At 72.9% G+C, this 96,775-nt stretch carries 85 protein-coding genes and 2 pseudogenes (1 of these 87 cut by a window edge); 43 read left to right on the forward strand and 44 right to left on the reverse strand.

Features of this window, described 5'->3' with window-relative positions:
* On the reverse strand, nucleotides 1-184 hold the beginning of the coding sequence (locus tag SMA5143A_RS28725) for a cytochrome P450 (RefSeq protein ID WP_107465720.1). 1,373 nt of this gene lie to the left of the window's left edge; 184 of the gene's 1,557 nt are visible here — the first part of the coding sequence; it begins with the start codon at nucleotides 182-184; the stop codon falls past the left edge of the window.
* Nucleotides 185-290: 106 nt separating this feature from the next.
* Here SMA5143A_RS28725 and SMA5143A_RS28730 point away from each other — a divergent pair, with 106 nt between their 5' ends.
* Both SMA5143A_RS28730 and SMA5143A_RS28735 read left to right on the forward strand, forming a co-directional pair.
* Complete coding sequence (locus tag SMA5143A_RS28730) at nucleotides 291-899, forward strand: TetR/AcrR family transcriptional regulator (RefSeq protein ID WP_107465721.1); 609 nt, start codon at nucleotides 291-293, stop codon at nucleotides 897-899.
* Nucleotides 900-985: 86 nt separating this feature from the next.
* Nucleotides 986-1,711, forward strand: a complete 726-nt coding sequence (locus tag SMA5143A_RS28735) for a DUF2470 domain-containing protein (RefSeq protein WP_107465722.1) — start codon at nucleotides 986-988, stop codon at nucleotides 1,709-1,711.
* Here SMA5143A_RS28735 and SMA5143A_RS28740 read toward each other — a convergent pair.
* From SMA5143A_RS28740 to SMA5143A_RS28755, 4 genes are all read right to left on the reverse strand, one after another.
* Nucleotides 1,679-2,929, reverse strand: coding sequence for a lactonase family protein (locus SMA5143A_RS28740; protein ID WP_107465723.1), 1,251 nt, complete (start codon nucleotides 2,927-2,929; stop codon nucleotides 1,679-1,681). The two genes, SMA5143A_RS28735 and SMA5143A_RS28740, sit on opposite strands and share 33 nt — an antisense overlap.
* Nucleotides 2,930-3,028: 99 nt before the next feature.
* On the reverse strand, nucleotides 3,029-4,168 hold the full coding sequence (locus SMA5143A_RS28745; protein WP_107465724.1) for a hypothetical protein: 1,140 nt from the start codon (nucleotides 4,166-4,168) through the stop codon (nucleotides 3,029-3,031).
* 35 nt (nucleotides 4,169-4,203) lie between these two features.
* The gene (locus SMA5143A_RS28750; RefSeq protein WP_107465725.1) at nucleotides 4,204-5,460 is read right to left on the reverse strand and encodes an FUSC family protein; all 1,257 of its coding nucleotides are present in this window, start codon (nucleotides 5,458-5,460) and stop codon (nucleotides 4,204-4,206) included.
* A 168-nt stretch (nucleotides 5,461-5,628) separates the two neighbouring features.
* Nucleotides 5,629-6,123, reverse strand: a complete 495-nt coding sequence (locus SMA5143A_RS28755; protein ID WP_107465726.1) for an FBP domain-containing protein — start codon at nucleotides 6,121-6,123, stop codon at nucleotides 5,629-5,631.
* Nucleotides 6,124-6,224: 101 nt separating this feature from the next.
* Here SMA5143A_RS28755 and SMA5143A_RS28760 point away from each other — a divergent pair.
* The 3 genes and pseudogenes from SMA5143A_RS28760 to SMA5143A_RS28770 all read left to right on the forward strand — a co-directional run bounded on the left by SMA5143A_RS28760 (nucleotide 6,225) and on the right by SMA5143A_RS28770 (nucleotide 10,781).
* Nucleotides 6,225-9,393: pseudogene (locus SMA5143A_RS28760) on the forward strand (cytochrome P450).
* An 81-nt stretch (nucleotides 9,394-9,474) separates the two neighbouring features.
* Nucleotides 9,475-10,521, forward strand: a complete 1,047-nt coding sequence (locus SMA5143A_RS28765; protein ID WP_107465727.1) for a phosphotransferase family protein — start codon at nucleotides 9,475-9,477, stop codon at nucleotides 10,519-10,521.
* On the forward strand, nucleotides 10,518-10,781 hold the full coding sequence (locus SMA5143A_RS28770; RefSeq protein ID WP_107465728.1) for a hypothetical protein: 264 nt from the start codon (nucleotides 10,518-10,520) through the stop codon (nucleotides 10,779-10,781). Before SMA5143A_RS28765 ends, SMA5143A_RS28770 begins: the two co-directional genes overlap by 4 nt.
* A 154-nt stretch (nucleotides 10,782-10,935) precedes the next feature.
* Here SMA5143A_RS28770 and SMA5143A_RS28775 read toward each other — a convergent pair whose 3' ends face one another.
* Nucleotides 10,936-12,411 carry an MFS transporter gene (locus SMA5143A_RS28775; RefSeq protein WP_219923614.1) on the reverse strand — a complete coding sequence of 492 codons (1,476 nt, stop codon included), beginning with the start codon at nucleotides 12,409-12,411 and terminating at the stop codon, nucleotides 10,936-10,938.
* Nucleotides 12,412-12,531: 120 nt separating this feature from the next.
* On the opposite strand from SMA5143A_RS28775, the gene SMA5143A_RS28780 reads away from it, so the two are divergent.
* Nucleotides 12,532-12,948: a hypothetical protein gene (locus SMA5143A_RS28780; protein ID WP_146193969.1), complete on the forward strand. Its 417-nt coding sequence runs from the start codon at nucleotides 12,532-12,534 to the stop codon at nucleotides 12,946-12,948.
* Nucleotides 12,949-13,069: 121 nt separating this feature from the next.
* Here the strand turns inward: SMA5143A_RS28780 and SMA5143A_RS28785 are convergent, their stop codons facing one another.
* A complete protein-coding gene (locus SMA5143A_RS28785) occupies nucleotides 13,070-14,200 on the reverse strand; it encodes an FAD-dependent oxidoreductase (RefSeq protein ID WP_107465731.1) in 1,131 nt (376 codons plus the stop codon).
* A 127-nt stretch (nucleotides 14,201-14,327) separates the two neighbouring features.
* On the opposite strand from SMA5143A_RS28785, the gene SMA5143A_RS28790 reads away from it, so the two are divergent.
* Nucleotides 14,328-14,909 (forward strand): TetR/AcrR family transcriptional regulator, encoded by a 582-nt coding sequence (locus SMA5143A_RS28790; RefSeq protein WP_107465732.1) that lies wholly within the window; start codon nucleotides 14,328-14,330, stop codon nucleotides 14,907-14,909.
* Between the two features lie 174 nt (nucleotides 14,910-15,083).
* Here the strand turns inward: SMA5143A_RS28790 and SMA5143A_RS28795 are convergent, their stop codons facing one another.
* Complete coding sequence (locus SMA5143A_RS28795) at nucleotides 15,084-16,112, reverse strand: SDR family oxidoreductase (protein ID WP_107465733.1); 1,029 nt, start codon at nucleotides 16,110-16,112, stop codon at nucleotides 15,084-15,086.
* A 142-nt stretch (nucleotides 16,113-16,254) separates the two neighbouring features.
* Here SMA5143A_RS28795 and SMA5143A_RS28800 point away from each other — a divergent pair, with 142 nt between their 5' ends.
* Nucleotides 16,255-16,911, forward strand: coding sequence for a M15 family metallopeptidase (locus SMA5143A_RS28800; RefSeq protein ID WP_107465734.1), 657 nt, complete (start codon nucleotides 16,255-16,257; stop codon nucleotides 16,909-16,911).
* Between the two features lie 283 nt (nucleotides 16,912-17,194).
* Here the strand turns inward: SMA5143A_RS28800 and SMA5143A_RS28805 are convergent, their stop codons facing one another.
* Together SMA5143A_RS28805 and SMA5143A_RS28810 are read right to left on the reverse strand one after the other, a co-directional pair.
* Nucleotides 17,195-17,860 carry an HAD family hydrolase gene (locus SMA5143A_RS28805; RefSeq protein ID WP_107465735.1) on the reverse strand — a complete coding sequence of 222 codons (666 nt, stop codon included), beginning with the start codon at nucleotides 17,858-17,860 and terminating at the stop codon, nucleotides 17,195-17,197.
* Nucleotides 17,861-17,885: 25 nt separating this feature from the next.
* The gene (locus tag SMA5143A_RS28810) at nucleotides 17,886-18,953 is read right to left on the reverse strand and encodes a PHP domain-containing protein (protein ID WP_107465736.1); all 1,068 of its coding nucleotides are present in this window, start codon (nucleotides 18,951-18,953) and stop codon (nucleotides 17,886-17,888) included.
* A gap of 105 nt (nucleotides 18,954-19,058) precedes the next feature.
* Here SMA5143A_RS28810 and SMA5143A_RS28815 point away from each other — a divergent pair, with 105 nt between their 5' ends.
* Nucleotides 19,059-19,295, forward strand: coding sequence for a hypothetical protein (locus tag SMA5143A_RS28815; RefSeq protein WP_055541310.1), 237 nt, complete (start codon nucleotides 19,059-19,061; stop codon nucleotides 19,293-19,295).
* Here the strand turns inward: SMA5143A_RS28815 and SMA5143A_RS28820 are convergent.
* Complete coding sequence (locus SMA5143A_RS28820; RefSeq protein ID WP_107465737.1) at nucleotides 19,276-19,947, reverse strand: VanZ family protein; 672 nt, start codon at nucleotides 19,945-19,947, stop codon at nucleotides 19,276-19,278. The genes SMA5143A_RS28815 and SMA5143A_RS28820 overlap by 20 nt on opposite strands.
* Nucleotides 19,948-20,039: 92 nt before the next feature.
* Nucleotides 20,040-20,696 (reverse strand): DUF4230 domain-containing protein, encoded by a 657-nt coding sequence (locus SMA5143A_RS28825; protein WP_107465738.1) that lies wholly within the window; start codon nucleotides 20,694-20,696, stop codon nucleotides 20,040-20,042.
* 197 nt (nucleotides 20,697-20,893) lie between these two features.
* Between SMA5143A_RS28825 and SMA5143A_RS28830 the strand changes: the two genes are divergently transcribed.
* Nucleotides 20,894-21,847, forward strand: a complete 954-nt coding sequence (locus SMA5143A_RS28830; RefSeq protein ID WP_107465739.1) for a ribose-phosphate diphosphokinase — start codon at nucleotides 20,894-20,896, stop codon at nucleotides 21,845-21,847.
* Between the two features lie 63 nt (nucleotides 21,848-21,910).
* Here the strand turns inward: SMA5143A_RS28830 and SMA5143A_RS28835 are convergent, their stop codons facing one another.
* Together SMA5143A_RS28835 and SMA5143A_RS28840 are read right to left on the reverse strand one after the other, a co-directional pair.
* On the reverse strand, nucleotides 21,911-23,344 hold the full coding sequence (locus SMA5143A_RS28835) for an amidase (protein ID WP_107465740.1): 1,434 nt from the start codon (nucleotides 23,342-23,344) through the stop codon (nucleotides 21,911-21,913).
* Nucleotides 23,345-23,429: 85 nt separating this feature from the next.
* Nucleotides 23,430-24,242 carry an SDR family NAD(P)-dependent oxidoreductase gene (locus SMA5143A_RS28840; protein WP_107465741.1) on the reverse strand — a complete coding sequence of 271 codons (813 nt, stop codon included), beginning with the start codon at nucleotides 24,240-24,242 and terminating at the stop codon, nucleotides 23,430-23,432.
* A gap of 226 nt (nucleotides 24,243-24,468) precedes the next feature.
* Here SMA5143A_RS28840 and SMA5143A_RS28845 point away from each other — a divergent pair, with 226 nt between their 5' ends.
* The gene (locus SMA5143A_RS28845; RefSeq protein WP_107465742.1) at nucleotides 24,469-25,113 is read left to right on the forward strand and encodes a TetR/AcrR family transcriptional regulator; all 645 of its coding nucleotides are present in this window, start codon (nucleotides 24,469-24,471) and stop codon (nucleotides 25,111-25,113) included.
* 67 nt (nucleotides 25,114-25,180) lie between these two features.
* On the opposite strand, the gene SMA5143A_RS28850 is transcribed toward SMA5143A_RS28845, so the two are convergent.
* Entirely contained in the window at nucleotides 25,181-25,561 is a 381-nt protein-coding gene (locus SMA5143A_RS28850; RefSeq protein ID WP_107465743.1) for an anti-sigma factor antagonist, read from the reverse strand.
* A 147-nt stretch (nucleotides 25,562-25,708) separates the two neighbouring features.
* Nucleotides 25,709-26,137, reverse strand: a complete 429-nt coding sequence (locus tag SMA5143A_RS28855; protein ID WP_107465744.1) for a MarR family winged helix-turn-helix transcriptional regulator — start codon at nucleotides 26,135-26,137, stop codon at nucleotides 25,709-25,711.
* 105 nt (nucleotides 26,138-26,242) lie between these two features.
* Here SMA5143A_RS28855 and SMA5143A_RS28860 point away from each other — a divergent pair, with 105 nt between their 5' ends.
* The 3 genes from SMA5143A_RS28860 (at nucleotide 26,243) to SMA5143A_RS28875 (ending at nucleotide 30,070) form a co-directional block, all read left to right on the forward strand.
* Nucleotides 26,243-27,700 carry an aldehyde dehydrogenase family protein gene (locus tag SMA5143A_RS28860; RefSeq protein WP_107465745.1) on the forward strand — a complete coding sequence of 486 codons (1,458 nt, stop codon included), beginning with the start codon at nucleotides 26,243-26,245 and terminating at the stop codon, nucleotides 27,698-27,700.
* A gap of 235 nt (nucleotides 27,701-27,935) precedes the next feature.
* A complete protein-coding gene (locus SMA5143A_RS28870) occupies nucleotides 27,936-29,045 on the forward strand; it encodes an NAD(P)-dependent alcohol dehydrogenase (protein WP_107465746.1) in 1,110 nt (369 codons plus the stop codon).
* A 152-nt stretch (nucleotides 29,046-29,197) separates the two neighbouring features.
* Nucleotides 29,198-30,070, forward strand: a complete 873-nt coding sequence (locus SMA5143A_RS28875; RefSeq protein WP_107465747.1) for a hypothetical protein — start codon at nucleotides 29,198-29,200, stop codon at nucleotides 30,068-30,070.
* A gap of 29 nt (nucleotides 30,071-30,099) precedes the next feature.
* Here the strand turns inward: SMA5143A_RS28875 and SMA5143A_RS28880 are convergent, their stop codons facing one another.
* Nucleotides 30,100-30,654, reverse strand: a complete 555-nt coding sequence (locus SMA5143A_RS28880) for a TetR/AcrR family transcriptional regulator (protein WP_107465748.1) — start codon at nucleotides 30,652-30,654, stop codon at nucleotides 30,100-30,102.
* Complete coding sequence (locus SMA5143A_RS28885) at nucleotides 30,651-31,013, reverse strand: DUF1304 domain-containing protein (protein WP_107465749.1); 363 nt, start codon at nucleotides 31,011-31,013, stop codon at nucleotides 30,651-30,653. The genes SMA5143A_RS28880 and SMA5143A_RS28885 overlap by 4 nt, the downstream gene beginning before the upstream one ends.
* Nucleotides 31,014-31,215: 202 nt before the next feature.
* Between SMA5143A_RS28885 and SMA5143A_RS28890 the strand changes: the two genes are divergently transcribed.
* Entirely contained in the window at nucleotides 31,216-31,608 is a 393-nt protein-coding gene (locus tag SMA5143A_RS28890; protein ID WP_055522909.1) for a VOC family protein, read from the forward strand.
* 12 nt (nucleotides 31,609-31,620) lie between these two features.
* Here the strand turns inward: SMA5143A_RS28890 and SMA5143A_RS28895 are convergent, their stop codons facing one another.
* A complete protein-coding gene (locus tag SMA5143A_RS28895) occupies nucleotides 31,621-31,917 on the reverse strand; it encodes a DUF4235 domain-containing protein (protein WP_055542973.1) in 297 nt (98 codons plus the stop codon).
* Nucleotides 31,918-31,969: 52 nt separating this feature from the next.
* The gene (locus tag SMA5143A_RS28900; RefSeq protein WP_107465750.1) at nucleotides 31,970-32,986 is read right to left on the reverse strand and encodes a glutathione S-transferase family protein; all 1,017 of its coding nucleotides are present in this window, start codon (nucleotides 32,984-32,986) and stop codon (nucleotides 31,970-31,972) included.
* A 630-nt stretch (nucleotides 32,987-33,616) separates the two neighbouring features.
* On the opposite strand from SMA5143A_RS28900, the gene SMA5143A_RS28905 reads away from it, so the two are divergent.
* Nucleotides 33,617-34,645: a cation diffusion facilitator family transporter gene (locus tag SMA5143A_RS28905; protein WP_107465751.1), complete on the forward strand. Its 1,029-nt coding sequence runs from the start codon at nucleotides 33,617-33,619 to the stop codon at nucleotides 34,643-34,645.
* Between the two features lie 83 nt (nucleotides 34,646-34,728).
* Here the strand turns inward: SMA5143A_RS28905 and SMA5143A_RS28910 are convergent, their stop codons facing one another.
* Entirely contained in the window at nucleotides 34,729-35,178 is a 450-nt protein-coding gene (locus SMA5143A_RS28910) for a nitroreductase family deazaflavin-dependent oxidoreductase (RefSeq protein WP_107465752.1), read from the reverse strand.
* Nucleotides 35,179-35,303: 125 nt separating this feature from the next.
* Entirely contained in the window at nucleotides 35,304-35,933 is a 630-nt protein-coding gene (locus SMA5143A_RS28915; protein WP_181362060.1) for a LysE family transporter, read from the reverse strand.
* 295 nt (nucleotides 35,934-36,228) lie between these two features.
* Between SMA5143A_RS28915 and SMA5143A_RS28920 the strand changes: the two genes are divergently transcribed.
* The 5 genes from SMA5143A_RS28920 (at nucleotide 36,229) to SMA5143A_RS28940 (ending at nucleotide 41,061) form a co-directional block, all read left to right on the forward strand.
* Nucleotides 36,229-37,170: an LLM class flavin-dependent oxidoreductase gene (locus SMA5143A_RS28920; protein WP_107465754.1), complete on the forward strand. Its 942-nt coding sequence runs from the start codon at nucleotides 36,229-36,231 to the stop codon at nucleotides 37,168-37,170.
* Nucleotides 37,171-37,229: 59 nt separating this feature from the next.
* Nucleotides 37,230-37,820, forward strand: coding sequence for a flavoprotein (locus SMA5143A_RS28925; RefSeq protein ID WP_107465755.1), 591 nt, complete (start codon nucleotides 37,230-37,232; stop codon nucleotides 37,818-37,820).
* A 110-nt stretch (nucleotides 37,821-37,930) separates the two neighbouring features.
* On the forward strand, nucleotides 37,931-39,079 hold the full coding sequence (locus tag SMA5143A_RS28930; protein ID WP_107465756.1) for an ABC transporter substrate-binding protein: 1,149 nt from the start codon (nucleotides 37,931-37,933) through the stop codon (nucleotides 39,077-39,079).
* Nucleotides 39,080-39,193: 114 nt separating this feature from the next.
* Complete coding sequence (locus SMA5143A_RS28935) at nucleotides 39,194-40,399, forward strand: sensor histidine kinase (RefSeq protein WP_107465757.1); 1,206 nt, start codon at nucleotides 39,194-39,196, stop codon at nucleotides 40,397-40,399.
* Nucleotides 40,396-41,061, forward strand: coding sequence for a response regulator transcription factor (locus SMA5143A_RS28940; protein ID WP_107465758.1), 666 nt, complete (start codon nucleotides 40,396-40,398; stop codon nucleotides 41,059-41,061). Before SMA5143A_RS28935 ends, SMA5143A_RS28940 begins: the two co-directional genes overlap by 4 nt.
* A 48-nt stretch (nucleotides 41,062-41,109) precedes the next feature.
* On the opposite strand, the gene SMA5143A_RS28945 is transcribed toward SMA5143A_RS28940, so the two are convergent.
* Nucleotides 41,110-41,904, reverse strand: a complete 795-nt coding sequence (locus SMA5143A_RS28945; protein WP_107465759.1) for a phytanoyl-CoA dioxygenase family protein — start codon at nucleotides 41,902-41,904, stop codon at nucleotides 41,110-41,112.
* Between the two features lie 64 nt (nucleotides 41,905-41,968).
* On the opposite strand from SMA5143A_RS28945, the gene SMA5143A_RS28950 reads away from it, so the two are divergent.
* A complete protein-coding gene (locus SMA5143A_RS28950) occupies nucleotides 41,969-42,886 on the forward strand; it encodes a helix-turn-helix domain-containing protein (protein WP_107465760.1) in 918 nt (305 codons plus the stop codon).
* 8 nt (nucleotides 42,887-42,894) lie between these two features.
* Here SMA5143A_RS28950 and SMA5143A_RS28955 read toward each other — a convergent pair whose 3' ends face one another.
* Together SMA5143A_RS28955 and SMA5143A_RS28960 are read right to left on the reverse strand one after the other, a co-directional pair.
* Nucleotides 42,895-44,151 (reverse strand): SLC13 family permease, encoded by a 1,257-nt coding sequence (locus tag SMA5143A_RS28955; protein ID WP_107465761.1) that lies wholly within the window; start codon nucleotides 44,149-44,151, stop codon nucleotides 42,895-42,897.
* A gap of 189 nt (nucleotides 44,152-44,340) precedes the next feature.
* Nucleotides 44,341-46,755 carry a SpoIIE family protein phosphatase gene (locus SMA5143A_RS28960; RefSeq protein ID WP_181362054.1) on the reverse strand — a complete coding sequence of 805 codons (2,415 nt, stop codon included), beginning with the start codon at nucleotides 46,753-46,755 and terminating at the stop codon, nucleotides 44,341-44,343.
* 430 nt (nucleotides 46,756-47,185) lie between these two features.
* Here SMA5143A_RS28960 and SMA5143A_RS28965 point away from each other — a divergent pair, with 430 nt between their 5' ends.
* The 4 genes from SMA5143A_RS28965 to SMA5143A_RS28980 all read left to right on the forward strand — a co-directional run bounded on the left by SMA5143A_RS28965 (nucleotide 47,186) and on the right by SMA5143A_RS28980 (nucleotide 52,566).
* Nucleotides 47,186-49,429 carry a glycoside hydrolase family 9 protein gene (locus SMA5143A_RS28965; protein WP_107465762.1) on the forward strand — a complete coding sequence of 748 codons (2,244 nt, stop codon included), beginning with the start codon at nucleotides 47,186-47,188 and terminating at the stop codon, nucleotides 49,427-49,429.
* A gap of 130 nt (nucleotides 49,430-49,559) precedes the next feature.
* Nucleotides 49,560-49,808 carry a hypothetical protein gene (locus SMA5143A_RS28970; protein WP_107465763.1) on the forward strand — a complete coding sequence of 83 codons (249 nt, stop codon included), beginning with the start codon at nucleotides 49,560-49,562 and terminating at the stop codon, nucleotides 49,806-49,808.
* A 3-nt stretch (nucleotides 49,809-49,811) separates the two neighbouring features.
* Complete coding sequence (locus SMA5143A_RS28975; RefSeq protein WP_055537770.1) at nucleotides 49,812-50,189, forward strand: hypothetical protein; 378 nt, start codon at nucleotides 49,812-49,814, stop codon at nucleotides 50,187-50,189.
* 535 nt (nucleotides 50,190-50,724) lie between these two features.
* A complete protein-coding gene (locus SMA5143A_RS28980; RefSeq protein WP_107465764.1) occupies nucleotides 50,725-52,566 on the forward strand; it encodes an RICIN domain-containing protein in 1,842 nt (613 codons plus the stop codon).
* A gap of 33 nt (nucleotides 52,567-52,599) precedes the next feature.
* Here the strand turns inward: SMA5143A_RS28980 and SMA5143A_RS28985 are convergent, their stop codons facing one another.
* Nucleotides 52,600-53,832, reverse strand: a complete 1,233-nt coding sequence (locus SMA5143A_RS28985) for a serine hydrolase domain-containing protein (RefSeq protein WP_107465803.1) — start codon at nucleotides 53,830-53,832, stop codon at nucleotides 52,600-52,602.
* A gap of 122 nt (nucleotides 53,833-53,954) precedes the next feature.
* On the reverse strand, nucleotides 53,955-54,320 hold the full coding sequence (locus tag SMA5143A_RS28990) for an amphi-Trp domain-containing protein (RefSeq protein ID WP_107465765.1): 366 nt from the start codon (nucleotides 54,318-54,320) through the stop codon (nucleotides 53,955-53,957).
* A 242-nt stretch (nucleotides 54,321-54,562) separates the two neighbouring features.
* Between SMA5143A_RS28990 and SMA5143A_RS28995 the strand changes: the two genes are divergently transcribed.
* A complete protein-coding gene (locus SMA5143A_RS28995; RefSeq protein ID WP_107465766.1) occupies nucleotides 54,563-54,889 on the forward strand; it encodes a carboxymuconolactone decarboxylase family protein in 327 nt (108 codons plus the stop codon).
* 37 nt (nucleotides 54,890-54,926) lie between these two features.
* Nucleotides 54,927-56,357 carry a DUF2252 domain-containing protein gene (locus tag SMA5143A_RS29000; protein WP_107465767.1) on the forward strand — a complete coding sequence of 477 codons (1,431 nt, stop codon included), beginning with the start codon at nucleotides 54,927-54,929 and terminating at the stop codon, nucleotides 56,355-56,357.
* Between the two features lie 28 nt (nucleotides 56,358-56,385).
* On the opposite strand, the gene SMA5143A_RS29005 is transcribed toward SMA5143A_RS29000, so the two are convergent.
* Nucleotides 56,386-57,555: a lactate 2-monooxygenase gene (locus SMA5143A_RS29005; RefSeq protein ID WP_107465768.1), complete on the reverse strand. Its 1,170-nt coding sequence runs from the start codon at nucleotides 57,553-57,555 to the stop codon at nucleotides 56,386-56,388.
* Nucleotides 57,556-58,009: 454 nt separating this feature from the next.
* Here SMA5143A_RS29005 and SMA5143A_RS29010 point away from each other — a divergent pair, with 454 nt between their 5' ends.
* Nucleotides 58,010-58,444: a protease inhibitor gene (locus SMA5143A_RS29010; RefSeq protein WP_181362055.1), complete on the forward strand. Its 435-nt coding sequence runs from the start codon at nucleotides 58,010-58,012 to the stop codon at nucleotides 58,442-58,444.
* Between the two features lie 176 nt (nucleotides 58,445-58,620).
* Here SMA5143A_RS29010 and SMA5143A_RS29015 read toward each other — a convergent pair whose 3' ends face one another.
* From SMA5143A_RS29015 to SMA5143A_RS29025, 3 genes are all read right to left on the reverse strand, one after another.
* The gene (locus SMA5143A_RS29015) at nucleotides 58,621-58,812 is read right to left on the reverse strand and encodes a hypothetical protein (RefSeq protein WP_107465770.1); all 192 of its coding nucleotides are present in this window, start codon (nucleotides 58,810-58,812) and stop codon (nucleotides 58,621-58,623) included.
* Between the two features lie 263 nt (nucleotides 58,813-59,075).
* Complete coding sequence (locus tag SMA5143A_RS29020) at nucleotides 59,076-59,285, reverse strand: hypothetical protein (RefSeq protein WP_107465771.1); 210 nt, start codon at nucleotides 59,283-59,285, stop codon at nucleotides 59,076-59,078.
* A gap of 26 nt (nucleotides 59,286-59,311) precedes the next feature.
* Nucleotides 59,312-60,334 (reverse strand): Ppx/GppA phosphatase family protein, encoded by a 1,023-nt coding sequence (locus SMA5143A_RS29025; protein WP_107465772.1) that lies wholly within the window; start codon nucleotides 60,332-60,334, stop codon nucleotides 59,312-59,314.
* Between the two features lie 166 nt (nucleotides 60,335-60,500).
* On the opposite strand from SMA5143A_RS29025, the gene SMA5143A_RS29030 reads away from it, so the two are divergent.
* From SMA5143A_RS29030 to SMA5143A_RS29060, 7 genes are all read left to right on the forward strand, one after another.
* Complete coding sequence (locus SMA5143A_RS29030) at nucleotides 60,501-61,079, forward strand: GNAT family N-acetyltransferase (RefSeq protein ID WP_107465773.1); 579 nt, start codon at nucleotides 60,501-60,503, stop codon at nucleotides 61,077-61,079.
* 125 nt (nucleotides 61,080-61,204) lie between these two features.
* Nucleotides 61,205-62,698: an ABC transporter substrate-binding protein gene (locus SMA5143A_RS29035; RefSeq protein ID WP_107465774.1), complete on the forward strand. Its 1,494-nt coding sequence runs from the start codon at nucleotides 61,205-61,207 to the stop codon at nucleotides 62,696-62,698.
* Nucleotides 62,695-64,464 carry an ABC transporter permease subunit gene (locus SMA5143A_RS29040; protein ID WP_107465804.1) on the forward strand — a complete coding sequence of 590 codons (1,770 nt, stop codon included), beginning with the start codon at nucleotides 62,695-62,697 and terminating at the stop codon, nucleotides 64,462-64,464. Before SMA5143A_RS29035 ends, SMA5143A_RS29040 begins: the two co-directional genes overlap by 4 nt.
* 71 nt (nucleotides 64,465-64,535) lie before the next feature.
* Complete coding sequence (locus SMA5143A_RS29045) at nucleotides 64,536-65,774, forward strand: MDR family MFS transporter (RefSeq protein ID WP_258193795.1); 1,239 nt, start codon at nucleotides 64,536-64,538, stop codon at nucleotides 65,772-65,774.
* A gap of 91 nt (nucleotides 65,775-65,865) precedes the next feature.
* A complete protein-coding gene (locus tag SMA5143A_RS29050) occupies nucleotides 65,866-66,363 on the forward strand; it encodes a DUF2975 domain-containing protein (protein ID WP_107465776.1) in 498 nt (165 codons plus the stop codon).
* Nucleotides 66,363-66,668: a helix-turn-helix domain-containing protein gene (locus SMA5143A_RS29055; RefSeq protein WP_258193790.1), complete on the forward strand. Its 306-nt coding sequence runs from the start codon at nucleotides 66,363-66,365 to the stop codon at nucleotides 66,666-66,668. The genes SMA5143A_RS29050 and SMA5143A_RS29055 overlap by 1 nt, the downstream gene beginning before the upstream one ends.
* Before the next feature lie 268 nt (nucleotides 66,669-66,936).
* On the forward strand, nucleotides 66,937-68,106 hold the full coding sequence (locus tag SMA5143A_RS29060) for an amidohydrolase (RefSeq protein WP_107465777.1): 1,170 nt from the start codon (nucleotides 66,937-66,939) through the stop codon (nucleotides 68,104-68,106).
* 27 nt (nucleotides 68,107-68,133) lie between these two features.
* On the opposite strand, the gene SMA5143A_RS29065 is transcribed toward SMA5143A_RS29060, so the two are convergent.
* The 5 genes from SMA5143A_RS29065 to SMA5143A_RS29085 form a co-directional block, all read right to left on the reverse strand.
* Nucleotides 68,134-70,953, reverse strand: coding sequence for an NHLP bacteriocin export ABC transporter permease/ATPase subunit (locus SMA5143A_RS29065; RefSeq protein WP_107465778.1), 2,820 nt, complete (start codon nucleotides 70,951-70,953; stop codon nucleotides 68,134-68,136).
* Between the two features lies 1 nt (nucleotide 70,954).
* Nucleotides 70,955-73,120: an NHLP family bacteriocin export ABC transporter peptidase/permease/ATPase subunit gene (locus SMA5143A_RS29070; RefSeq protein WP_107465779.1), complete on the reverse strand. Its 2,166-nt coding sequence runs from the start codon at nucleotides 73,118-73,120 to the stop codon at nucleotides 70,955-70,957.
* Between the two features lie 68 nt (nucleotides 73,121-73,188).
* On the reverse strand, nucleotides 73,189-73,995 hold the full coding sequence (locus SMA5143A_RS29075; RefSeq protein ID WP_107465780.1) for an HlyD family efflux transporter periplasmic adaptor subunit: 807 nt from the start codon (nucleotides 73,993-73,995) through the stop codon (nucleotides 73,189-73,191).
* Nucleotides 73,996-74,095: 100 nt separating this feature from the next.
* Nucleotides 74,096-74,311 (reverse strand): hypothetical protein, encoded by a 216-nt coding sequence (locus SMA5143A_RS29080; RefSeq protein WP_055522042.1) that lies wholly within the window; start codon nucleotides 74,309-74,311, stop codon nucleotides 74,096-74,098.
* A 502-nt stretch (nucleotides 74,312-74,813) separates the two neighbouring features.
* Nucleotides 74,814-75,227, reverse strand: coding sequence for a PaaI family thioesterase (locus SMA5143A_RS29085; protein WP_055539834.1), 414 nt, complete (start codon nucleotides 75,225-75,227; stop codon nucleotides 74,814-74,816).
* A 196-nt stretch (nucleotides 75,228-75,423) separates the two neighbouring features.
* Between SMA5143A_RS29085 and SMA5143A_RS29090 the strand changes: the two genes are divergently transcribed.
* Nucleotides 75,424-76,845 (forward strand): S1 family peptidase, encoded by a 1,422-nt coding sequence (locus SMA5143A_RS29090; protein ID WP_258193791.1) that lies wholly within the window; start codon nucleotides 75,424-75,426, stop codon nucleotides 76,843-76,845.
* A 175-nt stretch (nucleotides 76,846-77,020) separates the two neighbouring features.
* On the opposite strand, the gene SMA5143A_RS29095 is transcribed toward SMA5143A_RS29090, so the two are convergent.
* Both SMA5143A_RS29095 and SMA5143A_RS29100 read right to left on the reverse strand, forming a co-directional pair.
* Nucleotides 77,021-77,374 (reverse strand): VOC family protein, encoded by a 354-nt coding sequence (locus SMA5143A_RS29095; protein ID WP_107465782.1) that lies wholly within the window; start codon nucleotides 77,372-77,374, stop codon nucleotides 77,021-77,023.
* A 68-nt stretch (nucleotides 77,375-77,442) separates the two neighbouring features.
* Nucleotides 77,443-79,590: a SpoIIE family protein phosphatase gene (locus SMA5143A_RS29100; protein ID WP_107465783.1), complete on the reverse strand. Its 2,148-nt coding sequence runs from the start codon at nucleotides 79,588-79,590 to the stop codon at nucleotides 77,443-77,445.
* Between the two features lie 132 nt (nucleotides 79,591-79,722).
* On the opposite strand from SMA5143A_RS29100, the pseudogene SMA5143A_RS43155 reads away from it, so the two are divergent.
* Nucleotides 79,723-80,397: pseudogene (locus SMA5143A_RS43155) on the forward strand (LuxR C-terminal-related transcriptional regulator); the annotation flags it as partial.
* Here the strand turns inward: SMA5143A_RS43155 and SMA5143A_RS44620 are convergent.
* The 4 genes from SMA5143A_RS44620 to lanKC all read right to left on the reverse strand — a co-directional run bounded on the left by SMA5143A_RS44620 (nucleotide 80,320) and on the right by lanKC (nucleotide 87,402).
* Complete coding sequence (locus SMA5143A_RS44620; protein ID WP_308812051.1) at nucleotides 80,320-82,191, reverse strand: ABC transporter ATP-binding protein; 1,872 nt, start codon at nucleotides 82,189-82,191, stop codon at nucleotides 80,320-80,322. The pseudogene SMA5143A_RS43155 and the gene SMA5143A_RS44620 overlap by 78 nt on opposite strands.
* 239 nt (nucleotides 82,192-82,430) lie before the next feature.
* Nucleotides 82,431-84,344: an ABC transporter ATP-binding protein gene (locus tag SMA5143A_RS29110; protein WP_107465785.1), complete on the reverse strand. Its 1,914-nt coding sequence runs from the start codon at nucleotides 84,342-84,344 to the stop codon at nucleotides 82,431-82,433.
* Between the two features lie 230 nt (nucleotides 84,345-84,574).
* Entirely contained in the window at nucleotides 84,575-84,691 is a 117-nt protein-coding gene (locus tag SMA5143A_RS29115; RefSeq protein WP_055716533.1) for a SapB/AmfS family lanthipeptide, read from the reverse strand.
* 86 nt (nucleotides 84,692-84,777) lie between these two features.
* The gene (lanKC, locus tag SMA5143A_RS29120; RefSeq protein ID WP_107465787.1) at nucleotides 84,778-87,402 is read right to left on the reverse strand and encodes a class III lanthionine synthetase LanKC; all 2,625 of its coding nucleotides are present in this window, start codon (nucleotides 87,400-87,402) and stop codon (nucleotides 84,778-84,780) included.
* Between the two features lie 252 nt (nucleotides 87,403-87,654).
* Between lanKC and SMA5143A_RS29125 the strand changes: the two genes are divergently transcribed.
* On the forward strand, nucleotides 87,655-90,075 hold the full coding sequence (locus tag SMA5143A_RS29125; RefSeq protein WP_107465788.1) for a SpoIIE family protein phosphatase: 2,421 nt from the start codon (nucleotides 87,655-87,657) through the stop codon (nucleotides 90,073-90,075).
* A gap of 12 nt (nucleotides 90,076-90,087) precedes the next feature.
* Nucleotides 90,088-90,591, forward strand: a complete 504-nt coding sequence (locus SMA5143A_RS29130) for a metallophosphoesterase family protein (RefSeq protein WP_107465789.1) — start codon at nucleotides 90,088-90,090, stop codon at nucleotides 90,589-90,591.
* 60 nt (nucleotides 90,592-90,651) lie between these two features.
* Here SMA5143A_RS29130 and SMA5143A_RS29135 read toward each other — a convergent pair whose 3' ends face one another.
* On the reverse strand, nucleotides 90,652-91,755 hold the full coding sequence (locus tag SMA5143A_RS29135; RefSeq protein ID WP_107465790.1) for an XdhC family protein: 1,104 nt from the start codon (nucleotides 91,753-91,755) through the stop codon (nucleotides 90,652-90,654).
* A gap of 167 nt (nucleotides 91,756-91,922) precedes the next feature.
* Between SMA5143A_RS29135 and SMA5143A_RS29140 the strand changes: the two genes are divergently transcribed.
* Nucleotides 91,923-92,894 carry an LLM class F420-dependent oxidoreductase gene (locus SMA5143A_RS29140; protein ID WP_107465791.1) on the forward strand — a complete coding sequence of 324 codons (972 nt, stop codon included), beginning with the start codon at nucleotides 91,923-91,925 and terminating at the stop codon, nucleotides 92,892-92,894.
* Nucleotides 92,895-93,006: 112 nt separating this feature from the next.
* Nucleotides 93,007-94,059, forward strand: a complete 1,053-nt coding sequence (locus tag SMA5143A_RS29145) for an aldo/keto reductase (protein WP_107465792.1) — start codon at nucleotides 93,007-93,009, stop codon at nucleotides 94,057-94,059.
* Nucleotides 94,060-94,172: 113 nt separating this feature from the next.
* On the opposite strand, the gene SMA5143A_RS42660 is transcribed toward SMA5143A_RS29145, so the two are convergent.
* Complete coding sequence (locus SMA5143A_RS42660) at nucleotides 94,173-94,646, reverse strand: hypothetical protein (RefSeq protein ID WP_181362057.1); 474 nt, start codon at nucleotides 94,644-94,646, stop codon at nucleotides 94,173-94,175.
* A gap of 245 nt (nucleotides 94,647-94,891) precedes the next feature.
* Between SMA5143A_RS42660 and SMA5143A_RS29155 the strand changes: the two genes are divergently transcribed.
* Nucleotides 94,892-96,757: a cellulase family glycosylhydrolase gene (locus tag SMA5143A_RS29155; RefSeq protein ID WP_181362058.1), complete on the forward strand. Its 1,866-nt coding sequence runs from the start codon at nucleotides 94,892-94,894 to the stop codon at nucleotides 96,755-96,757.
* Nucleotides 96,758-96,775: the final 18 nt, after the last annotated feature.

Raw genomic sequence — 96,775 nt, forward strand, 5'->3', positions numbered from 1 at the left:
AGATCGGCCCGAGCCGTCGGCCGAGCCGCATGGAGTCCTGAATCGGGGTCCGGGGGTGGGAGCCGAGGGCGTCGCCGATGAGGGGCAGCCGGTGCGGCGGATGCGGTATCCGGTGCAGCTCGGGCCAGCCCAGCTCCGCGCTGCGGAAACCCCTGGAGGCCGTCGTCCCCGTCGTCGCCGTCATGGCACCGTCTCCCTTGTGCGCAGGCCCGTAGACTCTGTTGTACTCGGGTTCAATAACGCGCTCAGTCTCGACCTGTTGTTGAACTCACGTCAAGTAAGGTGACGCCATGGCAGCCAAGCAGGGGGAGCGTCCGCGGCGCCGGCTCAGCACCGCCGAGCGGCGGGAGCAACTCCTCGACGTCGGGGCCCGGCTGTTCTCGGAGAGTCCGTACGACGACGTGTGGATCGAGCAGGTGGCCGAGATCGCGGGTGTCTCACGGGGGCTGCTCTACCACTACTTCCCCAACAAGCGGGAGTTCTTCGCGGCCGTCGTGGAGTGCGAGAGCGAGCGGATGCTGCGCACGATGACCCCGGCGCCCGGCCGCTCGGCCCGTGAGCGGCTCACCAACGGGCTCGACGTCTTCCTCGCGTACGTCGACGAGCATCCCCACGGCTTCCGGGCCTTCCACCGCGCCGACGCCACCGGCGACCAGGTCGTGCGCAGGGTCTACCAGCGGGCGCTCGCCGCCCAGGAGGCGCGGATCCTCCAGGCGCTCGCCGCGGACGCGGAGTTCGGGGCGGCGCTGGACGGGCGGCCCGGCACCCGGCTCGCCGTACGCGGGTGGCTGTCGTTCACCACGGCCGTCTGCCTGGAGTGGCTGCGGGGCTCGGAGTTGTCGCGGGAGCAGGTGCGGGACCTGTGTGCGCGGGCGCTGTTCGGGGTGCTCGCTCCCTGACCGGAGGGAACCGGCGGGGTGCCGCTGGTTGGCGTACGCCCGGATCTTCGATAGGTTAGGCAAGGCTTACCTAAGGGAGGTTTGGGATGGGTGACCGTCACACCTGGACGGCCGCGCCCGCCGCGGCGGAGCGTGCCCGCTCGGTGCTCGCGGCGGCGTGGTCCTGCGCGGTGACCGCCGAAGGCGGCCGCGAGGAGTTCGTCGGCGCGCACACCGTCACCGAGGACGGCCGGGTGAACCTGCGCGTCCCCGAGGACAGCACGCTCGTCGCCGCCGCGATCTGCGCGCCGCGCGGCGAGCCGTCGGCCGTGCTGGAGTTCGCCGACGTCGCGCCCGTCCCGGTGCGGGGCCGCATCCGGGCCCGGCTGTGGCTCGCCGGCTGGTTCGCGCCCAAGGACGGCGACCTGGAGTTCCGGCCCACCAGGATCGTGCTGCGTGAGCCGTCCGGCGCCGTCGTCGTCGACCTCGACGACTTCGCCGCCGCGGCGCCCGACCCGCTGGCCACGGCCGAGCCGAGGCTCCTGACCCACCTCGCCGACGCCCACCCCGACGCCGTCGAGCGCCTCACCCGGCTCGTCCCGCACGACAGCCTGCACGGCGCCGTACGCGTCCAGCCGCTCGCCGTCGACCGTCACGGCCTCACCCTGCGCGTCGAACGGGCCCGCACCGACGGCGACGTACGCCTGACGTTCCACGAACCCGCCGACGACATGGCGCAGCTCACCGAGCGGATGCACGTCCTGCTGTCCCAGGCGAGCGCCGCGTCCTGCCCCCGAGCCCTACAGCGGCAGCGCGCAGACGGCGACGGGTGACGCGAACGGCTCTCCCGCCCGCCGCAGTTCACCGGAGTCCGGATCGACCCGGAAGACACTGACCGCGCCCGACCGCTGGAGCGCGGCGAACAGCAGACCGCCGTCGGGGGAGAGGGCGATCTGACGGGGGAACTCCCCGCCCACCGGCACCGTGTCCACCAGTCGCAGCCGGGCACCCCCCGCCTCGACCGCGTACCGCGTCAGACTGTCGTGTCCCCGGTTGGCGAGATACGCGTACGCCCCGTTCGGCGTCACCACCAGCTGCGCCGGATAGTTCGTGCCCGACCCCGTCCCCGTGGACCGGGGCCCGCCCGGGGTGAGCCGGCCGCTGTCCGGGTCGTAGGCGCAGACCACCACCGTGTCGTCGACCTCGTTCGCGAGGTACGCGTACCGGCCTCCGGGATGGAAGGTGAGGTGCCGGGGCCCCGCGCCCGGCCGGGTCCGCGCCCGCGAGACCTCGCTCAGCGTGCCGCGCCGCTCGTCGAGGCGGTACGTGTACACCGTGTCGGTGCCCAGATCGACGGCGAGGACATGACCGCCGTCGGGGCTCGTGACGACCTGGTGCGCGTGCGGCCCCCGCTGCCCCGGACCCGGCGCGGGACTGCCGTGCACGACCAGGTCCGTGCGCTCGCCGAGGGCGCCCGAGGGCTCGATGGGGTGCACGGCGACACCGCCCGTGCCGTAGTTCGCGCTGAGCAGCCACCGCCCGCCGGGGTGCACCGAGAGATGGCAGGGGGCCTCGCCGCCGCTGCTCCGGGTGGAGAGGACCTTCCGGTCCGAGATCCGTACCGCGGTCACCCCGCCCTCGGGGCGCTCGTTCACCGTGTACAGCGTCCGGCCGTCCGGGTGGACCGCGAGATACGACGGGTCGCCCACACCGGCGATCGTCCCCCGGCCCGTGATCCGGCCGCTCCGGGCGTCGTACACCGCCACGCCGACACCGGCGCCGCCGCCCTCCGCCGAGGTGTACGTGCCGAGGAACAACGGCCTCGGGCCGGTGGTGGGCGTGCGGGACGCCGAGGGGGAACCGGCCTCCGCCGCCGGGGCGCTCACCGACGGCGCGGACGACGAGGGCGACGACGAGGAGGGCGAGGAGCCCGTGGTCCCCCCGGACCCGGAGCAGCCGGCCAGGGACGCCGGTACGGCCGTCGCCGCCAGCACGCCCAGCACCCGGCGCCTGCTCCAGGCCCCGGGCTCCCGCCCCGCCTCACTCGTCATCCGTCGCACCCCAGGTCTCGCTCGTCCCGTCCGAACCCACCTTGACGGCTCCGAGCGGCCCGACGCAAAACCCGGACGGCGGGCGGGCCCGCCCGACGGCTACCAGTCGCCGTCCTGGACCGGCCTGCCCGGCGCGTCGCCGAGGGGCTTGACCTGGCCGGGGGCGGGCGGCTGCCAGGGGTCGAGGTCGGTGCCGAGCCAGTCGCCGACCGGCTTGACCGCGCCGAGCGCGTCGGCGGGCTCGACGTCGTGCCCGTCCTGGTCGTAGTAGTCGAACCAGGGGAGCCCCGCGTTCGTGTAGGCCGCGCGGTCCACCGGCGACGGCGGCGGGGCCTCACCGGTGATCCGGCGCCACTCGGGCGGGGTGACGAGGTGCACGAAGACCCGGCCGGCCGACTGTTCCGCCCAGCTGCCACGCGGCCAGGTGTCCTGGTAGACCTCCTGGCGCATCGAACCGCCGACACCGAGCCCCATCGCGGCCGGCGCCCGCTGCGGCACCGCCGCACGGGCCGCGGGCGCGGCACCCGGCGCCGCGAACGCCATCGGGCCGGCGCCCGGCGCCGGCGGAGGCAGGGGCGCGCCACCGGGCGGCGCGGCCATCGGGGCGGGCATCGGGGCGGCGCCCGGTGGCGGCATCGGGACCGGGCCGCCGTAGCCGCCGACCGGGCCGAAGTTCCGCTCCCGCGCGGCCCGCTGCCGCTCCGCCTCCCGCCAGACGGCGAGCTGGGTGTCGTTCAGCGGGAACGACTGCAACTGCACCCCGCCGAACACCTCCTCGCCGGTGACCTGCCCCTCGACGGTCGCGCCGAGCCCCAGTGGGACGGCGACGAACTGGCGGACCGTGCCCTTCCCGGAGTTGATGCCGTCGAGCCACGGCTGACGCGGCAGCACCACGTAGTTCTGCGGCTTCCGGCTGAGCCGGTTGCTCCACGGCTCGCCCGACACCGCGCACACCTTCCCGACGCCGACCTGGAGCGCGGTCGGCTCCAGCGAACCGCCGAAGTGCAGCCACATCGCCTCGCGCAGGTACACGGGGAGCATGACCCCGCCACGCGCCCGCATCTCCTCGGAGGCCGTGTGCGGATAGTCCTCGACCCGGCGGATCGGGAAGTCGCCCAGACCGGGCGGAAGCTGGTGCGTACCCGACTCGGGCAGGCGCAGTGTGCGGATGAAGCGCACCCGCACACCACCCGGCAGGTGAAGTGTCGTCCCGTCGATCCGCACGGTGCCGTCGGCCATTCCGTACGCTCCCCTCGTCATCGCGTCGTGCCTTGTCACTTAGTACGTCCGACGGGGCCGGAGCGGTTCCGCCGGGAGGGCAGCGCGGTGCGCAGGCGGTCGCGCAGGCCGGTGAGGCGCGGGGAGCGCTCACGCTGCTCGCGGGTGCAGCGGTCGAGTTCCTCCAGCAGCCGCTGGGAGCGGTGCTGGGTGTCCAGCTCGTCCAGTATGCGGTTGACCTCGGTCAGCACGGCGCCGTACAACTGCCACTCGCTCGGGTCGCGCCGGACGTCCTCCAGCAGCAGGTGCGCGAGCTTGTCGCGGGTCGCGGAGGCCGCCGACAACTCGACGGCGAGGCGCTCCTCCGCGGACTCGGCGCTGCGGCTGACGTCGGTGGTGACCAGGACCGCGAAGCTGACCACCGCGTCACCGATCTCGCCGAGCAGCCGTTCGAGGTTCGCCCCCACCTCGGCGGAGAACAGCGGACTGGGCTCCCGTTCGCGGGCCAGGTCGGTGAGGGTGCGGGCCAGCACACGCAGCACCACCGTGCAGATCTCCAGCGTGTCGAGGCCGGTGCGCAGCACGACCCGGTGCAGCAGCCCTTCCCGGACCCGCGGATTGAGCTTCAGACTGTCCTCGGCCTGCTTGAGGGCCGCGTCGACCTCGACGATGTCGAAGTCGAGCTCACGGGCCTCGTGCAGCCGGGCCGCCGCCACCTCGAAGGCTGGGCGGCCGGCGGCCTCCTCACCGACGCGGATCATCAGCCGCCGCATACGGCGGGCCAGGTCCTCGATGGACTCGCCGGCCGCCTCCACCCACACCGGGGGAGCGAGCAGCAGGTTGAAGGCGAGTCCGACGACGGCGCCGATCAGTGTCTCCATGACCCGGGTCCACGCCGTGTCACTGACGCTGGTCACCCCGAGCACCAGCATCGCGCTGATGGCCACCTCGGGCACGTACTCGCTGACCCGGACCAGATGGCCGACGGCCAAGGAGGCGAGGATGAGCAGGGCGAGGCTCCACCAGGTCAGACCGACGACCGCGCTGAAGCCGATGGCGACGACGACACCGGCGACCACCGAGTTCACCCGGCGGATGCCGTTGGTGAGCGTGGCGTAGAGGGTGACCTGGACGACGAGGAGCGCGGTCAGCGGTGCCGTCAGCGGCGCCGGCGACGTGCTGAACCAGAGCGCCACCACGTAGGCGACCGATGCGGCCGCGGCCGACCGCACGGACTGCACGACCACCGGATCCTGTCGCCACCGGGACACCTTCGTGTGCATCAGTGCCCATACATCACGTACGTCTCGCATCCTTGCGCTGTTCCCCTTGCCGGTACACCGAACTCCTGACCGAGGACCCTAATCACCGGAACGATGCGGCAGGAGGAGGGGGCGGCCTCCGCGTGTACTGCGGTTTCACCGCGCGGGCGTGCGACGTCATCCCGCGGGCGGGTCGCGTCCCCTTCGGCGGCGGGCGCTTCAGGCGTACAGCTTGTCCAGGAAGGCGCTCAGGTGGCCGACCGTTCGGGCGATCTGCTCCTCCGTGGTGAGGCTCTCCTCGAACCGGCTTCCCGTGTCGAGGGCCTTCTTGCCGCGTACGTAGAGGGAGCAGGCCAGGTCGGCGCACATGTACATCCCCACCGAGTTGCCCTCCCGGCCGGCCGCGCCCGCCTTGCGGGCCGTCATCAGGGAGACCCCGCTGCCCCGGTGCGTGGTCAGACACAGGGAGCACATGCTGCGGTGCAGGAAGCCGCGCTGGGCGGAGGGGAACCGCAGGGTGACCCCCACGGGCCGGCCGTCGCGTTCGGCGACGAGGTAGCTGCGGTCGGGTGCGCCCGGATCCCGCCAGCCGAGGAAGTCCAGGTCGTCCCAGGGGCGTTCGTCCAGGTCGCGGGGGAGGGAGACGCGCTTCGCCTCGCCCTTGGAGCAGTTGATGAACGAGCTGCGGATCTCCTGCTCGGTGAGCGGCTTCATGGCGGTCCTCCGGGAGGGCTGTAGGGGAAAGGGCTTCGACGAACCTAGGGGTACTAGGTTCTGGCCTAAGCTACTCGGACTTCCGACGAGGGAGCCAATGAATTACCGCTTCCGCCCCCGGCGCCGTCCCGGTCGTCGACATCTCCGCCACCGGGCCCGGCAGCACCGCCATCCAGCAGGTCATGGGTCTGATGCGGGAGCACGGGCCCGTGCTCGTGCGGCGGCTGCACGGCCGGGACACCCTCTTCGTCGCCGATCTCGACCTGGTCACCGACCTGTCCGACGAGACCCGCTTCGCCAAGGCCGTCGGACCCGCGCTGCGCAACGTCCGCGAGTTCGCCGCCGACGGACTCTTCACGGCATACGGCGACGAGCCCAACTGGGCCAAGGCGCACGACATCCTGATGCCCGCGTTCGCCCTCGGCTCGATGCGCACCTACCACCCGGTCATGCTCCGTGTGGCCCGCCGGCTGATCGACGCCTGGGACCGGGCGAGCCGCGCGGGCCGACCGGTGAACGTGCCCGACGACATGACCCGGATGACGCTCGACACCATCGGCCTCGCCGGCTTCGGCTACGACTTCGGCTCCTTCCACCGCGACGAACCGCACCCCTTCGTCGAGGCCATGGTCCGCTGCCTGGAGTGGAGCATGAACCGGCTGGGCCGGGCCCCCGGCGACGACCACACGGCCGCCGACGCGGCGTTCCGCGCCGACGCCGACCATCTCGCGCGGGTCGTCGACGACGTCATCGCCGCCCGGGTCGAAGCCGGGAACGACGACGCCGACGACCTCCTCGGCCTCATGCTCACCGCCCGGCACCCCGCCGACGGCACCACCCTCGACACCGCCAACATCCGCAACCAGGTCATCACCTTCCTCATCGCCGGCCACGAGACGACCTCCGGGGCCATGTCCTTCGCCCTGTACCACCTGGCCAAGCACCCGGAGGCCCTGCACCTCGTCCAGCGCGAGGTCGACGCCCTGTGGGGCGACGACGCCGACCCCGAGCCCACATTCGACGAGGTGGGGCGGCTGACGTACACCCGGCAGGTGCTCAACGAGGCGCTGCGGCTGTGGCCGACGGCCGCCGCGTTCAGCCGGTACGCCCGCGAGGACACCCTCCTCGGCGGCCGGGTGCCGCTCGTCGCCGGGCAGGAGGTCACGGTGCTCGGCCCGATGCTGCACCGGCAGCCCGTGTGGGGCGACAACCCCGAGCTGTTCGACCCCGACCGCTTCACCGCCGAGGCGGAGGCCGCCCGCTCCCCGCACGCGTTCAAGCCCTTCGGCACCGGGGAGCGCGCCTGCATCGGACGGCAGTTCGCCCTGCACGAGGCGACGATGCTGCTGGCCATGCTGGTGCACCGCTACCGGCCCCACGACCACGCCGACTACGCCCTCACCGTCAAGGAGACCCTCACCCTCAAACCCGAGGGCTTCACCCTCACCCTCACGCCGCGCACCACCGCCGACCGCGCCCACCGCCCCCTGCCGGGCGCCGTACCCGCCACCGCGCCCGCCCGGGCCGCCACCGAGACCGACGCGACCGCCCTGCCCGCCCGGCTCCGCCCGGGCACCCGCGTCCTCTTCCTGCACGGCAGCAACTACGGCACCTGCCGGGAGCTCGCCGCCCGGTTCGCCGACGAGGCCGCCGAGTTGGGCGCGGAGACGGAGGTCGCGCCCCTGGACGCCTACGCCGACGGGCTGCCCGCCGACCGCCCGGTGATCATCACGGCCGCCTCCTACAACGGCCGGCCCACCGACGACGCCACCGCCTTCGCCGCCCGGCTCGACACGGAGACGGCCGCCTACGACGGCACGTACGCCGTCCTCGGCGTCGGTGACCGCAACTGGGCCGCCACCTACCAGCAGGTCCCGACCCGCTTCGACGAACGCCTCGCCACGCTCGGCGGCACGCGTCTGCTGGACCGTGCCGCCGCCGACGCCTCCGGCGACCTCGGCGGCACCGTCCGCGCCTTCGCGGCCGACCTGCGCACCGCCCTCCTGACGGAGTACGGCGACCCCGAGGTCAAGGCCACGGGCACCACCGGGGGGCCCGCCCCCGCGTACGAGGTCCGCGTCCTGACCGGCGGCCCCCTCCACGCCGTCGCCGAGCGCCACGGCCTCGCCCCCATGACCGTCACCGGGGCGTACGACCTCACCGCGCCGGGCCACCCCCGCACCAAGCGGTTCGTCCGGCTCGCCCTGCCGGAGGGCACCACCTACCGCACCGGCGACCATCTGACCGTCCTGCCCGTCAACGACCCGGCGCTCGTCCGGCGGGCCGTCACCGCCCTCGGCCTCGACCCGGACGAGGTCCTCGACATCCGCTCCCGGCGCCGCGACGGCCTCGCGGTCGACCGACCGCTGACCGTACGTCACCTCCTCACCCACCACGTCGAGTTGCGGGCCCGCCCGACCGCCGACCAACTGGCGGCGCTCGCCGCGGCCAACCCCTGCCCCCCCGGAGCGCGCGGCCCTCACGGCGAGCGCGTCCGGCGACGGCGAGCGGCGCACCCTGGTCGAGGTCGTCGAGGCGTACCCGGCGCTGCGCGGCGCCCTGGACCGGCCGGCCCTGCTCGACCTCCTCACCCCGCTGCGCCCCCGCCACTACTCGGTCTCGTCCTCCCCGGCGGCCGACCCCGGCCACATCGACCTGATGGTGTCCCTGCTGGAGGCCCCGGCCCGCTCGGGCGACGGCACCTACACCGGCGTCGGCTCCGGCTACCTGAACACGGTCAAGCCGGGCGACACCGTCCTCGCCCGGATCCAGCCGTGCCGCGAGGCCTTCCGGATCGACCACGACGACCCGGCCCCGGTCATCATGGTCGCGGCCGGCACCGGTCTCGCCCCCTTCCGCGGCGCCATCGCCGACCGGGTCGCCCTCAGGGCGGCGGGCGCCGAACTCGCCCCCGCCCTCTGCTACTTCGGCTGCGACGCCCCCGACGCGGACTTCCTGCACGCCGACGAGCTGCGTGCCGCCGAGGCCGCCGGAGCCGTCGCGCTGCGTCCCGCCTTCAGCGCGGCCCCGGTCGCCGGGGTCACCTTCGTGCAGCACCGGATCGCCGCGGAGGCCGACGAGGTGGGGGCCCTGCTGGACGCCGGCGCCCGTGTCCTCGTGTGCGGCGACGGCGCCCGGATGGCCCCCGGTGTCCGTGAGGCGTTCCGTGTGCTCCTCGCCGAGCGGCACCCCGACGGGGGCCCCGGCCGAGGGCTGGACGACCTGATCGCCTCGGGCCGCTACGTGGAGGACGTCTACGCGGCGGGCTGACCCACGCCGACCTGGTGCGGTCCGGGGGCCCGGCTGGCACAGTGGGCCCCCGTGCCCGGATACGAACGAAGGGGGACCGCGGTGGACGCGGAGGAGCGCGCTCGGCTCGTCCTGGCGGCGGCGGGACTGCCGCCGGAGAGCCTCGCCGAACGGCTGCCGCTCGGCGGCGGCACCTACAACACGGTCGAGGAACTCCGTCTCACCGACGGCACCCGGCTGGTGCTCAAGATCCCTCCGCCGTCCACCGTCCCCGGCCTGTCCCACGAGCGTGACCTCCTCGTCGGCGAGGCCGCGTTCTGCCGTGCGGCGGGGACCGTCGGCGTCCCCGCGCCGGGCGTGGTCGGCGCGGCCCTCGACGAGAGCGCGCCGGCGGGCCGCCACGTGCTGCTCAGCCACTGCCCCGGCGCCGGATGGGAGGGACTGACGGCGGAGCGGAAGGCGGGAGTGCGACGCGAGCTGGGCGGGCTGGTGGCCCGGCTGCACGAGGTCACCGGGCCCGGATTCGGCTATCCGACCGGGGCCCTCGGCCCCCTCGCCCCCGACTGGCGCACCGCCTTCACCACCATGTACGAGGCCGTGCTCGACGACGCCCGCCGCTACGCGGCCTGGCTGCCCCGCCCCGTCGACGAGGTGGCCCGTACCGCGCGGCACGCGTACGACGCGCTCGACGAGGTGACCGTCCCGAGACTCGTCCACTTCGACCTGTGGGACGGCAACATCCTCGTGGAGCACGGGGCGTCCGCCCGCGTGGGCGGTCTGATCGACGGCGAGCGCATGTTCTGGGGCGACCCGGTCGCCGACTTCGTGTCCCTCTCGCTGTTCGGGGACATCCGGCAGGACACGGACTTCCTGGCGGGCTATCAGGAAGCGGGAGGGGACCCCCACCTGTCTCCCGGCGCCGCCCGGCGCTACGCCCTCTACCGCAGCTACCTCTACCTGATCATGCTGGTGGAGACGGTGCCGCGCGAGGCGGACGCGAACGACGTCGCCTGGCGGCGGGAGCGGGTCGCACCCGGTCTGACGGCCGCGCTCGACGAACTGGGCGGCGCCGACCCGATCCCGTGGGTTTCAGCCGATCGCCGCGAGGTACTCGCGCGCGGTGCACGACAGGAAGGGAGCACGCCGTGACCGATCACCGGCTGGAGGGTCCCGGCGAGAACGGTGACCCGATACCGAGGGACCTGCCCGATCAGCAGGCGACCGACGGCGAGGACCCCTGGGAGGTGGTCCCCGGGCAGGGGACCGGCGGGTCCGAGGGCGACGACGCGTCCGAGGAGACCGGCACCGATGTGCCGGACACGGACGAGGCGGGCACCGGACGCCAGGGTGCGCCCCAATCGGGTGGTGTCCACCCCGAGCAGCCCGTCCCCGACGAACCGTCCGGCTGATCCGGAGGGCTCTCGGCCGCTGAGGCCGCGAAGACTCGGCGCCTCCCCGGTGGGACCCGGGGAGGCGCCGTCATGTCCGGCCGGTGCGAAGACCGCGAGCGTGTGGACGGTGTTCGTGGGTGTGCCCGGTGATCTGTCCGGCCGTCGGTTGGTGTCACACCGTCGGCTGAGCGGCTGTTTCGCGGTCCGTGCCGTCGGTCTGTGTCTCCAGGGAGGCTGTGCTGGGCTTGCCGGTTCGGCGCAGGAGGAGGGTGACGGCGGCGGCGGCCAGGGCGGTGGTCGCGGCGCCGGTGATGAGCGCGAGGTGCATTCCGGAGGCGAAGGCGTCGCGGGCGCGGTCGATCAGCGTGGGGTTGCCTGTGGCGTGGCCTATGTGGTGGGCGGCGGCGAGGGAGGAGCGTGCCGCGTGCGCGACGGGTGCGGGGAGCCCGCTGGTGTCGAGCTCGTCCCGGTACTGGGCGCTCATGAGGCTGCCGAGGACCGCGATGCCCAGGGCGCCGCCGAGTTCACGGGAGAGGTCGTTCACGGCGGATCCCACGTTCTGCAGACGGGGCGGCAGGGCGTCGGTGATCGCCGCGGTGGCCGGTGTCGTGGCCAGGCCCATGCCCGCACCGAGCGGCACGAGCCCGCCGGCGACCAGCCAGTACGAACTGCCCGCGTCGAGCTGGGCCAGCACGACCAGACCGGTGGTGACCAGGACAAGGCCGACGGTCCAGGGGCCCCGGGCGCCTCGCCTGGCAACCAGGCGCGGGGTGAGCCGGGCACTGGGGATCATCGCCGCGGACATCGGCAGCACGCTCACCGCCGCCATCAGGGCGCTGTCGCCGCGCACCAGTTGGAGGTACTGCATGGTGACGAAGATGAATCCGAAGAAGGCGAAGAACTGGAGCGTGGTCGAGATCGATCCGGCCGCGAACGCCTTGTGGCGGAACAACCGCGGGTCGAGCAGGGGGCTGGGGTGCCTCAGCTCCCAGACGACGAACGCGGCCAGGACGGCGAGACCGCAGATGATGCCGGTCAGGGTGCGTGTGCTGCCCCAGCCGTGCTCGGGTGCCTCGATGACCGAGTAGACGAGCGCTCCCAGCCCCGCCACGGTGAGAGCCGCTCCGGTCACGTCCACACGCTGCCTGCCCGGCTGCGCGGACTCCGGCACGAAGACCTGGGTGCCGATGAACGCCACCCCGGCCATCACGGTGTTCAGCCAGAACACCGAGCGCCACGACCACACCTCGAGCAGCGCGCCGGAGGCGAACAGCCCCAGCGCGGCGCTGGCGCCCGCGACGGCCGCCCAGATACTGATGGCACGCGCCTGCTGGGTGCGGGGGAAGGTGCTGGTGATCGTGGACAGCGTGGCGGGCATGACGAACGCGGCTGCCACGCCGAGCACCGCGCGCAGGGCGATGAGGACGTCCGGCTCGGTGGTGAAGGTCGCGGCCAGCGACACTCCCGCGAACAGTCCGACACCGCCGAGCAATGCCCTGCGACGCCCGAAGCGGTCGCCGAGGGTCGCTGCGAACAGTAGGAAGGACGCGAAGATCAGACTGTAGGAGTCGATGATCCACGACAGCTGGGTCTGGTTGGCGTGTGTCTCCCGGGCGATGTCGGGCAACGCCACGCTCAGTGACGCCATCGCCGATACCACGGTCGCCAGGGCCAGGCAGGTCACGGCCAGAACAGGGCCGGTGCGCACTGCACGCACCGGCCCCCTGGCCTGGCGTGGAAGGGGGGAACCGGGCATGGGGAACCTCCTGTGAACGAAATAGGTGGATTGAACGAAACCGGTCGACGGCCGCCGGCACTCGTGGAGGACAGCAGGCCGGTCGAGGCCGCCGAGCAGAGTGGTTCAGCGGGCGGAGAAGACGTGAGGGTGGCCGGCCGCATGGTCGGGGTGTGCACCGTGTGTGGCCTTGACCCAGTAGGCGTCGCCGGCCTTGCGGGACTGCGCCGGCAGGAGTCTCGCGGCGAACAGGGTCAGCCCGTCGAGTCCCTGACCGTCGAGGGTGAGCCCGTCGCGGTGCGGGAGGACGCTGACCTCCGTGGTGAAGCCGGCCGCCGGGTGGGGGAGGACGAGTCCGCTCAGCGGCTGGGCGGCGTGCTCGACGAGAGCGACGCCGAACCCCTCCGGTCCTGGAGCCCCTACCGCGAGCTCGGCTTGATCCTTTGCTGATCGTCGAGCACGTCGACCAGGCCTCGGTACGCGCCCTGCTGACCCCGCTCCGGGACACCGGCCACCACGTGCCGGCCTTCGAGGAGACAACAGCCTGAGAGGGCGCTGAACATCGGTCGTACTACCGGTAGTTGAGCTCGGCGAGCTCGGTGGCGAGCTTCCTCGGCATGCCTGTGTGGCCGAGCAGGGGGAGCACGGTGTTGCGGGCCCCTCGGGCCATCGGGTTGCGTGTGGTGGCCACGCGGGTCATCCGGTGGGTGAACGCGACCACCCGCTGGGCCACGGGGCGGCGCCGTGCCTCGTAGCCGTCGAGCTGCCCGGAGGCCACCGCCCGGCCGAGGGCGTAGCCGTCCTGGATGCCGGTGTTCATCCCCTGCCCGCCCGCGGGGCTGTGCACATGGGCGGCGTCGCCGGCCAGCAGCAGGCGGCCGGCCCGGTAGCGGTCGGCGACCCGGTGGTGCACCCGGAACCTGGACGACCACGCCAGCCCGGTGACCCGGGCCTGGCCGGGGGCGCGCTCGTCGAGCAGCCGCTGGACGAAGTCGATGTCCGGTGCGGCGGGCGCTTCGTCCACGGTGGCGACGACCCGGTAGTGATCGCCGGGGAGCGGGGCGACGACGGTGAGTCCCGCGGTGCCGAAGGTGAGCGAGACCTCGCTGGGGCCCGGCAACCAGTCCATCACGACGTCGGCGAGCACGAAGGACTCGGCATAGGCGTTGCCGGTGAACCCGATGCCCGCTGCTTCGCGCACGGTGCTGTGCATGCCGTCGGCGCCGACGGCGTACGCGGCGCGCAGTGTCTCGCCGGTGGTCATGGTGAGTGTCACGCCGTCGTCGTCCTGGACGACGGAGGCGACCTCGTAGGGACGGTGCACCTCGCCGCCGAGCGCCCGCAGCCGGTCCAGCAGCACGCTTTCGGTCTCGTACTGGGGAACCATCAGTGTGTACGGGTGAGGGGTGGGCAGCTGGTCGAACGGCACGGTCAGCAGTCGGCGGGCACCGTCGCGGACGGCGAACCGGGTGACCCGGACGCCTCGCGCGATCAGCTCCTCGGAGGCACCGAGCTCGTCGAGGACCTCCAGGGTGCGGGCGTGGACGACGGCGGCACGCGAGGTGTTCGCGCCCTCGGCCAGCTTGTCGAGGACGACGAAGTCGATGCCGGCGGAAGCGAGCGTGACGGCGAGCGCGAGACCGGTCGGACCGCCGCCGACGACGGCGACCTCGGTACGGCTGGGGAGCGCGGTGGTGTTCATGGCGGGGATTCCCTTCTGGCCCAGCAAAGCCAACAGGTGTTTGCCAACGGTTGTTGGCCAACGTTCGTTGACATGATGCGCACGTCGGCACTGGATAGTCAACACGCGTTGGCCTACAGTCGTTGACATGAACCGGGACACCGAGACCAGCACCACCGACAAGCGTTCGGACCGAACCAAGGCCACGATCCTGCGCGCCGCACGCGAGCGCTTCGCCGCCCAGGGCTACGAGCGCACCACCATCCGGGCCGTGGCCTCGGACGCAGGCATCGACCCGTCCATGGTCATGCGCTACTTCGGCAACAAGGCACAGCTCTTCGACGCGACGCTCGCCATCGACCTGCGACTTCCCGACCTCACACGAGTCCCGGCGGACGGACTCGCCCAGGCCCTGGTACGGCACTTCCTCGAACGCTGGGAAGGCGACCCGGCCGACGACGCGCTGCTGGTCCTGTTGCGCTCGGCCGTCACCAACGAACAGGCCGCGACACGCATGCACGAGATCTTCGCCGCGCAGGTCGCCCCGGCGCTCGCCGCGGCCCTGGGGCCGGAACTCGCCGCACGCCGGGCCGGCCTGGTCTCCGCGCAACTCCTCGGCCTCGGACTCACCCGCTATCTGCTACGCCTCCCGGCGGTGACCGCCCTGACGCCGGACGAGATCGAAGCCGGCCTCGCCCCAGCCATCCAGGCCGTCCTCGCCCTGCACTAGGGCAGAACCGTCAGCTGCCGGATGAGTGGCCGCGCGACGCGGCCCCTCCATCGTCCCGGCCTGACGGCCCTGCCCGGTGCCGCGTGGGACCCCAGCCCGTGCTGGGGCGTTCGCGCGTTGTCCGCGGCCGCGCGCATCGCCGTGCTCTCAGGGGACGGACCCGCCTCCCGCCGCTCAGCCCACCTTCCGGCCCCGCAGCGGTTCCGTGTCGGCGCCGGCGCCCTGCCGCAGGCCTTCCAGGAACTCCTCCAGCACCTCCACGGCCGTCCGCTCGGGCCGCCAGTGCAGCTCGTCGCGGGCCCGGGTGCAGTCCATCAGCGGCAGCCGCAGCACCGCGTCGAAGAGATGCGGCGACGCGGGCAGCAGCCTCAGATTCCACGCGGCGGCGACCGCCGACCGGACGGCGGCCCGCGGCAGCCGCATCGGCCGCGACCCCGTCATCTCGCCCAGCAGCCCCGCGTCCACGGGCGGCTCGGCCGCCAGGTTGAAGGCGCCGCGCACCTCGGAGTGGAGCGCCAGCCGGTACGCGTGGGCGGCGTCGTCGGTGTGCAGCGCCTGGACCCGCAGCCCCGGGATGTCGGGCATGAAGGGCAGCAGCTCGGGCCGGGCGAGCGGCCCCGGCAGAAGACGTCCGCCGAAGATCCGGCGCTGCTCGCTCGCCGATTCCCGCTTGAACAGGAACGCGGGCCGCATCCGCACCACCCGCACCTCGGGGTGCTCGTACTCGAAGGAGTCCAGGGCACGCTCCAGGTACGCCTTCTCCCGGCAGTACGCGGCGTCCGGCCAGCCGTGCGTGGGCCACGACTCGTCGACGGACCGGTCCTTCGGGCCCGGCGAGTACGCGCCGACCGAGGAGGCGTGCACCAGGGCCGGGACCTTCGCCGCCGCCACCGCCTCGAAGACCCGCATGCTGCCGAGCACATTGGTCCGCCAGGTGACGGCCGGGTCATGGGTGGGCTGGAAGGCCCACGCGAGATGGACGACCGCCGTCGCCCCCTCGAACTCCTTCCTCAGGTCGGCGTCCCCGGACCCCAGGTCCACGGCCGACCACTCCGTCTTCTCGGGCGACCAGTCGGGGACCCGACGGGCGAGGCCCCGCACCTGCCCGACCCGCTCGTCCTCCGCGAGCAGCCGTACCAGGCTCGTTCCGACATTGCCGGTGGCGCCCGTGATCACGATCTTGTCGCCGGACTCCTTGTTCACCGCTGACTCCTCTCGCGCCGCGACTTCCAGGGCCGCCCACGAGTACCCGGACCACGCCGTCGCACGCGGCGGCCCTCCCCGGCGGGCGCCGGTCTGGCCGATTCCCGCGGTGCCCCTACGCGCCCACGAGAGGATCACCCCCATGACCGAGATCATCCTGATGTCCGATCCCGAGGTCGCGGCCGTACCCGTGCGCGACTGCGACGAGCCGCTCGTCGACGTACGCCGGGACAGTGCCCTGCCGGTCGACCCCCGCAAGGCCGACGCCACGGGTGCCTACGCCCATCTGCGCGCGGGAGTGCTGGAGAGGCTGGTCCGGGCCCAGTCGCTGCTGCCGGAGGGTCTGCGCCTGCTGTTCGTCGAGGGATACCGGCCCCCGGACCTGCAACGCCGGTACTTCGACGAGTACACGGCCGAGATACGCGCCCTGCACCCCGCCTGGGACGCCGCCCGCGTCCGCACGGCGGCCAGCCGCTATGTGTCGCCGCCCGAGCTGGCCCCGCACTCGGCGGGCGCCGCCGTCGACCTGACCCTCGTCGACGCCGACGGTCGCGAACTCGACTGCGGTACGCCGGTCAACGCCAGCCCCGAGGACAGCGCGGGCGCCTGTTACACGGGTGCCGGGAACATCCCCGCCGAGGCCCGCGCCCACCGGGAGACCCTGGGGGCCGCCCTCACGAAGGCCGGGCTGGTCAACTACCCCACCGAGTGGTGGCACTGGTCGTACGGCGACCGCTACTGGGCCCTGATGACGGGCGCGCCGGCCGCCCTGTACGGCCCGAGAGACCTCACGGGCTGACGACTGCCGCTCATGCGAAGGACAAGCCCCGACCGGACGGGGGAATCTCGGTCGGGGCGGTCTGTGTGTGGGTGCGGATGGCGGTCGCCTCTCGGCGAAAGGCTCCACAGGGCTTCAGCCGAACGATCGTCCCTGTGGGCAAAAGGTGAGGCCCGGGGACACTGTCCCATCCACACCCACGGTTTGTTCAACGGGCAACCACCCGTGGCTGTTCCCTCCGTTCCGGACCTCGCCGGTGATCCGCGTCACGTCGTCAGGGCGGGCCGCGGCGGCCCTCGTCAGGTCATTCCTCGCGGCCCAGCGGGCTGTCGTCCAGCGCGGCCAGCAGATGCGCCGGATTCCGGAACACCATCTCCGCGCCGGCCGCCTCCAGCTCGGGACGCGGGATGCCCCCGCTGAGCACGGCCACACAGCGGACGCCCGCCCGGACGCCGGCCCGCATGTCCCACACCGTGTCCCCGACGAACACCGACCGCCCGGCCGGGGCCTTCGCCAGCTCCAGCGCGTGCTCCACCGGGTCGGGGGCAGGTTTGCCCTCGGCCACGTCCTCCGCGCTCGCCGTCGCCATGATGGCGTCGTCCGCGCCGATCGCGCGCCGCAGCGCGACCAGCTCCGGCCCGCTGGCGGACGTCGCCAGCACCACCCGCCAGCCCTGCCCGTCGAGCCGCCGCAGCAGCCGCCCGGCCTCCGGGAACGGGGGCAACCGCTCGAAGTACGTCCCGTACAACGCCTTGTGCGCCGCGCTCAGCGCGTCGCTCTCCTCCGGCTTCGGCTCCTCGGCCAGCACATGGGTGATCAGGTCCCGCGACGGCAGCCCCACCGCCCGGTGGATGTCGTGCATCGCCACCTGGTGCCCGGCCTGACGGAACGCCTCCCACCAGGCGACCACATGCAGATGGTTGGTGTCGACGAGAGTCCCGTCGACATCGAACACAGCGGCCTTGGCCATGACGCACCTTTCCTCGCATCGGGTGTCACTTCTCGCGTTCCGAAACGGGCGGTGATCGCCGCGGGGCGCCCGGCACGGGCACCTCCCTGTCGTGGGCCCACCGCAGCAGGTCCTCCACGCCCCACGTCGTCACCACCCGGTCCTCGGGTACCCCGCACTCCTCGGCTCGCGCACACCCGTGGATCTGCCAGGTGAGCTGCCCCGGCGCGTGCGCGTCCGTGTCCACGGAGAACAGCACTCCGGCCTCCACCGCCCGCCGCAGCAGCCGCCGGGGCGGGTCCAGCCGCTCCGGCCTGGAGTTGATCTCCAGGGCCGTGCCGGTCTCCGCGCAGGCCGCGAACACCGCGTCCGCGTCGAACTCCGACTCCGGTCGGCCCCGCCCGGTGAGCAACCGTCCCGTGCAGTGACCCAGCACGTCGGAGCGCGGCTCACGGACCGCGGCGACCATCCGCCGGGTCATCGACCTGGCGTCCATCCGCAGCTTGGAGTGCACCGACACCACCACGACGTCGAGGCGGTCCAGCAGCTCGGGTTCCTGGTCCAGCGAGCCGTCGTCGAGGATGTCGCACTCGATGCCCGTGAGCAGCCGGAACGGCGCCCAGGTCTCGTTCAGCGCCGCCACCACGTCCAGCTGCTCGCGCAGCCGCTCGGGGGACAGGCCACGGGCGACGGTCAGCCGGGGCGAGTGGTCGGTGAGGACCGCCCACTCGTGGCCGAGACGTGCGGCGGTCCGGCCCATGTCCTCGATCGGGCTGCCCCCGTCCGACCAGTCCGAGTGCACATGGCAGTCGCCCCGGATCAGCTCCCTCAGCCGGTGGCCGCCGTCCGTGAGGGGGGCCTCCGCCTCCTGCTCCAGCTTCCCCAGATACTCCGGCACCTGCCCGGCCAGCGCCTCCCGCACCACCTGCGCGGTCTTCGGCCCGATCCCCTTCAGCGACTCCAGCGACCCCGAGGCCGCCCGCTCGGCCACCTCGTCCGGCGGGAACGCGCCGAGCACCTCGGCGGCCGTACGGAACGCCCGTACCCGATACGTGGGGGCCCGGTCCCGCTCCAGCAGGAAGGCGATCCGCTCCAGGGCCTCGACGGGATCCATGGCACCTCCAGCGTTCCGCTTACAGACTCGCCCAGGCGCCGGGTACCCGCACGGCGGCCGTCCGCCGCCCGGTCACGGACGGCGGAACGGGCCTACGCTCTAGACATGACGGAAATCGCGAGTCCCTACATCTCCCACCCGCGGGTCATGGTGCTCGGGGTGCAGCCGGGTACGCCGCCGTTCCGCATCGTGGAGATCGACGGTCAGGTGGTCGGCGAGGCCAAGGCGATGACGGACGTGCTCCAGGCCGCCGCGGCGTACGGGATCACCGTCCATGACCTCGACGACCCGGAGCAGGTGCGCTGGGTGGGCGGCGACAAGTTCACTTGGACGCCGCGCTAGCCCGTTCGGCGGCGCCGGCCCCTGGCTTGGCCCGGCGGGGCAGGCGCCAGGCGACCTTGCGGGACGTCGGGCTGCCGGCACCCCGCTGCCGCCCGGCGGTGCCGCCGCGCGGCGTCTTCGGCCGCTTCCGCGCGGCGGGGGCGTGCACGGCCCGGCCGAGCCGCCGGCCGAGCAGCAGATAGCCCAGCAGGGCGCCCGTGGTGTTGAGGATGACGTCGTCGATGTCGAACGCGCGACCGGTCACCAATGCGCCCTGCACCAGTTCGACCAGCAGCATCATCAGGGCCGTCAGCGCGGGCACCCGCAGCAGTCCGCGGGTCCCCGGCGCCAGCACCGGCAGCAGGATGCCGAAGGGCACCCCCAGCAGGATGTTCCCGCCGAGCTGCTTGACGGCGTCACGCGGGGACGGGTGGTGCCAGTAGAGCTCCAGGGAGCTGCCGGGGCGCAGGTTGCTGTGCGTGAGGGCCTCCGACGCCGGCGACGGCTGGAGCGTGAGTCCCGCCAGCACCGCGCCGAACGCCACCATGGCCGCGAAGGCCAGCGCCATCACCAGCACCCGCACGGGCAGCGGAAGGGGCCGTCGATCGCCTCGCGCGGTCGGCGAACGGCGGCCCGAGACGGTGGACCGGGAACGTGAGGTCGTACGGGCCATCCAACCCTCCCAGTTTCAACTTCCTTGTGTGTCAAGGCGGTTACCCCCGAAGCGACCCGCGATGCGCGCTCCGGGAGGTCCCGGTGGGCGGGTCAGCCGCCGTAGGTCACCTTCACCTCCTTGAAGCCCAGGGACTTCAGCAGCCCTTCGAGCATGTCGGTGGTGTTGGCCTCGGCGCGATCCGTCAGCCGGCTGTCCTCGGCGGCGTCGCCGATGTGCTTGACGGCGAGCCGCTGGACGGCCTGCTCGCTGTTGGGGTTGTCGGAGAACAGGTCGCCGAGACGGTCGAGGAGGCCGCGCTGCTTGGAGACGGCGTAGGAGTGCTCGGTGTCGAGGGCGGGGGTGCCGAGCCGGGCGTGCGGGAGGTTGATGGTGGCCGACGTGCGCTCCTTGTCGACCTTCACGTCGTCGTCGCCGACCTTGCCGAGGTCGACATAGGCGTCGACGGTGCCCGCGCCGACGTACAGCGTGCGGGTGCCGCGGATCGCGTCCGGCAGGTACTTGGCGTCCTTCTCCAGGTCGACGACCACCTGGAAGTTGCCCGAGGCGGCCTCGTAGCGGCTCATGTCCTGGATGGACCGGAGCAGGGTGGGCCCCGAGCGGTCGTGCTCCTCCGTGCCGAACATGTCGTCGAACCCCTTGAAGACCAGCAACCTCAGCGCGGCCAGCAGGACCACGATGAGGACCACCACGGCCATGAGCACCTTGGCCCAGCCGGGCAGACGCGTGCGCTTGATGGACGTCGTCATGTCGACGGCCCTCCTTCCTGATTCAACGAATGCCCGCAGAGACCTTGGGGGAACGCGGAGTTGGGGATTGTCCGTACTTCGCCGTGGACCGGCGGCGCCCTTCGCCCGGGAGCGGACGCCCGAAACGGCGTAGAAGGGACGGCCAGTAGCATGAGCCGCGCCACCCGTATTGATCATGTTCATGCGAGGAGCCGACCGTGCGTGACATCGCCGTCTTCACCGGCAGCGCCCACCCCGAACTGGCGGAAGAGATCTGCGCGCACCTCGGGGTGCTGCTGAGCCCGTCCCGGGTGAGCCGGTTCGCGAACGACTGTCTGGAGGTGCAGCTCCAGGGCAACTGCCGGGAGCGGGACGTGTTCCTGGTGCAGCCGCTGGTCGCGCCGGTGCAGGAGCACCTCGTCGAACTGCTGCTGATGTGCGACGCGGCGCGCGGTGCCTCGGCGGGCCGGATCACCGTCGTCATGCCGCACTACTCGTACGCCCGCTCCGACAAGAAGGACGCCCCGCGCATCTCCATCGGCGGTCGTCTCGTCGCGGATCTGCTGGTCTCGGCGGGGGCCGGGCGGGTGCTCACGATGACCCTGCACTCGCCACAGGTGCACGGCTTCTTCTCGGTGCCGGTCGATCATCTGCACGCGCTGCGCGAGCTGGCCGCGCACTTCCGCCAGTACGACCTGAGCCGTACGGCGGTCGTCTCCCCGGACCTGGGCAACGCCAAGGAGGCGGCGGCGTTCGCGCGGATGATCGGCGCGCAGGTCGCCGCGGGCGCCAAGCAGCGCTTCGCGGACGACCGGGTGAGCATCAGCTCGGTGATCGGCGAGGTCGCCGGGCGGGACGTCATCGTGCTCGACGACGAGATCGCCAAGGGCAGCACCGTGCTGGAGCTCCTCCAGCGGCTGCGGGAGCTGGGGCCGCGGTCCATCCGGGTGGCCTGCACCCACGGGCTGTTCGCGGCCGGGGCCCTCAAACGGCTGGGCGAGCAGCCGGACGTCCTGGAGATCGTGTGCACCAACACGGTGCCCGTGCCGGTCGAGGAGCGCACCGAGAAACTGCGGGTCCTCTCCATCGCCCCCGCCTTCGCCGAGGCCGTGCGCCGCATCCACAACGGCGAGTCCGTCAGCGCGCTGTTCGACGCGCTGCCGGGTCACTGAGCACATGCGGCTCCGGGCGCCGACCGGCCGTCGTCCTCCGACAGCGTCGGGCCGGGCGTGGACTCAGCCGTGGTGGGCCGGCCTGGGTCGCCAGTCCGGGTCGCTCCAGAGGCCCAGACGTGCCTCGGCGGCCGCCCCGAGGCGGAACGCGGTCAGATCGTCGAACGGCCGGGCGACGATCTGCACGCCGGTCGGCACCCCGTTGCCCGCGCGCCCCGAGGGCACGTTGAGGACCGGATGCCGGCCCGCGATGTTGAACAGTTGGGTCAGGCACTGGCTGACGAGGTTGGCGAACCGTACGCCCTCGGCGAGTTCGACGGACTCGGCCGCCGTGGCGTCCGCCGGGTAGCCCGTGGTGGCCATGGTCGGGCAGATGACGGCGTCGTGGTCGCGGTGGATCTCGGCGAGCACGGCGTGCATGCGGCCTTCCTCTTCCGCGATCCGCAGGGCGCCGAGGTTCTCCAGGGCCGCCTCGCACGCCTCGACGACATCGAGGACGTCCCGGGACCAGCGCGGGTCGTCGGCCGGTGCGGCCCCCCGTACGGACGGCCCGAGGAGGAGCCCGTAGTGGGCGAATGCGGTGGCCATGATCGACTGGCGGCTGATCGGGATCTCGACCGGGGTCACCTCGGCCCCGGCGTCCCGCAGGGCGCTCGCGAAGCGCTCGATGTCGGCCGCCACCTCGGGGACGACGGGGAAGTCACCGATGGTGACGGCGAGCGCGACCTTCAGTCCCGCACACGATCCGAAGGTCGTCGGGAGCGGCGGAACAGCCGGAACCGAGGCGTGGTCCACGGGGTCCGGTCCGGCGATCACGTTCTGGAAGAGGGCGCAGTCGGTGACCGTGCGGGCCATGGGCCCGTCCTGGCAGTAGGTGTCGAGACTGGTCGGCGGCAGCGACGGCACCCGTCCGTAGGGGGGCCGGAACCCGACGACGCCGCACAGGGCCGACGGCACCCGGATGGAGCCCGCGATGTCGGAGCCGGTGGCCAGCGGGGCGAGCCCGGCGGCCAGTGCCGCGCCCGAGCCGCCCGACGAACCGCCGGGGCTGTAGTCGAGGTTCCATGGATTACGGGTGACGCCCCACAGTTCGGAGTGGGTGGTCACGGCGATCGAGAACTCCGGCGTCGTGGTCCGCAGGTGCAGGACCGCGCCGGCGTCGATCAGTCGCTGGACCATGGGCTGCGTCCGCGTCGCGACGGTGCCCTCGGTCAGCAGGGAGCCCAGGCGATGGGACCGGCCGGCGATCGGCATCTCCTCCTTCACCGCGACCGGTACGCCTTCCAGCGCCCGGGGCGCCGGGCCCTTCCCCGCGTACCTGGCCTCGGCGGCCCGCGCGACATCGTGGGCCTCGTCGAACATCTCCTCGGCGACGGCGTTGACCTCGCTGGTCTTGGCGACCCGTTCGATCAGCGAGTCCAGGACCTCCACCGGGGACAGCTCGCGCCGCCGAAACGCTCCCAGCATCTCGTCGGCCGACAGATAGTTCAGATCCATCCTTCGTTTCTCCTGACTAGGGGCATGGCGGGTGACAGACGGGGTGGACAGACGGGTGGACAAGGGAGAACGCGCGTCTCACGGGCTACGGCGCGAACAGGGTCAGAGGGCCGCCTGCCGGGCCCGGCCCGCGTTCCTCCTGGATGGAGTTGCCGCCGTCCACCACGAACAGCTGTCCCGTGATGTAGGACGACTCCGGCGAGGCCAGGAACGCCACCAGGCCGGCCACCTCGTCGGGACGCCCCGCGCGACCCAACGGCGTCGCCGCCCCGAGGGCGTCGACGTGTTCGTCGGGCCCCCCGGTCGAGATCCAGCCGGGGGCCACGGCGTTGACCGTGACGCCCCGCGACGCGGTGTCCATGGCCGCGGACCGGGTGAGACCGATCAGGCCCGCCTTGGCCGCGTGATAGGCGACATCGCCCCGGTAGGCCATCACCGGACCGGAGAGCGACGACATGTTCACCACCCGGCCGTACCCGCGGTCGAGCATCGGCCGGAGTGCGGCGCGGGTCATGTGGAACGCGGTGTCGAGGTTGCGTGAGAGCGCGGAACGCCACTGGTCGTCGGAGGCCGTCGCGAGGCTCGACGGATCCTCGGGCTGCACCACGGAAGCCATACCGGCGTTGTTGACGAGAACGTCGACCCGGCCGAACGCGTCCATGGCCTCGGCCACCACCGACTCGGCGAACCGCGGATCCGTGAGATCGCCCGCGATCCCCCGCACGGTGCAGCGCCCCGCCAGCTCGGCCGCCCGCTCGTGGATCCGCCCGGTGGTCGAGGTGATCAACAACGTGTGGTCCTCGGAGAGCCTCTTGGCGCAGGCGTAGCCGATGCCGGACGCGCTGCCGGCCCCGGTGACGATCGCGACGGGCCGGCCGTCGGCGCTGGTCGGGTTCATGCGGTGCTCACCCTCGAATCACTGGACGCCCGACGGCGTGACTGAGTTGGACGTTCGTCACAGTAGAGGCAGCGGGGCGACGTGACAACGGTGCGACGGCCAGCATTACGGCGAGCAGGGCCTCGCGAATGAGTTGTACGTTCGTTCAAGTTAAGATGGAAAGGTATGATGCGTCGGCCCACCACACGGGCGGGTCACCCGACAGGCGAGAGGGACGAGGACAGACATGAGCCGGTCCGGCGGATCCGCCCCGCAGCGAGACACCCCTGTCCTGACCGAGCGCGGTGGGGTCCGCAAGGCGGCCATCCTGGAAGCGGCCCTGCGGGTCATCGGGGACAAGGGGCTCGCCGGGCTCTCCATGCGTGCCATCGCGACGGAGGCGGGGTTGCCGCTGGGAGCTCTCGGCTACTACTTCAAGACCAAGGACGACCTGATCCTCGAGGCGTTCGAGTTGCACACCCGACGGGAGGCGGACCGGGTCCTCGCGGCGTTCGCGGGTGTCGGGAGCGGCGATCACGCCGACGATGTCGCCGAGCACCTCACGGCGTTCATCCGGCACGGACTGACCGAGGCGCGGACGAGCCTGGTCGCGGAGTACGAGTTCCTGATCGAGGCGACCCGCAGGCCGGATCTCGCGCGCGTCTCGCGCGCCTGGCGCCAGGCGTTGCAGATCCAGGTGGGCCATGTCGCGAGCCGGCTCGGCTCGGACGATCCCGAGACGGACGCGGAGATCCTTCTCTCGGTCGTCGCGGGGCTGGAGATCGACCATCTCTCCACACCGCTCGACCCGTCGACGACGCAGGCGATCCGCACCACGCTCCGCCGCACGATCACGAGGCTCGGCCTCCGGGGTGACGCCGGGCGGTTGTAGGTCCGGCGTCGCAACGAGCGGGGTCGCGCTTCAGGGGCCGTTCGCGGGGAAGGGCCTCTGAAGCGCGTCATAACGTGCCGGAGGTGGCCTGCTGTTCCAGGGCCGCTTCCAGTGAGGGGGCCGGGGGCAGCAGCCGGGACAGGCCCGTGACCTTGAGGACGCGCAGGGTGAGCGGGTGGGTGCAGACCAGGCGCAGTTCACCGCCCCGGTCGAGGACCCGGTGCCGGGCCCGGTGGAGCAGGCGCAGCCCGGAGCAGTCGAAGAACTCGACGTGCCTGAGGTCGATCACGATCCGGGCGCCGGGACGGCCGGTCAGCGCGTCCAGGTGCGGGATGATCTCCACGGCCGCCGCGATGTCGATCTCGCCGTGGAGTTCGAGCACGGTGCGGCCGCGGTCCTCGCGCACGCGCAGATGGCCGGTCCCCGGAGGTGTGGGGTCGCTCGACACGACGGCATCGCCTCCAACCGGACTGTGTGAGGGCAAAACCCGTCCCTGCTCTGCAAGTTACCCCCGTCAGGGTGAATTTCAGCATGTTCGATTGACATATGTCTTTGATTTCTTCGGCCGGTCGTCCGGAATTTTGCGCACCCCGGTCTACGACAGCGCCTGCCATGCCTTGGACAGGGCCTGCCTGAACTGTTCGGCCTGGTGCGCGGTGAGCTCGCGGACCATGCGTTCCTCCAGGTCACGCACGGGTTCGGCGAAGCGGGCGAGCAGCTCGCGTCCCTCGTCGGTGAGCAGGATCCGCAGCTCGCGCCGGTTGTGCGGGTTGCGTTCCCGGCGCACCAGGCCACGGTTCTCGAGACTGCGGACCAGATCCGCGATGGACTGGGCGGTGACGAACGAGTCCCGGGCGAGCTGTGCCGCCGACAGTCCGTCGTGCCGCTCCAGCACGGTCAGCGAGGTGTACTGCAGGGCCGTGATCCCGGCCGGCCTCACCAGCTCGTCCAGGTGCGAGCGGACAATCAGCTCGACCTGTTTGACCATGTAGAGCAGGGACGGGGGTGCCTTGGTGCCGACCATGGGGGTCAGCGTAAGGCATTGACAGGAAACCTGTGCGTGTTGAGACTGCGGACCAACAGGATTCCTGTTTGTTGAAACTTGGCGATCAAGGCTGGGGAGTGGGCAATGACGACCACCTTCGAGAACGGACCGGGGCGGCTGTTCATCGGTGGACAGTGGCGCGACGCGGCCGACGGGGCACGAACGGACGTGGTCGACCCGTCCACGGGGCAGGTGGTCACGACCGTCGCGGAAGCGGGCGCCGCCGACGTCGACGACGCCGTACGGGCCGCGCGTGCGGCCTTCGACAGCGGAGCCTGGTCCCGGCTGAGCGGCCGGGAGCGCGGCCGGGTGCTCCACCGGGTCGCCCAGCTGATCCGTGAGAACGCCGACGACATCGCCGCCCTGGAGAGCCAGGACGTCGGCAAGCCCATCACGCTCTGCCACGCCGTCGACGTGACGAACGCCGCCAACGACTACGAGTACTACGCCTCCCTCGCCTGGACCCTGGACGGCGGCCACCGCGACGTCCCCATGAACCGCCTCGCCTACACCAAGCGCGGTCCGATCGGCGTCGTCGGCGCGATCACCCCCTTCAACTTCCCGCTCATCCTCGCCGGCAGCAAGATCGCCCCGGCGCTCGCGGCCGGCAACACGGTCGTCCACAAGCCCGCCGAGGAGACCCCGCTCAGCGCCCTCTACATGGCGGAGCTCCTCAAGAGGGCCGGCGTCCCCGACGGCGTCTACAACGTCGTCACCGGCACGGGCCCGGTCGCCGGCGAGGCCCTGCTCCGCCACCCCGGTGTCGACAAGATCGCGTTCACCGGTTCCACCGCCGTCGGCCGGCACGCGGCGAGCGTCGCCGGTGAGGGCCTGAAGCCGGTCACGATGGAACTCGGCGGCAACGCGGCCCACATCGTCTTCGAGGACGCCGACATCGAGAAGGCCGTCGGTGCGATCATCAAGGGCTTCGTCTTCAACACCGGCCAGTTCTGCATGGGCGGCCCCCGTCTGCTCGTCGCCCGCCCGCTGTACGAGACCGTCGTCGGCATCCTCGCCGACGCCGTGCCCGGTGTGCCCGTCGGCGACCCCCGGCAACCCGAGACCGTGGTCGGCCCGATGGCGGGGGAGCGGCACCTGAGGAAGGTCGAGGAGTACGTCGAGCTGGCCCGCAAGGAGGGTGCCCGCATCGTCTGCGGCGGCGAGCGCCTCGACCTGAACGGCGGCTTCTACTACAAGCCCACCGTCATCGCCGACCTCGCGAACGACTCCCGCGTCGTCCAGGAGGAGGTCTTCGGCCCGGTCCTCACGGTGCAGCCCTTCGACACCGAGGACGAGGCCGTCGCCCTCGCCAACTCGACCCCGTACGGCCTCGCCTCGGGCCTGCAGACCACGGACCTGGCCCGCGCCCACCGTGTCGCCGACCAGCTGGAGGCGGGCATCGTCTGGATCAACGACTGGGCCATGCTCGACCCGGCCGTGCCCTTCGGCGGTGTGAAGTCCTCCGGCTTCGGGCGGGAGTACGGGCCCGAGGCCCTGGAGTCCTACACCAAGGTCAAGTCCGTCGTCGTCTCGCTCGACTGAGCGCCCTCCCGGGACCACCGGCGGGCCGCGCTGCTTAGGGGGTGTTGTGAAAGTCCTGCACAGCACCCACGGCGCCCGGCACGCACCCTCGCCGCACCGGCCAAAGACCCACGTAGCGCCGCTACGAGGGCCTTCGTCCGGCACGCCGAGGCCACGCACCGGACACCGCGGGCACCGCACTGGACTTTCACAACACCCCCTAGGCGGCCCGCCACCGAAGAAGGAGTACACGAGCATGTCCACCACCACACGTGCCGCCGTGGTCGAGTCCGGCGGCGCGCCCTTCACCCTCTCCGAGGTCGTCCTCGACCAGCCGGGGCCGGGTGAGGCGCTGGTCCGCATGGTCGCCGCCGGGCTCTGCCACACCGACCTCGGTGTCGCCAGCGGTGCGCTGCCCTTCCCCCTGCCGGGCGTCCTCGGCCACGAGGGCGCCGGTGTCGTCGAGGCCGTCGGCCCGGGTGTCACCTCCGTCGAGCCGGGCGACCACGTCGTGCTGTCCTTCACCTCCTGCGGCGCCTGCCGCAACTGCCGTGACGGACACCCGGCGTACTGCGCCACCTGGCTGCCGCTGAACCTGATCGGCGGCCGCCGCGCCGACGGCACCAGCACCATCAGCCGCGACGGGCAGGACCTCGGCGGCCACTTCTTCGGCCAGTCGTCCTTCGCCGAGCGCGCCCTGGTCGCCGAGCGCGGCCTGGTCAAGGTCGACCCCGACGTGCCGATGGACTCCATCGCCCCGCTGGGCTGCGGTGTCCAGACCGGTGTGGGCGCCGTCTGGAACGTACTGGAACCCCGGGCCGGCAGCACACTCCTCGTCCTCGGCGCCGGAGCCGTCGGCCTGTCCGCCGTCATGGCCGCCGCCCTCACCCCGGCGACCACGGTCATCGCCGTCGACAAGGTCGCCGGGCGCCTGGAGCTGGCCAAGGAACTGGGCGCCACGCACACGGTGAACGCGAGCGAGGTCGCCGACCTCGCCGAGGCCGTCATGGAGATCACCGGCGGCCAGGGCGTCGACGGCGCCGTGGAGACCACCGGCAGCGTCTTCGTCCTGCGCAAGGGCGTGGACGCCCTGGCCGCGCGCGGGACCCTCGTCATCGTCGGCGCCCCGCCGTTCGGCACCGAGGTCTCCCTCGACGTCAACGGCATGCTCGGCGGCAAGCGCGTCGTCGGTCTCACCCTCGGCGACAACGAGATCCAGACCGCCATCCCCGTCCTCGTCCAGCTGGTCAAGGACGGCAGGCTCCCGCTGGAGCGCCTGATCAGCCGCTACAAGTTCGAGGACATCGACCGGGCGGTGGCCGACATGAGCGACGGCACCAGCATCAAGCCCGTCCTGACGTTCTGACCCGAGCCCTCCCTCCGAGCCGCGCACTCCCCGCGTGGCTCCGGCCCGGTGGCTGACCCCGTACCAGGTCACCCGCCGGGCCGTCGAACGTCCGGGAGCCCTCAGGCGTCGGAGGAGGGAGAGCATGTTCGAAAGCGAGCAAGGGGTGGGGAATGCGCAGAGGGCTCATGGTGACGGCGGTCGCCCTGGCCGCGCTGGCGGTGGGTTGCGGCGCCGACGGGGACAACAGCGCGGTGATCACCGGGACACCGCCCGCCACTCCGTACGACGGACCGCTGTACGTGCCGCACAAGGAGGTCGACGAGGACGGCGCCGACGCGATGCGGACGGAGTCGGGCGCGGCCGGCCGGGCGCTGGAGTGCGACGGCGAGCTCTACTCGGGCGGCGGCGGCCCGGGCGGCTGGGGCAAGGACGACGGAGGGAAGACGCCCGAGGAGGGGCTGGAGGCGTACTTCGACATCGAGCAGCCCGACGTACCCCGGGAGGGCTACCGCCTGGAGCGCGAGGAGAAGAACCGGGCCCTCTTCTCGTACGACGTCGACGGCCGCACCAAGGTCGCCGTGATCGTCGCCAGGGACCGCGAGGACAGCCCCGGCTGGGGCCCCGAGACCAGCGCGTCCTGCGACCCGGCCGAACTGCCCGCGAGCTGGACGGACTCCCAGTGGTACGAGATCTGGACCGACACCAAGGGCCGACGGGTGCCGATCACCACCGTGCACGGCTCCGAGGGCGCCGAACACTGCGACTGGCAGAAGGCCCACTTCCTGTCCACGGGCCGGGACGGGGCCGACGGCAGCGGACTCTACGGCCGTGACCCCGAGGGCGTCCTCCCCGACGGGATGCTCACCTCCGCCTACGACGGTGACGTCCGCCTGCCCGAGGCGGCCCGCGACACCGGGTACCGCTACGAGGACGAGGACTGGGAGCTGTGGCTGGTCGAGGACGACCCGTCGAAGGCGTACGTCCGCACCCCGGACGGCGTCGAGCTGTGGCCCCGGGTGGCCGAGGGCCACGGCTGCGCCTGACCGGGGGCTGATCGCGTGGGCGCGGGGGCTCACCGGCTGCGGTGCAGGGCGACGAGCAGTTGCCACGACTGGTGGGCGATCTCCTCCGAGGTGGCCTCGATCCGGCCGTGTAGCCAGTCGGCGAGGACGCCCGCGAAGGTGCCGGCCACGGCCGACGCCACCAGCGGGGCGTCCGCGGCCCCCGCCAGTTCGCGCTCGCGGAGGCTGTACGCCCGCAGGTCCTGGTACAGCACCCGCCCGAGCGGACCGCTGCCGCCGGGGGCCAGCAGGGTGCGGTACAGGGTGGTGTGCGGGGTGAGCGACGCGAAGAACTCCACCAGGGCCGCGGGGGCCCGTACCGGGTCGGGACGGCCGCGCCAGGCGTGCAGCGCCTCCACGGCCTCCCGTACGACATCGGCGCAGGCGTCCACCGCCAGCGCCTCCAGGTCGGCGTAGTGCACATAGAACGTGGCCCGGCCGACCCCCGCCCGGCGGACCAGCGCGGCCACGCTGACCTCCTCCAGGGGGCGCCGGGCGCACTCGTCGAGGAGGGCTTCCCGCAGCTTGGCCCGGGTGCGGGCGGCCCGGGGGTCCTCCGCGGTCATCCGGCGACGAGGACGGCGGCCAGGGCGAGCGCGGCGGGCAGCGCCTGCATGACGAGGATCCGGCGGTTGGCGGTGGCGGCGCCGTACACACCGGCGACGACGACGCAGCTCAGGAAGAAGATCTGGGCGCGGAAGCCGGTCGGGTCGTCCGCGATCAGGCCCCACACCAGGCCCGCCGCGAGGAAGCCGTTGTAGAGGCCCTGGTTGGCCGCCATCGCCGCCGTCCGCCGCGCCATGTCCGCGTCGAAGCCGTGGAATCTCATCCCGGGCGCCTTCTGCCACAGGAACATCTCCATCACCAGGATGTACAGGTGCTCCACCGCCACCAGCGCAACCAGCGCACTAGCCAGGATCTCCATGCTCAACAGCCTCCCTAACCCACTCGGCGCCGCCGCCGACTTCTTGGACAGGTGTCCACTATAGCTGGACGACTGTCCAGAAAATAGAGGGGTCCCGCACGACGGCGGTCGCGGGGAGATGGTCGCGGGGAGACGGGGTACCCGGGGAGCGTAGGGGCGCCGGGGGTCCGCCCGCGTCCCGAAGACCGCGCGGAGGAGAGACATGGCACTGGTACGGGCAGGACTCGTGGTGCTGGACTGCGCCGAGCCCGAGAAGCTCGCGGCGTTCTACAAGGAGCTGCTCGACGCGGAGGAGACGGACGCGACGGCGAACCGCGTCGAGATCCAGGGGGCCTGCGGCACCCGGATGGCCTTCCGCCGAGACGTGAACGCGACCCCGCCGAGCTGGCCGCGCCCCGAGAACTCCCTCCAGGCCCACCTGGACTTCTACGTCGACGACCTCGACGAGGCCGAGCGGCGCATCGTCTCGCTGGGCGGCCGCCCCGTCGACACGAAGGAGCCGGCCGGGCCGTTCGAGGAGCGTGGCTACTCCGACCCGGCCGGCCACTCCTTCACCCTGCGCCGCGAACACCCCACGGCCCCCAAGCAGGGCTGACCCCCGTCGGGCTCAGTCCCGGCCCCCCTTCTCCGGGGCCGGCCACACGCCGGTGGACCGCTCGATGGCCTTCGCGCCCGTGCGGTCCACCGCACTGCGCACGACCGCGAAGATCGCACCCTGCACGGCCGCCGCCAGCAGGATCTCGCCCCACCCGCGATCCCGGTCCAGCGCGTCCGGGGCGTCGTCCTCGTGCCGGATCACCTTCCACGTCTTCTGGAACGCCATCGAGGCCAGCGCGCCGCTCACCCAGCCGAGGGCGAAACCGACGGGCTTGTAGGCGAGGGGCAGTTTCTTCTTCTTGGACACTTGGCCTTCCTCCTTCGCGTTGCGGTCTTCGAGCGTCGCCGTGCGTCCGGTGTCAGGCCCGCCCTTGCGCGGGCACGACCTCGGCGGCGGGCACCGGCCCGGGCGGCGTGCCGTCGCCGAACGGGCGGCCGCCCAGATCCGCGCGGCCGTGCGGCGTGAGCCAGCCCGACAGATCGGGCCCGAGCGGCACGATGCCGGTCGGGTTGATGCCCGTGTGCACCCGGTAGTAGTGCCGTTTGATGTGGTCGAAGTCGACGGTGTCACCGAACCCGGGGGTCTGGAAAAGATCACGCGCGTACGCCCACAGCACCGGGTCCTCCGCCAGCTTCCAGCGATTGCACTTGAAGTGACCGTGATAGACGGGGTCGAAACGCACCAGCGTCGTGAACAGCCGGATGTCCGCCTCCGTGATCGTCTCCCCGACCAGGTACCGCTGCCCCGCGAGCCGCTCCGACAGCGCCTCCAGCCGCCGGAACACCCGGGTGCACGCCTCCTCGTACTCCTTCTGCTCCGTGGCGAAGCCCGCCCGGTACACGCCGTTGTTGACGTCCTCGTAGACCTCCGCCATCACCGCGTCGATCTCGTCGCGCCGCGCCTGCGGGTACAGCTCGGGCGCGCCGGGGCGGTGCAGGGCGGTCCACTCGGTGGCGAGATCGAGGGTGAGCCGCTGGTAGTCGTTGGTGACGAGCTTCCCGCTCGGCACGTCCACCACCGCCGGGACGCTCACCCCGCCCGGGTAGTCGCTCTCCCGCGCGTCGTACGCCTCCTTCAGGAACCGGATGCCGAGCACGGGGTCGCGTCCGTCCGGATCCAGGGTGAACCGCCAGCTGCGGTCGTCCTGGACGGGGTCGGCGATCGCCATCGACAGGGCGTCCTCCAGCCCCAGCAGCCGCCGCGAGATCACCGCCCGGCTCGCCCACGGGCAGGCCCTGCTGACGACCAGCCGGTACCGGCCCGCCTCCACGCGCCGGCCGTCTGGGCCGTCGGCGGTGATGCGGTCCGTGAAATGGCTCGCCGACCGCTCGAACCGCTTCCGGCCGTACTCCTCGTTGCCTTCGCCGCCACTCACCGTGCTCGCCCTTCCCGATCCGCTCGCGTCGACAGGTGTGCCCTGGTGCGGGTTCCCCGATTTCCGCGACCCCCACGGTGTGAGCGGGACCGGCCGGGGCAGTCGGGCACAGATGACCGGACAGTGACGGTCACGAGGACGACGAGGCCGCGAGAACATCGGACGGAGGGGGCCAGGAGGAACTTCATGGGGCGGGAACGGCCCGGCATCGGGATACCCGGGCACGAGATGGGCGGGGACGGAACGCCGGGGGAGGGGACGGAGCGCGCGGGGATGTCCGGGAGTGCGACGGGCCGGGACGGTACGGGCGGCCCATCACGGCTCGACGGGCGGGAGCGCGGAGTGCGCGATGCGGACGGGAAGGGGCTCGGGGGGTCGGAGCGCGCACCGGGCGATGCGGAGGGGGCGGGGCTCGAAGGGCGGGAACGCGCACCGCGCGATGCGGACCGGGCGGGGCTCGGGGGGCCGGAGGGCGCACCGGGCGATGCGGAGGGGGCGGGGCTCGAAGGGCGGGAACGCGCACCGCGCGATGCGGACCGGGCGGGGCTCGAAGGGCCGGAGCCCGGACCGGGCCGCACGGACGGCGCTGGGCCCGACCAGCGGGACGGGCTCGGGGACGGTGCGGCCGAGTTGTGTGAGCCGACCCCGCGGCGGGGCGGCGCGGACGGCGCCGACCGCAGGACCCGCGTCACCGTCCTGGTCGCGCTCGGCGCGAACCTCGTGATCGCCGTCGCCAAGACCATCGGAGGACTCCTCGCCGGGTCCCCGGCCCTCCTCTCCGAGGCCGCGCACTCGGTCGCCGACAGCCTCAACGAGGTCTTCCTCCTCGCCGCGCTGCGCCGCAGCCGCCGCCCGGCGGACAGTCGGCACCCCTTCGGCTACGGCAAGGAACGCTTCTTCTGGTCCCTGCTCGCCGCCGTCGGCATCTTCGTCATGGGTGGCTGCTTCTCCGTCTTCCAGGGCTTCCACGCCCTGACCGGCGGCTCGGAGGACTCCTACGACGGTTACGTGGCCGGCCTCGCCGTCCTCGGCGTCGCCCTGCTCTCCGAGGGCGCCTCCCTGCTGCGCGCCCTGCACCAGGTGCGTGCGCAGGGCGGCGCGGGCGGCCTGCGGGACCCGGCGCTGCGGACGGTCGTCGCCGAGGACGGCACCGCCGTACTGGGCGTGACCCTGGCGATCGCCGGGATGGCCCTGCACATGGTGACGGGGCAGGTGCTCTGGGAGGCGCTCGCCTCGTTCGGGATCGGCGCCCTCCTCATGTACGTGGCGTTCTGGCTCGGCCGGGACGCCCGCGAGCAGCTCATCGGGCGCGCGGCGGGCGCCGAGGCGAGCCATAAAATCCGTGCCCTGCTGGAGGCGCAGCCCGAGATCGACAGCGTCGAGGCCCTGCTCACCATGGAGCTCGGCCTGGACTCCACCCTGGTGGCCGCCCGTGTGGACCTCGTGCCCGGTCTCGACAGCGAACGGGTCGAGGAGATCGCCGTACGCATCAAGCGCTCCATCGCCCACATCGTCCCCGAGGCCCAGCAGATCTTCCTCGACGTGACGGACGCCCGCGCCGCCCGGCGGGCTCGGCAGGCCGAGCAGGGGGAGCCGACCGCGGGGGGCGCGAAGACAGCGAAGAGCCCCGCCGCGACGGGGGAACGCGGCGGGGCCTGAGACTCGGCTGCCCGGCGACCGGGGGATCATGCGCGTCGATCCGAGGATTTCTGCTCCCCGCCGACCGGGCGCCCCGGCCTCTCCTACGCGCCCGTCACCGGCTCCAGCACGAAGACCGGTATCTCCCGGTCGGTCTTTTTCTGGTAGTCGTCGTACGCCGGGTAAGCGGCGACCGCGCGCTCCCACCACAGGGCCTTCTCGTCCCCGGTGACCTCACGTGCCGTCATGTCCTGCCGGTTCCCGCCGTCCTGGAGTTCCACGTGGGGGTCGGACGTGACGTTGTGGTACCAGACGGGGTGCTTGGGCGCGCCGCCCTGCGAGGCCACGACCGCGTACCGCCCGTCGTGCTCCACGCGCATCAGCGGGGTCTTGCGGATCTTGCCGCTCTTCGCGCCGCGGGTGGTGAGGATGATGACGGGCATCCCCGTGTCCAGCAGCGTCGTCCCCTCGGTGCCACCCGAGCTCTCGTACAACTCCACCTGGTCGCGCACCCATTGCGTGGGGCTCGGCACATACTCGCCTTCAAGGGGCATGGGGCAACAGTCCTTTCCAGTCGGGTCCGGATACCGCCCCGTCGTCAACACGCGCCCCCGCCGTTTTCATCCTCACCGGGCGGTCCGGGCGCGGAAACGGTTCCCACGCCCGGACCACCCGGTGGTCAGGACGGCAGCAGCATGCGTGCCGCCAGCACCGCGATGACGGCACTCGACACGAGTCCCGTCGCCAGCCGCCCCCGGTGCCCGGTCAGCGCGCGGCCGAGCAGGGCACCGCCACCGGCCAGCAGCAGTTGCCAGCTCGCGGAGGCGAGGAAAGCGGCGAGGACGAACACCGCCTGTTCCAGTGGGCTTACGGCCTCGGTGGCGCGGCTGCCCAGGACGAGCGCGGCGAAGTAGACGACGGTGGTGGGGTTCAGGAGGGTGATCCCGAGGAGCGCGGTGTACGCGCGTACCGGGCCCACCGGGTCCCGCTGCTGCCGGCCGGGCAGCAGCCGGGCGCGGTACTGGCGCACGGCCGTGACCGCGCCGCGCACCGCGAGCGCGAGGAGCACCAGGGCGGACGCCCAGCGCAACGGCACCAGCACGGGCTGGAGGGCCACCGCGAGCGCCGTACCGCCGAGGGCGGCGAGAAGGGCGTAGAGCCCGTCGGCGGTCGCGACGCCCAGCGCGGCGCACGCGCCGGTGCGCAGGGACGTACGGGCGGTGAGGGAGACCAGATAGGTCGCGACCGCTCCGACGGGGATGGCGATGCCATAGCCCGCGAGGAGCCCCGCGACGAGCGCGGCCGTCATGACCGGGGCGGCGTCGGTCCCCACGGTCGGCCGGACTGCTGCTGGCCCCGCACCGGACGAACGGCGGCGGAGGTGGGCGGCAGGAGGGCATCGGTGATGGACATGCGCAGAGCTTGGGGCCGGGCGCCCCGCCCACGCAATCGAATTACGCCCACCGGGCCTGGGGCGGATGCGGCGCCGGACCGGGACCGGATGCCGTCCGCCGCAGGCGGCACACGTATCCACCTGGACAGGTATTGACCCGGGAATCCCGGCCTCCTTATCTTGTTTGGAATCAAACGAACTGGGGAGTGTCATGGGCGCCGCACCACGCATGCTGCTTGTGCTGAGCGAGAACTGGACGCTGACCGGCGGCCGCGCCGATCTGCCCACCGCCGTACGGTGGGCGCGCGAGGCGGAGGACGCCGGGTTCGACTCCGTCATGGTCAGCGAGCACATCGTGCTCGGCCCGGACGCCGGGGCCGCCGGCCTCATGGGCAACCCCCGCGACTACGCCCTCCCGGGCAACCAGGACCCGTACACACCCTGGCCCAACTCCCTGCTCCTGCTCGCCGCGATCGCCTCCGTCACCGAGCGCCTGCGGCTCGCCGCCGCCGCGGTGCTCGCCCCGCTGCGCCACCCCCTGCTGATGGCCAGGGAACTCGGCACCCTCGACCTCATCAGCGAGGGACGGCTGCTGGTGCAGCCCACGGTGAGCTGGAGCAAGGACGAGTACGACGCGCTCGGCGTGCCCTTCGGCAGCCGGGGACGACTGCTCGACGAACACCTCGCCGTCTGGGCGAAGGCGTGGGGGCCGTCCCCGATCTCCCACGACAGCGAGCACTACCCGTTCCGGGACGTGTACTTCGAGCCCAAGGCCTACCGGCCCGAGGGACCCCGGCTGTGGTTCGGAGGGCAGCGACTGCACGGCCCCGTGCTGCGCCGCCTGGTCCGCCACGGCCATGGCTTCCACCCGCTCGGCCGCCCCACGCCGCCGGACATCCAGGCGCTGAAGGAGGCCATGGCCGCGGCCGGCCGGGACATCGCCGAGCTGGAGATGATCGGCGGCACCCAGGCGGTCTTCCCCGACGACCACTCCCCGGCGGACCTCGGCGCGGCCCTCGCCTCCCTGCCGGAACAACTGGAGCAGGGGTTCACGACGTTCTGCGTCAAGCCGAACCAGTTCATCGACGACCCCGACGGGGTGGGCGCCTTCTGCAAGGAGGTCATGCGGCGGGTGACCGCCCTCACGGGCTGAGAGGAGGGAGGGGCCGACGGGCGCCCGGCGGCTGACGGCGGTTCAGTAGGGTTCCACGGATGACCGACACCGCGCCCGGAACCCGGCAGAGCCCGGCCCCCGCCACCGACCGGCCCTTCCTCTACGTCGTCGTCTGCGCCGCCGGGATCGCCGTGGAGGTCGACAGACTCATCGCGGCGGCACAGCGTCGGGGCTGGGAGGTCGGGGTCTTCGCGACCCCCGTCGCCCTGGGCGGGTTCTTCGACACGGCGGCCGTCGAGGCACGGACCGGCCGCCCCATCCGCTCCGCCTGGCGCTCCCCGGGCGACCCGCGGCCCTTCCCGCCGCCGGACGCGGTCGTGGTCGCTCCCGCCACCTTCAACACCCTCAACAAGTGGGCGGCGGGCACGGCCGACACCCTCGCCCTCGGCACCCTCTGCGAGGCGTACGGCCTCGGCGTCCCCATCGCCGTCCTGCCCTGCGTCTCCGAGGCCCTGGCGGCCCACCCGGCGTACCGCGCCAGCCTGGAACGACTGCGCGGCATGGGCGTACGGTTCGGCGACCCGTACGCCGGTGAGGTCCGATCCGACGGCGAACGCCCCGAGTTCCGGTGGGAGCGGGCGCTGGACCTGCTGGACACACAGGGCCACCCCGTTCAACCGAACGGTTGAACCGGTCACCGGCCTTCGGGCGACGCGCCAGGTTCTCCCCCGGCCGCAGACTGACGGCGCCGCCCCGGCGGCACGACGAACTCAGAGCCGCGGAAAGGACCGTGCCCCCCATGGCCAGCAATCTCAGCCGACGACGCATCCTCACCACCTCGACGGGTGCCGCGCTCGGCGGACTCGTCGCCGGCGGCACCGCCCGGGCCGCCGCCCCGGGGACGTCGTCGAGCCGGTCCGCGGCGGCCGGCGGCGAGGAGACCCGGTCGCTCGACGAGCTGTACCGCGCCGCCGTCGCCGAGGGCGGCAGGCTCGTCCTCTACGCGGGCGGCGACACCGCGACCCAGCAGAACGGCACGGCCGAGGCGTTCCGCGCCCGCTTCCCCGACATCGACCTCACGGTCGTCGTGGACTACAGCAAGTACCACGACGTCCGCGTCGACAACCAGCTCGCCACCGACACCCTGGTCCCCGACGTCGTCCAGCTCCAGACCCTCCAGGACTTCACCCGCTGGAAGCGCCGGGGCGAGCTGCTGCCGTACCGGCCCGCCGGGTTCTCGAAGGTCTACCGGCCCTTCCGCGACCCGGACGGCGCGTGGACGGCCGTGTCGGTCATCGGCTTCAGCTATCTGTACGACGTGGCCGCGGCCGGCGCCGACGCGCCCAAGTCCCCCTACGAGCTGGTCGATCCGCGCTGGAAGGGCCGCATCGCGTCCTCCTACCCGCACGACGACGACGCGGTGCTCTACCTCTTCTCCCTCTACCAGCAGGCGTACGGCTGGGACTGGATCGCGAGGTTCGCCGCGCAGCAGCCGCAGTTCAACCGGGGCTCGCACTCCCCGGGCCTCGCCGTCAGCGGGAAGCAGAAGGTCATCGGCGTCGGCGGCGCCGGCTCGCTGACCACGCCCGCGACCGCCCCCACCCGGTGGGCCGTGGCCGACGGGCACCCCTTCATGGCCTGGGGCCAGCGCGCCGCGATCCTGCGGAAGGCCGCCCACCCGACCGCCGCCAAGCTGTACCTCAACTGGTCGCTGTCCACCGAGCGCCAGAGGGGTTCCTTCAACGGCTGGTCCGTCCGCACGGACGTCACCCCGGCCGGCGGACTCAAGCCCGTGTGGGAGTACGCCGACGCGCATGTCGACGGCTTCCCCCGTTTCATGGAGGACCGCGCCGCCGTCGAACGGCTGAAGCAGACCTTCGCCCTGTACTTCGGCGAGGTCAAGGGCGATCCGACCCCCGGCTCCCTGGGCCTGCACCCGGGTCGGTGACCGGCTGACTCAAAACAGCCCGCGCGGCCTCACCCTTCACTACGGTCACTCGAGTAACGCCCCACATCGGCCGGCTGTTCGCCGGCCAGGACCGTCGCGGAGGGAACCACCGCCGTGCCCGCCAACGCCGCCCCCACCGTCGTACGCCGCCGTCTGCTGTCGCCCGGACGACTGCCCGACCTGGTGTTCCTGACCGTCGTCATCGGCGGTCTGGTCCGCCTCGTCGACCTCAACTCGGCGCTGTGCTGGATCGTCGTCCCCCCGACCGTGCTGCTCGCCGTCGGGTACGTGGGCGGACTCGCCTTCTGGGGGCGGCTGGGGCGGCGGGGCAGACCCGTCTGGCTGGGCACGCTGCTGGTTCTGTGGTGCTGGATCTCCTGGGCCGTCCCCGCCGAGCACGGCAGCGGCTACACCTGGCTCGCGGTCCCGCTCGCGATCCTCGCGCTCAGGATGTTCGGCGAGCGGGCGGCCCTGGCGGCGGTCGGCGTGATCACGGCCCTGGTCGTCCTCTTCGTGGCCCGCGCCACCGGCACCTTCGACATGGAACCGGTCGCGCCGCCGGCCGCCGCGGTCTGGGCGACCGTCGCCCTCTACCGGCGCCAGCAGCGGATGCTCGACGAACTTCGCCTTACCCGCGAGGAGTTGGCGCGCGGCCAGCGTGAGGCCGGACGGCTCGCCGAACGCGCCCGCATCGCCCGCGATCTGCACGACACGCTCGCCCAGGAACTCGCCGGCAGCCGTATGCTCCTCCAGGCCGCCGACCGCGACTGGGACCGCCGCCCCGACCTCGCCCGGACCCAGGTCCGGGCGGTCGCCGACGCGCTCGGCGCCAACCTCGCCGAGACCCGCACCATCATCCGCGACCTCACCCCGCCCGCCCTGGAGCACGACGACCTCGGGACCGCGCTGCGCTCTCTGTGCGCCCGCCGCACCAGCACACCGGCCCATGTGGTGTTCCGCGCCGAGGGCCGCCCGGCGGACCTGACCGCCGAGCGGGCCGCCGCCCTGCTCCGCGTCGCCCAGGGCCTGGTGGCCAACGCCTGCGAACACGCCCGCGCCCGCCATGTGTGGGTCACCCTCGACCACCGCGAACAGGCCACGGTCACCGTCGAGGTCCGGGACGACGGCGTCGGCTTCGACACCGCGACGGCACCGGCCCGCCCCGGCGACCGGGGCCACGGGCTGAGCGCGGGCCGGCAGCGCCTCGGCGCCCTCGGCGGAACGCTCACCCTCGACAGCGCCCCGGGACGCGGCACGCTCGCCCGCGCCACCCTCCCGGTCGGCGCCCCCGCTCTGGCCGGCCGGGCGGGCGGCCGGTGAACGACAGCCCCCGCGTCCCGCTCCGCGTCCTGATCGTCGACGACCACACCGTCGTCCGGGCCGGACTGCGCGCCCTCCTCACCGGCGAGCCCGGCTTCGACGTGGTCGGTGAGACGGGCGACGGCGCCGAAGCCGTCCGCCTCGCGGCCCGGCTCCGCCCCGACGTCGTCCTGATGGACCTCCGGCTGACGCGCGACACCGACCCGGGCGACCGGCTGAACGGGCTCGACGCGACCCGCCGCATCGTCGCCGGCACCCAGCGGACCCGCGTGGTCGTCCTCACGAGCTACAGCGGCCAGGGCGACGTCCTGCGGGCGATGGAGGCGGGCGCCCGCGGCTACATCCTCAAGGCGGGCCCGCCCGAGGAGCTGTTCCGTGCCGTGCGCGCCGCCGCCGCGGGCGGGATGGGCCTCGCCCCGGAGGTGGCGGGACACCTCGCCGGTCCCCTGGCCGATCCGGGGGCCTCCCTCAGCGAGCGGGAGATCCAGGTCGTGCGGCTGCTGGCGCGGGGCGGCAGCAACCGCTCCATCGCCGCAGCCCTGCACCTCACCGAGGCCACGGTCAAGACCCACCTGGTCCGCATCTACCGCAAGCTGGGCACGGAGAACCGGGCGAGCACGGTGTCGGAGGCCGTCCGGCGAGGGCTGCTGGAACTCGGCTGACCCGCCGCCCGACCCGCCACCCGCCGCCCGCCGACCCCCGTCGCCCCGTCAGTGGGCGCCCGCCGGTTCGAACTCCGTGCCGCAGGGGCCCGCGCCCTCGCTCTCCGCCAGCGCGACGGGCTCCCCGCTCATCGTCAGCGTCTCGTAGTACCGCCCGATGCGTTCGGTGGACCGGCCGACGTAGTGGCCGATGAAGGAGCGCCGGAAGCGATCGGTGGTGCGGTTGGGCTGTGAGCCGTGCACCAGGCTGCCGTTGAAGAACAGCACGTCGCCCGGCGCCATGTCGACGGGCACCGGCGTGAGGCCGGGCGGCGGCGGAACGTACTCGCGGACGAAGGACAGCTCCTCGTCGGCCTCCTCCGGGCAGAACAGGTCCATGCGGTGCGTCCCCGGCACGACCTCCAGGCCGCCGTTCTCGCGGTCGATCACATCGCAGGCGATCCACGCGGCCACACAGGTGCCGGGCTCCACCCGCAGATAGAAGTTGTCCTGGTGCAGCGCCTGCCCCCGGGCGCCCGGCGGCTTGAAGTAGAACATGCTCTGCGCGGCCAGGACCTCCTCCCCGAGCAGCCCCTCCAGGACCTCGCGCAGCCGCGCGTCGAGGAGCACCCGCAGGGACAGGTCGTCTATGCGGTGGGGGTGCATCACCCGCGGGTGGGTGTGCAGCGGGTCGGCCGGTCCGTCGGCCGTCGGCGGGCGGGGCTGGAAGTGCCCGGGGATCGGGCCGCCCGCCCGCAGCGCCGTGAACCGCTCGCACAGCCGATCGATCTCGGTGGGGGAGAAGAGACCCCGCACCACCAGATAGCCGTTCTCCTCGAAGTCGACCTTGCCTGTGACTGCCATCCGAGCGTCCCTTCCCTCCGGTGTCCGATGTGCTTCACGCTAGGTCGAAGCGCCTTTCGGGAGGATGCCTGTGCGTGCTGACGACCTGTCCGTGACCGCTGCGCCCGCGGATCCGTCACCGCCACCGGGCCAGGTGATCATCGGCCGTTTCGACCAGCGTCCGCCCTACGCCGTCCACCGGCCGGACGGCGCCGACAGTTGGCTGTTCACCTGGACCACGGGCGGCGGGGGAGTCGTCCGGCAGGGCGCGGCAGGGACGCTCGCGCACCCGGGCGACCTGGTCGTCCTCGGGCCCGGCGTGCCCCAGCACTACGCGGTCGGACCCGGCGCCGCGCACTGGGCGTTCTGGTGGGCGCACTGCCAGCCGAGGGCGTCCTGGGCGGCGTGGCTGCGGCCGTACGGGATCGGCGACCGGGTGTACGCCGTCACCCCGGCGCCCGACGGCAGCCGCGACCGCGTGGACGCCGCCTTCCGCCGGATGCTCGCCGACGCCCGCTGGACGGGGGAGGGCGCACCTCCGCCACCCGACGGCGCCCCGGCGGACGGCGAGGTCGCCGTGGCGCACGGCACCGCGGCCCGCGAACTCGCCCTGTGCTCGCTGGAGGAGATCGTGCTGCTCACCGCGGCCCGCGCGGAACCCCACCGGTCGGATGCCGACCCGAGGGTCCGGCGCGCGCAGGACCTGATCACCGCGGATCCCGGCGCCCCGTACACCGTCCGCTCCCTCGCCGAGCGGGTCGCGCTCTCCCCGTCGCGATTCGCCCACCTCTTCACCGAGCAGGTCGGCCACTCCCCGATGCGCGCCCTGCTGCACGCCCGTCTGCTGCACGCCGCGCGGCTCCTGGAGGCGACCGAACTGCCCGTGGAGCGGGTGGCCACGGCCTCCGGGTTCGGCAGTCCGTTCCACTTCAGCCGGGTGTTCCGGCAGCGCTACGGGGTGCCGCCGGGCGCGTACCGGCAGACGCTCAGGGACGGCGGCTGAGGGGCGATTCAGCCGCCGAACACCCGCAGCGACAGCCACAGCGCCACCACGGCCGAACCCAGTGCCGCCGGGACGGTGAGCAGCCCCAGACGGGTGAACTCGCCGAGGTCCACGTCGTGGTCGTGGTGGTGCACGATGCGCCGCCACAACAGGGTCGCCAGCGACCCGGCGTAGGTGAGGTTGGGGCCGATGTTGACGCCGAGGAGGACGGCGAGGACGGCGCCCGTGCCGAGCGGCGCCGCCAGCGGCACCAGGACGAGGACGGCCGGCAGGTTGTTGATGACGTTGGCGATCAGCGCGGCCAGCGCGGCGACACCGAGCAGCGCCAGAAGGCCCGAACCGGACGGCATCACCCGGCCCAGCGCGTCGGCGAGGCCGTTGTCGACCACCGCCCGCACCACGACGGCCAGCGCCAGCACGAACGCCAGGAACGGCAGCGAGATCGATCGGAAGAGGGCCACCGGGGTGGTGCCGCGCCGCACCAGCGCCCGCACCGACAGCACCAGCGCACCGGCCAGCGCCGCCCACGCGGGCTCGATGCCGAGCGCCGACGTCACCACGAATCCGGCGAGCGTGCACAGGACGGTGACCAGCGCGAACATCGGCATCCGCGGCCGCTCGACCGTCTCCTCCACCGACGTCGCCGTACGGAGGTCGTCCGCGAAGAACCGCCGGAACACCACGTACTCGGCGGCCACCGCCACCGCCCAGGGCGCCGCCATCAGCAGCGCGAACCGGGTGAAGGTGAGCCCGCTCGCGGTGAACGCCAGCAGGTTGGTCAGATTGGAGACGGGCAGCAGCAGCGACGCGGTGTTCGACAGATGCGCGGTCGCGTACACATGCGGCTTGGGGCGGGCGCCCAGCCGGGCGACGGTCGCGAACACCACCGGGGTGAGCAGCACGATCGTCGCGTCCAGGCTCAGCACCGCCGTGATCCCGGAGGCCAGGACGAACGTCGAGCCCAGCAGCCGCTGGGGACGCCCCGCCGAGGCCCGCGCCATCCACGCCCCGCACGCCTTGAACAGCCCTTCGTCGTCGCACAGCTTGGCCAGCACGAGCACGGCCGCGAGGAACCCGAGCACGGGGCCGAGCAGTTCGGCCTCGTCCCGCGCGTGGTCGAGGGAGACGGCGCCGGTGGCGACCGCCAGGCCGGCCGCCGGTACGGCGACGACGGCCTCCGGCAGCCCGAACGGCCGGGCGACCGCGGCGCCGAGTACCACGAGGAGGAGGACGACGGAGAGGACCTCGGCGAGGGCGGTGTTCACAAGGGGACTTTCGGGACTTCGGCGGCACGGCGACTGAGGAACATTACCGCCGTGGACGAGCGCATGACGAACGGGTGTACGGCTCCCACGGGCGCTCCGGGTGACGGGCCCGGCGGCCGTTCCGGCGGAAAAGCGCAGGTCGGACGTGTGCGGTTTCTCCGGCTGCGCCGGATGCCCGTGGGACCGACGTCACTCCTCCGACAGGGTCAGCTCCGCCCAGATCGTCTTGCCGTCCTCGGTGTGCCGGCTGCCCCACCGCTGGGTGAGCTGGGCGACCAGCAGCAGTCCGCGGCCGCCCTCGTCGAAGGTCTTCGCCCGGCGCAGGTGCGGGGCGGTGCCGCTGCCGTCGGAGACCTCGCAGATGAGGGTGGTCTCGTCGTGGATCAGCCGCAGCTGGATCGGAGGGGCGCCGTGCCGGATGGCGTTGGTGACCAGCTCGCTCACCACCAGCTCCGCCGTGAACGCGGCCTCGCTGATGCCCCACAGCGCCATCTGCGTGAGCACGTACTGCCGGGTGCGGGCGACGAACGCCGGGTCGGCCGGGATCGACCAGGTCGCGACCTGGGTGGGCCTCAGCCCTCTCGTGCGGGCCAGGAGCAGCGCCACGTCGTCCGGGGCACCGCCCGCGGGGAGCAGCGACTGGACGACCTCACGGCAGATGTCGTCCAGCGGCCCCCTGCGGCCGGAGAGGGCGTCGGCGAGCAGCTCCTGACCGGCGTCGATGTCGCGGTCCCGGGTCTCGATCAGCCCGTCGGTGTAGAGGGCGATGACGGTGCCCTCGGGCAGTTCGAGTTCGGCGGACTCGAAGGGCAGTCCGCCGAGGCCGAGGGGCTGCCCCGACGGCACGTGCACCTCCATCGGCCGCCCGTCCGGGTCCAGCACCACGGGCGGCGGATGGCCGGCGCGGGCGAAGGTGCAGCGCCGGGTCACCGGGTCGTAGACGACGTACAGGCAGGTGGCGCCCACCTCACCGGTCACGCCCTCGCCGCCGGCCTCCTCGGAGAGCCGGACGACGAGGTCGTCGAGGTGGGTCAGCAGTTCGTCCGGGGCGAGGTCGACGTCGGCGAGGGTGCGGACGGCGGTGCGCAGCCGGCCCATGGTGGCGGAGGCCTGGACGCCGTGTCCGACGACGTCGCCGACGACCATCGCGACCCGCATCCCGGACATCGGGATCACGTCGAACCAGTCGCCGCCCACTCCGGCCTGAGCGGCCGGGAGGTAGCGCGAGGCGGCCTCCAGGGCCGGCATGCGCGGCAGGGTCTGGGGGAGGAGGCTGCGCTGGAGGGCGAGGGCGGTCTCCCGCTCGCGGGAGTAGCGGCGGGCGTTGTCGATGCAGACGGCCGCCCGCGCCGTGACCTCCTCGGCCAGCAGTTCGTCGTCCGGGGTGAACGGGTCGAGGCGTTTGAAGCGGGTCAGGACGGCCACGCCGAGCGTCGTGCCGCGGGCCCGGATCGGCACCGACATGGTGGTGTGGACGCCCAGTTCCTTGACCCGCGCGCTGCGTATCGGGTCCCAGGCGAGCCAGTCCACGAGCGTGTTGGCGGGGTCGGTCGCGACGATCGTGTGGCCCACCGACAGGGAGGCCGCCTGCGGCGAGGTGGCCGGGTAGACGTCGGTCCGGCCGAGCTCGACGACCGCCTCGGGGCAGCCGGGGGTGATCGACTGGTGGGCGGTGCGGCGCAGGGTGAAGGGCGCGGACAGCGGGCCCTCGTGGGGTTCGTCGCCGTGGTCCAGGGACTGCATGAGGTCGACGCTGACGAAGTCGGCGAGGGCCGGGACGCACACGTCGGCCAGTTCCTGGGCGGTGCGCCGGACGTCGAGGGTGGTGCCGATGCGGATGCTCGCCTCGTTCACCAGTTGGAGCCGCTGACGGGCCAGGTACTGCTCGGTGATGTCGTGCCCGGTGACGCAGACCCCGATCGGCCTGCCGGTGTCGTCGCACAGCGGGGCGATCGCCGCCGACCAGGCGTGGGCGCGGTTCTCGTCGGCGGCCCTGAGGAAGGTCTGCACGTCCTTGCGGCGGCCGAGGGCGAGGACCTCGCGCAGGTGCTCCTCCAGTTTCTCGCCCTGCCGGCCGCCCACGATCTCCGACATGTGCAGTCCCCGGAGCTTCCTCTCGGGGATGCCCACGGCGTCGGCCATCACGTCGTTGATGCCGCGCAGCCGCAGCCGGTCGTCGAACACCGCCATGGCGCACGGGGACTGGACCATGACCGCCGCGGCCAGCGGATCGTCGCGGACCAGTGGGCCGGGGTCGTCCAGCGGGCACAGAACCAGCCAGCCGCCGCTGCCGTCGCCGTCCTTCGGCCCGCGCTGGTGGGCGAGCAGCCACACCGTCACCGTGTGTCCGTCGCGGTGACGCAGCGCGAGCATGCCGCTCCAGCTGAGGCTGCCCGGTGGGGGTGGCAGATAGGACGCCTCCGGGGCCAGCAGCTCGGCGGCGGGCCGTCCGAGGACCTCCGCCGCGGGCCGGCCCAGCAGGCGTCCGGCTCCTTCGTTCCACTCGACGACGCGGCCTTCGCGGTCCAGGACCGCCCGCGCCGTGGCGGCACCGTCCAGGGCATACGCAGGTTCGTCACCGTGCGTTACCTTGCGGGTCCTCATCGTCGCGAGTTCCATTCCGCCGGACCGAACGGGCTTACGGGTGAATTCAAGCCTATGTGTTCTGATGCGAAAGGGGACTCGAAACCGCATTCTGCGGGGGTCGTCGCGCCGATACGGACGAGAGAGGCATGTGGGACCCCTGACACCGCTGGTGCACTCTGCCCGATTCCGTTCGGTCGCGATCGGTTGTGATGGCTTGTGGGGGGCCTTCGCCCCGGCGGCGCGGAGAGCTTCCGGCCGTCGGGTGCGGAACGGTCGGCTCCGCCGCCGGTGGATCCGGTCGTTCCGCTCCCGGTCGGAAAACCCGTTCCGTCCGGACCGTTGACGGGCTGTCATGTCTCGAACAGCATTGGCCATCGTCCGCATCTGGGAGCGCTCCCACGCCACGTGTCACCGCTGTGCGCCCCCACCTCCCCCGAGGAGCCCAGACGTGAAACGACGTAGAACCACCCTGCTCGCCCTGACGACCCTGCTCGCGGCGACACTGACCGCGCTGCCCGCCGGGTCCGCCCAGGCCGAGGAGGTCGAACAGGTCAAGAACGGCACGTTCGACACCACCACCGCCCCGTGGTGGACCACCGGCAACGTCACCGCCGCCCTCAGCGACGGCCGCCTGTGCGCCGAGATACCCGGCGGCACCGCCAACCGCTGGGACGCCGCCGTCGGTCAGAACGACATCACCCTGGTCAAGGGCGAGTCCTACCGGTTCAGCTTCTCCGCCTCCGGCGTGCCCCAGGGCAAGGTCCTGCGGGCGATCGTCGGCCTCCAGGTCGCGCCGTACGACACCTACTTCGAGGTGAGCCCGCAGCTCAACGTCTCGGGCGACCGGTACTCGTACACCTTCACCTCACCCGTCGATACCGCCCAGGGCCAGGTCGGCTTCCAGGTGGGCGGCAACGCCGACCCGTTCACCTTCTGCATGGACGACGTGTCCCTGCTCGGCGGGGTGCCGCCGGAGGTCTACGAGCCCGACACCGGGCCACGGGTACGCGTCAACCAGGTCGCCTATCTGCCCGCCGGGCCGAAGAACGCCACCCTCGTCACCGAGGCCACCGCGAAGCTGCCGTGGCAGCTCAAGAACGCCTCGGGTTCCGTGGTCGCCCGCGGCTCCACCCGCCCGCGCGGTGTGGACGCCTCCTCCGGGCAGAACGTCCACTCCATCGACTTCGGCTCCTACCGCAGGAGCGGCACCGGCTTCACGCTGGTCGTCGACGGCGAGACCAGCCGCCCCTTCGACATCGACCCGAGCGCCTACCGCAAGCTCCGGCTCGACTCGCTGAAGTACTACTACACCCAGCGCAGCGGCATCGCGATCCGCGACGACCTGCGCCCCGGCTACGGCCGCGCCGCCGGACACCTCAACGCCGCCCCCAACAAGGGCGACGACGACGTGCCCTGCCAGCCCGGCGTCTGCGACTACACCCTCGACGTCACCGGCGGCTGGTACGACGCCGGCGACCACGGCAAGTACGTCGTCAACGGTGGCATCTCCACCTGGGAGGTGCTGAGCACGTACGAGCGCTCCCTTTACGCCCGCACCGGACGGACCGACAAGCTGGGCGACGGCTCGCTGGCCATCCCCGAGAGCGGCAACAAGGTCCCCGACCTGCTCGACGAGGTCCGCTGGGAGCTGGACTTCCTGCTGAAGATGCAGGTGCCGCAGGGCAAGCCGCTCGCGGGCATGGCCCACCACAAGATCCACGACGAGCAGTGGACCGGTCTGCCGCTGATGCCGGCCGACGACCCGCAGAAGCGCGAACTGCACCCGCCGAGCACGGCGGCCACCCTGAACCTCGCGGCCACCGCCGCCCAGGCGGCCCGCCTCTACCGCCCCTTCGACCGTGCCTACGCGGCGAAGAACCTCGCCGCCGCCCGCACCGCCTGGGAGGCGGCCCGGGCGCACCCCGAGATGTACGCCTCCGAGAGCGACGGCACCGGCGGTGGCACCTACGCCGACAACAACGTCGCCGACGAGTTCTACTGGGCGGCCGCGCAGCTCTACCTCACCACCGGCGAGAAGAAGTACGCCGACTTCGTCCTCGGCTCACCGGTGCACACGGCCGAAATCTTCGGGCCCAACGGCTTCGACTGGGCGCGGACGGCCGCCGCCGGGCGCCTCGACCTGGCGCTCGTACCGAACAAGCTGCCCGGCCGGGACAAGGTCCGCCAGTCCGTGATCAAGGGCGCCGACCGCTATCTGGCGACGCTCCAGGACCACCCGTACGGCCTGCCCTACGCCCCCGACAAGAACCTCTACGACTGGGGCTCCAACCACCAGATCCTCAACAACGCGGTCGTCATCGCCTCCGCGTACGACCTCACCGGGGCGTCGAAGTACCGCGAGGGCGCGCTCCAGAGCATGGACTACCTCTTCGGCCGCAACGCCCTCAACATCTCGTACGTCACCGGATACGGCGAGGCCAACGCCCACAACCAGCACGCCCGGTGGTACGCCCACCAGCTGGACCCGGCCCAGCCGAACCCGCCCGCGGGCACCCTCGCGGGCGGCGCCAACTCGGGGATCCAGGACCCCTTCGCGCAGGGCAAACTCCGGGGCTGTGTCGGTCAGTTCTGCTACATCGACGACATCCAGTCCTGGTCGACCAACGAGCACACGATCAACTGGAACGCCGCGCTGGCCCGCATGGCCTCGTTCGTGGCGGACCAGACCTGAGCCCCTGACCCGGTCACGGGCGGCCGGCACCCCTCTTCCGGGGTGCCGGCCGTTCCTTATCGGTACCGCAGAGCACCTCCACTGACCTGGGAATATTTACGGGTAAGTACCCGCGCGGTACCGTTGGCGCATGCCAGCTCTGAATGTGGAGTTCAGCGACCGCGAGCTAGAGGACCTGCGGCAGATAGCCAAGGAACGCGGTACGTCGATGAAGGCGCTCGTGCGGGAGGCGGCCGCGGCCGACATCGTGCGACACCGGGCGCTGAAAGAGGGGGCCGAGGCCTTCCGGCAGTTCTTCACCACGCACGCCGACGAGTTCGCCGCCGCCTTCCCCGAGGACGAACCCGTCTCGCGCACCGTCGAGGGACGGGCCGTCTGACCGATGGCTCCCGTCATCCATATCGACGTGCCCTGGCTGCTCCAGCGACACGAAGAGGTCCTGCCCGAGCAGCCCACCATCAACGACTTCTCCGCCCTCGTGGCCGCCGTGGCCCGGCACCGCGTCGACCCGCCACGCCTCGGGGTCGACTCGGACCCGGCCTGGCGGGCCGCAGCGCTGCTGCACACCCTGGCGGTGCTCAAGCCCCTGCCGGCCGCCAACGCGCGGTTCGCCTGCGCCACGGCCGTCGCGTACATGTTCGTCAGCGGTGTCGGTATCAACCCGCCCTACGGTGCCCTCGTGGACCTCGCCCGCGATCTGATCTCCGGGAAGACGGATGTGTACGGGGCGGCGGACTGCCTCCGCTCCTGGCAGATCTGACGCGGAACGCCGGGGCCGCCGACCGAGGGCGGGAGGAACAAGGTCGGCGGCCCGTTTCGCGCGGGAGAGCCGCCGTTCCGCGCGTGGCCCAAGCGAGTCGGCCGTTTTCAGTCAACAACCATCCCTCCTCGCACCGGGAGAGTGCGTAGGCCACCGAGGCGTGCGCGTGGTTCACACGGGGCGCTTGAACCGCGAATCCACCAGGGAACCGGAAGGGTTCGTTCTGCGAATCGGAGCGTGGTGTTCCGGTCATCTGACCTGCTTTTAGTGATGCAGATGTTGTCCAAGTGCCTTGTTAGCCACGAGTAACTTGTGCAAGGGTGAACTTCCTGCGCAGGGGCAAGGGCCCGGCCTGAAAGGCCATTTGGTTTTTCGGGCCACCGAAGAGTCCAAAAGGCTCAAGGTCGACGGCCATCGTGCGGCTCAGTCCCCGGCCGCTTTCCCGGCGCCCGCCAAAAGGTACGCACCAATCCAGGGCCCTTTTCGGCGGTCACAACTCCGTGTGCCATCTTGTGCCTTGGAAGGAACCCGCTCTGTGCACACCCCCCACCCTCCCCGCCCTGCCTACGCGCCCGCGCCGGGACCGGTCCCCGGGGAGTCCGACGAGACTCTCGCCGCCCGGCTGCGAGGCTGGCCGGAAGGCGGCACCGGCGATCCCGCCGCCCTGTTGATGGCCCGGCACTGGCAGCCGACGTACGACTACGCCGTCATATGCCTCGCCTCGGGGTCCAGTGTCGCCTCGATGGTCACCGCGACCGCCTTCCACCGGGTGTTCGACGGGCTGATGCGGGGCGAGTCGGGTGTCGCGCTGCGGCCCAGGCTGCTGGTGGCCGCGCGGGACACCGTCAAGGAGTGGTCCGCCGAGGAAGGCGTCTCCGGCGTTCTGCCGGACCTGCGGAAACCCGCAGGAGGCCGCGGTATGCGGGCGGCGAAGTCCATGACGCCCGAAAATCGCAAGCTCGTCGAGCGGTCTTTCCAGGCTCTCCCGGCCGCCGCCCAGTGCCTGTTGTGGCACACCGAGGTAGAAGCCGAAACGATAACCATACCCACTGGTCTGCTGGGGCTGGACGCCGACAGCGCGACGGTCATGCTGGAGCAGGCGCGCGAGAAATTCCGCGAGGGCTGTGTGCGCGCCCACCGGGAACTCGCTCCCTCCAAGGACTGCCGCTTCTACAACCGCCTGCTGGACGTGCCGATTCGCCGCGGCGGTGCCCTGCTCCCCGATGTGCAGCAGCATCTGCTGGAGTGCCGCTACTGCCGTTACGCGGCAGACCAGCTCAGTCATTTCGAGGGCGGACTCGGTGGAGTCATCGCCGAGGCCGTGCTCGGCTGGGGCGCGCGGCGCTATCTCGACTCCCGGCCCGGCCGGATGCCCTTCAAGGGGAACTCCAGACGCTCGGGTGGCGGTGGCAAGCACCGTCTGCTCTCCCAGATCCCCGCCCAGCGCCGCCGGATCACCGCCGGGGCACGCACCCCCCGGGCCCTGCTCACCGTCGGCGTCTCCTCCGGTGCGCTGCTCGCCGCGATCCTCGGTGCCGCCCTGCTGTCCGACGACGGCAGCGGTGCGGACCCCGCCGCGTCCACCAGCGCCGGCGGCGGTGTCGCCACGGCGCCCGACACCGGCGACGAGAGCGGCACCAGCGCCTCGCCGACGCCGCCCGCGAAGGCAGGCCGCCCCACGGCACCCCAGCAGACCCGGCTGCGCAACCAGGCCGCCGACCTGTGCCTCGACATCCAGGGCGGCAAGGCCGTGAAGGGCGCCTCCACGGAACTCGCCGTGTGCTCCTCCGACTGGACCCAGAAGTGGTCCTACGAGGAGGACGGGCTGCTGCGCAGCGTCGCCAACCCGGAGCTGTGCCTGGACTCCCAGGTGGACGCCGGTGTCGTCATGCTCGGCACCTGCGCCGACGAGGACTCCCGGCGCGGCGAGGACGTGCGCTACGACTTCACCGTGCAGGGGGAGTTGCTGCCCCGGTGGGGCGAGGGGCTGGCTGTCGCCCCGACCGAGACCGACGCCAAGGCCGATGTCGTGGTGAAGGGCCGGGACGACTCCACCACCCAGCGCTGGCTCACCGACGGCGTCACCGCCAGCCCCGAGTCGCTCTCCGTCTCCGGCTCCGAGGCGCCCACCGCCGAGGCCGAGCCGGTCACGAAGGAGCCGAAGGAGAAGGCACCGGCGCCGGACGCGCACAAGTCGGACGAGCCCGAGCCCGAAGTCTCCCCGGACGCCGAGCAGAACGGCTCGATCATGTCCGTCGGCGACGACACCCCGACCGGATCGGAGGCGAACTCCGACACCCGGCCCTCCCTCACCACGCTCCATCTGCCGAATCTGCCGACCCTGCTGCCGGGGGTACTGCCGGGGGGCGACGCCTAGAAGAGGCGGCGCGACGCGTGGCCGTTCGTTCGGTCATGGCCGGGGCGCCGCGTCCGCGGCGCCGGTGCCGCGGGTGAGCAGGTCGGCGACGCGGGCGATCATCCGGCTCTCCCCGCCGTCGCGGGGGGTCGTCGGGTGGTACGCGAGCACGAAGCGGCGCCGCTGGTCGCGGGTGGAGAACGCGGCGTTCTTGTAGCCGTACGTCTCGCCGGTCTTGCCCCAGAACGTGACGCCGTTGACGGTGGCCTGCTGCAGCCCGGTGCTGTAGCGGGCCGGGGAACCGTCCGGCATGCGCACGTCGTCCGGCGGAAGCGTGAACATCAGCCGCAGCAGCTCAGGGGGGAGCAGTTCGCCGCGGAACAGCGCGGCGAGCATCCGGTCGAGGTCCCTCGTGGTGGAGATCATGTCGCCCTCGCCGCGGCTGGACGACTGATCGTAGGTGGTGACGTCCCGCAGGGTGCCGTCGGTCGTGCGCAGATAACCGTGCACGTGCCGGCCGTGGACGCGCGGGTCGTCGCCCGGTACGACGGTGCGCGTCAGATCCAGCGGTCGCAGGACGCGTGCCTCGACGGCCTCCCCGTAGGGGCGGCCGGTCACCTCGTCGATGATGAGGGCGGCCAGTACGTAGTTGATGCCGCGGTACTCCTGCCGGGTGCCCGGGGCGAACTTCAGCGGCCCGTGCGTCGCCGTCGCCACCCACTCGGGCGGCGTCCAGTGGTCGAAGCGGTGCTGGAACACCTCCTCCGGGGTCCTGGGCTCCGGGATGCCGACATGGTCGGGCAGTCCACTGGTGTGGTTCAGCAGGTGCGCCACGGTGACGGCCGCGAAGCGGCGCGGCAGCAGCCCCGGCAGGACGCGCCCCACCGGCGCGTCCAGGTCGACCCGGCCCTCCGCCGCCAACTGCAGCACCACGGTGGCGACGAACACCTTGGTGATGCTGCCGATCCGGACCTTGTCGTGCGCCGTCACCGGCCGTCGCGTGCGGTGGTCGGCCACCCCCGAGGTGCCGTACCAACGGCCGTCCGTGCCGCCGACCCGTAACTGGGCCGCGGTCGACGCGGGGTGCTCCAGATCGTCGATCGCGGCCTGCAACGCGATCGGATCCAGCGGCGGGAGCAGCGCGGACGAGGCATGGGTGCGGGGCGCGGGCAGCGCGGACGAGGCATGGGCGCGGGGCGCGGGCAGCACCGAGACGGAGGCCAGCGCGGCCGTCCCCCACAGGCCGACGCCCCCGAAAGCCCTGCGTGACATACGCATCGAGGTCATGCCCTCACACTGCCGGAGGGTCACACCCCCGGGCATCGGGGTCCGCCCCGGAGACAACCCCGATCACACCCTGACTCGCCCCGCACCCGGACGACCTGCCTGACACCGCCCGTTCGCCCGGCTCAGGAGACCTTCGCGGGGGACCGCTTCGTCGTTCCGGGCTTGCTCGGGCCGCCTCGGGCGGACTTGTCGGCTGTGCTCCTGCGGGTCGTCGGCTTGTCCGGGGCCGGCTCCGCCGTTTCGGTCGACGCCGTGCGGCTGCCCGCCGTCCGCCACTTGAACTCGATCTCCAGCTCCACCTCGCCGTCGCCGATCTCGACCTCGATCTCGCTGCGGAGGTCGTCGGGGATCCGCAGGCTGAGCGTTCCGGGGGTGAGTTCGATGTCGGCCTCGCCGCCCTCCCGCAGGGCCTCGGCCAGCGCCGTGAGTCGGTCGGCCGCCTCACGGCGTGACAGCGAGCGCTTCTGCTCGAACTTGAGGTCCTTCATGGAGGTCTCCCATTCCTCACCCAACGGGTGGACAGTGACCATTCTGCTGCCACGGGTTGAATCGGACATCCGAGACATCCGCATGCCCCCTCCGAAATCCCCGCACCAGGGGGCTCACCAGCCCTTCCCGTGCGCGCGGCCCGGACCCGCTCTACGGTTGAGGGAGGCCCCGAGCTCGCCGAACCCGAGCCCCTGCGCCCATGTCTCCCCCCGGCTCACACCTCACCTGGAGGCCATTCAACATGTCCACTGCATCTGAAACCCCGGTCCTGGACACCATCGCCGCCATGACGGTCGACTCGCTGGAGCGGTGCGGGCTGCCGCCGGACATGCTGATCCTCACGCGGATCGCCGCCCTCGCCGCGTCGGACGCCCCGCCCATCTCCTATGTCGCGCACATCGACCCCGCCCTCAGGACCGGCCTGACCGCCGAGCAGCTCCAGGACGTGCTGGTCGCCATCGCGCCCATCGTGGGCACCGCCCGCGTCATGACGGCGGCCGGGAACATCTCCACCGCCCTCGGCATCGCCATAGCCGTCGCCGACGCCGGGATCGAGCCCCGGGGCTGACCCGTACGGGCCGCAGACCACAGGCAGGAGGGGCTCGATGTCCCAGAACGCGACCACGGCGATGCGCGCGGCACCCCACGCCACGCCCGAGGAACGCGCGGCCCTCGGCAAGGCGGCGCGCCGCCGCTCGCCGCGGTCGGGCCACGCCGTGTACAAGCCGTCCCCCCACCGGCCGGATCCGCTGTCGATCCTGGAGACGCAGTCCGCGGCACGGGTGCCCGAGCTCGTCCCGATCCGCTACGGCCGGATGATGGAGTCGCCGTTCCGCTTCTACCGGGGCGCCGCCGCGATCATGGCCTCCGACCTGGCCGGCAGCCCGAGTTCGGGTCTCACGGCGCAACTGTGCGGGGACGCGCACCTGCTGAACTTCCGGCTGCTTGCCTCGCCGGAGCGACAGCTGATGTTCGACATCAACGACTTCGACGAGACCCTGCCGGGCCCCTGGGAGTGGGACGTCAAGCGGCTCTCGGCCAGTCTCGTCATCGCGGGCCGGGCCAACGGGTTCGACGACGCCCAGCGCGCCCGTATCGTGCGGGACACCGTCCGTCAGTACCGCGAGTCGATGATCCGCTTCGCGGAGGCGGGCAACCTCGACGTCTGGTACGCGAAGATCGGCGCGGACGTCCTCGAAACCCTCGCCGCGGGTCGGCTGGGCAAGCGCAGCCAACGGAATCTGAGCCAGGCCCTGGCCAAGGCCCGTACGCGCGACAGTCTTCAGGTGTTCGACAAGCTCACCGAGACGGTCGACGGCCGGCCCAGGATCGCGGCGGACCCCCCGCTGCTCATCCCGGTCTCCGATCTGCTGCCGGCTGTCGAGCGCGTCGGTCTCGAACGCCAGTTCAGGGGTCTGCTGGAGCGATACGCCAGGACCCTGCCGTCCGACCGGCGCTCGCTCCTCGCGGACTACCGGCTCGCCGACGTCGCCCGCAAGGTTGTCGGCGTCGGCAGCGTGGGCACCCGGTGCTGGATCTTCCTGCTGCTCGGCCGGGACGGCCGGGACCCCCTCTTCCTCCAGGCCAAGGAGGCCGACACGTCCGTCCTCGCCCCGTACGTCGGCGCGAGCAAGTACGCGAACCAGGGCGAGCGGGTCGTCTCGGGTCAGCGGCTGATGCAGGCCACCAGCGACATCTTCCTCGGCTGGGAAAGGGTGGACGGGTTCGACGGCAAGCAGCGCGACTTCTACGTCCGTCAACTGCGGGACTGGAAGGGCATCGCCATGCCGGAGCGGATGCGGCCGAAGGACATGCGGGCGTTCGGCGCGCTGTGCGGGTTCACCCTGGCGCGTGCGCACGCCCGGTCCGGCGACCGGATCGCCATCGCCGCGTACCTGGGCGGCGGCGAGTCGTTCGACCGTGCCCTCGCCACCTTCGCGGAGTCCTACGCCGACCAGAACGAGCGCGACCACGAGGCCCTGACGCGGGCGGTACGCGCGGGCCGCCTCCCCGCGCGGGAACTACAGGCCGCCTGATCCCGGCCGTGGCCCGGCCGCCCCGTCGTCACGCCGGGGCGGCGGCCAGGCAGCCCCCGTCGACCGTCGCGGGCGTCCGGTGCCCCGAGAGCGCCAGGGTGAGGTCGAACTCGGCCAGCAGGGAACGGACGACGTGCTCCACGCCGGTCCGGCCGTCGAGGGCGAGACCGTATACGTACGGACGGCCGACGAGGACGGCCCGGGCGCCCAGCGCCAGTGCCTTGAAGATGTCGTCGCCGGTGCGGACACCGCTGTCGAAGAGGACGGTCAGCCGGTCCCCGACCGCCGCGGCCACCCCCGGCAGCGCGTCCGCGGCGCCGACGCAGCCGGCCACCTGACGGCCGCCGTGGTTGGACACGACCACACCGTCCATCCCGGCGTCGGCGGCGAGCCGGGCGTCGTCGGGATGCAGAACGCCCTTGAGGACGATCGGCCCGTCCCAGTGCTCCCGCAGGAACGCGAGGTCGGGCCAGGTCTTCCCCGGATCCCCGAACATGCCCACGAAGTGCAGGACGGCCGCGTCGGGATCCTCGTGCACAGGCTTGGCGAGCCCCGCCCGGAACGCCGGGTCGGAGAAGTAGTTGGCGGTGCCGACGCCGTGCAGGAACGGCAGATAGGCCCGCTCCAGGTCCCGGGGCCGCCAGCCGAGCATCGGTGTGTCCAGGGTGACGACCAGCACCGAGAACCCGGTGGCCCTGGCCCGCGTGAGGAAGCTCCGGGTGACCTCGCGGTCCTTCGCCCAGTACAGCTGGAACCAGCGCTCCGCGTCGCCCATCACCTCCGCGATCTCCTCCATGGGTGTGCTGGACGCCGAGGACAGGACGTACGGCACGCCCTGCGCGGCGGCGGCCCGGGCGGCGGCGGACTCCGCGTCGGGGTGCACGATCGACAGCACGCCGACCGGGGCGAGGGCCAGGGGTGCGGGCAGGGTGCGGCCCAGGACCTCGACGGTGAGGTCCCGTTCCCGTACGTCCCGCAGCAGCCGGGGCACGATCCGGTGGCGGTCCAGCGCGGCGCGGTTGGCACGGGCGGTGCTGCCGTCGCCCGCGCTGCCCGCGACGTAGCCGACGGGGCCGGACCCGAGACGGTGCTCGGCGAGTTCCTCCAGCCGGGTGAGGTCGGTGGGCAGCCGCGGCACGGCCCCCGTCATCCCGTTCAGATAGATCTCGTACTGGAAATCCGCCCAGTGCTTCGCCATCCGCGCCGTCCCGCCCCTCGTCGTCGAGCACGCCCGCCGACGATCCTGACGAGTCGGTCCGCCGCCGTCCACCACCTGAGGTCCCACGGGGGTCCACGGGGGTCTCACGGGGGTCCCACGGAGGTCCCACGGGGGTCTCACGGGGGTCGATCCGGGGTTCGTCACGGCGGCAAGCGGAATGTTTCAGGCCGATTGCCGAGCCGTGGAGATCCAGCCATCTGTGATCAACCGACGATCAAGAACCGCTCAGAATCGGGGTTTGCATGTTCGAATTCCGTGACTTCACGCCACTACTTCAACACTCAAAGTTACTGAAATCCATGGGGTCGATGTGTGTTCCGGCTGTGGACCCGGCAGAGTGGCGCTCGCCGAACCGGCACCGATCGGGCGGGCTTCGTCCACGTGACAGGTGAGACGAAACCGCCGGCAATCCAAGAGCGGAAGGATGCACACAATGCCGAACACCGCGCGATGGGCAGCGACTCTCACCCTGACGGCCACCGCCGTCTGCGGCCCCTTCGCGGGCTCTGCGCTGGCCGCCCCGCAGCCCGGCACGTCCGGGCTGTACGCGCCCTCAGCCATGGTCCTGACCACGGGGCACGGTGAGGACGCCGCGGTCGCCACCCCTGAGCGCGCGGTCACCCTGACCTGCGCGCCGCGCCCCTCCGGAACCCACCCGGCCGCCGTCAAGGCGTGCGCCGAACTCCGGGCGAGCGACGGGAACCTCGACGCCCTCAACGGCACGACCGGAGCGTTCTGCACCAAGCAGTACGACCCCGTGATCGTCACCGTCCAGGGCGTCTGGGAGGGCAAGCGCGTCGCGTACGAGCGTGTCTTCTCCAACGACTGCGTGAAGAACTCCGCGACGACGGCCCTGTTCTCCTTCTAGAGGGGCTCAGAGACCGGGGTCGTGTGGTTCCGCGAGTGATGAGCGAGGGCCCGTAACTGGGGAGTGCGTGCCCTGTCGTGGTGTGCCACGCGATCCCATCCGGGGGTCGGCCAGGCGGAGTGGGGCTGCCGGCCGACCCCCGGCATCTTGTTTCCGGGGGTCGAGGGAGCGACCGGTCACTCGGAGGTGACGGTCCAGCGGCCCACCTCCCGGTGTCCGGAGTCGTACAGGGCCTGTCCGTCGCCCGGTGCCATCTCGCAGTGGCGGAGGTTGCCGCCCCAGTACCGGAGGATGCGCTCCAGCTCCTGGACGGCGGTGCCCTCGTCCCAGCCCGTACCGTCCAGGTCGACCTCGAGAAGGAACTTCACTTCGCGCGTCTCCACTTCTGTGTGGCTCGGATTGCGTACCGGTGCGGTCGGCACGGTGTACACCTGCCCCCAGGCCCCTCCATGTTTCCATCCGATGTCCCGGCCGACCGCCGAACCGCTGAGCCTGGCTTCGCCGTTGGCGCGAGGGCCGTTCTCCTGCGCCAGGGCCGTTCTCCCGTGGTCCGCGCACACGTGGGGCCGGGCGGTCCGCCGCCCGGCCCCACGCTCGCCGTTCACCGGCCTCGCCGGTGTGGGTCACGGTCTCATGCGCGGTCTCGGCCGTGGTCGCCGTCGTGCCGAGACTCCTCCTGTGCCCGTTCGTTCGGTGTGATCGCCTCACCGGCCTCGCCCCGGCGGCGGCGCTGCCGGGCGGAGTCGGTGACGCGGGTCTCCGCCTCCTCGGCCTCGTGCAGGACCTCCTCCAGGGCCGTCTCGGGCCGGTCGCCGGTCGCACGCTTCTGGTGACGGGTCATGAGGTTCCTTCTCCTTTCCTGTGGTGTCAGCCGGCCGGTGTCGCGATCCGCAGGGCGACCGGGCCGGCCTGACTCGGCAGCGGGGCGGCGGGCCCCGCGTCGTCCTGGGTGACCTCCGCCCACCAGGCCGGGCCGTCCTCGATGTGCCGGAGGAACACGCCCTCGCGGATCGCCCACGGGCAGACGGTCACCGACCTGAGGTCGGTCAGCTTCATGGTCGTGTGCCCCACCACCGCTCCGGCCAGGCTCTGCGCCGCGCGCGGCACGGAGATCCCCGGGAGCGTGGACCGCTCGGCCGCGGGGAGCGCGGCGAGGCGGTCGATGGCGCGCGCCAGGTCCGACCGGTGCAACTCCCGCTCCACGAACGGGCCGTGCCGGCCGGGTGAGGCGCCGCAGAGTCTCGCCAACTGCTGGAACGTGCGGGAGGTGGCCACCGCGGTGCGCGGCCCCTCCCATCGGATCCGCGCGGCGACGTCCCGCAGTTGGTGACGGACCTTGCGGCGCAGCGCCTTGACGCTGTCGGGCGACGGGATGTCCTGCCCGCCGAAGAACTCATGGGTCAGCCGGCCCGCGCCCAGCGGCAGCGACGCCACGAAGTCCGGCAGTCGCCCCCGCCCGAACGCCACCTCCAGGGAGCCGCCCCCGATGTCGAGCAGCGCGAGCGGCCCCGACCGCCAGCCCATCCATCGCCGCGCCCCGAGGAAGGTGAGCTCCGCCTCCACCTCGCCGGGGAGGGTGCACAGGCGTACGCCGGTCTCCTCGCGCACGGCGCGCAGCACGGCCCGGCAGTTCGGCGCGGAACGCACCACGGCCGTCGCGAACGCCAACGGGGCCGAGGCGCCCCAGCGTTCCGCCGTCCGCGCCGCGGCCGCGGCCGCCTCCGACAACTGGCGTACGGCTTCGTCGGGGACGTCCCCTCCGGGAGGCACCTGCTCCGACAGCCGCAGCCGCCACTTGGCGGTGTGCACCGGCAGCGGCACGCCGCCCTCGGTGTCCGCCACCACGAGCCGTACGGTGTTCGATCCCACATCCACCACGCTCATCCGCATGACCCCGGAGTACCCGCGAGCCGCCGCGACACGCGTGCCGCGGACGGCGGCCAGGGGCGAACAGTCGTGTACCGGCCGACCGGGCGCTCCCGCTCACCACCCCGGCCATGGCCATACCGACCCGCCCCCGAACAAGATCATCAGCCTTATTGCATATGATGTGCAGGTGCTGGACTACGACATCAGGCCCGCGGGCCCCGACGACCTCGACCGTGCGCGCGCGGTGATGCTCGACACCGTCTACCGGGACTTCGGCACGGGCTACGTCCCGCGCTGGCACGGCGACATCATCAATCTGCGCGACGCGTACGTCCTGCCGCCCCGGCACACCCTCCTGGTGGCGGTCGACCGGCGGGACGGAGCGGTCGTCGCCACCGGCGCGCTGGACTCCCGCGGCCCCGCGCATCCGCCCAACCCGCGCGCCCTGGCCGAGCGGTACCCGTCCGGCCGGACCGCCCAGCTGCGCCGCGTCTATGTGCGCCCCGAGCACCGGCGGCGCGGCCTCGCCCGCCGACTGGTCGAAGCACTGCTGCACTTCGCGGCGGTCGACGGCGGCTACCGCTCCGTCTATCTGCACACCGACCCCGCCGTGCCCGGCGCCGAGGACTTCTGGCGCTCCCAGGGCGACGTGGTGTGCGACGAGCGCGTGGAGACCGGCGAGCGGGTCGTGCACTTCGAGATCCCGCTGCCGGCGCGCCCCGCCCCCGCCCCGGCGACCGGCACGGTCACCTCACCCGTCGGATGACACGAGGTTCCGCGCAACCCAGCCCCGAATCGGCCCTCCCCGCCCCCAACCGGCCCTTCCCGCCTCCCCAACCGGCCCTCCCCGCCTCCCCATCGGTCGTCCCCGCCCCCGGAGAACCAAGGACCATGCGCTCCCCCCGCCGCCGTCGCGTCGTCGCCGGACTGCTGCTCGCCCCCGCTCTGACCGGCTGCTTCGCCTCCGGAGGTGACTCCTCCGGGGGCGGCTCCGCCGACGGCTCCCGGTTGCGGGTCGCCCTGGCGTTCCCGCCCGCCGAGAACTTCTCCCCGTACGGCGCCGACGCGACCCTCCTCAGCCGGCTCGGTGTCACCGAGGGGCTGACCGCTCTGGACGCCAACGGAGCGGCGGCCCCCGCCCTCGCCCAGTCATGGACGCGGGAGAACGACCGGAACTGGCTGTTCACCCTGCGCGAGGCCACCTTCCAGGACGGCACCGACGTCACTCCCGCCGCGGTCGCCGACGCCCTCACCCACGCCACCGAGGCCCGGCCCGTCACCCCGGCGCTCTCCGGTGTCACGCTCACCGCGAAGAAGAGCGGAGACCGGCAGGTCCGCGTCACCACCGAGGATCCCGACCCGGCCCTGCCGCTGCGCCTGGCCGGCCCCGGCCTCGCGATCCTCTCCGCCAAGGCCTACGCCGGGAAGCGCGTGAACCCCGTCGGCGCGGCCACCGGCCCGTTCGAGCTGACCGCGGTCACCGGCACCACCGCCGCCACCCTGGACCGCTACGACGACTACTGGGGCGGCCGGGCCCAGGCGCCCGGCATCGACGCCCGGTTCATCGCCGACGGCACCGCCCGAGCCAACGCCCTGCGCACACGCCAGGTCGACGTGGCCGAGGCCGTCCCGGTGTCACAGGCGTCCACCCTCACCCGGGGCACCCGCCACGAGACGGCCACCACCCGCACCACCAGCCTCCTGCTCAACACCCGCAAGGGCGCCTTCAAGGACCCGGAGCTGCGCGCCGCCGCCCGCGAGGCCGTCGACGGCTCCGTCCTCGCCAAGGACGTCTACGAAGGACACGCCGACCCCGGCGTCGGCGTCTTCGGCCCGGCCGTTACCTGGGCCGCCGGCCGGCGCCCCGAACCCGCCGGACGAGCGGAGGCGGCCGACCCCGCGGGCACCTCGATCACCGTCGCCACCTACGACAACCGGCCCGAACTGCCCGAGGTCGCCCAGGTGCTCCAACAGCAGCTCAAGAAGGCCGGGTTCGAGGTGAAACTGGAGGTGCGCGAGTACTCGCGGCTGGAGAGCGACGCCCTCGCCGGGAAGTTCGACGCGTTCGTCGGCGCCCGCAACTCCCTGCTCGACACCGGCGACCCCGTCTCCATCCTGGCGAGCGACTTCACCTGCGACGGCGGCTACAACCTCGCGCTGCTGTGCGACACGAAGGTCGACCGTGCCGTCGCGGACGCCCAGAAGAAGTCCGACACCGCCGAGCGGCAGCGGGCGGCGCTGAAGGCCGAGGCCGCGGTCCTCGCCACCGACGCCACGGTGCCGCTCGTCCACCAGCGGATCATCACCGGCGTCGGCACCTCCGTACGCGGTGTGCTCCTCGACCCGTACGAGCGGGCCCTCATCGGAACGGGGACCCGGCGCTGATAAGGACCCTGTGGCGCGTCCTGCTCGCCGCCGCCCTGCTGTGCGGTATCGGACTGCTGCCGTGGCTGTCGCGCACCGACCCTGCGCTCACCGTCCTCAAGGCGCGCTCCGCGGACCGCGACCCGACCCCGGACGCCCTGGCCGCCGTGCGCGATCAACTGGGCCTCGACGCGGGCCCGGCGAAGCTGCTGGGGGAGTGGTTCGGGGGGCTGGCGCGCGGTGACGCGGGACGGTCGTGGATCTCCGGCGGCGAGGTCGCCCCCGCCGTCCTCCAGGCGCTCGGCGTCTCCCTGTTGCTGATGGCCGCCGCGCTCGTGGTCGCGCTGCTCACGGCCGGCGCGGTGTGCGCCCGCACCCTGCTGCGGGGCGCGGGTCGACGCCTCGACGACCGCGGGGGCGCGGGCGGCGGGGCGGCGATGCTGGCCGCGCTGCCCGAGTTCCTCACCGGATCGGTGCTCGCGGTCGTGGTCGGGGTCCACCTCGGCTGGCTCCCCGCGCTCGGCTGGTACGGGCCGCGGTGGACGGTGCTGCCCGCCCTCGCCCTCGGTCTGCCCACCGGGGCGCTGCTCGGCCGGATGCTCGACGACCTGCTGCCGGGCGCCTTCGCCGAACCCTGGGCGCTCGCCGCCGCCGCGCGCGGCACACCCGGACGGACCGTGGCCCGCCGCGCCGTACGCCGTTGCGTGCCCGGACTCCTGCCGAACGTGGGCCTGTTCGTGGTCGGCCTCACCGGCGGCGCCGTCGCCGTCGAGCAGATCTTCGACATACCCGGCCTCGGCCGCACCACCCTCCAGGCCGCCGTCGCCCAGGACCTCCCCGTCCTCCAGGCCGGCACCCTCGCCCTCGTCCTGCTGGCCGCCGTCGCCGGAGCCTGCGCCCGGCTCGCGGCCCGCCTCCTCATCGGCCCCGCCCTGCGCGACGGCGCACTGACCTCCCCGCACCGCCCGAAGCCCGCCGAGCCACGCGTCACCCCTCTCGTGCTCGGCGCCGTCCTCCTCGGCACCGTCGCCCTCGGACTGACCCGCGACCCGCTCGCCCTCGACACCGGAGCCCGGCTCCGACCCCCGTCCTGGGCACACCCGTTGGGCACCGACGCGCTCGGCCGGGACCTCCTCGCCCGGATCGGACACGGCGCGTTCACCACCCTCTGCCTGGCGGTCGCGATCAGCGCCGCCGCACTGGTGACCGGTGTCCTGCTCGGACTGCTGCCCCGTCTGTCCGGGCCGCTCGTCGACACCGTCAACGCGATACCGGCGGTCCTCGCCGGCCTGCTCGTCGCCGGTGTCGCCGGGAACGGGGCGGCCACCCCGGCGCTCGCCGTGGCCGCCGTCGCCTGGGTGCCGCTCGCCGCCCACACCACCGCCCTGCTCGAACAGGAATGGGCCACCACCCACATCACCGCCACCAAGGGCCTCGGCGCGACCGGCGGACAACTCCTCCGCGGTGAGATCCTCCCCGCGCTCCTGCCGCCCGTCACCCGCCACGCCCTGCTGCGGCTGCCCGGCGTCGCCCTCGCCCTGACCTCCCTCGGCTTCCTCGGCCTCGGCGCCCAGCCGCCCGACCCCGAATGGGGCCTCCTCCTCGCCGAGAACCAGCCGTACGCCGAACGCGCCCCCTGGGCCGTCCTCGCGCCCACCGCCGCCCTCGCCCTGCTGGGCGCGCTCGCCGTCACGGCCGCGGGCGGAGTACGGCTGCCCCGTCCGCGCACCGAGGCCGCACGGCGGCCCGAGCCCGCCGTCGCCACCCCCGTAGGAGAGACCCCATGACCGAACCTCAGCGACAGCCGATCGGAACCGCCCCGGACCGGGTGGCCGACGCGGGCGAGGCGCCCGTCACGATGTCCGCCGAGCCCTCGCGGCGCCGCACCTGGGGGCGGCTCAACCCCCTGCTGCGGCTGCTGATCCTCACCCAACTGGCCTTCAACGTCGGCTTCTACGCCGTCCTGCCGTTCCTCGCCGAGCACCTCGGCACGGCGATCGGCATGGCCGGCTGGATGGTCGGGTTCGTGCTCGGGCTGCGGACGTTCAGCCAGCAGGGCCTGTTCGTGGTGGGCGGGGCGCTCGCCGACCGGTACGGCGTACGCCCCGTCGTCCTCGTGGGCTGTGTGCTCCGGATCGCGGGGTTCGTATGGCTCGGCTACGCCGAGGCGGCCTGGTCGGTCATCTGTGCCGTGCTGCTGATCGGTTTCGCCGCGGCGCTGTTCTCGCCCGCCGTCGAGTCCGAGGTCGCCCGGCAGGCCGTGGTCTGGGAGGAGTCGGGCGGCGGCGGGTCCCGTACGCGGGTGCTCGCGCTGTTCACGGTCGCGGGGCAGGCCGGGGCGTTCGTCGGGCCGCTCATCGGCGCTCTGCTGCTCGCCGTCGACTACCGCGTGGTGTGCCTCGGGGGCGCCGGTGTCTTCGTCCTCGTCCTCGCCGGCCACGCCCGGCTGCTGCCGCAGCACATACCCGGCCGGGAGCGGGTCGAGGTGCGGGGCGGCCTCGGCGGGCTGCTGCGCAACCGTCGGTTCCTGGCCCTGTGCGGCGCCTACGGGGCCTATCTGCTGGCCTACAACCAGCTGTACCTCCTGCTGCCCGACGAGGTGGAGCGGGCCACCGGGTCGCAGGCAGCGCTCGCCTGGCTGTTCGGCTTGTCCTCGCTGCTGGTGGTGACCGCGCAGCTGCCGGTGACCCGCTGGGCGGGGGACCGGCTGGATCTGCGGCGGTCGATGGCGGCGGGGCTGCTGTTGATCGCGGCCGGGTTCGGGGTGGTGGCCCTCGCCCGGCCCGCCGGATGGACGGGCAGCGCGGGGCTGCTGCCCGCCGCCGGGTTCGTGGTGCTGCTGACGCTCGGGCAGATGCTCGTGGCCCCGGCCGCCCGGGCCTGGGTGCCGGACCTCGCCGTCGAGGGCCGCCTCGGGCTGTACACGGGGGCCATGTCCTCCGTCTCCGGGCTGATCGTCCTGCTCGGCAGCGCGGGCACCGGGTCCCTCATGGACACCGGGCTGCCCCCGGCCGTCCCCTGGGCGGTGCTGGCGGCCGTCCCGGTCGCCTCGATCCTGCTGCTGCCCCGCCGCTCGCGCGCGGCCGGGCAGCAATGACGGTCCCTCTTTGGGCCCGTGAGGGCCCTGCTGTTGCCTCGCGTATCGAATATCGATAGATTTCCATCGCTCATCGAGAGAAGGAGGGGTGATGGGAAAGCTGACGACGCTCGCGCTCCGTGTGGTGATCGCGGTGCTGTTGGCGGGTTCGGTGCTGGTGCAGGGGGTGATGGTGCCCTTGCTGGCCGCCGACCTGGACGATCTCGACCCGGACATGGCGCAGGTGCGCGCTCCGGTGCTGGTGATCGTGGTCCTGGGCGTGGTGACCGTCCAGGCGGTCCTGGTCTGTGTGTGGCGGCTGGTGACGATGGTCCGGCGCGACACGGTCTTCTCCCACGCGGCCTTCCGCTACGTGCACGGCGTCATCGGCGCGATGGTGGCGGCCTCCGCCCTGGTGTTCGCCCTCGGTGTGGTGCTGGCGCCGGGCGAGGCGGTCGCGCCGGGCGTCGTGCTGTTGCTGGGTGGTGTCTCCCTGGCGGTCCTCGGCGTCGCGCTCATCGTGCTCGTCCTGCGGCTGCTCCTCGCCAAGGCCGTCGCCCGTGACATCGAGGCGGCGCGGATGCGGGCCGAGCTGGCCGAGGTGATCTGATGCCGATCGCCGTCGACATCGACGTGATGCTGGCCAGGCGGAAGATGTCCGTGGGCGAACTCGCCGAACGCGTCGGGATCACCCCCGCCAACCTGGCCGTCCTGAAGAACGGCCGGGCCAGGGCGGTGCGGTTCACCACGCTGGAGGCCCTCTGCGAGGTGCTGGAGTGCCAGCCCGGAGACCTGCTCCGCTGGGAGCCCGGCCCGCCGGAGGACGGCGACACCGAGGCCGAGGCGGTCCAGCCGGGGGAGGTCCGGCCGGGGGCGGTCGAGGTGGACGCGGTCGAGGCGGGCACCGCCGGCTGACGCGCCCCGGACGGGCCGGGTCGGGGAGCGCCTCAGTCGGTGACCCGCCCCTCTGGGGGACGAGGTGCGAGGGCGGTGTGACGGGTTCCGGACGTTCCCCGAGAGACCGGGCCGCCGCGGGGCCGGCGCGACGGCGGAGCCGGGCGGCGGTGCTGTGGGTGGACCTCGCCGTCGCCTTCGCCGCGTACGTCGCGGGCGGTGTCGGCCCGGGGTCCGGTGGAACCCGGAGGGCGACGACGCCAGGTCCGCCGAGCACCGGGAGGCCCCCGTGATCCACGACTCCGACGCCCTGCACCGGCGCGTGCGCGCCGCGGTCGCCGAAGGGGCCGACGCGTGCTGGAAGGTGGCCGCCACCCTGCACGCCGACCCGGAGTACGCCTTCGACGAGCGGCGGGCGGCGGCGCTGCTCACCGGCGAGCTGCGGCGGGCCGGCTTCGCGGTCCAGGAGGGGGTGGCGGGCATGCCGACGGCCTTCGTGGCGCGCTCGGGCACCGAGCGGCCCGCGGTGGCGCTGCTGCTGGAGTACGACGCCCTGCCCGGGCTCGGCCACGCCTGCGGCCACCATCTGATCGCCGCCGCCGGCCTCGGCGCCGCGCTCGCCGCCCGCACCGCCCTCGCCGACGGCGCCGGCTCCGTGCTGGCGGTGGGCACCCCGGCCGAGGAGGGCGGCGGAGGCAAGGCCCTGGAGGTGGAGGCGGGCGTCTTCGACGACATCGACGCCGCGCTGATGTTCCATCCGGGGGTGTACGACTGGACCCGGGCCCCGCTGACGGCGCAGGAGCAGTACCGCGTCGCCTTCCACGGGCGGGCCGCCCATCCCACGGGCAACCCCACCGAGGGCGTCGACGCCCTCGCCGCCCTCGTGGAACTCTTCAACGTCCTGGCCGCGCTCGGCCGCCGACTGCCGAGGGCCTCCCACATCCAGGGCATCGTCACCCACGGCGGTGAGGCCACGAACATCGTGCCCGCCCTCGCGGAAGGCCGCTTCGGGCTGCGTGCCGCCACCACCGGCGCCCTCGACGACCTCGCCGGACAGCTCGCGACCAGCGCCGAGGGCGTGGCCCTGGCCACCGGCACGACCGTCACCGTCGAGCGGGCCGGCGTCCGGTACGAGCACTTCCGCGACAGCGGGCCGCTCTCCGACCGCTTCTCCGCCCACCTCGACCACGCCGGCATCCGCCTGGGCCCGCCCGCCGACGGCGTGTACCTCGGCTCCTCCGACATCGGCAACGTCAGCGCCCGCGTCCCCGCCCTCCACCCGTTCGTCGCGATCATGGACGAGGACGGGTCCGACCACACGCCCGAGTTCGCCGAGGCCGGCGTCTCCGAACGGGCCCGCCGGGTGCTCCGGGCGGCCACCGAGGCGCTGGCGTGCACAGCCGTCGACGTGCTGCGCGACCCCACCCTGCGGGAACAGGCGTGGCGCCCGTACCGGTGAGGCGCCACGCGGCCGGCGGAGCGGGCGTCACGCCATCTGGCGTCGTACCAGCTCGTGCAGGCGTCCCCCGGTGTCCGCCAGCAGGGTCGCCGGCGGGCCCACCTCGACGACCTTGCCGTCCTCCATCACGACCACCCGGTCCGCGTCCATCACCGTGGACAGCCGGTGCGCGATCACGATCCGTGTGGCGTTGAGGGCGCGGGTGCTCTCCATGACCGTGCGCTGGGTCTCGTTGTCGAGGGCGCTCGTCGCCTCGTCGAAGAAGAGGATGCGGGGGCGCCGGATGAGCGCCTGGGCGATCATCAGCCGCTGGCGCTGGCCGCCGGAGACCGCCCCGTTGCCCTGGACGATGGTGTGCAGGCCCATCGGCATGCGCCGGATGTCCTCCGCGAGCCCCGCCAACTCCGCCGCCGCCATCGCCTCCTCCGGCGTGTACGGCTCCGTGCCGCAGATGACGTCCAGGATCGAACCCGTGAACGGCTGGGCGTGCTGGAGCACCACACCGCACTGCCGGCGCACCGCGGACCGGTCGAGGGCGGTCAGATCCTGCCCGTCGTACAGGACACCGCCCGACACCGGCCGGTCGAAGCCGATGAGCAGCCGCAGCAGGGTCGACTTGCCGCAGCCGCTCGGGCCCACGACCGCGACGAACTCGCCGGGCTCGATCGCGAAGGACACGTCGTCCAGCACCAACGGCGCGTCGTCCGCGTACCGGAAGGACAGCCGGCGGGCCTCGATCGCGCCGGAGAGCACACCGGGGCGCGTGCTGGCCGTCCGCACCTCCGGGGCCGCCTCCAGCACCGGCTTGATCTCCTCGAACAGCGGCAGCACGGCCACCGCCGACACGAACGCGCCGGTCAGCTGGGTGACCGAGGTGAGCAGCATGGTCACCGAGGTGTTGAAGGTGAGGAACTCCGCCGCCGACATCGAGCCGCGCGCCGGACCCGCCAGCAGCATGAACATCAGCAGCGTGCACAGCGGCAGATACACCGCCCCCAGCACGGTGTTGAGGTTCTTGATCCCGCCGACCTTCTGCTGGAGCTCCCGGCTGCGGGCGAACTCGCCCGCCCACGCCGCGTACGCGTAGTTCTCCGCGGCCGCCACCCGCAGCTTCGGCAGACCCCGCAGCGTCTGGAACGCCTGGTTGTTCAGCTTGTTGCCCAGGACCACCAGCCGCCGCTGCCAGCGCACCTGCCACAGACCGAGGCCGAGGAACACCGCGGTCACCACCACCAGCATGCCGATCGCGGCCAGCGCCATCGGCACGCTGTACCAGAGCAGCAGCGCCAGGTTCACGGCACCGACCGTCACCGACTGCGCGACCACCGGGCCCACCCCGGCGAGCGTGCGGCGGATCGCGCTGATGCCCATGGCGGCGCTCGCCAGCTCACCCGTCGAACGGGACGCGAAGAACTTCGTCGGCAGCCTCAGCAGCCGGTCCCACACCGCCGGTTGGAGCGTCGCCTCGATCCGGCCCTCCAGCCTGAGGATCGTCAGGTTCTGCAACAGCAGGAACGCCGCCGACACCACACTCGCCAGCATCACCGCGAGACACGCCTGCGCGATCAGGTTCTCCTGCGCCTTCGGCACGTACTCGCCGAGGATCCGGCCCGTCGCGATCGGCACCAGCGAGCCCAGCACGACCGTCACCAGACCGCTCAGCAGCAGCCCCGTCATGTCGCCGCCGGTGCCGTGGAGGCTGAACCGCATCAACCGCAGCGGCGTCAGCACCCGTTCGGGCAGCGGACGGTAGAACATCACCGCCCGCGGCTCGAACTCCGCCGCGTTCGCCTTCTCGACCGGTGTCTCCCGGCCCGAGGAGGGGTGCACTGCCACATAGCCGCCGCGCCGCCACAGCAGGGCCACCGGCGCACCGGACAGCGCCCGGTGACCGACCAGCGGACCCACGTCGTCCCGCCACCAGTGCCCGTCCAGCCGTACGGCACGGACCCGGACCCGGGAGGCCAGCGCGATCCGCTCGACCGGATCGAGCCGGTCGCTCTCCGTGCCGCTCTGCGCGGGCTCCGCGAGGACGATCCCGGCCGCGCGGGCGACGAGCCGGCAGGCCGCGTACGTGGCGTCGGCGTCCGCGGCCGTCGTCCGCCGGGCCGCCGAGGACCGGCCGATGGAGGCGAGCAGCGTGCGGTCGGCCTGGACGCGGACCGCCTCACCGGCCTTGATACCGGCGGCCGTACGGTCCTCGTGGGTGCGTTCCAGCTGCTCGATCCAGCGGTCCAGGGTGGCCAGCAGCCGGTACTGCTGGTCGACCATGCTCTGCCAGACCCCCGGGTCCATCAGCAGATCGGCCGCCGCCTCCGCCCCGTACAGCGAACCGTACTGGACGCTGCCCGGCGGGACCCGCATCCAGAACACGTCGTCGTCGGTGGGGGCCGCGGCCTGCTCGGTGGCCATCGGCGCCTGGAAGAGGACGGACAGACCGCGGCCGACGCCCAGGGCGAGCGCGTACTCCAGCGGGCTGCTCTGCGGGGGCACCAGTCGGGGGTTGCCCCACTCGTCGTACGACCAGGTCTCGGTGTTCACCGGCTGGTACAGCTCCCGCAGCCCGACACGGCGCACCACACAGTCCCTCAGCGGGCGGGCCACCAAAGTGTGCTGGGGCCCCGCGACCGGGCCGAGCAGCAGGGAGCCCGCCTCCAGCCGGCCGAGATGGTGCCAGTGGCCCTGCTCCACGGCGTCGACCGCGAACAGGTCCAGCGCGCCGGAGGCCACCAGCCACAGCACCTGGGGGCCTTCGAGGTCGAGACGGGTGAGGCCCGCGCAGTCCAACGGCGTGCCCATGGCGCCCAGCGCCCCGAGAACGAGGTCCCCCTCGTGGACGGCAGTCATCTCACCGCTCCCTGACCAGCCGGGCGTACGCGCCGCCCCGCGCCACCAGTTCCTCGTGCCGGCCGCGCTCGACGATCGTGCCGTGCTCCAGGACGACGATCTCGTCACTGTCGCGGACCGTGCTGAGCCGGTGGGCGATCACCACGCAGGCGCAGCCGCGCTTGCGCAGGTTGTCCATGACGACCAGCTCCGTCTCCGCGTCGAGCGCGCTGGTCACCTCGTCGAGGACGAGGATGCTGGGCCGGCGGACCAACGCCCGCGCGATCTCCAGACGTTGCCGCTGACCGCCGGAGAAGTTCCGCCCGTCCTGCTCGACCCGGCTGTGGATGCCGCCGGGGCGGCGGGCCACCACGTCGTACAGGGCCGCGTCCCGCAGCGCCTCCACCACGGCCTCGTCCGGGATCGACGGATCCCACAGGGCCACGTTGTCGCGGACGGTGCCCTCGAACAGGAACACCTCCTGGTCGACGAAGGAGACGGACGCGGCGAGCGCGCCCCGCGGGATGTCCTCCAGACGCCGGCCGTCGATCCGGATCACGCCCTCCCACGGCGCGTACAGGCCCGAGATCAGTCGCGACACCGTCGACTTGCCGCTGCCGGAGCCGCCGACCAGCGCCACCTGCCGGCCGGGTCCGACCGTGAGGTCGAAGCCCGTGAGCAGCGGCTTGTCGAGGGGGCTGTAGCCGAAGGTGATGTTCTCCAGCTCGACGTGGCCGTGCAGCCGGCGGGTCGACTCGGCGGTGTCGGGGCGGGCGTACAGCGGGTCGGCCTGGAAGTTCTCCACGTCCTTCAGGCGGGCCACGTCGGCCGCGAAGTCCTGGATCCGGCCCGCGACACCGTTGAGGCGGGTGATCGGCGCGGTGAACCGCGTGACCAGCGCCTGGAAGGCCACCAGCAGCCCCACCGAGATATGGCCCTCGACCGCGCGCATCCCGCCGATCCACAGGATCAGCGCGCTGTTGAGGGTGGCGAGGGTCGGGGCGACCACCCCCAGCCAGGCACTCGGCACGCCGAGGCGCTGCTGCTCCTCCAGTGTGGTCGCGTGCTGTCCGGCCCACTTGCGGAAGTAGCCGTCCTCGCCGCCCGTCGCCTTCATCGTCTCGATCAGCTGTAGACCGGTGTACGCGGTGTTCGTGAGCCGGGCGTTGTCGGCGCGCAGCTTCGCCGTGCGGGTGGCGCGCAGCCGGATCACCACCCGCATCGCCACCACGTTCAGCAGGGCGACCGCGATGCCGACGAAGGTGAGCTGCGGGTCGTAGGTGTAGAGGAGCACGGCGTAGAGGACCACCACGATCGCGTCCACGCAGGCCGCCGCGAGGTCGCGGGCCAGGGTCTCGGCGACCGCGTCGTTGGACTGGAGCCGCTGGACGAGGTCGGCGGGGCTGCGCTGCGCGAAGAACGTGACGGGCAGGCGCAGGAGATGACGCAGGAAGCGGGCGCTGCCGAGCGTCGACGAGATCAGTCGGCCGCGCAGCAGGTTCGCCTGCTGGAGCCAGGTCAGCAGCACCGTCAGCAGTACGCACGCGCCCATGGACGTGAACAGCACGCCCAGCAGCGAGGTCTGGCCGCCGATCAGGAACATGTCGATGTAGGTGCGGCTGAGCGCGGGCACCGCCGCGCCGACCGCCACCAGCAGCAGACTCGCGAGGACGGCGGCCGGCAGGGTGCCGGACGTGCCGCGCATCCGGGCGGGCATCGCGCCCAGCACCCCTGGCCTGCGGCCGCCCCGCTCGAAGTCGTCGCCGGGTTCCATGACGAGGACGACTCCCGTGAAGCTGGAGTCGAAGTCCTCCATCGCCACGAAACGGCGGCCCTTGCCGGGGTCGTTGATGTGGACGCCGCGTCGGCCGAAGCGGCGCCCCATCCCGTCGTAGACGACGTAGTGGTTGAACTCCCAGAACAGGATGGCCGGGGCCCGTACCTCGGCGAGGGCGGCCACGTCCATCTGCATGCCCTTGGCGGTCAGACCGTAACCGCGGGCCGCCTTCAGCAGATTGCTGGCGCGGGAGCCGTCGCGGGAGACACCGCAGGCGATGCGCAGTTCCTCCAGCGGGATGTGCCGCCCGTAGTGGCCGAGGACCATGGCGAGGGAGGCGGCTCCGCACTCCACGGCCTCCATCTGGAGCACGGTCGGGGTGCGCACGCCCTTGCGGACGCCCTTGGGCACCGGGCGTTTCCTCGGCGCCGCCTTGCGCCTGCCGTGCGTCGGCGGTGGCGCGGTGTCGGGGGATGAGGTCACGGGAGCAGCCAATCGATCGGACGCTCGTCGGCCATGCGGACGGAAGCCGTGGCCATGGTCATGGAGGTCAGCTCGAACGGCGGCCCGTCCTGTGACGACCACCGGTAGCCCGACGCGGTCGACGCCTCCCGGTCCAGCCGCACGGTGACGGCCACCGGCCGGCCCTTCCTGGTGAACTGCTCACCGAGCTGGCGGTCCCCGAGGAACGCGGCGATCGACTGCGGGGTCTGCGCGGTGCGGTCCACGGACTTCACATGACCGCGCAGCACTCCGTAGCGCTGGGTGGGCGCCGACTGGACGGTGAGGTCCACGGGCGCGTTCCGCGGGATGGAGGCGGCGTTCTCGGCGGGCACGTACACGGTGGCGTACAGCGGGTCGTCGGGTTCCGCGACCTTCTCGACGGCCGCGACATCGGCGCCGGTGCGGATGATCTGACCCATGGTGGCGGCGAGCGCGGAGATCCGGCCCGCGGCGACGGACCGCACGACACTCTCGCCGTCGGCGGTGGCGACCTTCAGGACCGGGGCCCTGGCGGGGAGCCGCTCGCCCTGCTTCACGAGGACGGCGGTGACCTGGCCCGAGACCGGGCTCTGCAGGACGTAACTGCCCTGGTCGTGGGTGAGGACGGCGGGCGCGCCCACCGTGGAGGCGACGGAACCCGTGACGGCCCACACGGACGCGGCGGCCATGGCCACCACCGTCACGGACAGCACGAGCCAGCCCTGCGGGCGGGCGAAACGCACGGGGAGGTCGAGTTCCTCCGGCGACTGGAGCTTGGCGAGGGCCTGTTGGCGGAACTGCACGGGACTTCCCTCACCTGCGAGGAACGGAGGACGGGGCGACGGCACCCGAGAGTCCCGGAACCGTCAGGCGGTTCCGGGACTCAGCGGTACCAGGGGTCGATCAGAGACCGGCGACCAGGTTCGTGACCGGCGCGGTGTTCAGGCCGGTGACACCCTCGACGGTGCCGACGGCCGTGTTGACCAGGCCGGAAACCGGGGCGACGCCGTCCACCAGGCCGGTGACGGTGCCGACGGCGTTGATCTGCAGACCACCGGCAACGGCGTCCAGCGCGGCGTCCGACAGCTCGGCGGTCTCAACCTGGGGGGTGGAGTTCATGATGGAACTTCCCTTCGTATGGATATTCATAAGGGGGGAGCGGCCCCCTTCTGGGGACAGAACGACGGCCGCACACGGGGGCGCTCGACTCTCGTCTCCGATGGCTCGGCGGCCCCTCGCGGTGCGATGGATCAAAGCAGATCGCCGTGGCGCACATCCAATCAAGAAGTGCTCTCACCAGCGCACTTGGTGACCAAGGCCGTTCATCCGTGCAGGGCCGCGCACGCGTTGGGGCCAGGTTCTTCACACCGCGCCCGGCATCGTCATCACCGCTTGATTGCCACGCGGAAAACGAACTGGACACTCCCGCCTCAAAGACGCGGCGCCCGGCGGACCGCTGTGCAGATCCGCCGAGCGCCGTGACCCCGCTGGGCATTCGGTGTGGAGATTCCCTGAAGCCGCCTTTTCCCCCGGTGACCGGGACGGACCGCTGTCGGCCCGTCGCTGAACGTGCCTGCCGTGATGTCGATCTGTGGCCTTTGGCCCAAGGAAGGGTGCCTTGTCACCCCAACAGGGCGTACACCGTGCTCGCCCGGGCCGCCAGCTCGCCCGAGTCCGCCGTCGTCATCGCGATCTCGGCGAAGGCCATCCGGCGGCCCAGCTTGGTGAGCACCGCCTCGACGAGCACGTCCTCACCCACCACCGCCCGCTGGAAGCTGGTCGACTGCTGGACCGTCGTCATCGGTACGAAGGAGCCGCGCGCCGCCGACACCGCGATCACCGTCGCCGTGTCGGCGGCCGCCATCAGCGCCTGCCCCGACAGGGCGCCGCCCTCGCGGGCCAACCGGTCGGACCACGGCAGGCGCAGCATCGCGCGCCCCTCGTCCAGGTCGACGGCCGTCAGTCCCAGGTCGAGCACCCAGGGGGCGAAGTTGGCGGCGAGGATCTTGTCGGCTTCGGCGGGTGTGAGCGTCATGCGGGCATCGTTCCCGCTCACGCGGGCGGGAAGTCGTGAAATGCCCACCCGAACCACACTTTGCGAAACGCAACATCGAAATCTTTTTGCGAGGCGTTGAACACCCCACCGGAACCATCCGTACCAACTGGCAACCAGGCGCCCCCAGTTCACCCGCCGGACGGCGGCACGGACCCCGTCCCCAGGAGGTCAAGAGTTGAGTCACAAACGAGCCACCAAGCGTAAGGCGTTCATTGCCGCAGGCGGTGTGGCGGCGCTCGGGGCCGCGGCCCTCATCCTGCCGAACGCGATGGCGTCCCAGACGGAGTCGAACCAGGCCGCCCCGAAGACGTTCGCCGCGAGTGACGCCTCCGTTCTCGCCGCCCAGCTCCAGAAGACACTTGGTGAGGCGTTCGCAGGCGCGTACTACGACTCGGGCGACAAGCGGCTCGTCGTCAACGTCGACGGCCAGCGGATCGAGGGCGCCGGCAACGTGCTCGCCCAGGCCGAGAAGGCCGGTGCGGAGATCCGTGAGGTCGACAACAGTTGGTCCGAGCTCAAGGCCGGCGCCGCCACGCTGAAGAAGCAGGCGACCGTCCCTGGCACCGCCTGGGCGATCGACCCCCGCACCAACAAGATCCAGGTCACCGCCGACTCCACGGTCACCGGTGAGAACTGGGACACCGTGGAGTCCACGGTGAAGTCCCTCGGCGCCGGCATGGCGACGGTCAAGAAGTCCGCCGGCACCTTCAAGCCCTTCCTGGAAGGCGGCGACGCCATCTTCGGCGGCGGCGCGCGCTGCTCGGCCGGCTTCAACGTCACCAACGCCGACGGGACGCCGGGCTTCCTGACGGCCGGTCACTGCGGTGTCGTCGAGCCCGAGTGGTCGGAGCAGGAGGGTGGCGCGCCGATCGGCACGGTCGACGCGGAGACCGCCACCTTCCCCGGCGTCGGTGACTTCGCCCTGGTCAAGTACAACGACCCCGCCACGCAGGCGGCCAGCACCGTCGACCTCGGCAACGGCCAGACGGTGAACATCAACGCCGCGGGCGAGGCCACCGTCGGCCTCCAGGTCTTCCGCATGGGCAGCACCACCGGTCTCGCCGACGGCCAGGTCACCGGCCTCGACGCGACGGTGAACTACCCCGAGGGCACCGTCACCGGCCTCATCCAGACCAACGTCTGCGCCGAGCCCGGCGACAGCGGCGGCTCGCTGTTCACCCGGGACGGCCAGGCCATCGGTCTGACCTCCGGTGGCAGCGGTGACTGCACCGTGGGCGGCGAGACGTTCTTCCAGCCCGTCACCACCGCCCTCGCGGCGGTCGGCGCCACCATAGGCGAGGGCGGCGCGGGCGCCGGCCAGGAGGCCGACGGCGGTGCCGGTGACGCCGCGGGCGCCGGCGAGGAAGCGGCCGGCGGCGCGGGTGCGGGCGAGCAGGCCGACGGTGGCGCGGGCGCCGGTCAGGAAGAGGGCGCCGCCGCGGCGGGCGCGGGTGAGCAGGCGGCCGGCGGCGCCGGCGCGGGCGACAAGGGCGACGCGGGCGCCGTGGCCGGTGCCGGTGACGCCGGTGCGGGCCAGGAGCAGCAGCAGGGTGCCGATGACCAGGGCGTCGACCAGCAGGGCAACGACGGTCGCTGACCGCGCACCGGTGACGGCGTGGACGACGATTCCGTGATCAGCGGCCACTGACGACGGACCGTCGCCCCCACGATCCGCCCGCGGGCCACACCACACCACACCGGCCCGCGCGTGGAACGGTCCGGCCCTCCGAGGGGAGGGCCGGACCGCTGCCGTGTCCGCGGCCGGTGCCCGGTCAGACCGGCTGCCACAGCTCGATGCGATTGCCCTCGGGATCGGTGACCCAGCCGAACCGGCCGACCCCGTCCATCTCCTGCGTCTCCTCGGCCACGTCGGCGCCCGCGGCCCGCAACCGGGCGAGCACCGCGTCCAGATCGCGCACCCGGAAGTTGAGCATGGTCCGCTGGTCACCGGGCCCGAAGTAGTCGGTCCCGGACTCGAACGCCGCGAACACCGTCGGCCCGGCCTCCTGACGCCACAGCCCCGTCGCGTCGATGTCCAGGCCCAGGCAGTCGCGGTACCAGGCAGTCAGGCCCGCCGGGTCGGCGGCCTTGACGAAGTACCCGCCGATTCCTCGCACATGGTCCATGCCGCCATCCTTCCCGTGGCCCGTGGCCCGTGGCCCGTGGCCCGTGGCCCGTGCCCGCGCGTGCCGTCTCATCCGGTGGCGACCGCCCGCAGCAGCAGCAACGCCACGTCGTCCGACCGTTCCTCCGCCGTCCCCGTCTCCCGGACGAGCCCGTCGGCGAGTGCTTCCAGCGGACGGTTCCCGGTCGTGGCGAGCCGCTCCCCGAGATCGGCCAGCGCGTCCTCGATGTCGACGCCCGGCGACTCGATGAGTCCGTCGGTGTAGAGGGCGAGCACGGAACCCTCCGAGAGCGCGACCTCGGTCGTCGGATACGTGGCGGACGCGTCGATGCCGAGGAGCGGCCCGCCCGCGAGGTCCAGCACCTTCACCCGCCCGTCCGGTCGGCGCAGCAGCGGCGGCGGATGACCGGCCCGTGCCATGACGGCCGTGCCGTGCGCCGGGTCGAGACGCAGATACAGACAACTGGCGAACAGATCGCTCCCGAGGTCGATCAGCAGCCGGTTGGTGCTGCTCATCACGTCCTCCGGTGCCTGCCCCACGGTCGTGTACGCGCGGACCGCCGTACGGATCTGCCCCATCAGCCCCGCCGCCGTCACGTTGTGCCCCTGCACGTCGCCGATCACCGCCGACGCCCGGCCGTGCGAGAGCACCAGGTCGAAGAAGTCGCCGCCGATGTCCATGCCCCGGGTCGCCGGCAGATAGCGGGAGGCCGCGTCGATACCGGGGATCGACGGCAGCGAGTGCGGCAGCAGCGCGGCCTGCAGACCGTGCGCCAGCTGATGCTTGGCGTCGTACAGCAGCGCGCGCTGCAACGCCTGGGCGATCAGCCCGCTGAGGCTGGTCAGCACCGCGCGCTCCTCCGCCGGGAAGGGATGCGGATCGGCGTACCCGAGCACACAGGTGCCCACCGGCTGTCCCTGGGCGATCAGCGGCAGATACGCCCAGGCGCCCATCCCGTCCGGGGTCGTCTGGCGTACCGGATACAGATGCTCCAGCTGCTGTCGGCTCTCGAAGAAGGCGGGCACCCCGGCGGTCAGGGCGCGGGCGCCGGGGGTCTGCGAGCTGAGCGGCATGCCGTCGAACCGTTCGACGAGGTGCGGGTCCGTGTACCCGTGGTGGCCCAGCACATGGAGCCTTCCCGCCCGTGAGCCGAGCATCACCAGCGCCTGGGAGCCGACGGCCGGGACGATCTCGTTCGCGACCAGCTCCACCACGTCCTGCACCCCCACCGCCTCGGTGAGGGCGCTCGCCATGGCCAGCACATGGTCGATGGTCACCAGCCGGCCCGGCCCGTCGTCGTCGCCCTCCTGCCGTGCGGCGCTCCTCGGTGAGGCGACCGAGCGGGCCCGGGAGATCCGGACGCTCAGCCCGTTCGTCCCCGGGTACAGCCGGAAGGACAGCCACTCGCCCGGCGGCTTCAACGCCATGAACGACGTGACGTGCTGACTCATCAGCGCGGCCCGGTAGCGGTCCTCGTGCGCGGGGTCGTTCAGCCACGGCACGGACGCCCACAGCTGCATGCCCAGCAGCGCGCTCACCGGGATGCCGAGCAGTTCGGCGGTGGCCGCGTTGGCGAAGGTGATCCGCCCGTGCAGATCGAGCGAGCACATCCCGTACGGCAGCCGCGCCACCATCCGGGCCGCCTCCACCGTGCCGAGCGTCCCGGCCACCGTGGTCGTCGACGGCGCCGAGAGGTCCGGCTCCGGCAGCACCGGCCTGCCCTCCTCCTCCGCGCGCCGCAGCCGTATCGCGAGCCGGTCGCAGGCCGAGGTGAGCTTGTCCCGCTCGCGTTCGCTGAGCTCCGGGGGGTGCGAGCCCGGCCAGGTCAGGAAGACGGCGCCGTAGGTGGTGTCACGGGTCGCCACCGGCAGCGCGGCCATCGCGAACGGATAGGGCAGGACGACGGCGATCCGGGGATAGCGGCGCGCCATCTGCTCCTCGCCGTTGACCCACACCAGCCGTCGCTCCCGCACGGCCTCCGAGACCGGGGCCGGGGCGCTCAGACTCACCCGCTCCCACGGCGCGGCGAAGGACCGCGGCAGCCCCGCCATCACCGCCATCTCCAGGACGGGCGCGTCATGGGCCAGCAGGTACACCGCACCGGAGTGGGCCTGGACGTCGTCCATCATCGCGGCCAGCGCCAGGGACAGCAGGGGGTGGCCCATGCGTGCCGTCTCGACCGTCGTCCGCGCACCGGACGCCGGGACGTCGGACATGCCGACCACCTCCTCGCACGGTCGCGCCACGCCCCCGCGTCAAGGCTCCCTCTTGACGGCCCGACACGCACGGCGAGCACCCTCCGGAGGCCGAGCCCCCGTACCCCGACTCGCCACGGACATTCCCCCCGGATGGATGCGCGGCCTTGCGCACGGGCGCCGTGCGTGCGCCCCCGCGCATCCCGTTGGCTGGTTCTTCGCGAACCGTGCGCGGTCACAGACGCCAACAATGGGCACGCGCTGAGACGAGGAAGCGGCCGTGGCCGGGGGAGGCGGAGGGCGATAGTGATCCGGGTACTGCTCGTGCACGACGAATGTCTGGTCCGGTCGGTACTGGCGGAGTGGCTCCGCCGGGAGACCGATCTGCTGGTGTACGACGCGCCCTGGCGCACCGCGCCGGGGCGCGCGCGGTCCCTGCGGCCGGACGTCTGCGCGGCGGACCTGGACTGCGCCGACGCGGTGGGCATCCCGCCGCTCGGCGATCTGAGCGGCGGCGCGGGCGGCGCCGCCGCGGGGCTCGTGGTGCTCGCCCAGGCAAGCCGCCCCGGTCTGCTGAAGCGCGCGGCGGAGGCCGGGGCCCTCGGCTATGTGGACAAGGAGGGCGCACCGGAGCGGCTGGTGGCCGCGATCCGCCAGGTCGCCGGGGGGAAACGTTTCGTCGATGACTCGCTCGGCTTCGGCTTCCTCAAGGCCGCGCAGATGCCGCTGACCAGACGGGAGCTGAGCGTGTTATCCCTGGCTGCCGAGGGCGCCTCCGTCGCGGAGATCGCCGGCAGCCTTCATCTGTCCCACGGGACCGTGCGCAACTACATGGCCGCGATCACCCGCAAGACGGGCGCGCGCAACAGGATCGACGCCATCCGGATCTCCCAGGGCGAGGGCTGGCTCTGACGACGGGACCGGGGTGGTGGGGGAGGACGGGACCGGGGTGGTGGGGGACCAGGTGCCCATCAGGTCCCGGTAGAGCGGGGAGCGGGACATCAGGTCGTCGTGCGTGCCGAACGCGACGCGGCGGCCGTCCATGACCAGCACACGGTCCGCGCGGCGGGCCGAACCGACACGGTGGGCGACGACCACGAGGGTCGTGCCCGGCCGCCGTGCGAAGGCCCGCTCCGCGCGCTCCTCCGCCTCCGGGTCCAGATGACAGGTCGCCTCGTCGAGGATCACGACCGGCGCGTTCGACAGATGGGCCCGGGCCAGCGCGATCAGCTGCCGCTCGCCGGCGGACAGCGCGCCGGGGTCGATCTCGGCCCCCGGCCCGCCCAGGCGTTCCATCAGCTCCGTCAGCCCCACGGCCTCCGCGGCGGCCCACAGCTCCTCCTGGGGCACGGGTTTCGGCCGCAGCTCGCCGAGATTTTCCGCGAGGGATCCCCTGAAGACGTACGTCTCCTGCGGAATGAGCACCCGGTGTGCGCGGGATGTGGCGCCGGGCACCCGGTGTCCGCACAAGTGGACGGAGCCGTGCCGGGGGAGCAGGAGGCCCGCGACGATCCCGGCGAGCGTGGACTTCCCGATGCCGCTGGGGCCCACGACGGCGAGGTGGGTGCCCCGGGGCAGCCGGAGGTCGAGGCCCTCGATCACGGGCGCGGCGGCGGGGCCGTAGGCGAAGGTCACGCAGGAGAGGGTGAGGGCGTCGGGCGGGGGTGGGGGGAGTGGGGGGTTGGCCGGGGGCGTTCCGGGGGCCGGGGGGCGGGCCACCGAGACCGGGGCAGGCCCCGGTTCCTGCCGGGGCGCGCGCGACGGCTCGTCCGCCGGGGCCAGTCGGCGCAGGACCACCGCGAGGCGGGAGCCGCTCGTGCCCAGGCCGTGGACCAGGTTCTGCAGGGCCGGGAGGAGCGACTGGGTGACGTAGGCGAGCGCGCCGATGAGGGCGCCCGCGGTGACCCCGCGCGCCAGCAGCCAGGGGGCGGCCGCCAGCAGCAGCACGACGGGGAGCTGGCCGCCGACCGCCAGGGACGCGACCCGCAGCACCCCCCAGCGGGCGAGGGACCGCGCCGCCCGGTACTCGGCGTCGACGCGCCGCCCCGTGTCGTCGGCGACCGACTCCTCCGCACCGGCCGCCGTGATGTCCCGCAACCCCGGGCACACGGCGCCCAGGCCGGTGGCGAGGGCCTCGTCGGCCACGAGGAACGCCTCCTGCCTGCGGGCCAGGGGGCGCAGCGACGCGAGGAAGAGGGCCACGCCCACCACCAGCGGGGGGACGACGACCAGCAGCAGCGGGGGAGCGAGCGAGAACAGCCCGATGAGCGCGCCGGCGGCCGTGAACACGAAGGAGCGGGACACCATCACCAGGCCGGCGAAGGTGTCCCGGGCGATCTCCACCTGCTGGGTCAGCCCGGACAGAGCGCCGTCGTCGGCCTCCCGCACACCTCGCTCGACGACGCCGCGCACGAGCCGGTCCCGCAACGGCTCCACCAGCGCCGCGACGCACCCGTACACCCGGCCGGTCCCGAACGCCCCGACGACCACGGCCGCGGCCCCGGCACCGAGCCACCCCAGCCCTACGCCCGCCCGTCCCGCCAGGAACCCGTCGTCCAGGGCCCGGGCGAGCGCGTACCCCATGAGGAACGTCTGCGCCGCCTCCAACAGCGACCACGCCACGAGCCGCACGACGACGCCGACCCGCCGCCGCAGAAAGCGGACACCGCGACGCGCGAGACCGGGGTGAGGGGGGTGGGGCGGAGACGGTGGCTGGGTGGGGCCGCGGTGAGAGAGGTGGGGTGGGGATGATGGCTGGGTCTCGCCGGCCGACGGGTGAGGCTCCGCGGGCTCCTCGCCCGACGCCGGGCCGGTCGCCGATGCCGGGCAGTCCGGCTGCCTGTCGGCCCGTCGCCTCCGCATCAGCTCCCTCCCCCCGCTGGGAAGGGCGGCTCGCAAACGCGGCTCGACGCGTTCCCCTCCCCGGCACGCCCGGCGTTCCGTACGCCCCTGACTCCGCCGCCCGCCCCCACCGAGCCCTCGTCCCCCGCCCCGAACAGCTCCCGGTAGCCCGGCAGGCGCCAGAGCTCCTTGTGTGTTCCTGTCGCTCGCACTCGCCCCCCGTCGAGCCAGACCACGCGGTCCGCGTCGGCGGCTGTCGTGGGGCGGTGGGTGATGAGGAGGCGGGTGCGGGCCGGGGTGCTGTGGAGGAGGGCGGCGGTGACGTGGTGCTCGGTGATCGTGTCGAGGCTGGAGAGGGCGTCGTCGAGGACGAGGAGGCGGGGCGTGCGGGCGAAGGCGCGGGCGAGGCCGAGGCGTTGGGCCTCGCCGCCCGACATGGGGGCCTCCGCACAGCGGGTGGCGTAGCCGTGAGGGAGGCGGTCGATGAAGACGTCGGCGCGGGCGGCCCCGGCAGCCCGGCGCACCCGGCCGGGGGACGGGCGGGAGACGCCGAGGGCGATGGTGTCCTCGATCGAGTCGCCGAGCAGGGCGGGCCGTTCGAACGCGTGGGTGATCGCTGCGCGCAGCTCCCGGCGGTCCAGCGCGCGCAGGGGCACCCCGTCCAGCCGTACCTCTCCCTCGTCCGGGTCGACCAGACGTCCGGCGACGGCGGCGAGCAGCGACTTGCCCGCGCCGGAGCGACCGACCACGGCGAGCGTGGTCCCGGCCGGTACCACGAGGTCCACCCCGTCCAGGACGGCGCGCGCCCCCCGGCGGACGGTCACCCCGCGCAGCTCCAGCCGCCCGCACCCGGACGGCGGCAGTCGGCGTTCCCCGTACCCGAGCGGAGGCTCGGCCAGCACCTCGTCGAGGCGGCGGGCCGCCGCCCGGGAGCGGACCAGCCCGGAGAGCTGTCCGACGAGGACACCGACGCCCGCCGCCAGCACGGCGTAGCGGGACGCGGCCAGCAGCTCGCCCACCGACACCTGCCGCCGGGCGAGCAGCGCACCGGCCGTCGCCAGCACCCCGATCTGGAGCAGCGGGGCCACGGCGGCCGCCTGCGCGGCGGCGCGCCCCTGGACCCGCCACATGCGGTGGCCCTCGCGGGAGAGTTCCGGCAGCGGGCGCAGGACGCGGGCCACGGTCCGGTCGGCCGTTCCGGCCGCCGCGATCGTGCGCGCACCGGCGACGGCCTCGGCCAGCCCGCCGGCGATACGGCCCTGGAGCTCCTGGTAGCGGGTCACACAGGCCGTGGAGTCACGGGCGAGGCAGCGCAGCAGCAGTGCGAGAACGGGCGCCCCGACCAGGAACACCCCCGCCAGCCACGGGTCGATCAGCGCGAGCGCCACCACGGCGCCCACCGGCCCGGCGAGCGCGGCGAGCAGCGCGGCCACGGTGGCGGGGGCCGTCCCCGCCTGCGCGGCGTTCCCGACCAGCCGTGCCACCAGGTCGCCGGGCCCGGACCGGGCGACGGCCCGCGGGCCCACCGCCAGCACGTGCCCCGTCAGACGCCGGCGCAGCCAGGCCGTGGCCCGCGCGCTCGTCGTCCCGCCGACGACGGTCTCCACCGCGTCCAGCACGGCGAGGAGCAGCATCAGCGCGGCGCACCACAGCACCCAGCGGGTCGCCGCCGGGTCGGCCGTCAGCAGGAGGTCCAGGGCGCGCCCCAGGGCGACCGGCAGCACCAGGTTCGCCCCGGTGGTGGCCAAGGCCACCAGGGCGAGGGCGGCGCAGCGGCGCGCGGAGTACCGCACCGTCGCGGACAGCAGGGCGTCGGACGCGGGCGACGCGGGCGACGTGCCCGACGCACGCGCCGTGGCGGGGTCGGTGGACGTGGCGGCCGGACCGTGACCACCCTGTTCGGCGTGACCACCGGGCTCGGTGAGGGTCGTCATACCCGTCCTGACGTGGGGACCGAGAGAACTGCCGGCAAACTGCCGAGGCCGGCGCTCCGTCCGGGTGAGGAGGCGCCGTACGGGGCCGGACATGCGCAGGGCCCGGACGGCCCCTCCCCGGACTGGGGAGGAGGCCGTCCGGAGCCGTGGCGCGACCCCGCCGTCGCGGATGCGACCGCGGTGCCGCGCCGATGCGACGGAAGACCGTCCGGGGCTGTCGCCCCGCCGGGTCAGAGGCAGAGACTGATGCTGGCCGCGCTCACACACGACAGCACGCTCAGGGAGCTGGGCCCGCCGGTGCCCGTGGTCTCGTCGGCTTCCATCGTCTGCAGGTCGAGGAGTGCCATGTCGATTCCTTTCGGTTGGGTTCCCCCGAAGGGGACTTGGGGACGGGGGTGGTGCGTCACGACTCCGTCAGGCACGGAGCCGCGTCTCAGGGCCGCCGTGGCGGCGGAAGGAACGGCAGGTGGGGCCGGGCGTCGTCGGCGAGCGCCGCGCCGAGGGCCAGCAGGCACCCCGCCGTTCCGGTACCGAGGTCCATGGAGAGCCGCATCAGGTGACTGCCGGGGAAGGCGAGTTGCCCCTGGTACGGCATGGCGTGCCAGCCGAGTGCGTCGATCTGCTCCCTGAGCAGGTCACGGGGCGCGCCCGTCCGCGCGAGATGGAGGATCATCCCGGCCCGGCCGTCGAACAGACCGGGCTGCACGTAGAAGCGGTAGGTGGCGGCGGCGAGCACACCCGCACGGGCCCGCTCGAACTCTCCGCCGGCGCCGGGCCCGGCGGGGAGCCCCCTCGCCGCCAGGTAGTCGTCGAGGACCATGCCGACGCCCGCCCCGCCGTCGCCGAGGTACGGCAGCGTCCGCCAGCCCTCGTCGACGGCCAGGCCGCCGTTCTTCTGCTCGACGAGGCACTCCAGGTCGAGTCGCAGGGCGTCGCCCGCCGCGTCGAGGAGCGCCCGGTCGCCCGTCGCCTCGTACCGGCGCAGCAGGAGGAGCGCGGGACCGCTCGCGCCGCGCAGCAGGCCGGCGCGTCGGCGGGGTGGCGCGGGGCGGGGTTCGGCGAGGCGCCGCACGAGGAGCGCCGCGATCTCGTCGGCCCGTGCGTCCAGCTCCGTCTCGCCGGTGGCCCGTGCCAGGTGCCCGAGGACCAGTCCGAGTCCGGACAGGCCGCCGCGCAGGTCGGAGGAGAGCTTGTGCCACTTCTCGGACAGGACCTGCTCGACGAGGTCGAGGGCCCGCCCCCGGTGACCGAGCAGGTCCAGGACGTACGCCACCCCGGCGAGCCCGTCGTACAGGCCGAGCGGAGTACCGAGGGGCACCGGGTCGGTGCGGTCGAGCAGCCAGCGCTCGCCCTCCTCGTACCGCTCGGCCCCCGTAGCGGACAGCGCGTACAGCACGCCGGCGGCGCCGTGGGCGAGGCCGAGACCGCCGCCGTCCGAGAACTGGGCGACGTCACCGGGGAAGAGCCGGTCGTCCCGCTCCGGTGTGGCCGACGCCAGGATCGCCTTGACCATCGAGTCCCGGCTGTACGGCCAGTCCACGGGCGCGGCGAGCGACGCGAACGGCGAGGCCCCGGCGGGGACGACGGAGGCGCCGCCACCCACGGGACCAGGCCCCCGTACGATCTCGGCGACCGCCTCGTCCAGGAACCGTCGCGGCACGGCCGGGAACTGTCCCGCGATCACCTCGGCCAGATGCGCGGCCTTCGCCCGGTCGATCACGAGGAGCGAGGTGACCGGCAGGAACAGCGCGAGGCGCAGACAGGCGAGGGCGTAGCGGTCGACGTCGGGGCCCGTGCGGTCCGGGGGCGCCAGGAAGCCGGGGTGGGCGACGATCTGGCGGCCGTTCTCCTCGGCGGGGGCCGCCGCCTCGAAGTCCAGCAGGGACACCGACCGCTCGTCCGGCGCGATCATGATGTTGAAGACGTGCAGGTCGTTGAAGACGATCCCGCGCGCGTGCACCGCCGTGACCGCCTCCTCGACGGCCCGGTGGACGCGTAACGCCCAGTCGGTGTAGGCGGCCACCGCGTCCGGGTCGGGATCGGGGGCCAGCAGCGGGTGCCGTTCGGCGACGTACGAGTTGAGCGGGCGGCCCTCGACGAAGTCCATGACGAGGAAGCGGTGGTCACCGAGGGTGAACCAGTCGAGGACCTCGGGTACGACGCCCAGCCCCGACAGCCGCTCCAGCGCGGCCCTCTCCCGCTCCAGCCGGGTCACCGCGTCGGCCCCGTCGGCGGCCAGCCCGGCGTGCGGGCGCCCCTCCTTGAGAACGACCTTGCGCCCGTCACGGGTGTCGGTGCCGACGTAGACCCCGCCGCCGTTGGAGAAGTGCAGGGCCTTCTCGATGCGGTAGGGCAGATCACCGACCGTGGTGGTGTTCCGCGCCGCCAGCTGCGGTGCGAGGAACGCGGGCAGCGTCACCCACTCGGGTACATGGAAGGTCGGCTTCCGCTGGTCCGGCACCAGGGTGCCCGAACCGTCACGGACCGCCGGCACGAGCGAGCCGCGCTCGTCGACGACGAAGGACCGGGCGAACGCGCCGTAGCGGACGTAGAGGGGACCTTCGTTCCAGCGCAGGTCGGTGAGGATGTACGGGCCGTCGAGGCCCTCCAGGAGGGCGCCCAGTTCCCGCAGGACGAGATGCAGCTGCTCCTCGTCGGCCGGGTAGAGCGTCACGAACTTGCCGCTGGTGTCGCGGCCCGCGTACTTGGCGTTGCGCAGATGCAGCAGATGCGGGCCGGGCACGAACTTGAACGGGATCAGCCGGGGCACGCAGTAGTCCCACACGGTCGCCGCGATCCGCTCCGCGTTCGCCCGGGTGGCGGAGGCGTGCACCTTCCAGCCCTGGGTGGGCGCGGGTCGCGGACGGCCGGCTCCGTCGACGGGCGTCAGGGTCAGCCAGTCGCCCATCCGGGCGGCCCGCCAGCCCTCGGGCACCGCCCGGCGGGCCGTCTCGTACTCGGGCGCGGTCGTGTCGGCGCGCTCACCGGCCGAGAGCCGGTCCGGTGTCTCGTAGAAGTGTCTGTCGGCGAGCGCGTACGCCTCGTACCGCTTGTCCATGCGTGTCCCCCCGGGTCGTGAGCCGTGTCCCTGGGCCGTGTGCCGTCGAGCCTTCCAGCCGGGCGGGGCGGCCCGACAGTCACGGCTGTCACCAGAAAGCCGTCACGCGTGTCACGCGATCACTGTGCGGAACGCATGCGTAAAGACTTGTTCGGGGCGTTTCGATCCCCGCTGTGCGCGATGTGTGTCCCGGCCTCCCCGGAACGGCCACAGGGGCTGCGCGCACGTGCCGGAAGCGCTGTAATTACGGACGTGGTCAGTGAGGGCGCGGCGGGACACGGAACGAGGAAGCCGCGTGCCGAACTTGCCCTCGCGGCCCTCGCCGACGACCTCGACCCACGCGACCGCCTCCACGCCATCCTCGAACAGGTGCTCGTCTTCACGGAGGCGACGCTCGCCGCCGTCTACACCCCGGACGACGAGGGCGAACGGCTCTCCCTGACCGCGTCGGCCGGCGTCCCCACGAACCTGTACGGGCTGCTCGACAGCTATCCCACGTCCGGTGCCACCTCCCTCGCCGAGGCGGTCCGTACGGGCCGGCCGGTGTGGCGCGGCTCCGCCGACCTCGTCCAGGACGCGGACGCCCGCCGATCGGTCGTGGGTGAGTTCTCGGTGGGGGTGCTGCCGCTGGACGAACGGGGCTGTCTGCTCGCCGTGAGCGACGACCTGGACGGTTTCGCCGCCGAGGACCGGCGGTGCCTCGACCTGTTCGCGGAGGCGGTCGCCCGGGCCGCCCCGGCCCCGCCGCTCGGACCGGGCGCCTCCTTCGACCTGGCCATGGACACCGGGCAGGTCGAGGTCGACGACCAGCTGCTGGAGCTGTTCGGGATCGGCCCCGACGACTTCGAGGGCCGGATCGAGACCCTGCTCGCGATGACCGTGCCCGAGGACCTGCCCGCCGTGATGTCCGTCGTCGAGGCCGACCACATGTCCATCGGCGACCGGGAGCTGGAGTTCCGCATCCTGCAGCCCTCCGGCGAACAGAAGTGGCTCAGGCTGCGCGGCCGGCTGCTGCCCGGCGGCGAGGACCGCCCGGCCCGCCTCGTCGGCACCGTCGCCGACGCCTCCACCCTGCGCACCGGCCGCGGCGACGTGGCCCGCGTCCAGCGCCTCGCCGCCGCCCTCGCCACCGCCGGCACCGTCCGGGACGTCAGCCAGGCCGTCGTCGCCGCTCTGCGCAAGCCCCTCCAGGCGGACCGGATCGCCCTCGCCGAACTGGAGGGCGAACGCCTCGTCGTCACCGTGCTCGACCCGCCCCAGCCCGAGGCGTGGCCCGAGGTCTGGCGCACCGAATGGCGCTCCGAATGGCCCGACGCGCCGGTACGCACCATGCCGACCCTCGCCACGGCGCTCCGCGAGGGCCGCGCCGCGATCTGGCCCGCCGACGCCGATCTGGAGCCCGCCCTCGCCGAGGTCGGACCGGGCGGCCTCGCCGTCTTCCCGCTGTCGGCCGGCGGCCGGATGGCCGGAGCCTGCCTGATCGGCTGGGACAGCCCCCACGACTTCGGTCCCGAGGAGCGGGCCCTGCTCACCGCCGCCGCGGGCCTGGCGGGTCAGGCCCTGATGCGCGCCCACGCCTTCGACGCCGAACACGAACTCGTCGGCATGCTCCAGCGCACCCTCCTCCCGCGTCGCCTGCCGGAGCTGCCCGGCGCGGTCGCCGTCGCCCGCTATCTGCCCACCACCGCCGGGCTGGAGGTCGGCGGCGACTGGTACGACGTGATCCCCCTGCCCGACAACCACGTGGCGTTCGTCATCGGCGACGTCCAGGGCCACAACGCGGGCGCCGCCACCCTCATGGGCCAGATGCGCACCGCCCTGCGCGCGTACGCCGTCGAGGGGCACCCCCCGGACGTCGTCGTCGCGCACGCCAACCGCCTCCTCGTCGACATGGAGACCGACCTCTTCGCCACCTGCTGCTACGTCGACGTCGACATGGAGGAGGGCCTGGCCTGGTACGTCCGCGCCGGCCACATCCCGCCCGTGCTGCGCCATCCGGACGGCACCGCCGAGATCACCGAGTCCGAGGGCGGACCCCCGCTCGGCGTCCTGCGGCAGGCCGACTTCCCGATGGCCTCGCTGCGCCTGGCCCCCGGCGCCCTCCTCGCGCTGACCACGGACGGCCTCGTAGAGTCCGCGGACCTCGACGTGGAGGACGGACTCGACCAGCTCGCCTCCGGCCTGTCCGCCGCCGACCCCGCCCACCTCGGCGTCGTCGCCGACACCCTGCTCGGCGGCGCCAACCGCGACGACGACGTGGCCCTGCTCCTGGTCCGCTACGACGGCATGGCCCTGCGTCCGCGCCGCGAGAACTGGACGGTGTGGCGGTTGCCCCAGGCGGTCGGCCAGGCCCGCCGCTACACCCGGCGCGTCCTGCGGGCCTGGGGCATCCGGGACGAGGCGGACGCCGTCCTCCTCGTGGTCTCCGAGCTCGTCACCAACGCCCTCGTGCACACCGACGGCCGGGTCCGCCTCGACCTCACCCTCCTCCAGGACCGGCTGCGGATCGCCGTCGCCGACAACTCGCCGCGCACCCCCATCAAACCGGCCAACATCGGCTGGCAGGCCACCGGCGGCCGCGGGATCCTCCTCGTCGAGGCCATGTCGGCGGCGTGGGGCACCCTCCCGGTGAGCGGCGGCAAGCAGGTGTGGGCGGAGATCCCCATCGGCTGACACCCTGGTGGTGTGCGCCTGCTCCTGATGTCCGACACCCACCTGCCCCGACGCGCCAGGGCGCTGCCCGAGCGACTCCTCGCCGACCTCCCGCACGCCGACGTGGTCGTCCACGCCGGCGACTGGGTCGACGAGGCCACCCTCGACCTCCTCGAACAGCGCTCCCGCCGCCTCATCGGGGTGTACGGCAACAACGACGGCCCCGCCCTGCGCGCCCGCCTCCCCGAGGTGGCCCACGCCGACCTCGACGGGCTGCGTCTCGCCGTGGTCCACGAGACGGGCCCGGCGAAGGGCCGCGAACGCCGCTGCGCCGACCGCTTCCCCGACACCGACGTCCTCGTCTTCGGCCACAGCCACATCCCCTGGGACACCACCACCGACACCGGCCTGAGGCTGCTCAACCCCGGCTCCCCGACGGACCGCCGCCGCCAGCCGCACTGCACGTACATGACGGCGACCGCGAGGGAAGGCGAGCTGAGGGACGTACGCCTGCACCGGCTGCCGCCCCGCACCTGACCGTCACCGGAGCCCGTCGCGGTCGCCGCACGGCGTTCACGGGCCGGACGGTCAGGGCTGTCACGGGGCCGGCGGATGGATCACCCCGGACCTCGCGGTCAGCGGCACCCCGCTGCCGCCCCATCTGAGCGCGACGATCTCGGCCGCGACGGACACCGCCACCTCCTCGGGCGTACGGGCGCCCAGGTCGAGGCCGACGGGGGAGCGCAGCCGGGCCAGCTCGGCGTCGTCCAGACCGGCCTCCCGCAGCCGCCGCATCCGGTCGTCGTGCGTACGTCGGCTGCCCATCGCCCCGATGTACGCGGCCGGACGGCGCAGCGCCACCTCCAGCAGCGGCACGTCGAACTTCGGGTCGTGGGTCAGGACGCAGACGACCGTGCGCCCGTCGGTGGGCGTCCCGCGCAGAAAGCGGTGCGGCCACTCGACGACCACCTCGACGGGGTCCGGGAACCGCCGCGGCGTCGCGAAGACGGGCCGGGCGTCGCACACCGTCACCCGATAGCCCAGGAAGACGCCGATACGGGCGACCGCGGCCGCGTAGTCGATCGCGCCGAACACCAGCATGCGCGGCGGCGGCGCGAACGAGTGCAGGAAGACGGTGACGGCGTCCTCGCGCCGCTCGCCGCGCGGCCCGTAGTGCCGCTCCACCGTGGCGCCCAGGGCCAGCTCCCCGCGCGCGTCGGCGGCGACCGCCGCGTCCAGCCCGGCCGCGCCGAGGGAGCCGGACACCGCCTCCGGCCGGACCGCGAGGGTGGCGCCGCGCGGCGCGGGGCCGTCGACGACGGTCGCCAGGGTCACCGGCCGGCCGGCGGCCACGGCCCGGACGACCTCCCCCAGCGCGGGGTCCTGTGCCGGTGTCACCCGCCGCACCAGCACATCGATCTCCCCGCCGCAGGTCAGCCCCACCGCGAACGCGTCCTCGTCGCTGTACCCGAACGTCTCCAGCCGCGCCTGCCCGGACGCCACCACCTCCTGGGCCAGCTCGAACACCGCGCCCTCCACACAGCCGCCGGACACACTGCCCACGACCTCACCGCCGGGGCCGACCGCCAGGGCGGCTCCCGGTTCGCGGGGCGCGCTCCGGGTCACCGTGACGACGGTCGCGAGCCCGAACGGGGCGCCCGCCGCGTACCACTCGCCGACCGCCGGGAGGACCTCACGCATGGCCGCTCCTCTCACCACCCCCGCGGTTCCAGCCTCCGACAGTTCCGCCCCCGCCGCCCCTCCGGCCCGGAAGCCGCGCACCGCCGGGCCCCGGGGAAGCGCCCCACGGGTCCCAGGAGCCGCGGACGGGCCGTTTCGGACCCGGCCCGCCAGGGGACCCGGCAGCCATGGTGCACATCGGATACACGATGATGACCGAGCAGGCCGGTCCCCGTGAGCTCGTCGACCATGTCGTCCGGGCCGAGGACGCGGGCTTCGACTTCTCGGTCACCTCCGACCATTACTTCCCGTGGCTGCGCTCGCAGGGCCACTCGCCGTACGCGTGGAGCGTCCTCGGCGCGGCGGCGCAGGCCACCTCCCGCATCCCCCTGATGACCTATGTGACGTGCCCGTCGTTCCGCTACCACCCGGCGGTGGTGGCGCAGAAGGCGGCGACGATGCAGCTGCTGTCCGAGGGACGGTTCCGGCTCGGGCTCGGCTCGGGCGAGAACCTCAACGAGCATGTCGTGGGCGGCGGCTGGCCCTCCGTCGACGTACGGCACGAGATGCTGGAGGAGGCCGTGGAGATCATCCGGGCGCTCTTCGAGGGCGGCCATGTGACCCACCACGGCTCCCACTTCGACGTGGAGTCAGCCCGGCTGTGGGACCTGCCGGACGAACCGCCGCCCCTCGGCATCGCCGTCTCCGGCGAGCAGTCCTGCGCCCTCGCGGGCCGGCTCGCCGACCTCGTCATCGCGACGGAACCGGACGGCGAACTGCTGCGGGCCTTCGACCGGCACGGCGGCGAGGGCAAGGCACGCGTGGGGCAGTTGCCGATCTGCTACGACCCCGACCGCGACACGGCCGTCCGGCGCGCCCACGACCAGTTCCGCTGGTTCGGCAGCGGCTGGAAGGTCAACTCCGAGCTGCCGCACCCCGATTCGTTCGCCTCGGCCACCCGGTTCGTCCGGCCCGAGGACGTCGCGGAGTCCATCCCGTGCGGCGACGACCCGGACGCCTTCGTCGAGGCCGTACGCCCGTACGCGGAGGCCGGGTTCACCGAGATCGCGCTGGTGCAGATCGGCGGCGAGTCCCAACCCGCCTATCTGGACTGGTCGGAGAAGACCCTGCTGCCCGCACTGCGCGCGGCGTTCGGCTGACACCGGACGGGCGTGCGCCGCGGGTGCCCGCCCGTCCGTCCCTTGCCGTCGAGTGCACTCCAACTCCTAGGCTGACGCTCCCGACCCACCCCACCCGCGACGGAGCAACGGCATGCGCTATCGAGTCCTCGGCAAGACCGGCATCGAGGTCAGCACCCACTGCCTCGGCACGATGATGTTCGGCGCCGTCGGCAACCCCGACCACGAGGACGGAGCGCGCATCATCCGCGCCGCGCTCGACGCGGGCGTCAACTTCGTGGACACCGCCGACATGTACTCGGCCGGGGAGAGCGAGGAGATCGTCGGCAAGGCACTCAAGGGCGTGCGCGACGACATCGTGGTCGCCACCAAGGTGCACTTCCCGCTGGGCGAGGGACGCAACCGCAGCGGCAACTCGCGCCGCTGGATCGTCCGGGCCGTCGAGGACAGCCTGCGGCGGCTGGACACCGACTGGATCGACCTCTACCAGGTGCACCGCCCGGACCACACCACCGACATCGAGGAGACGCTGTCCGTCCTCACCGACCTGGTGCGGGCGGGCAAGATCCGGGCGTTCGGCTGCTCCACGTTCCCCGCGGAGGACCTTGTCGAGGCGCACCACGTGGCGGAGCGGCGCGGGCTGATGCGGCTGCGCACGGAGCAGCCGCCGTACTCGATCCTCGCGCGCGGCATCGAACGGGCCGTGCTGCCCACCGCGGAGCGCCTGGGCATGGGGGTGCTGACCTGGTCGCCGCTCGCCTCGGGCTTCCTGTCCGGCGCCTATCGCGAGGGACGACCGGTCGACCTCACCGCCGGCCGGCCCAGGCTCACCCCGCACCGCTTCGACCCGGCGCTCCCTGGCAACGCCGAGAAGTACGCGGCCGTAGAGCGCCTCGCCGCTCTCGCCGAGGAGATGGGCCGCACGCTGCCGGAACTGGCCGTCGCCTTCCCGCTGGTGCACCCGGCCGTCACGTCGGTGATCATCGGCCCGCGCACGATGGACCAGCTCACCTCGCTGCTCAAGGGGGCGGACCTGGTGCTCGACGACGAGGTGCTGGACCGGATCGACGAGATCGTGGCACCGGGCACGGACCTCTACCGCGCCGACGGCGTCTGGCAGCCCCGCCCCCTCACCGAGCCGACCCTGCGCAGGCGCCCGACGGGGGAGCGGGCGGCCACGGACTGACCCTCGCCGAGGGCGGTGACGGCCGCGCGGGCCAGGGCCCTTCGCGACCTCCCGGGGGCCGCCTCGCCGGTCGGGGGCGCCGACGCCTTGGTCGACGACATCGGCGCAGCGCCTCAGCAGATGTCGATGTTCGTGAAGTCGTACACCGCCTCGTTCGGGACGACCTCGGTGATCCGGCCGTTCGCCTCGATGTTGGCGCGATAGTTGGGCCCCCAGAAACGGACCACGGCTCCGCCGGTCTGGTTGTTGCGAACAGCCAGCGCGTCGATGAAGTTCGAGAGCGAACGCGTTTCGCACCTGAACAGGTGGAAGATGCTGTGATTGCCGTCGCCCTGACCAACCGACACGCAGGCGATTCCAGATGCCTCGGAGCACGCACGCAGCGCAAAGTTCCGTTGGGCACTCGTCACATCCCGTAGCCATACCCGCTCGCCCGGGTACAGCGGGTAGATCTCCGGTGTCCATGCGGCCCTTCCGGCCGCAGCGTTCGGCGCTGCCTGTGCTGGTGCCTGCGCCGCCAGCGGAAGGGCCAATGCGGCGATCATCGTCACGACCATGGCGGCCGCCCGCTTTCTGAAACTTCTCACGCTCACTTGATCTCCTCTGTGCCTGTGTCTCGGCCTCAGTGTGGTCCGCGCACCGAGAAGCAGGCCAAGCCTTTCGGTCAGCGCCGAAAGGCCGTGGCCACAGCCCCGTTCGCAGAACGGCGACGGCGAAGAATCGCCGTTGCAGGTGAACTGTCTTGCGAAAACGGGTACTTACTCGTGCGTCAGGTGCTATTGACGGCCCGGCTGTCCATTGGGACGGTAGGGACATGTCGAATGTGGCGGACATGTCAAGATTGCGCACACGTCTGCTCGGTGTCCTGGTACTCGTCACCGGCTTCCTGACCACGGCGGGCCCCACCCAGCCCGCCTCCGCTCTCACTGACGAACTCTGGTTCGACTCCCAGGCCGCGGCGACCCTCACGGTCGACGGCGGCAGGTTCAAGGACGGCCTCGGCCGCGAGGTCGTCCTGCGCGGCTACAACGTCTCCGGCGAGACGAAGCTCAAGGAGAACAACGGTCTGCCCTTCGCCTCGGTCGCCGACGCCAGGAAATCGGCGACCGCGCTCCGGGCGCTCGGCGGCGGCAACTCCGTCCGCTTCCTGCTGTCCTGGGCGTACGCCGAGCCCGTGCGCGGCCAGGTCGACACCGCCTATCTCTCGGCGGCCACCGCCCAGATGGGCGCCTTCCTCGACGCCGGGATCCGGGTGTACCCGGACTTCCACCAGGACCTCTACTCCCGGTGGCTGTTCGACTCCGACAGCTGGTACACCGGCGACGGCGCCCCCAAGTGGGCCGTCGACCTCGGGAACTATCCCGACGAATACTGCGGCATCTGCCCGTTCTGGGGGCAGAACATCACCTCGAACGCCGCCGTCACGAAGTCGACGTACGACTTCTGGCACAACACGTACGGCGTCCAGGACTCCTTCCTGGCCACCGCCCAGAAGACCATGGCGTACATCAAGCAGAACCTCTCGGCCGGCCAGTTCCAGGGTGTCGTCGGCTTCGACCCGTGGAACGAGCCGCATCCCGGCGTCCTCGACTCGGGCCAGACGAGCAGGGCCTGGGAGAAGGACGTGATGTGGCCGTTCTACGTCAAGTTCCGCGCGCGGATGGACGCGGCGGGCTGGCAGTCCAAGCCCGCCTTCGTCGAGCCGAACCTCTTCTGGAACGCCAACATCGACTTCCAGAAGCAGGAGGGCGGACTGCTCGACGCGGGCACCATCGGCCCCCGCTACGTCTTCAACACCCACTTCTACGACCAGAAGGCGATCTCCGGCGTCTTCATGTGGGGCAAGGCGGAGAACGGTCAGTACTCCACCAACTTCGGGACCATCCGTGACCGGGCCGCCGCCGGCGGCACGACCGCGATCGTCAGCGAGTTCGGGCACCCGCTCGCCGGGTCGGTCTCCGACAAGGCGCCCACGGTCTACAAGGCGATGTACCAGGCGCTCGACTCCCGTGTGAAGGGCGGGAGTTGGTGGTCGGACCCGGCCGCCTCCGGCCCGGTCCTGTCCGGTTCGCAGTGGCAGTGGGATATCTACCACGGGCGCCACCACGAGCTGATGAACGACAACCCCGACAAGGTGCAGACCGAGGGCGACGCCTGGAACGGCGAGGACCTCTCCGCCGTACGCCTCGACGACTCCGGTACGGCCGTGCTCCGCCAGGACGCCCGGCTCCTCGACCGGGTCTACCCGAGCGCCACGGCGGGCAGCGCCCTCGCCTTCACCTACGAGGACCGCTCCCGCGACGGCTCCACCACGCTGACCTGGAACCCGGTGCCCAGCACCCTGCCGAACGTCTCCTCGCTCGTCGGGTCCGGGCAGTACGCCCTGCTGGTGTGGCGCTCCGACGGCAGCACCGAGCCGACGGAACTGCACCTGCCGGCGTCCTTCCCCACCGCGTCCACGACCGTGGTGTCCGACCTCGGGGTGACGTCCTCGCCGCCGGCGTACACCACGTCCACTCCGGTCGCGGCGGCCAGGGAACCCGGCGGCACCGGCAGCCGACGGCTGCTGCTCACCGCCCCCGACTCGGGCAAGCTGCACTACGCCCTTGTCACCAACGGGGCGACAGCCCCGTCCGCGACGCGGTTGGACGCGGCGCGCACGGAGCTGTCGGGGTGGCTGGCCTCGAAGTTCGACTAGAAGGCTGATGAAGATCTT

It is taken from the genome of Streptomyces sp. MA5143a (assembly GCF_900290235.1).
Lineage (GTDB): Bacteria > Actinomycetota > Actinomycetes > Streptomycetales > Streptomycetaceae > Streptomyces.

What these genes read in the sequence shown, in the direction of transcription:
- SMA5143A_RS28730 (WP_107465721.1), top strand. Translation starts at nt 291, where the DNA reads ATGGCAGCCAAGCAGGGGGAGCGTCCGCGGCGCCGGCTCAGCACCGCC.
- SMA5143A_RS28735 (WP_107465722.1), top strand. Translation starts at nt 986, where the DNA reads ATGGGTGACCGTCACACCTGGACGGCCGCGCCCGCCGCGGCGGAGCGT.
- SMA5143A_RS28740 (WP_107465723.1), bottom strand. Translation starts at nt 2,929, where the DNA reads ATGACGAGTGAGGCGGGGCGGGAGCCCGGGGCCTGGAGCAGGCGCCGG.
- SMA5143A_RS28745 (WP_107465724.1), bottom strand. Translation starts at nt 4,168, where the DNA reads ATGGCCGACGGCACCGTGCGGATCGACGGGACGACACTTCACCTGCCG.
- SMA5143A_RS28750 (WP_107465725.1), bottom strand. Translation starts at nt 5,460, where the DNA reads ATGCGAGACGTACGTGATGTATGGGCACTGATGCACACGAAGGTGTCC.
- SMA5143A_RS28755 (WP_107465726.1), bottom strand. Translation starts at nt 6,123, where the DNA reads ATGAAGCCGCTCACCGAGCAGGAGATCCGCAGCTCGTTCATCAACTGC.
- SMA5143A_RS28775 (WP_219923614.1), bottom strand. Translation starts at nt 12,411, where the DNA reads ATGGCGTCACTGAGCGTGGCGTTGCCCGACATCGCCCGGGAGACACAC.
- SMA5143A_RS28785 (WP_107465731.1), bottom strand. Translation starts at nt 14,200, where the DNA reads ATGAACACCACCGCGCTCCCCAGCCGTACCGAGGTCGCCGTCGTCGGC.
- SMA5143A_RS28790 (WP_107465732.1), top strand. Translation starts at nt 14,328, where the DNA reads ATGAACCGGGACACCGAGACCAGCACCACCGACAAGCGTTCGGACCGA.
- SMA5143A_RS28800 (WP_107465734.1), top strand. Translation starts at nt 16,255, where the DNA reads ATGACCGAGATCATCCTGATGTCCGATCCCGAGGTCGCGGCCGTACCC.
- SMA5143A_RS28805 (WP_107465735.1), bottom strand. Translation starts at nt 17,860, where the DNA reads ATGGCCAAGGCCGCTGTGTTCGATGTCGACGGGACTCTCGTCGACACC.
- SMA5143A_RS28810 (WP_107465736.1), bottom strand. Translation starts at nt 18,953, where the DNA reads ATGGATCCCGTCGAGGCCCTGGAGCGGATCGCCTTCCTGCTGGAGCGG.
- SMA5143A_RS28815 (WP_055541310.1), top strand. Translation starts at nt 19,059, where the DNA reads ATGACGGAAATCGCGAGTCCCTACATCTCCCACCCGCGGGTCATGGTG.
- SMA5143A_RS28820 (WP_107465737.1), bottom strand. Translation starts at nt 19,947, where the DNA reads ATGGCCCGTACGACCTCACGTTCCCGGTCCACCGTCTCGGGCCGCCGT.
- SMA5143A_RS28825 (WP_107465738.1), bottom strand. Translation starts at nt 20,696, where the DNA reads ATGACGACGTCCATCAAGCGCACGCGTCTGCCCGGCTGGGCCAAGGTG.
- SMA5143A_RS28835 (WP_107465740.1), bottom strand. Translation starts at nt 23,344, where the DNA reads ATGGATCTGAACTATCTGTCGGCCGACGAGATGCTGGGAGCGTTTCGG.
- SMA5143A_RS28840 (WP_107465741.1), bottom strand. Translation starts at nt 24,242, where the DNA reads ATGAACCCGACCAGCGCCGACGGCCGGCCCGTCGCGATCGTCACCGGG.
- SMA5143A_RS28845 (WP_107465742.1), top strand. Translation starts at nt 24,469, where the DNA reads ATGAGCCGGTCCGGCGGATCCGCCCCGCAGCGAGACACCCCTGTCCTG.
- SMA5143A_RS28855 (WP_107465744.1), bottom strand. Translation starts at nt 26,137, where the DNA reads ATGGTCGGCACCAAGGCACCCCCGTCCCTGCTCTACATGGTCAAACAG.
- SMA5143A_RS28860 (WP_107465745.1), top strand. Translation starts at nt 26,243, where the DNA reads ATGACGACCACCTTCGAGAACGGACCGGGGCGGCTGTTCATCGGTGGA.
- SMA5143A_RS28870 (WP_107465746.1), top strand. Translation starts at nt 27,936, where the DNA reads ATGTCCACCACCACACGTGCCGCCGTGGTCGAGTCCGGCGGCGCGCCC.
- SMA5143A_RS28875 (WP_107465747.1), top strand. Translation starts at nt 29,198, where the DNA reads ATGCGCAGAGGGCTCATGGTGACGGCGGTCGCCCTGGCCGCGCTGGCG.
- SMA5143A_RS28880 (WP_107465748.1), bottom strand. Translation starts at nt 30,654, where the DNA reads ATGACCGCGGAGGACCCCCGGGCCGCCCGCACCCGGGCCAAGCTGCGG.
- SMA5143A_RS28885 (WP_107465749.1), bottom strand. Translation starts at nt 31,013, where the DNA reads ATGGAGATCCTGGCTAGTGCGCTGGTTGCGCTGGTGGCGGTGGAGCAC.
- SMA5143A_RS28890 (WP_055522909.1), top strand. Translation starts at nt 31,216, where the DNA reads ATGGCACTGGTACGGGCAGGACTCGTGGTGCTGGACTGCGCCGAGCCC.
- SMA5143A_RS28910 (WP_107465752.1), bottom strand. Translation starts at nt 35,178, where the DNA reads ATGCCCCTTGAAGGCGAGTATGTGCCGAGCCCCACGCAATGGGTGCGC.
- SMA5143A_RS28915 (WP_181362060.1), bottom strand. Translation starts at nt 35,933, where the DNA reads ATGACGGCCGCGCTCGTCGCGGGGCTCCTCGCGGGCTATGGCATCGCC.
- SMA5143A_RS28920 (WP_107465754.1), top strand. Translation starts at nt 36,229, where the DNA reads ATGGGCGCCGCACCACGCATGCTGCTTGTGCTGAGCGAGAACTGGACG.
- SMA5143A_RS28925 (WP_107465755.1), top strand. Translation starts at nt 37,230, where the DNA reads ATGACCGACACCGCGCCCGGAACCCGGCAGAGCCCGGCCCCCGCCACC.
- SMA5143A_RS28930 (WP_107465756.1), top strand. Translation starts at nt 37,931, where the DNA reads ATGGCCAGCAATCTCAGCCGACGACGCATCCTCACCACCTCGACGGGT.
- SMA5143A_RS28945 (WP_107465759.1), bottom strand. Translation starts at nt 41,904, where the DNA reads ATGGCAGTCACAGGCAAGGTCGACTTCGAGGAGAACGGCTATCTGGTG.
- SMA5143A_RS28950 (WP_107465760.1), top strand. Translation starts at nt 41,969, where the DNA reads ATGCCTGTGCGTGCTGACGACCTGTCCGTGACCGCTGCGCCCGCGGAT.
- SMA5143A_RS28960 (WP_181362054.1), bottom strand. Translation starts at nt 46,755, where the DNA reads ATGAGGACCCGCAAGGTAACGCACGGTGACGAACCTGCGTATGCCCTG.
- SMA5143A_RS28970 (WP_107465763.1), top strand. Translation starts at nt 49,560, where the DNA reads ATGCCAGCTCTGAATGTGGAGTTCAGCGACCGCGAGCTAGAGGACCTG.
- SMA5143A_RS28975 (WP_055537770.1), top strand. Translation starts at nt 49,812, where the DNA reads ATGGCTCCCGTCATCCATATCGACGTGCCCTGGCTGCTCCAGCGACAC.
- SMA5143A_RS28985 (WP_107465803.1), bottom strand. Translation starts at nt 53,832, where the DNA reads ATGACCTCGATGCGTATGTCACGCAGGGCTTTCGGGGGCGTCGGCCTG.
- SMA5143A_RS28990 (WP_107465765.1), bottom strand. Translation starts at nt 54,320, where the DNA reads ATGAAGGACCTCAAGTTCGAGCAGAAGCGCTCGCTGTCACGCCGTGAG.
- SMA5143A_RS28995 (WP_107465766.1), top strand. Translation starts at nt 54,563, where the DNA reads ATGTCCACTGCATCTGAAACCCCGGTCCTGGACACCATCGCCGCCATG.
- SMA5143A_RS29000 (WP_107465767.1), top strand. Translation starts at nt 54,927, where the DNA reads ATGTCCCAGAACGCGACCACGGCGATGCGCGCGGCACCCCACGCCACG.
- SMA5143A_RS29005 (WP_107465768.1), bottom strand. Translation starts at nt 57,555, where the DNA reads ATGGCGAAGCACTGGGCGGATTTCCAGTACGAGATCTATCTGAACGGG.
- SMA5143A_RS29010 (WP_181362055.1), top strand. Translation starts at nt 58,010, where the DNA reads ATGCCGAACACCGCGCGATGGGCAGCGACTCTCACCCTGACGGCCACC.
- SMA5143A_RS29020 (WP_107465771.1), bottom strand. Translation starts at nt 59,285, where the DNA reads ATGACCCGTCACCAGAAGCGTGCGACCGGCGACCGGCCCGAGACGGCC.
- SMA5143A_RS29025 (WP_107465772.1), bottom strand. Translation starts at nt 60,334, where the DNA reads ATGCGGATGAGCGTGGTGGATGTGGGATCGAACACCGTACGGCTCGTG.
- SMA5143A_RS29035 (WP_107465774.1), top strand. Translation starts at nt 61,205, where the DNA reads ATGCGCTCCCCCCGCCGCCGTCGCGTCGTCGCCGGACTGCTGCTCGCC.
- SMA5143A_RS29045 (WP_258193795.1), top strand. Translation starts at nt 64,536, where the DNA reads ATGTCCGCCGAGCCCTCGCGGCGCCGCACCTGGGGGCGGCTCAACCCC.
- SMA5143A_RS29050 (WP_107465776.1), top strand. Translation starts at nt 65,866, where the DNA reads ATGGGAAAGCTGACGACGCTCGCGCTCCGTGTGGTGATCGCGGTGCTG.
- SMA5143A_RS29055 (WP_258193790.1), top strand. Translation starts at nt 66,363, where the DNA reads ATGCCGATCGCCGTCGACATCGACGTGATGCTGGCCAGGCGGAAGATG.
- SMA5143A_RS29065 (WP_107465778.1), bottom strand. Translation starts at nt 70,953, where the DNA reads ATGACTGCCGTCCACGAGGGGGACCTCGTTCTCGGGGCGCTGGGCGCC.
- SMA5143A_RS29080 (WP_055522042.1), bottom strand. Translation starts at nt 74,311, where the DNA reads ATGAACTCCACCCCCCAGGTTGAGACCGCCGAGCTGTCGGACGCCGCG.
- SMA5143A_RS29085 (WP_055539834.1), bottom strand. Translation starts at nt 75,227, where the DNA reads ATGACGCTCACACCCGCCGAAGCCGACAAGATCCTCGCCGCCAACTTC.
- SMA5143A_RS29095 (WP_107465782.1), bottom strand. Translation starts at nt 77,374, where the DNA reads ATGGACCATGTGCGAGGAATCGGCGGGTACTTCGTCAAGGCCGCCGAC.
- SMA5143A_RS29100 (WP_107465783.1), bottom strand. Translation starts at nt 79,590, where the DNA reads ATGTCCGACGTCCCGGCGTCCGGTGCGCGGACGACGGTCGAGACGGCA.
- SMA5143A_RS29110 (WP_107465785.1), bottom strand. Translation starts at nt 84,344, where the DNA reads ATGACGACCCTCACCGAGCCCGGTGGTCACGCCGAACAGGGTGGTCAC.
- SMA5143A_RS29115 (WP_055716533.1), bottom strand. Translation starts at nt 84,691, where the DNA reads ATGGCACTCCTCGACCTGCAGACGATGGAAGCCGACGAGACCACGGGC.
- lanKC (WP_107465787.1), bottom strand. Translation starts at nt 87,402, where the DNA reads ATGGACAAGCGGTACGAGGCGTACGCGCTCGCCGACAGACACTTCTAC.
- SMA5143A_RS29135 (WP_107465790.1), bottom strand. Translation starts at nt 91,755, where the DNA reads ATGCGTGAGGTCCTCCCGGCGGTCGGCGAGTGGTACGCGGCGGGCGCC.
- SMA5143A_RS29140 (WP_107465791.1), top strand. Translation starts at nt 91,923, where the DNA reads ATGGTGCACATCGGATACACGATGATGACCGAGCAGGCCGGTCCCCGT.
- SMA5143A_RS29145 (WP_107465792.1), top strand. Translation starts at nt 93,007, where the DNA reads ATGCGCTATCGAGTCCTCGGCAAGACCGGCATCGAGGTCAGCACCCAC.
- SMA5143A_RS29155 (WP_181362058.1), top strand. Translation starts at nt 94,892, where the DNA reads ATGTCAAGATTGCGCACACGTCTGCTCGGTGTCCTGGTACTCGTCACC.